This is a genomic window from Ureibacillus thermophilus, from assembly GCF_004331915.1.
Taxonomy (GTDB): Bacteria; Bacillota; Bacilli; order Bacillales_A; family Planococcaceae; genus Ureibacillus; species Ureibacillus thermophilus.
The window spans coordinates 289,006-404,348 of the sequence record NZ_CP036528.1; the positions used below are offsets into that span (position 1 = coordinate 289,006).

At 38.9% G+C, this 115,343-nt stretch carries 105 protein-coding genes, 13 tRNA genes, 2 rRNA genes, 1 other RNA gene, 3 pseudogenes, 3 riboswitches and 1 other annotated feature (1 of these 128 running past the window's edge); of the genes and pseudogenes, 36 read left to right on the forward strand and 88 right to left on the reverse strand.

Annotation, left to right across the window (positions count from 1 at the left end; genetic code table 11):
* Nucleotides 1-532: 532 nt before the first annotated feature.
* The 4 genes from DKZ56_RS01315 to DKZ56_RS01330 all read right to left on the reverse strand — a co-directional run bounded on the left by DKZ56_RS01315 (nt 533) and on the right by DKZ56_RS01330 (nt 4,588).
* Nucleotides 533-2,674 carry a HAMP domain-containing sensor histidine kinase gene (locus tag DKZ56_RS01315; protein WP_208650932.1) on the reverse strand — a complete coding sequence of 714 codons (2,142 nt, stop codon included), beginning with the start codon at nt 2,672-2,674 and terminating at the stop codon, nt 533-535.
* A gap of 78 nt (nt 2,675-2,752) precedes the next feature.
* Entirely contained in the window at nt 2,753-2,908 is a 156-nt protein-coding gene (locus DKZ56_RS01320; RefSeq protein ID WP_208650933.1) for a hypothetical protein, read from the reverse strand.
* A complete protein-coding gene (locus DKZ56_RS01325) occupies nt 2,886-3,578 on the reverse strand; it encodes a response regulator transcription factor (RefSeq protein WP_208650934.1) in 693 nt (230 codons plus the stop codon). The genes DKZ56_RS01320 and DKZ56_RS01325 overlap by 23 nt, the downstream gene beginning before the upstream one ends.
* 119 nt (nt 3,579-3,697) lie before the next feature.
* Nucleotides 3,698-4,588, reverse strand: a complete 891-nt coding sequence (locus DKZ56_RS01330) for a DMT family transporter (protein WP_208650935.1) — start codon at nt 4,586-4,588, stop codon at nt 3,698-3,700.
* 178 nt (nt 4,589-4,766) lie between these two features.
* Here DKZ56_RS01330 and DKZ56_RS01335 point away from each other — a divergent pair, with 178 nt between their 5' ends.
* Nucleotides 4,767-4,997, forward strand: a complete 231-nt coding sequence (locus tag DKZ56_RS01335; protein WP_208650936.1) for a MerR family transcriptional regulator — start codon at nt 4,767-4,769, stop codon at nt 4,995-4,997.
* Nucleotides 4,998-5,117: 120 nt separating this feature from the next.
* On the opposite strand, the gene DKZ56_RS01340 is transcribed toward DKZ56_RS01335, so the two are convergent.
* From DKZ56_RS01340 to DKZ56_RS01350, 3 genes are all read right to left on the reverse strand, one after another.
* Nucleotides 5,118-6,104 (reverse strand): homoserine dehydrogenase, encoded by a 987-nt coding sequence (locus tag DKZ56_RS01340; RefSeq protein WP_208650937.1) that lies wholly within the window; start codon nt 6,102-6,104, stop codon nt 5,118-5,120.
* Nucleotides 6,105-6,397: 293 nt separating this feature from the next.
* The gene (locus DKZ56_RS01345; protein ID WP_208650938.1) at nt 6,398-6,787 is read right to left on the reverse strand and encodes a hypothetical protein; all 390 of its coding nucleotides are present in this window, start codon (nt 6,785-6,787) and stop codon (nt 6,398-6,400) included.
* 558 nt (nt 6,788-7,345) lie between these two features.
* Nucleotides 7,346-8,647, reverse strand: a complete 1,302-nt coding sequence (locus DKZ56_RS01350; RefSeq protein WP_208650939.1) for an O-acetylhomoserine aminocarboxypropyltransferase/cysteine synthase family protein — start codon at nt 8,645-8,647, stop codon at nt 7,346-7,348.
* Nucleotides 8,648-8,756: 109 nt separating this feature from the next.
* Nucleotides 8,757-8,860, reverse strand: a riboswitch (SAM riboswitch).
* 420 nt (nt 8,861-9,280) lie between these two features.
* Here DKZ56_RS01350 and nfsA point away from each other — a divergent pair.
* Together nfsA and DKZ56_RS01360 are read left to right on the forward strand one after the other, a co-directional pair.
* The gene (nfsA, locus tag DKZ56_RS01355) at nt 9,281-10,018 is read left to right on the forward strand and encodes an oxygen-insensitive NADPH nitroreductase (RefSeq protein ID WP_208650940.1); all 738 of its coding nucleotides are present in this window, start codon (nt 9,281-9,283) and stop codon (nt 10,016-10,018) included.
* Nucleotides 10,019-10,561: 543 nt separating this feature from the next.
* Nucleotides 10,562-10,984: a hypothetical protein gene (locus DKZ56_RS01360; protein WP_208650941.1), complete on the forward strand. Its 423-nt coding sequence runs from the start codon at nt 10,562-10,564 to the stop codon at nt 10,982-10,984.
* Between the two features lie 202 nt (nt 10,985-11,186).
* Here DKZ56_RS01360 and DKZ56_RS01365 read toward each other — a convergent pair whose 3' ends face one another.
* Nucleotides 11,187-12,881, reverse strand: a complete 1,695-nt coding sequence (locus DKZ56_RS01365; protein WP_208650942.1) for a hypothetical protein — start codon at nt 12,879-12,881, stop codon at nt 11,187-11,189.
* Between the two features lie 121 nt (nt 12,882-13,002).
* Here DKZ56_RS01365 and pepT point away from each other — a divergent pair, with 121 nt between their 5' ends.
* The 3 genes from pepT to DKZ56_RS01380 all read left to right on the forward strand — a co-directional run bounded on the left by pepT (nt 13,003) and on the right by DKZ56_RS01380 (nt 16,162).
* A complete protein-coding gene (pepT, locus tag DKZ56_RS01370) occupies nt 13,003-14,232 on the forward strand; it encodes a peptidase T (RefSeq protein WP_208650943.1) in 1,230 nt (409 codons plus the stop codon).
* A gap of 175 nt (nt 14,233-14,407) precedes the next feature.
* Nucleotides 14,408-15,115, forward strand: coding sequence for a Fe-S oxidoreductase (locus tag DKZ56_RS01375; RefSeq protein WP_208650944.1), 708 nt, complete (start codon nt 14,408-14,410; stop codon nt 15,113-15,115).
* Nucleotides 15,116-15,277: 162 nt separating this feature from the next.
* Nucleotides 15,278-16,162 (forward strand): YitT family protein, encoded by an 885-nt coding sequence (locus DKZ56_RS01380; protein ID WP_425471033.1) that lies wholly within the window; start codon nt 15,278-15,280, stop codon nt 16,160-16,162.
* Between the two features lie 81 nt (nt 16,163-16,243).
* On the opposite strand, the gene DKZ56_RS01385 is transcribed toward DKZ56_RS01380, so the two are convergent.
* The 7 genes from DKZ56_RS01385 to DKZ56_RS01415 all read right to left on the reverse strand — a co-directional run bounded on the left by DKZ56_RS01385 (nt 16,244) and on the right by DKZ56_RS01415 (nt 23,837).
* Nucleotides 16,244-16,951 (reverse strand): N-acetyltransferase, encoded by a 708-nt coding sequence (locus DKZ56_RS01385; protein WP_208650945.1) that lies wholly within the window; start codon nt 16,949-16,951, stop codon nt 16,244-16,246.
* A gap of 10 nt (nt 16,952-16,961) precedes the next feature.
* Nucleotides 16,962-18,086 (reverse strand): mandelate racemase/muconate lactonizing enzyme family protein, encoded by a 1,125-nt coding sequence (locus tag DKZ56_RS01390; protein WP_208650946.1) that lies wholly within the window; start codon nt 18,084-18,086, stop codon nt 16,962-16,964.
* Nucleotides 18,083-19,219, reverse strand: a complete 1,137-nt coding sequence (locus DKZ56_RS01395) for an amidohydrolase (protein WP_208650947.1) — start codon at nt 19,217-19,219, stop codon at nt 18,083-18,085. The genes DKZ56_RS01390 and DKZ56_RS01395 overlap by 4 nt, the downstream gene beginning before the upstream one ends.
* Before the next feature lie 201 nt (nt 19,220-19,420).
* On the reverse strand, nt 19,421-21,424 hold the full coding sequence (locus tag DKZ56_RS01400) for a TRAP transporter permease (protein ID WP_208650948.1): 2,004 nt from the start codon (nt 21,422-21,424) through the stop codon (nt 19,421-19,423).
* Nucleotides 21,408-21,920: a DUF1850 domain-containing protein gene (locus DKZ56_RS01405; RefSeq protein WP_208650949.1), complete on the reverse strand. Its 513-nt coding sequence runs from the start codon at nt 21,918-21,920 to the stop codon at nt 21,408-21,410. The genes DKZ56_RS01400 and DKZ56_RS01405 overlap by 17 nt, the downstream gene beginning before the upstream one ends.
* Before the next feature lie 72 nt (nt 21,921-21,992).
* Nucleotides 21,993-22,988, reverse strand: coding sequence for a TAXI family TRAP transporter solute-binding subunit (locus DKZ56_RS01410; protein ID WP_208650950.1), 996 nt, complete (start codon nt 22,986-22,988; stop codon nt 21,993-21,995).
* 288 nt (nt 22,989-23,276) lie between these two features.
* Nucleotides 23,277-23,837: a superoxide dismutase family protein gene (locus tag DKZ56_RS01415; RefSeq protein ID WP_245989615.1), complete on the reverse strand. Its 561-nt coding sequence runs from the start codon at nt 23,835-23,837 to the stop codon at nt 23,277-23,279.
* A 119-nt stretch (nt 23,838-23,956) separates the two neighbouring features.
* Between DKZ56_RS01415 and DKZ56_RS01420 the strand changes: the two genes are divergently transcribed.
* The gene (locus DKZ56_RS01420) at nt 23,957-24,133 is read left to right on the forward strand and encodes a putative motility protein (RefSeq protein WP_208650952.1); all 177 of its coding nucleotides are present in this window, start codon (nt 23,957-23,959) and stop codon (nt 24,131-24,133) included.
* A 150-nt stretch (nt 24,134-24,283) separates the two neighbouring features.
* Here DKZ56_RS01420 and DKZ56_RS01425 read toward each other — a convergent pair whose 3' ends face one another.
* Nucleotides 24,284-24,724 (reverse strand): DUF2269 family protein, encoded by a 441-nt coding sequence (locus DKZ56_RS01425; RefSeq protein WP_208650953.1) that lies wholly within the window; start codon nt 24,722-24,724, stop codon nt 24,284-24,286.
* Between the two features lie 139 nt (nt 24,725-24,863).
* Here DKZ56_RS01425 and DKZ56_RS01430 point away from each other — a divergent pair, with 139 nt between their 5' ends.
* Nucleotides 24,864-25,517: a YfbR-like 5'-deoxynucleotidase gene (locus DKZ56_RS01430; RefSeq protein ID WP_208652125.1), complete on the forward strand. Its 654-nt coding sequence runs from the start codon at nt 24,864-24,866 to the stop codon at nt 25,515-25,517.
* A 131-nt stretch (nt 25,518-25,648) separates the two neighbouring features.
* Nucleotides 25,649-25,839: non-coding RNA, 6S RNA (ssrS, locus tag DKZ56_RS01435), on the forward strand.
* 107 nt (nt 25,840-25,946) lie between these two features.
* Here the strand turns inward: ssrS and DKZ56_RS01440 are convergent.
* The 6 genes from DKZ56_RS01440 to DKZ56_RS01465 all read right to left on the reverse strand — a co-directional run bounded on the left by DKZ56_RS01440 (nt 25,947) and on the right by DKZ56_RS01465 (nt 30,647).
* Nucleotides 25,947-26,957 (reverse strand): ThiF family adenylyltransferase, encoded by a 1,011-nt coding sequence (locus tag DKZ56_RS01440; protein WP_390263451.1) that lies wholly within the window; start codon nt 26,955-26,957, stop codon nt 25,947-25,949.
* Nucleotides 26,957-27,724: a thiazole synthase gene (locus DKZ56_RS01445; protein ID WP_281275675.1), complete on the reverse strand. Its 768-nt coding sequence runs from the start codon at nt 27,722-27,724 to the stop codon at nt 26,957-26,959. The genes DKZ56_RS01440 and DKZ56_RS01445 overlap by 1 nt, the downstream gene beginning before the upstream one ends.
* 2 nt (nt 27,725-27,726) lie before the next feature.
* The gene (gene thiS / locus DKZ56_RS01450) at nt 27,727-27,930 is read right to left on the reverse strand and encodes a sulfur carrier protein ThiS (protein ID WP_208650954.1); all 204 of its coding nucleotides are present in this window, start codon (nt 27,928-27,930) and stop codon (nt 27,727-27,729) included.
* A 2-nt stretch (nt 27,931-27,932) separates the two neighbouring features.
* Nucleotides 27,933-28,535: a thiazole tautomerase TenI gene (gene tenI, locus DKZ56_RS01455; RefSeq protein WP_208650955.1), complete on the reverse strand. Its 603-nt coding sequence runs from the start codon at nt 28,533-28,535 to the stop codon at nt 27,933-27,935.
* A 30-nt stretch (nt 28,536-28,565) separates the two neighbouring features.
* Nucleotides 28,566-29,252 (reverse strand): thiaminase II, encoded by a 687-nt coding sequence (gene tenA / locus DKZ56_RS01460; protein WP_208650956.1) that lies wholly within the window; start codon nt 29,250-29,252, stop codon nt 28,566-28,568.
* Between the two features lie 96 nt (nt 29,253-29,348).
* Nucleotides 29,349-29,452: riboswitch (TPP riboswitch) on the reverse strand.
* A 235-nt stretch (nt 29,453-29,687) separates the two neighbouring features.
* A complete protein-coding gene (locus DKZ56_RS01465; RefSeq protein WP_208652128.1) occupies nt 29,688-30,647 on the reverse strand; it encodes a M23 family metallopeptidase in 960 nt (319 codons plus the stop codon).
* A 239-nt stretch (nt 30,648-30,886) separates the two neighbouring features.
* On the opposite strand from DKZ56_RS01465, the gene DKZ56_RS01470 reads away from it, so the two are divergent.
* From DKZ56_RS01470 to DKZ56_RS01480, 3 genes are all read left to right on the forward strand, one after another.
* Nucleotides 30,887-31,201: a thioredoxin family protein gene (locus DKZ56_RS01470; RefSeq protein WP_208650957.1), complete on the forward strand. Its 315-nt coding sequence runs from the start codon at nt 30,887-30,889 to the stop codon at nt 31,199-31,201.
* A gap of 171 nt (nt 31,202-31,372) precedes the next feature.
* On the forward strand, nt 31,373-32,989 hold the full coding sequence (locus DKZ56_RS01475; protein WP_208650958.1) for a multicopper oxidase family protein: 1,617 nt from the start codon (nt 31,373-31,375) through the stop codon (nt 32,987-32,989).
* Between the two features lie 194 nt (nt 32,990-33,183).
* Nucleotides 33,184-33,972: a DUF4097 family beta strand repeat-containing protein gene (locus DKZ56_RS01480; RefSeq protein WP_208650959.1), complete on the forward strand. Its 789-nt coding sequence runs from the start codon at nt 33,184-33,186 to the stop codon at nt 33,970-33,972.
* Between the two features lie 745 nt (nt 33,973-34,717).
* On the opposite strand, the gene DKZ56_RS01490 is transcribed toward DKZ56_RS01480, so the two are convergent.
* From DKZ56_RS01490 to DKZ56_RS01515, 6 genes are all read right to left on the reverse strand, one after another.
* Nucleotides 34,718-36,073 carry an IS1096 element passenger TnpR family protein gene (locus DKZ56_RS01490; RefSeq protein WP_208650960.1) on the reverse strand — a complete coding sequence of 452 codons (1,356 nt, stop codon included), beginning with the start codon at nt 36,071-36,073 and terminating at the stop codon, nt 34,718-34,720.
* Between the two features lie 171 nt (nt 36,074-36,244).
* The gene (locus tag DKZ56_RS01495) at nt 36,245-36,475 is read right to left on the reverse strand and encodes a hypothetical protein (RefSeq protein WP_208650961.1); all 231 of its coding nucleotides are present in this window, start codon (nt 36,473-36,475) and stop codon (nt 36,245-36,247) included.
* Between the two features lie 86 nt (nt 36,476-36,561).
* Complete coding sequence (locus DKZ56_RS01500) at nt 36,562-36,930, reverse strand: hypothetical protein (protein WP_208650962.1); 369 nt, start codon at nt 36,928-36,930, stop codon at nt 36,562-36,564.
* A gap of 265 nt (nt 36,931-37,195) precedes the next feature.
* Nucleotides 37,196-37,696 (reverse strand): DinB family protein, encoded by a 501-nt coding sequence (locus DKZ56_RS01505; protein ID WP_208650963.1) that lies wholly within the window; start codon nt 37,694-37,696, stop codon nt 37,196-37,198.
* A gap of 146 nt (nt 37,697-37,842) precedes the next feature.
* Nucleotides 37,843-38,415, reverse strand: coding sequence for a hypothetical protein (locus tag DKZ56_RS01510; protein WP_245989575.1), 573 nt, complete (start codon nt 38,413-38,415; stop codon nt 37,843-37,845).
* A gap of 302 nt (nt 38,416-38,717) precedes the next feature.
* Nucleotides 38,718-40,325, reverse strand: coding sequence for an S-layer homology domain-containing protein (locus DKZ56_RS01515; RefSeq protein ID WP_208650964.1), 1,608 nt, complete (start codon nt 40,323-40,325; stop codon nt 38,718-38,720).
* Between the two features lie 276 nt (nt 40,326-40,601).
* Here DKZ56_RS01515 and DKZ56_RS01520 point away from each other — a divergent pair, with 276 nt between their 5' ends.
* Together DKZ56_RS01520 and DKZ56_RS01525 are read left to right on the forward strand one after the other, a co-directional pair.
* The gene (locus DKZ56_RS01520; RefSeq protein WP_208650965.1) at nt 40,602-40,781 is read left to right on the forward strand and encodes a hypothetical protein; all 180 of its coding nucleotides are present in this window, start codon (nt 40,602-40,604) and stop codon (nt 40,779-40,781) included.
* A gap of 3 nt (nt 40,782-40,784) precedes the next feature.
* Nucleotides 40,785-41,555, forward strand: coding sequence for a serine/threonine protein kinase (locus tag DKZ56_RS01525; protein WP_208650966.1), 771 nt, complete (start codon nt 40,785-40,787; stop codon nt 41,553-41,555).
* Nucleotides 41,556-41,586: 31 nt separating this feature from the next.
* Here DKZ56_RS01525 and DKZ56_RS01530 read toward each other — a convergent pair whose 3' ends face one another.
* The 5 genes from DKZ56_RS01530 to menC all read right to left on the reverse strand — a co-directional run bounded on the left by DKZ56_RS01530 (nt 41,587) and on the right by menC (nt 45,897).
* Nucleotides 41,587-41,781: a YgaP family membrane protein gene (locus tag DKZ56_RS01530; protein WP_208650967.1), complete on the reverse strand. Its 195-nt coding sequence runs from the start codon at nt 41,779-41,781 to the stop codon at nt 41,587-41,589.
* A gap of 88 nt (nt 41,782-41,869) precedes the next feature.
* Nucleotides 41,870-42,529 (reverse strand): Crp/Fnr family transcriptional regulator, encoded by a 660-nt coding sequence (locus DKZ56_RS01535; protein WP_208650968.1) that lies wholly within the window; start codon nt 42,527-42,529, stop codon nt 41,870-41,872.
* 329 nt (nt 42,530-42,858) lie between these two features.
* A complete protein-coding gene (locus DKZ56_RS01540) occupies nt 42,859-43,614 on the reverse strand; it encodes a YybI family spore inner coat protein (RefSeq protein WP_208650969.1) in 756 nt (251 codons plus the stop codon).
* Nucleotides 43,615-43,703: 89 nt separating this feature from the next.
* Nucleotides 43,704-44,750 (reverse strand): YkvI family membrane protein, encoded by a 1,047-nt coding sequence (locus DKZ56_RS01545; protein WP_208650970.1) that lies wholly within the window; start codon nt 44,748-44,750, stop codon nt 43,704-43,706.
* Between the two features lie 37 nt (nt 44,751-44,787).
* Nucleotides 44,788-45,897 carry an o-succinylbenzoate synthase gene (gene menC / locus DKZ56_RS01550; protein WP_208650971.1) on the reverse strand — a complete coding sequence of 370 codons (1,110 nt, stop codon included), beginning with the start codon at nt 45,895-45,897 and terminating at the stop codon, nt 44,788-44,790.
* 792 nt (nt 45,898-46,689) lie between these two features.
* Here menC and DKZ56_RS01555 point away from each other — a divergent pair.
* On the forward strand, nt 46,690-47,859 hold the full coding sequence (locus tag DKZ56_RS01555; protein WP_208650972.1) for an MFS transporter: 1,170 nt from the start codon (nt 46,690-46,692) through the stop codon (nt 47,857-47,859).
* 48 nt (nt 47,860-47,907) lie between these two features.
* Here DKZ56_RS01555 and DKZ56_RS01560 read toward each other — a convergent pair whose 3' ends face one another.
* Nucleotides 47,908-51,012 (reverse strand): MMPL family transporter, encoded by a 3,105-nt coding sequence (locus DKZ56_RS01560; RefSeq protein ID WP_245989576.1) that lies wholly within the window; start codon nt 51,010-51,012, stop codon nt 47,908-47,910.
* 131 nt (nt 51,013-51,143) lie between these two features.
* On the opposite strand from DKZ56_RS01560, the gene DKZ56_RS01565 reads away from it, so the two are divergent.
* From DKZ56_RS01565 to fumC, 4 genes are all read left to right on the forward strand, one after another.
* Complete coding sequence (locus tag DKZ56_RS01565; protein WP_208650973.1) at nt 51,144-51,710, forward strand: TetR/AcrR family transcriptional regulator; 567 nt, start codon at nt 51,144-51,146, stop codon at nt 51,708-51,710.
* 101 nt (nt 51,711-51,811) lie between these two features.
* Nucleotides 51,812-53,005: an ornithine--oxo-acid transaminase gene (locus DKZ56_RS01570; RefSeq protein WP_208650974.1), complete on the forward strand. Its 1,194-nt coding sequence runs from the start codon at nt 51,812-51,814 to the stop codon at nt 53,003-53,005.
* A 566-nt stretch (nt 53,006-53,571) separates the two neighbouring features.
* A complete protein-coding gene (locus DKZ56_RS01575; protein WP_208650975.1) occupies nt 53,572-54,126 on the forward strand; it encodes an SLOG family protein in 555 nt (184 codons plus the stop codon).
* Between the two features lie 270 nt (nt 54,127-54,396).
* The gene (fumC, locus tag DKZ56_RS01580; protein ID WP_208650976.1) at nt 54,397-55,785 is read left to right on the forward strand and encodes a class II fumarate hydratase; all 1,389 of its coding nucleotides are present in this window, start codon (nt 54,397-54,399) and stop codon (nt 55,783-55,785) included.
* 274 nt (nt 55,786-56,059) lie between these two features.
* Here fumC and DKZ56_RS01585 read toward each other — a convergent pair.
* The 5 genes and pseudogenes from DKZ56_RS01585 to DKZ56_RS01605 all read right to left on the reverse strand — a co-directional run.
* Nucleotides 56,060-56,485: pseudogene (locus DKZ56_RS01585) on the reverse strand (reverse transcriptase domain-containing protein); the annotation flags it as partial.
* A gap of 742 nt (nt 56,486-57,227) precedes the next feature.
* Nucleotides 57,228-58,526: a nucleobase:cation symporter-2 family protein gene (locus tag DKZ56_RS01590; protein ID WP_208650977.1), complete on the reverse strand. Its 1,299-nt coding sequence runs from the start codon at nt 58,524-58,526 to the stop codon at nt 57,228-57,230.
* Nucleotides 58,527-58,563: 37 nt separating this feature from the next.
* Complete coding sequence (locus DKZ56_RS01595; protein ID WP_208650978.1) at nt 58,564-59,136, reverse strand: xanthine phosphoribosyltransferase; 573 nt, start codon at nt 59,134-59,136, stop codon at nt 58,564-58,566.
* Between the two features lie 119 nt (nt 59,137-59,255).
* Nucleotides 59,256-59,357: riboswitch (purine riboswitch) on the reverse strand.
* A 138-nt stretch (nt 59,358-59,495) separates the two neighbouring features.
* Nucleotides 59,496-60,185, reverse strand: coding sequence for a hypothetical protein (locus DKZ56_RS01600; RefSeq protein WP_208650979.1), 690 nt, complete (start codon nt 60,183-60,185; stop codon nt 59,496-59,498).
* Nucleotides 60,186-60,273: 88 nt separating this feature from the next.
* On the reverse strand, nt 60,274-61,713 hold the full coding sequence (locus DKZ56_RS01605; protein WP_208650980.1) for an amino acid permease: 1,440 nt from the start codon (nt 61,711-61,713) through the stop codon (nt 60,274-60,276).
* 175 nt (nt 61,714-61,888) lie between these two features.
* Between DKZ56_RS01605 and DKZ56_RS01610 the strand changes: the two genes are divergently transcribed.
* From DKZ56_RS01610 to DKZ56_RS01620, 3 genes are all read left to right on the forward strand, one after another.
* Complete coding sequence (locus DKZ56_RS01610; protein ID WP_208650981.1) at nt 61,889-63,088, forward strand: CynX/NimT family MFS transporter; 1,200 nt, start codon at nt 61,889-61,891, stop codon at nt 63,086-63,088.
* A 71-nt stretch (nt 63,089-63,159) separates the two neighbouring features.
* Nucleotides 63,160-63,714: a restriction endonuclease gene (locus tag DKZ56_RS01615; protein WP_208650982.1), complete on the forward strand. Its 555-nt coding sequence runs from the start codon at nt 63,160-63,162 to the stop codon at nt 63,712-63,714.
* Between the two features lie 279 nt (nt 63,715-63,993).
* Entirely contained in the window at nt 63,994-65,484 is a 1,491-nt protein-coding gene (locus DKZ56_RS01620; RefSeq protein ID WP_208650983.1) for a catalase, read from the forward strand.
* 470 nt (nt 65,485-65,954) lie between these two features.
* Here DKZ56_RS01620 and ftsH (DKZ56_RS01625) read toward each other — a convergent pair whose 3' ends face one another.
* Both ftsH (DKZ56_RS01625) and DKZ56_RS01630 read right to left on the reverse strand, forming a co-directional pair.
* Nucleotides 65,955-67,775, reverse strand: a complete 1,821-nt coding sequence (gene ftsH / locus DKZ56_RS01625) for an ATP-dependent zinc metalloprotease FtsH (protein ID WP_208650984.1) — start codon at nt 67,773-67,775, stop codon at nt 65,955-65,957.
* A 94-nt stretch (nt 67,776-67,869) separates the two neighbouring features.
* Entirely contained in the window at nt 67,870-68,799 is a 930-nt protein-coding gene (locus DKZ56_RS01630; RefSeq protein WP_208650985.1) for an AEC family transporter, read from the reverse strand.
* 192 nt (nt 68,800-68,991) lie between these two features.
* Here DKZ56_RS01630 and DKZ56_RS01635 point away from each other — a divergent pair, with 192 nt between their 5' ends.
* Complete coding sequence (locus DKZ56_RS01635; RefSeq protein ID WP_208650986.1) at nt 68,992-70,458, forward strand: hypothetical protein; 1,467 nt, start codon at nt 68,992-68,994, stop codon at nt 70,456-70,458.
* A gap of 25 nt (nt 70,459-70,483) precedes the next feature.
* Here the strand turns inward: DKZ56_RS01635 and DKZ56_RS01640 are convergent, their stop codons facing one another.
* The 10 genes from DKZ56_RS01640 to DKZ56_RS01685 all read right to left on the reverse strand — a co-directional run bounded on the left by DKZ56_RS01640 (nt 70,484) and on the right by DKZ56_RS01685 (nt 79,035).
* Nucleotides 70,484-71,668 carry a CaiB/BaiF CoA transferase family protein gene (locus DKZ56_RS01640; protein ID WP_208650987.1) on the reverse strand — a complete coding sequence of 395 codons (1,185 nt, stop codon included), beginning with the start codon at nt 71,666-71,668 and terminating at the stop codon, nt 70,484-70,486.
* A gap of 280 nt (nt 71,669-71,948) precedes the next feature.
* The gene (locus DKZ56_RS01645) at nt 71,949-72,239 is read right to left on the reverse strand and encodes a DUF6509 family protein (protein WP_208650988.1); all 291 of its coding nucleotides are present in this window, start codon (nt 72,237-72,239) and stop codon (nt 71,949-71,951) included.
* A 137-nt stretch (nt 72,240-72,376) separates the two neighbouring features.
* Nucleotides 72,377-73,192 carry a metallophosphoesterase gene (locus DKZ56_RS01650; RefSeq protein ID WP_208650989.1) on the reverse strand — a complete coding sequence of 272 codons (816 nt, stop codon included), beginning with the start codon at nt 73,190-73,192 and terminating at the stop codon, nt 72,377-72,379.
* A gap of 64 nt (nt 73,193-73,256) precedes the next feature.
* Nucleotides 73,257-73,646 (reverse strand): Na+/H+ antiporter subunit G, encoded by a 390-nt coding sequence (locus tag DKZ56_RS01655; protein WP_208650990.1) that lies wholly within the window; start codon nt 73,644-73,646, stop codon nt 73,257-73,259.
* Nucleotides 73,624-73,908, reverse strand: a complete 285-nt coding sequence (locus DKZ56_RS01660) for a Na(+)/H(+) antiporter subunit F1 (protein ID WP_208650991.1) — start codon at nt 73,906-73,908, stop codon at nt 73,624-73,626. Before DKZ56_RS01660 ends, DKZ56_RS01655 begins: the two co-directional genes overlap by 23 nt.
* The gene (locus DKZ56_RS01665; RefSeq protein WP_208650992.1) at nt 73,905-74,390 is read right to left on the reverse strand and encodes a Na+/H+ antiporter subunit E; all 486 of its coding nucleotides are present in this window, start codon (nt 74,388-74,390) and stop codon (nt 73,905-73,907) included. The genes DKZ56_RS01660 and DKZ56_RS01665 overlap by 4 nt, the downstream gene beginning before the upstream one ends.
* A gap of 11 nt (nt 74,391-74,401) precedes the next feature.
* Nucleotides 74,402-75,883 (reverse strand): Na+/H+ antiporter subunit D, encoded by a 1,482-nt coding sequence (locus tag DKZ56_RS01670; RefSeq protein WP_208650993.1) that lies wholly within the window; start codon nt 75,881-75,883, stop codon nt 74,402-74,404.
* Nucleotides 75,876-76,214 carry a Na(+)/H(+) antiporter subunit C gene (locus DKZ56_RS01675; protein WP_208650994.1) on the reverse strand — a complete coding sequence of 113 codons (339 nt, stop codon included), beginning with the start codon at nt 76,212-76,214 and terminating at the stop codon, nt 75,876-75,878. Before DKZ56_RS01675 ends, DKZ56_RS01670 begins: the two co-directional genes overlap by 8 nt.
* Nucleotides 76,215-76,217: 3 nt before the next feature.
* Entirely contained in the window at nt 76,218-76,640 is a 423-nt protein-coding gene (locus DKZ56_RS01680) for a Na(+)/H(+) antiporter subunit B (protein WP_208650995.1), read from the reverse strand.
* Nucleotides 76,630-79,035: a Na+/H+ antiporter subunit A gene (locus tag DKZ56_RS01685; protein ID WP_208650996.1), complete on the reverse strand. Its 2,406-nt coding sequence runs from the start codon at nt 79,033-79,035 to the stop codon at nt 76,630-76,632. Before DKZ56_RS01685 ends, DKZ56_RS01680 begins: the two co-directional genes overlap by 11 nt.
* A gap of 213 nt (nt 79,036-79,248) precedes the next feature.
* Between DKZ56_RS01685 and DKZ56_RS01690 the strand changes: the two genes are divergently transcribed.
* Nucleotides 79,249-79,932, forward strand: a complete 684-nt coding sequence (locus DKZ56_RS01690) for a universal stress protein (RefSeq protein ID WP_208652131.1) — start codon at nt 79,249-79,251, stop codon at nt 79,930-79,932.
* Between the two features lie 108 nt (nt 79,933-80,040).
* Entirely contained in the window at nt 80,041-80,763 is a 723-nt protein-coding gene (locus tag DKZ56_RS01695) for a YetF domain-containing protein (RefSeq protein WP_208650997.1), read from the forward strand.
* Nucleotides 80,764-80,795: 32 nt separating this feature from the next.
* Here the strand turns inward: DKZ56_RS01695 and DKZ56_RS01700 are convergent, their stop codons facing one another.
* The gene (locus DKZ56_RS01700; RefSeq protein ID WP_208650998.1) at nt 80,796-81,494 is read right to left on the reverse strand and encodes a CBS domain-containing protein; all 699 of its coding nucleotides are present in this window, start codon (nt 81,492-81,494) and stop codon (nt 80,796-80,798) included.
* 180 nt (nt 81,495-81,674) lie between these two features.
* Here DKZ56_RS01700 and DKZ56_RS01705 point away from each other — a divergent pair, with 180 nt between their 5' ends.
* The 3 genes from DKZ56_RS01705 to DKZ56_RS01715 are packed head-to-tail and all read left to right on the forward strand — an operon-like array spanning nt 81,675 to nt 85,082.
* Nucleotides 81,675-82,583 carry an EamA family transporter gene (locus tag DKZ56_RS01705; protein WP_208650999.1) on the forward strand — a complete coding sequence of 303 codons (909 nt, stop codon included), beginning with the start codon at nt 81,675-81,677 and terminating at the stop codon, nt 82,581-82,583.
* A 34-nt stretch (nt 82,584-82,617) separates the two neighbouring features.
* The gene (gene argH / locus DKZ56_RS01710; protein WP_208651000.1) at nt 82,618-84,150 is read left to right on the forward strand and encodes an argininosuccinate lyase; all 1,533 of its coding nucleotides are present in this window, start codon (nt 82,618-82,620) and stop codon (nt 84,148-84,150) included.
* A complete protein-coding gene (locus tag DKZ56_RS01715) occupies nt 84,147-85,082 on the forward strand; it encodes an N-acetylglucosamine kinase (protein WP_208651001.1) in 936 nt (311 codons plus the stop codon). Before argH ends, DKZ56_RS01715 begins: the two co-directional genes overlap by 4 nt.
* Nucleotides 85,083-85,159: 77 nt before the next feature.
* Here the strand turns inward: DKZ56_RS01715 and DKZ56_RS01720 are convergent, their stop codons facing one another.
* The 4 genes from DKZ56_RS01720 to aceA form a co-directional block, all read right to left on the reverse strand.
* A complete protein-coding gene (locus tag DKZ56_RS01720) occupies nt 85,160-86,425 on the reverse strand; it encodes a transglutaminase domain-containing protein (protein WP_208651002.1) in 1,266 nt (421 codons plus the stop codon).
* Between the two features lie 142 nt (nt 86,426-86,567).
* Nucleotides 86,568-87,284, reverse strand: coding sequence for a glycosyltransferase family 2 protein (locus DKZ56_RS01725; protein WP_208651003.1), 717 nt, complete (start codon nt 87,282-87,284; stop codon nt 86,568-86,570).
* Nucleotides 87,285-87,727: 443 nt separating this feature from the next.
* Nucleotides 87,728-88,900, reverse strand: coding sequence for a pyridoxal-phosphate-dependent aminotransferase family protein (locus DKZ56_RS01730; protein ID WP_208651004.1), 1,173 nt, complete (start codon nt 88,898-88,900; stop codon nt 87,728-87,730).
* A gap of 615 nt (nt 88,901-89,515) precedes the next feature.
* Nucleotides 89,516-90,808: an isocitrate lyase gene (gene aceA, locus DKZ56_RS01735; RefSeq protein WP_208651005.1), complete on the reverse strand. Its 1,293-nt coding sequence runs from the start codon at nt 90,806-90,808 to the stop codon at nt 89,516-89,518.
* Between the two features lie 214 nt (nt 90,809-91,022).
* On the opposite strand from aceA, the gene DKZ56_RS01740 reads away from it, so the two are divergent.
* Nucleotides 91,023-91,694: a LytR/AlgR family response regulator transcription factor gene (locus DKZ56_RS01740; protein ID WP_245989578.1), complete on the forward strand. Its 672-nt coding sequence runs from the start codon at nt 91,023-91,025 to the stop codon at nt 91,692-91,694.
* A gap of 278 nt (nt 91,695-91,972) precedes the next feature.
* Here the strand turns inward: DKZ56_RS01740 and DKZ56_RS01745 are convergent, their stop codons facing one another.
* Complete coding sequence (locus DKZ56_RS01745; RefSeq protein WP_245989579.1) at nt 91,973-92,245, reverse strand: IS66 family transposase; 273 nt, start codon at nt 92,243-92,245, stop codon at nt 91,973-91,975.
* A 335-nt stretch (nt 92,246-92,580) separates the two neighbouring features.
* Between DKZ56_RS01745 and DKZ56_RS15680 the strand changes: the two are divergent.
* Both DKZ56_RS15680 and DKZ56_RS15685 read left to right on the forward strand, forming a co-directional pair.
* A pseudogene (locus tag DKZ56_RS15680) lies at nt 92,581-92,891 on the forward strand (transposase).
* Nucleotides 92,861-93,313 carry a transposase gene (locus DKZ56_RS15685; protein WP_222837148.1) on the forward strand — a complete coding sequence of 151 codons (453 nt, stop codon included), beginning with the start codon at nt 92,861-92,863 and terminating at the stop codon, nt 93,311-93,313. The pseudogene DKZ56_RS15680 and the gene DKZ56_RS15685 overlap by 31 nt, the downstream one beginning before the upstream one ends.
* A gap of 126 nt (nt 93,314-93,439) precedes the next feature.
* On the opposite strand, the gene rrf (DKZ56_RS15875) is transcribed toward DKZ56_RS15685, so the two are convergent.
* Nucleotides 93,440-93,549, reverse strand: a 5S ribosomal RNA gene (gene rrf / locus DKZ56_RS15875).
* 6 nt (nt 93,550-93,555) lie between these two features.
* On the opposite strand from rrf (DKZ56_RS15875), the gene DKZ56_RS01755 reads away from it, so the two are divergent.
* The 4 genes and pseudogenes from DKZ56_RS01755 to DKZ56_RS15880 all read left to right on the forward strand — a co-directional run.
* The gene (locus tag DKZ56_RS01755; RefSeq protein WP_425471034.1) at nt 93,556-93,717 is read left to right on the forward strand and encodes a transposase domain-containing protein; all 162 of its coding nucleotides are present in this window, start codon (nt 93,556-93,558) and stop codon (nt 93,715-93,717) included.
* Between the two features lie 194 nt (nt 93,718-93,911).
* Complete coding sequence (locus DKZ56_RS01760; protein ID WP_208651006.1) at nt 93,912-94,109, forward strand: hypothetical protein; 198 nt, start codon at nt 93,912-93,914, stop codon at nt 94,107-94,109.
* Complete coding sequence (gene tnpB, locus DKZ56_RS01765; protein ID WP_208651007.1) at nt 94,099-94,452, forward strand: IS66 family insertion sequence element accessory protein TnpB; 354 nt, start codon at nt 94,099-94,101, stop codon at nt 94,450-94,452. Before DKZ56_RS01760 ends, tnpB begins: the two co-directional genes overlap by 11 nt.
* A 47-nt stretch (nt 94,453-94,499) precedes the next feature.
* Nucleotides 94,500-94,904: pseudogene (locus DKZ56_RS15880) on the forward strand (IS66 family transposase); the annotation flags it as partial.
* 20 nt (nt 94,905-94,924) lie between these two features.
* Here DKZ56_RS15880 and DKZ56_RS01775 read toward each other — a convergent pair.
* From DKZ56_RS01775 to lysS, 15 genes are all read right to left on the reverse strand, one after another.
* Nucleotides 94,925-94,999, reverse strand: a tRNA-Gly gene (locus tag DKZ56_RS01775).
* A 33-nt stretch (nt 95,000-95,032) separates the two neighbouring features.
* Nucleotides 95,033-95,107: transfer RNA gene (locus tag DKZ56_RS01780), tRNA-Lys, on the reverse strand.
* Between the two features lie 4 nt (nt 95,108-95,111).
* Nucleotides 95,112-95,187 (reverse strand) — tRNA-Thr (locus tag DKZ56_RS01785).
* A 5-nt stretch (nt 95,188-95,192) separates the two neighbouring features.
* Nucleotides 95,193-95,268, reverse strand: a tRNA-Val gene (locus DKZ56_RS01790).
* A gap of 275 nt (nt 95,269-95,543) precedes the next feature.
* Nucleotides 95,544-95,619 (reverse strand) — tRNA-Ala (locus tag DKZ56_RS01795).
* An 11-nt stretch (nt 95,620-95,630) separates the two neighbouring features.
* Nucleotides 95,631-95,707 (reverse strand) — tRNA-Pro (locus DKZ56_RS01800).
* Nucleotides 95,708-95,726: 19 nt separating this feature from the next.
* A tRNA-Arg gene (locus tag DKZ56_RS01805) sits at nt 95,727-95,803 on the reverse strand.
* Nucleotides 95,804-95,823: 20 nt separating this feature from the next.
* Nucleotides 95,824-95,912 (reverse strand) — tRNA-Leu (locus DKZ56_RS01810).
* A 3-nt stretch (nt 95,913-95,915) separates the two neighbouring features.
* A tRNA-Gly gene (locus DKZ56_RS01815) sits at nt 95,916-95,990 on the reverse strand.
* Between the two features lie 14 nt (nt 95,991-96,004).
* Nucleotides 96,005-96,089 (reverse strand) — tRNA-Leu (locus tag DKZ56_RS01820).
* Between the two features lie 8 nt (nt 96,090-96,097).
* Nucleotides 96,098-96,172: transfer RNA gene (locus DKZ56_RS01825), tRNA-Lys, on the reverse strand.
* Between the two features lie 4 nt (nt 96,173-96,176).
* A tRNA-Thr gene (locus tag DKZ56_RS01830) sits at nt 96,177-96,252 on the reverse strand.
* 5 nt (nt 96,253-96,257) lie between these two features.
* Nucleotides 96,258-96,333: transfer RNA gene (locus DKZ56_RS01835), tRNA-Val, on the reverse strand.
* A gap of 10 nt (nt 96,334-96,343) precedes the next feature.
* Nucleotides 96,344-96,459 (reverse strand): 5S ribosomal RNA (gene rrf, locus DKZ56_RS01840).
* Between the two features lie 135 nt (nt 96,460-96,594).
* Nucleotides 96,595-96,896 (reverse strand) — a sequence feature (16S ribosomal RNA rRNA prediction is too short).
* Nucleotides 96,897-97,618: 722 nt separating this feature from the next.
* A complete protein-coding gene (gene lysS / locus DKZ56_RS01845) occupies nt 97,619-99,118 on the reverse strand; it encodes a lysine--tRNA ligase (RefSeq protein ID WP_208651008.1) in 1,500 nt (499 codons plus the stop codon).
* A 178-nt stretch (nt 99,119-99,296) separates the two neighbouring features.
* Between lysS and DKZ56_RS01850 the strand changes: the two genes are divergently transcribed.
* The gene (locus DKZ56_RS01850; protein ID WP_208651009.1) at nt 99,297-99,773 is read left to right on the forward strand and encodes a DinB family protein; all 477 of its coding nucleotides are present in this window, start codon (nt 99,297-99,299) and stop codon (nt 99,771-99,773) included.
* Between the two features lie 51 nt (nt 99,774-99,824).
* Here DKZ56_RS01850 and dusB read toward each other — a convergent pair whose 3' ends face one another.
* The 15 genes from dusB to yabQ all read right to left on the reverse strand — a co-directional run.
* On the reverse strand, nt 99,825-100,844 hold the full coding sequence (gene dusB / locus DKZ56_RS01855; protein WP_208651010.1) for a tRNA dihydrouridine synthase DusB: 1,020 nt from the start codon (nt 100,842-100,844) through the stop codon (nt 99,825-99,827).
* A gap of 61 nt (nt 100,845-100,905) precedes the next feature.
* Nucleotides 100,906-101,409 carry a 2-amino-4-hydroxy-6-hydroxymethyldihydropteridine diphosphokinase gene (gene folK / locus DKZ56_RS01860; RefSeq protein ID WP_208651011.1) on the reverse strand — a complete coding sequence of 168 codons (504 nt, stop codon included), beginning with the start codon at nt 101,407-101,409 and terminating at the stop codon, nt 100,906-100,908.
* Nucleotides 101,402-101,773, reverse strand: coding sequence for a dihydroneopterin aldolase (folB, locus tag DKZ56_RS01865; RefSeq protein ID WP_208651012.1), 372 nt, complete (start codon nt 101,771-101,773; stop codon nt 101,402-101,404). The genes folK and folB overlap by 8 nt, the downstream gene beginning before the upstream one ends.
* An 18-nt stretch (nt 101,774-101,791) precedes the next feature.
* The gene (gene folP / locus DKZ56_RS01870; RefSeq protein WP_208651013.1) at nt 101,792-102,655 is read right to left on the reverse strand and encodes a dihydropteroate synthase; all 864 of its coding nucleotides are present in this window, start codon (nt 102,653-102,655) and stop codon (nt 101,792-101,794) included.
* Between the two features lie 187 nt (nt 102,656-102,842).
* Nucleotides 102,843-103,778 (reverse strand): cysteine synthase A, encoded by a 936-nt coding sequence (cysK, locus tag DKZ56_RS01875; protein ID WP_208651014.1) that lies wholly within the window; start codon nt 103,776-103,778, stop codon nt 102,843-102,845.
* Nucleotides 103,779-103,897: 119 nt separating this feature from the next.
* Complete coding sequence (locus DKZ56_RS01880; RefSeq protein WP_245989580.1) at nt 103,898-104,845, reverse strand: peptidyl-prolyl cis-trans isomerase; 948 nt, start codon at nt 104,843-104,845, stop codon at nt 103,898-103,900.
* Entirely contained in the window at nt 104,814-105,710 is an 897-nt protein-coding gene (gene hslO, locus DKZ56_RS01885; RefSeq protein WP_208651015.1) for an Hsp33 family molecular chaperone HslO, read from the reverse strand. The genes DKZ56_RS01880 and hslO overlap by 32 nt, the downstream gene beginning before the upstream one ends.
* 21 nt (nt 105,711-105,731) lie before the next feature.
* Nucleotides 105,732-106,499, reverse strand: a complete 768-nt coding sequence (locus tag DKZ56_RS01890; protein WP_208651016.1) for a type III pantothenate kinase — start codon at nt 106,497-106,499, stop codon at nt 105,732-105,734.
* A gap of 504 nt (nt 106,500-107,003) precedes the next feature.
* Nucleotides 107,004-109,055: an ATP-dependent zinc metalloprotease FtsH gene (ftsH, locus tag DKZ56_RS01895; RefSeq protein ID WP_208651017.1), complete on the reverse strand. Its 2,052-nt coding sequence runs from the start codon at nt 109,053-109,055 to the stop codon at nt 107,004-107,006.
* 125 nt (nt 109,056-109,180) lie between these two features.
* Entirely contained in the window at nt 109,181-109,723 is a 543-nt protein-coding gene (gene hpt, locus DKZ56_RS01900) for a hypoxanthine phosphoribosyltransferase (RefSeq protein WP_208651018.1), read from the reverse strand.
* 117 nt (nt 109,724-109,840) lie between these two features.
* Nucleotides 109,841-111,241 carry a tRNA lysidine(34) synthetase TilS gene (gene tilS / locus DKZ56_RS01905; RefSeq protein WP_208651019.1) on the reverse strand — a complete coding sequence of 467 codons (1,401 nt, stop codon included), beginning with the start codon at nt 111,239-111,241 and terminating at the stop codon, nt 109,841-109,843.
* A gap of 21 nt (nt 111,242-111,262) precedes the next feature.
* Nucleotides 111,263-113,644, reverse strand: a complete 2,382-nt coding sequence (locus DKZ56_RS01910) for a SpoIIE family protein phosphatase (protein ID WP_208651020.1) — start codon at nt 113,642-113,644, stop codon at nt 111,263-111,265.
* Between the two features lie 462 nt (nt 113,645-114,106).
* On the reverse strand, nt 114,107-114,532 hold the full coding sequence (locus DKZ56_RS01915; protein ID WP_208651021.1) for a S1 domain-containing RNA-binding protein: 426 nt from the start codon (nt 114,530-114,532) through the stop codon (nt 114,107-114,109).
* Nucleotides 114,533-114,749: 217 nt separating this feature from the next.
* Nucleotides 114,750-115,163, reverse strand: coding sequence for an FtsB family cell division protein (locus DKZ56_RS01920; RefSeq protein ID WP_208651022.1), 414 nt, complete (start codon nt 115,161-115,163; stop codon nt 114,750-114,752).
* Between the two features lie 47 nt (nt 115,164-115,210).
* On the reverse strand, nt 115,211-115,343 hold the 3' end of the coding sequence (gene yabQ, locus DKZ56_RS01925) for a spore cortex biosynthesis protein YabQ (protein WP_425471035.1). Its footprint extends 362 nt past the window's final position; only the last 133 of its 495 coding nucleotides appear in the window; its start codon lies off the right edge, out of view; its stop codon occupies nt 115,211-115,213.

Genomic DNA, 115,343 nt, shown 5'->3' on the forward strand with positions numbered 1-115,343 from the left:
GAAAGTGGAAAATGAAATGGGCATTGCCTTAATGGCCGTGAATTTACGAAAATACACGGCCAACAAAGATCAACTAACCAAAAACAATGGGGATAAATGATCGAGTAGGAGGGAGCGATTAACTCCCGTCCTCTCACACCACCGTACGTACGGTTCCGTATACGGCGGTTCAATTAAGATCATTGACGCAAGTTTTCATGTCACCACGGACACCCTTGCTCTTGGCTAACCTCTACTTCTGTCTTCGGGGTTCGGGACTTACACCCTATAGTTCATGTACATGCCGGGCGCACGAAAAAAGGAGAATTTGAGTTGGCTCAAATTCTCCTTTTTCCTATCTAGAAGCTAGTTTTGTCCCAGCCTCTTTTTTGATATGCTATTAAAAATTGATTTCCGTTCCAGCACAGTAGAAAGCGTCCCCTTCACTCCAATCAATTTTTAGTTATATCAATTTTTTATCAACACTCTTTCAGCTACCCCTATAATTTTTGGTTTATGTCCCAGCCTCTCTATCATTCCCGCAAAACTTGCATTACTCGGCTGACACTGTCACTACCACTTTAAATAAATCGCCATCCACACTAACTTCTAACTTCCCTTGATGCAGCTCTGCAATGGATTGGGCGATGGCTAGGCCTAAACCAGAACCTTCCGTATGTCTCGACTCATCTGCCCGCTTAAATCGTTCTGTTAATTCCTCAACATTATCGCCTAATTCATAATTCGCTATATTTTTTACTGAAAATTCAGCAGTAGGACCCACCTTTTTCAACGTCACATAAACTCTAGTGCCGCTCAGCGAATATTTCAAAGCATTGATAAGTAAATTATCAATCACCCGCCACCATTTTTGCCCGTCTACATAAGCGTAAATCGGATGATTAGGCAGGGCCACACGCAACTCTAAATTCGCTTTTTCAAAATCTTCTTTATGTTCGCCGATCGCCTGTTGCAACAATTGCGTTAAATTGATTCGCTCTTTTTTCAACTCCACATTTCCGCTCGACATTTTCGATACTTCAAACAAATCTTCAATCAGCGTTTTCAATCGTTGAGATTTATTTTCTAAAATCTCAATATACCGTTTCCGCTCTTCTTCGGTGATTTCCGGATTTTTCAATAAATCCGTGTAAGTAATAATGGAAGTTAGCGGCGTCCGCAAATCATGGCTCACATTTGTAATTAATTCCGTTTTCAAACGCTCGCTTTTTGCTTGTTCTGTTAAAGATTTCCGGATTCCTTCCTGCAATTCATTTAAGTTTTGAGCGTGTTTGGCTAGCGGCGATTTCCCTTTCACCTTTACCTCCGTCGTCAAACGTCCTTCAGCCATCTCTTTCGTTTGCTTCAAAATACGATTTAAATACCCTGCATTACTTAAAAAGATTATTATGGCTGGTAACGCAATAAAGATAAATAAAGGAGCATAGACGCTTACTGCTAAAGAAGGATATACGAAAATGACCGCTAAACCGAAACCAGCACAAAAAACGACAGTTAAAATAAATAAAGCTTGAAATCCAATCGAACGGTTTAAAAACAAATCTCGCAGCCCATCCGATAACCGATACAGAAAAGCATTTTTCCATTCTTCTTTCAATGTTTCGGTATGCTTCAATAATTCCCATAACCATATTGCCCCTAAAATGCTAATGGAGGCAAAAATGAAAAAGAATGCAAAATGATAAGCTAAATCAAAGATATACCGAATCCAATACTCATTTTGGGAGTAATAGGTGTTATAAACAATTAAATATCCTATATCCAAAATGAATTTATAAGCTATTAAAGCGGAAAACAGAGTAACTGCAAATCGCACATCCACTGGCAGTTTTAAAAAAGTTTCCTTTAGTCTGCTATTACTTAAAAAATGATTCAAAGAAGGCTTTGCAAAAGTCAACAACGCCACAATGGCCAACAAGGCTGTAGCCCAAATGCTATAAAGGCTTATTTTAGACAGCATGAATGCTCGATAATCCTTTTTAAAATAAGCCTTGTTCATCATCGATTTCGGAATGGTAATCTTTCCTTCAAAGCGGGACAATTTACCAGTTACTGGGATTTCGTGGCTCATTAATGTATCATTGTAATAATCCAGATGAATGGTTCTGGAACTATTTACAACTAAATAGCCATCCTTGCTTCCAAAATTTTCTGTAAACACCGCTTCGGCATCCACATCGCCCGACCGGAAAATTTCCCCCGTTTCCACATTTCGCAACTCATACGCAAAATATTTAAATTCATCGAAAAATATTTTTTCTTCTTCTTTTTTCGATGCTGCGTACTTATCGACCAGTTCCTCTTTTTGCTTGCGGACTTTTTTCGCTACATGCTCATTATCGCTAAAGTTTTTCTTAATATCCTCAATTTTTTGATCCCGTTCGGCAATCAACATCTTTTGCAATTCCGGATCATTGGCGGCCTGTTCAATTCGATCTTGATATTGATACTTAATGTTTTCCACCTGCTCCGTCAGGGACCCATAATAATTTCGATGGAATTCAATTTCCTCTTGCGACACTGTAATTTGCTTTTTTGCCTCTTCCGCATCAAATGGTTCCAAGACAAAAAAACCAATATCCTCTTTAAACCGCTCCAAATTTCCCTTAAACCCATCCGAATCGAAGTAAGATTTCCCGATAAATTGCGCTCCAAAATGGAATAATAAAAACATTGAAAATATAACCCATGTTATAAGAAAAAGAGAGAGGAGGGTTTTTAATTTATGGTTCATCAACATGTTCTCTCCTTCTCAAAACACATTTGTAAAAAAGGTCATGATGGTAGCCCATTCCCTTGCTAAAAAGAGCATCGTAAAACGAATAATTAAAATCATTCCTATAATTGAAGCAATCAAACTAATCCCCATCAAACTGTTTTCCAGCTTATTTCTCAATTTTGTATCCAATTCCCCACACAACCTTTAAATATCTTGGATTTTTCGGGTCTGCTTCAATTTTTTCGCGGATTTTCCGGATGTGTACCGGGACAATGTTTTCTGCGTTATAAGCCTCTTCATTCCAGACCCGTTCATAAATTTCCTGAATGGAAAAGACGCGTCCGGCATTCGTGAGCAAGAGTTCTATAATTTTATATTCAATCGGCGTCAACTTCACAATTTCTCCGTTGAGGCGCACTTCTTTTGCTTCCCGGTCAATGGATAAGCCGTCCACTTCAATTTTCGTATTCGTCATCCCATTGTATGTACCAAGCTGCGTATATCTTCTAAGTTGAGATTTCACTCGGGCCATCAGTTCCAATGGATGAAAAGGTTTTGTAATATAATCGTCCGCCCCGATGGATAGTCCGTGAATTTTATCTGTTTCTTCCGCTTTTGCACTGAGCATAATAATCGGAATATTGCGCTCCTCGCGAATTTTAAAGGTCGCTTGAATGCCGTCCAAATTCGGCATCATAATGTCCAGAATAATAAGATGCACTTCATGCTTGGAAAGAATTTCGAGCGCTTCTTTTCCATCTTTCGCCTTCAACACTTTATATCCTTCATTTTTTAAATAGATTTCGATGCCGTCACGAATGTCCTGATCATCGTCTGTGACTAGTACAGTTAAATCCACCCGTACCACCTCATCTCTTTTTCTTACAGTATTATCATAAAAGATGAATCTTAGAAAATGGTGAGGGAAAATCTTAAGAATTCCTTAAGAGAATGAAAAAACTACTTAAGGCAAACTCCTCAAGTAGTTTCCTCAGAAACCTCATTCTCCCTTGAAGCTTTTCTGCCTCCAATAGTTAGTACGATTATGCCTCCAAGTAGCAGCAACACGCCAACCCAACTCATCGGGCTTAAATATTCCCCTACAAAAAATACGCCAAGCATTGCGGCTGTTAAAGGCTCCGCTAAAGACAACGTCACCGCCGAAGAAGAGCTGATTTTTTCAAGGCCTGATAAATAAAATATATACGCTAAGCTCGTAGCAAAGAGCCCCATAAAAAGCATAGGCAAAAAATTTTGCCCTTCAAACACCCAAGTAACGCCATCTTGCGAAAAAGGCAATAAAAATAGGGCACATAAAATAAAAGTCATCGCCACACTCGGCAACGTCTCTTCCCTTTCTGTCAACTGTTTGCTGCAATTTGTATAAATGGCAAACATCATTCCGGCACATAGAGCAAGTAATATCCCTAGAGGATGGATTGTCGTTTCGCCTCGGCTAGCAAACAACAAAATACAACCTATAATGGCAAGAATCGTGGCAATTCCCCATACTCTCGTTGGACGACGCTTAAAAAACAGCCATTCAATACATCCTGAAAAGACGGGAGAACTGCCAATAGTCACGACTGTGCCTACTGCAACACCCGTAAAGCGAATGGACGTAAAAAATAAACATTGGAACAACGCGATGGCAAGTGCAGCCATAACTGTCCATTTCCACGACCATGTTTTCAAATGAATTTTCCGCATAAAGAGGACAGCAATGAGTAAAACTCCACCCCCAATCGCTGAACGCACACAGGCAACAGCGATGGGTGAAATCCCTTCCTGCAAAAAGGTTTGAGTTGTTCCTGTGGTGCCCCACAACACAGCTGCAAACAGCACAAAGATGTATGGCAGTATATTCATTGCACATCCTCCTGTTATATACATTTTACTGTAATGCTACCATATTTTTTCAAAAGGTGACATCGTTTTGAAAAACGATTTAAATTCTCGCCGCTTCCTATAATAATAATGTAAAATAAAAGTAAGAAATGACGGGTCGTTTATGCAGTAAAATCATAAATGAAAGGGCGGGTCAAAAATGTATAAAACTGTAAGCGAGACGGCAAAAGATATTTCCATGCCGGAAGAAATGGTCCTACGCTACATTTATGAAGGCCGCATTAAAGCAGTCCACGACGGCGAGCAGTTTCTCATCAACAGCGACCAATTTGAAACTTACCGTGAACAGCTAAAACTGTTAAAAGAAGAAATGGACCTTTGGCAAAATACCCCTATTCCTGAAGACATGGACGTAAAAGACGAAGATTAATAGACGAATCAATAAAAAGATCATCCACCCCAGATGGGAGATGGATGATCTTTTTTTGCCCACCAAAATTAAAATGCTTCTTGAAAGAAGCGGCGAGAAGCATTTCAAGAAGCATCTTTTTTATATGGTTACAACAAAACCTGCACGTTTGCCAATAATTTCAGCATAATCTTCCACCATCACGCTGGCCGTTGGATACATTCCTGCCCCTGGGCCGATTAACGTTAAAGTGCCAATATAGTTTGTTTCCATTGTAACAGCATTAAATACATCGTCAATTGGATATAGAGGATGTTCTTTGCTGACAAGCATTGGCCCCACTTGGGCAAAAATTGTACCATCCGGCAATTTTTCCACCTCAGCCACGTGACGATACCTGAGCCCTTTTTCTTTTGCTTCTTTTACTTGTTCTGGAGTAATGCCGTCGATACCAACAACTTTTACATCCGCCCAGTTTGGCTGCTCGCCAAAAGCTAAAGCTGATAAAACCATGAGCTTTTTAAATGCATCTTGGCCAGAAATATCCATATACGGATCCGCTTCTGCATATCCTAGGGCTTGCGCTTCTTTTAACGCCTCATCAAAAGACCAGCCTTCCGCACGCATCTTTGTCAAAATGTAGTTGGATGTGCCGTTTAAAATTCCTTGAATTCTTGTGACATCATTAACTAACAAAATATTTTTCATAGTCTTAATGACAGGCACTCCACCTGCTACAGTCGCTTCATAACCGACAAAGACGCCGTTTTGTTTGGCAAGTTCTTGCAGCTCAAGCCCGTATTTTGCAAACATCACTTTATTTGCTGTAATAACATGGCATTTATTCATAACCGCTTTTTTCAAATATGTGTATGCAGGCTCTTCACCTACAATGGCTTCAAAAACTACTTGCAATCCCTTAACAGATAAGCAATCATCAATGCTATCAGTCAACAGATGACGCGTTCCTGGAACTCGCTCTTTTGATGTATCACGAACTAATATTTTTGCAACTTCTAATTCTACCCCTAATTTTTTCCGTAAATCTTCCCTTTTTTCGTTCAATATATGGTAAATGCCTTGACCGACTGTGCCAAATCCTAAAATGGCCGCCTTGATTGTTGCCATTTTCTTTCGCCTCCATCTTTCTTTCAATTGAAATTTTTGTTAATAAGCAAGCGAGTGCAAAATCTTTATATTACACAAACACTCAATTTGTAGTGTTTAAAAAATAATAAAATTCTATATTTTTTGAAACATACAGAAATTTTAACGTATATACAAAAGAAACTCAAGGGGATTCTACCCAAGATGGACAATTGTTTTCTGTGGAAAGGCATACAACTATTATAATATAGCAAATGAATTCAATTTTGAAATAAAAATAGCCAGTACGAACATTGTACTGACCAGTCATTTCTTTATGATGCCTGTTTGAATAATACATGCCGATATTGATTTAAAATTTTTCTCATTAATTTCTCCTCTTCTTTAGAAAAGGCAGGCACTGCATAAGGTCTAAGGATTAATTGGAACTCTCCATATTTTAAATACCACTCATTTGCCGGCTTTGAAATATGCTGTTCTCCAAATTCTTTATAAGCTTCATAAACTTCTTTTACAACATAATCATGAGTTAACATGGAATACGATTCTTCTCTATAAGGATTCGATCCAAAAACATTTTCCCAGCATCTTTTAACAACTTCAAGCAAATGCTGCAATGCCTTTGCGTTCACAAAAGTGTTTGTTTCATTTAATTCATATATAATATAAGCCGCAAAATTTTGAGCGCTATAGACCTTGCTCATTGAACCAGCTCCTTTATTAATTAAAGAGGGAAAGCCTTTCATCAGGCTTTCCATTTATTTTAGGGGGGATCTCAATACGATGGAATCTAATCATCCTCTTATTATTAATATATATCATTTAATCACTAATTTCAAGTATCCTAATTAATTTACTTGGTTTTATTTTAAAAAGGGGATGGGTTATAAAAAAACAATCATTACTGCTAAATGACGGGTCAGCAATTAGAATAAGAAAGCATGTGAATTGTACTCGAATGGGAATACAATTCACACATTATAAATGTTTTGTGAACAACCAAATAAATCCGTGAAGAGGCGTCTCCATGCTGCGAATGGGCAGCTTGTATTTACTTTATTCATCCATTGCGAATGGGCAATGGTTGCGGCAAACCGTTTTCTTTTAAATCTGCTGCAAATGAGCAGCTATTTCATAACTAAATTTTACTTGCTGCAAATGGGCAGCCGGGAATATTATATCCGCTCAAATGAGAACGGGAAGCACTTGAAAAAACTCCGATTCTATATATTTAACAAAGAGAGGGGCTTTGTAATCCACTTTTACGCGTTTTTCACGCCGAATTCAGCTGCTGCTTTGGCTAAAGCTTGATCTAAATCTGCAATGATATCGTCCACATTTTCTAAACCGATGGATAAGCGGATAAGCTCTTCTCCTACACCGGCAATTTTCAATTCTTCAGCAGTTAATTGTTGGTGAGTAGTGGAAGCTGGATGAATAATCAAGGATCTTGCATCTCCAACGTTTGCAACGTGAGAGAACAATTTTACATTGTCAATAACAACGCTTCCTGCTTCACGGCCACCTTTAATACCGAATGTCACCATAGAACCATAACCGTTTTTCAAATATTTTTTCGCTAAATGGTGAGATTCGAATGATTCATCTCCTGGATAATTCACGTATTCCACATATGGGTGGTTTTTCAAAAATGCCACTACTTTTTCTGCATTTTCACTGTGTCTTGGATAGCGGAGGTGAAGAGTTTCCAATCCTTGAAGGAAACTGAATGCCGCATCCGGTCCTAAAGTTGGGCCAAGATCGCGCAATAATTGGACGCGCATTTTTGTTGCAAAAGCTGCACCGGCTGTATCGATGCCGTAACGAATGCCATGATATGTGTGGTCAGGCTCTGTGAAACCAGGGAATCGACCTTGTGTCCAGTCGAATTTTCCTGCATCTACCACAACGCCACCGATTGTTGTACCGTGGCCGCCAATCCATTTTGTTGCTGAATGGATAACAACATCTGCTCCAAAATCAATTGGATTGCATCCATATGGAGATGGGAACGTATTGTCGATGATTAATGGAATGCCATGTTCATGGGCAATTGCTGCTACTGCTTCAATATCTAAAATATTTAAGCTAGGATTTCCTACTACTTCTGCATAGATTGCTTTTGTTTTGTCCGTAATTGCTTTGCGGAAGTTTTCCGGATCTCTTTCATCTACAAATGTTGTTGTAATGCCCCAACGAGGTAATGTGTTAGCAAATAAGTTATATGTTCCGCCATACAATGATCCAGCAGAGACAATTTCATCTCCCGCATTGGCGATATTTAAAATGGAGAAGGCAACTGCCGCCTGACCGGAAGATAGAGCAACAGCTGCAGAGCCCCCTTCTAGCAAGGCAACACGCTTTTCAAACACATCGACTGTCGGGTTCATGATGCGGGAATAAATGTTTCCGGCTTCTTCAAGGGCAAATAATTTTCGTGCATGTTCTGTGTTTTTGAAGGCATAAGCCGTCGTGCGATAAATCGGAACGGCAATTGCACCTGTTACTGGATCAGGTTGTTGACCACCGTGAAGTAATAGCGTTTCTGGTTTGAATTCGGACATGATATTTCCTCCTAAACATAAATTTGATGGAAGGTTTCGAGAAGGCATGGAAGATAAAACAAAAACCCTCTTCATATAAGAAGAGGGCTTTGTACACGTACATTTCCTCCTCTTATCTTTCAGACAAACGTCTGTAGGATTTAGCACCTTTGCAATTTCTTGCAGGTTGCCGGGCATCTTTGGGCCTAGTCCCTCCGCCTCTCTTGATAAGAGTATGATTGATTTTCCATCGTTGGATTAACTATAAAACATAGTATCCCACTCTGTCAACCACTTTTTGAAAATTTTAAAACTTCTTTATTTTTTTGAGTATAATAGAACAAAATTGATTTTTCCATAAATGAAGAGAAAAAAATGTTCATTCCCCCCCAAAATATCTTCTTGTAAAGACTGTGCCGAAAAAGCGATTCTCTTCATTTTCCTCTGTAATATGCCTTCACAACAAAAGATTTCATCCAATTCGGAATGCCGATGATAAACCGAGCCTACCTTCTTGTCCTATTATGAATGGATAGGCGTTCTTTAATTCAAATTTTTGTCATTGGCTAAAAAGTATAATATGATACCTTTAGGAAGAGAAACATCGCTTTAAAGAGCGATCTTCAACTTAACCAGTACATAAAAGGGGTGTAAATGTTGAACGTAAAAGAATTATTGCGTAGTCATACATCTGTACGCAAATATACAGGAGAAGAAATACCAAAAGAAAAAATTATTGATCTAATTCAAACGGCACAAATGGCTGCTTCTTCCCATTTTGTACAAGCCTATAGTGTAATTTTGGTGACAGATGAAGAAAAGAAACAAAAACTCGGAGAACTTTCCAAAAATGAATTTCAATTTCAAACAGCCGGGGCTGCTTTGTTATTCTGTGTCGACTTTAAACGATTAGAAGTAGCTGGGAAAAAACACGGTGTCGATATTACAGTGGATACGGCGGAAAATGTCTTAGTGGGTGTTGCGGATGTGGCGATTTTTGCGCAAAACTTTGTCGTTGCGGCAGAATCTGAAGGCTACGGCATTTGTTATATCGGCGGCGCAAGAAACAATCCAAAAGAAATCAGCGAATTATTTAACCTTCCAGAACACGTCTTCCCGCTCTTTGCAATGACAATCGGGAAACCAACAAAACGAAATGAAACAAAACCAAGACTCCCAGTGGAAGCCGTATTGCATGAAAATGAATATGATGCTGAAAAATATGATGAGCTTTTAGATAAATACGATGCGATTATGGAAAACTATTATGCATCCAGAAGCTCCAATCAAAAAGTATCCAATTGGACGAAGCAAATGGCGGATTTCCTCAGTGAACAACGCCGTCCATTCATCAAAGAATTTTTAGCGTCCAAAGGATTCACTTGGAAATAATCATAAAGAGGCTGGGACATAAACCAAAAATTATAGGGGTAGCTGAAAGAGTTTTGATAAAAAATTGAACTAACGAAAAATTGATTGGAGTGACGGGGCGAGCTCCTGTCGCGCACGCTTAGTCGCAAAGCAAAGCTTTCCTGCGACGAGCCCTCTCGAGACCACGAGGAGCGAAGGAATGACTCAGAGGAGGCTAGCCGGGCCCCGCGGAAAGCGTTCCCGGAACGGAAATCAATTTTTAATAACATATCAAAAAAACATCATTTTCTCTTTGGAGAAAGTGATGTTTTTTTAGATTTGTCAAAACTCTTTATTTTTTCTCTTAAACTTCTATAATGCCCAATCCAATAAAACTAAAAATGTATAAAGATAAATAATAAGGTCTACAGCTATCTCCATTATAGAACTATTTTCACATTTAAACTGATTAAATATTCCTATTTCGCTCCTTAATCCTTTTTTTCAAACATCTGGCATATTAAAATAAAATAAATTGGTCAGTTTTTCCAAATTAATCATGATGCCGCGAAGGGAAGAGAAATGATGAGACAACATAAACAAGTCGCTTTATCCCTCGAACGCCAACATCTTAAACATATAAGAAGTTATTACCGGACAATTGCTGAAATTAACCTATGCTTAGGAAATATCCATCGAAGCATTGAACATAAAATTGATAAGCAAAAATACCAGTATGCTACAGAATATGTGAATCAATATATTTCCTACACAACCGTTTGGAATATCAAATTTGTATATAATCTGGAGAATCCTGAAGTAGCACTCCTTCAACTGTTCCATTTAGAATATATATTCGAACATGAACCAAAAAATCGTTTTACCATGGAACGCAAGCAATTACAAGAACAAAAGAAGCAATTCTCAAAAGTCAATCCCTACAAAGAAGAACAAATGCAGTCAAGAAAACAAGAAATGCTCAATTATATTAAGCAGCGTTCAGAGTAATCTTCCAAAATGATCAACAATTAAAGGGGCGTCTGAAAAGTTGAGACGTCCCCTTTGCGGCTTTAGCTAGAGTTTTTGCCGCAGATAAATTGCGACGAGGAGGCGCGTTTTGTAACCACCGCAGGGAAAGTTTTTAAGAGAATATTACTATAAGAAGTAAGGCTGTTTCCGAAAGTGTTCGACTTTCTGGACAGCCCTTTCTTTATAAACCGATATTGACGACTCCTTCAATTTTCAACGCCTTTACCGGCAAGAAGATTTCACCCGTTTCTAAATAACGGATCACTACTTGATCCCCTTCTTGCAGGTAGATGGAGAGCGGCTCATTTTGTGAACTTACCACAAAGTTTTGTCCGTTATTGAGCAAGAAGGAAACAAGAGTATAATCACCAACCCGTTCTTTATATACGCGGAGAACCACTCCAGCAACAGTTTTCTCCTCGGCGTTGCTTGAACCTTCCACCGAACTTGCTCCTCGGGATAAAGCCGTTTTATATTGCCTTAACGCCTCATTTGGAGTTGAACCATAAACGGAAATTTCCGGATTGGCTGCAGAGACGATAAAGTAATTTTGCAGAAAGCCGTTGGAATCAAGAACCGGTGCAAGCCAGCTCGCTTCTCCATAGAAATTGTAAAGGATTGGCATAGCTCCATGCCATTGTTTTTCAATAAACTTCTTCTCAATAATATCTAAAGCCCCTTGGGAATCCATATACGATTCTTCTAAATTTCCTGTGTAATACACCGCTTTTCCTGTCCGCGCATGAGTTAATGAATAGCCAAGCATGGAATCTACGCCTTCTTTCGGGCTTGTGAAATCCGTAAAGTAATACATTTCCCCATCTTGGTTAAAGACCGGGCTCACATTGGCCTCCGTTCCTTCATCGGAAGGCAGCTTCACATCTTTTTTACCAAAGACGCTATTCCAGAAGCCATGGACATATTTACCGAAATAGCTGTTTTGCAGGCTCACTGCTTCAGGTGAAACAGCCCCGTCAATAAATTCAGGCACTTCCTCTAAAGGAATTTTCTCCATCGCCCCTGAATAAGCATCCACCATCACAATTCCTTTCACATCAAACCCATTCCGTGCTGAAATAAATTCACCGTAAGAACGGATATAATAAGGCGTCCCATCATCATCCACCTCCATCTGAGGCTCACCGTAGAAAATGAGCGTCGGATATTCGAGACGAATATGCCGTTCTAAATTTTTATTAAAAAATGCTGAAGGCACGTAAACCATTTCCTTTGCAACAAAGACCGGATTATCATTGGCATCCGTTGCGCTCATCTTAAAATAGCCAGGCGTTGTTTTACCATTCAACCATTTAAAAAATCCAGCAAACTCAACGGGAGCGATATAAACATACTTCCCGTTCACCTTTTGTATTTGCAAATTGCCAAGTTCATAAAAACTCGTATTTGGCACTTGGCCAAAAGCTTTTTTCATTTTATTTTCGGCAAATTGCGGGGGAACGCTGGCAGGAGTTTTCGTTTCATCAAACGGTTCAATTTCCACTTTTTCTTCCATTTTTGCAGATTCGTACTTTTCCTCAGCGTTAAAAATTGGTGCAATCAACAAATAAAAAAGTCCAATGAAACTAGCAATGAACAATAACCCTTTTACTTTTTGTTCCGCTCCCCTTGAAGCAAGAACACCCAATAGCAAAATCACCGGCCATGCATAGAGGGCGATTGTCCACTGCACATCGATTTTTGTAAAGTAGACCATTAAAAAATAAAGCAGCCAGCTGGCGATGAATACCAATATGAAAGCCTGCAAAATTTGTTTAAAGGTCAATACATTATCTTTCGGCAATCTTCTCGTCAACGGCACAATAAGAACCGCAGTGATAAGGGAAAAAATAAGCGTCGATAGAATGAGTTGGGACATCACTTTCACCTTCCTTTCTCTATTCTACGAAAGAAGATTGAAAATAGTTTCAATCTTTTTTCTCATCAAAAAATAGGAAAAATGATACAATGAGGACAATAAGGTTGAAGGAGGCAACATCATGAAAGAAAAAGTGATTGAACGATTGGTCCGCTATGCAAAAATTGATACCCAGTCTAATCCGGAAAGCTCTACAACCCCTTCTACGGAAAAACAATGGGATTTATTGAATGTATTAAAAGAGGAACTTGCAGAAATCGGATTGACAGAAATTACGTTAGATGAAAACGGATATTTATTTGCTACATTGCCAGCCAATACAGAAAAGGAAGTGCCAACTATTGGCTTTTTGGCCCATGTCGATACTTCCCCTGATTTTTCCGGTGCAAATGTACAACCGAAGCGAATTGACAATTATGATGGTGGAGATATTCAACTGAATGATGGCATCGTCTTATCTCCTAGCCAATTCCCTAATTTAAAAAATTACGTGGGACAAACATTGATTACAACAGACGGCACGACTTTGCTTGGGGCGGATGATAAAGCAGGAATTGCGGAAATTATGACTGCCATGGAATATTTAGTCGAGCACCCTGAAATTAAGCATGGAAAAATTCGTGTCGCCTTTACCCCTGACGAAGAAATCGGTCGCGGACCACATAAGTTTGATGTACAAGCCTTTGGTGCAGATTTTGCCTACACAATGGATGGAGGCCCTCTTGGTGAATTGCAATACGAAAGTTTCAATGCGGCTTATGCAAAAGTAACGACTCGCGGCATCAGCGTTCATCCTGGCTCGGCCAAAGGAAAAATGGTCAATGCCATCACGATGGCCATTAAATTCCATAACTTTATGCCGCAAAATGCCGTTCCTGAAAAAACGGAAGGGTATGAAGGATTTATCCATTTAATGAACTTTAATGGAACTATCGAGGAAGCAACTCTATCTTACATTATCCGAGACCATGACCGTGAAAAATTCGAAGCGAAAAAAGACTATTTCCGCCTAGTGGAACAACGGATTAAGGAAGAGTACGGCGAAGATGCCATTACCGTTGAATTGGAAGACCAATATTACAATATGCGTGAAAAAATTGAGCCGGTGAAAGAAATTGTCGATATCGCGAAACAAGCCATGGAAAATTTAAATATCAAGCCGATCATTGAACCGGTTCGGGGAGGAACAGACGGCTCCCAACTCTCCTATATGGGGCTGCCGACGCCGAACATTTTTGCTGGAGGCGAAAATATGCACGGCAAATTTGAATTCGTATCCGCCGAAACGATGGAGCTCGCTGCAAAAGTCATTATTGAAATCGTCCAACTCTTTGAAGCCAAAGGAAAATAGTCAAAGTAAAAAGATTCTCATTTTCCCTTTTACGAAAATGAGGATCTTTTTTATAAACCATACAGACCATTCTTTAAAATTCTCACATATAAGCCCAAGCGTTTTGTCTTTTCCTTTAAACAGAAAAAATATGTTATATTAAAATGCAGAGCTTATAGAACTTAGAGGTGATACAATGCCAGCCTTGACTTATGAACAGCTTGTCTTTTTAAATTCCTACAGCATCTTTACAGAAGAACCAAGAACGCCTTTATTCACATTGGAAAATATACATAAAGAATTTTTTCTGCCAGATTTTTTAAAGCTCATGATGGAAATTACTCAAGCTGGAACAGAGGCGGCAGCCATTTCCCACTTTTGTCGCCGCTACGGAATGTTTGTGGCTAGTCAATTTTATTTTCTCGCGGCTTACAATATCATGTGGGACGGAAAATTAGAAGACGTACGCTACTTTCATGTGCATGAATATGGCATGGATACCCTTGGCACTTACATTACGCCAACAGACTTTCGCTATGTAGAAGATAAAGAACGGGAATATGTCATTTCTAAAATTCTTTATCAAGCCCATCAAATTATTATGCAACTCAGGGAAACGACAACCATTTCCCCATTGACGCTTTGGGAAAACATTTTCGGCTATATGTTGTGGAATTATTATGAATTACTGCAAAATCCTTTGCTTGCTGATCGGGCCTTTGAAGATATTGAAATTCTGGAAGACACAAAAGTATGGCAGCGTTTCTCCAATAAGTCATGGTTTTATCAATATACAAACGGAAAAAGCCCTATGGACCTTATCAATAAACCTGTCAGAAAAAGCTGCTGCTTCTCAAAAGACATCCCAGGTCTTGAAGCCTGCACTTTTTGTCCAATGAAATAGCCATAGAAAGATTTCCAAACTGATAAGACCGGTTTGGAAATTTTTTTCTTATAATTTTTTCTAAATTTATTAAAAATTTATTAACGTTCTAAAGTGCAAGAGCTTTTAATTTTTGGTAAAATAAAAAAGCATTCTGTGGGGAAAGGATTGGAGCCAATACATATGAGTGAAATGAACGGAGTATATGAAAACCATGAACCAATGTTTTTAAGCAGAATCTCAAGTATTATATTTATTATAATCGGCGCATTTATTGCTGCTTACGGACTAGAAGCAGTATTAATTCCTAACAGCGTCTCGGACGGTGGTATAACCGGTATTTCCATTATGTTGTCCACACTTACTCCTCTTCCATTAGGTCTTTTCTTAGCAATTTTAAACATCCCATTTATTTTTTTAGGCTACAAATTAGTCGGAAAAACCTTTGCAATTAACTCCATTATAGGAATCGCTACTTTATCAATTGCTACATCTTTAATGCATCATATACCAACGATTATCAATGGCGATTCTTTATTAGTCACAATTTCAGGCGGTATCCTGCTTGGTATTGGCATGGGTTTAGCTTTGCGCAATGGCGGCGCGTTAGACGGCACAGATATGTTAGCGGTATTAATCAGCAGAAAAGTCCCTTTTTCAACCGGTGAAATCATCTTAGTCATCAATGTATTTATCTTTATTTTTGTCGGTTTTGTATTTGGTATTGAAGGGGCCCTTTCTTCAGCAATCGCTTACTACATTGCTTCAAAAGTCATCAGCATCATTGAAACAGGTCTTGAAGATGCAAAATCTGTTACGATCATTAGCAAAAATTCAAGAGAAATCGGCCAAGCCATTATCAATCGTCTTGGACGAAGCGTCACTTATATTGAAGGAGTCGGCGGATATACGAATGAGCCTGTAGAAATGATTTACTGCGTCATCAACCGCATGGAAGAAAGTAAATTAAGAACGATTGTCCGTCAAAAAGATCCAAATGCATTCGTTACCATTAGCGATATTGCAGAAGTTCGCGGCGGCAGTTTCAAGAAAAGAAATATCCACTAATTTCATAGAAAAACAACAAGTCTTTTGCGGCTTGGTGTTTTTTCTTTTTGGCACATTCATTCCCACTGAAAAAGACTTGGATTACTCCAAGCCTTTCTCCAATGCTTTCTTAAATTCAACAAACCACTTATTGCCTTGCTCTTTGATTGCAATGCCCACATATCCATTATGTAGCAGATTTTTTTGCCCTTCGATATCTCCCATGGAAATCCATACAGACTCTTTCTCAAGCTGCAATTCTTTATGCAAAGGTTTGGCGAAAATATAGCGCAACTTCCCGCCATATTTTTCTTTCAAAGCAGCAATATACATACCTTGATAAAACTTATCCTTCATGCTCGGTATATTATAAGGCATCACGGTTGCCAGCACATAGTCAAATCGGGATGTATCAATTTTCTTCATAATAATTTGGGCCATTTTTTTCTGAAGCCCATATCCTCGAAAATCCGGATGGACATTTGAAATTTCCTGGTACAGAACCCGCTTCAAATCCGCCTCGTCCACAAGCCCAATATCTTTCCCGAGACCTTGGTCATCCAATTCAGGGATTAAAAGCGCCCGAAAAGCGATTAGCTGCTCGTCAACAAAAACTCCTATCATCAACCCATTGCCCTGTAAAATATACTGAAATTCCTCAATCGTAAGAGGTTGCAGCGTTTCTTGATTGGGGAGCGAATTAACGACAGCTTGCTGGAGAGCCAAAATTTGAGGCAAATCACTCATTTTCAATTTTTTTACATAATAAACAATATCCTTTAAAACGCCTTTTTCAATTATTTCGCACATGATAGCCACCTTATAGTTTTGATTCAACGATGCAAGAAGCAATTGTTAATGAAGATAAAACATCTTCATCAACTTGCACGCCTAAACCTGGCTTGTCAGAAAGTTCAATATAAGGGATTTTATATGATTCCTTTAAATCGCCAATATCCGTTTTAAATTTAAGAGGACCCGTCAATTCGACACTTTTAATGATTTTTTTCGAAAAAGCTACATGAAAACCGGCTGCTGATGCAATGGAGGATTCAACCATGGAACCGATTTGGCACTCAATGCCGGCCATTTCCGCCATTGTCGCCAGTTTCGCCGCTGGATAAATGCCCCCGCATTTCATCAACTTAATGTTGACTTTATCTGCCGCCTTTTTCGCTATAATTTCCCTCATATCACGGAAGCTGCAAAGTCCTTCATCTATCATAAGCGGAATTCTGGATTTTGATTTCACTTCCATCATTCCATCAATATCATCTGCAAGGACTGGCTGTTCAACCCAATCAATACCAAGGGATTCTAAATACCGCAATGCTTTTAACGTATTAGAGCTATTGACCCATCCTTGGTTGACATCCACACGAATGGCAATATGCTCTCCAACGCGCTGTCTGACGGCTTTTATTCTTTCGACATCTCTTTCTACTTCCGTACCGACTTTCATCTTAAAGGAACGATATCCTTCTTGTACTTTTTCTTGTGCTTCATCTGCCATTTTATCAGGTTCATCGATGCTTAAAACGTGAGTGATTGGGAACTTTTTGTGAAATCTTCCGCCAATCAATTGATAAACAGGAACTCCCAGCTTTTTTCCGACCAAGTCGAAACATGCGATATCGATCGCTGCTTTCGCACTTGGGGAGCCTTTCACGATTCGATCCATTTTTTCATGAATCGCTTCAAAATGACACGGATTTTCATTCAACATAGCAGGTGCAAGGGAATGTTTGAGTACATGAAAAGTGGATTCAAATGTTTCCCCTGTTACGTGTTCATCCGGTACGCTTTCCCCCCATCCAACCAAACCATCATCCGTTGTCAGCTTCACAATAATGGAAGGCATTTTCGGATAAGTACCGTAACTAACAATAAATGGTTTTACTAATGGGAAATGTACAGCTAAAATTTCAATTCTCTTGATGTTCATTGAATACTACTTCCTTCTATATTATACTCTGTTGCATTAAGTAATGTTTTCGCTAATACTTTGGCGCCGATAATCAGCGCATCTTTATTGAACGTCATATAAGGGTGATGAAGGCCCGGCTTCAAATCTGCACCGATGCCAATCATCGTTGCTTTCAATTCCGGTTTGGATACGGTATAAAAATGAAAATCATCGCTTCCTGGCGTTTGCACCGGAGCGGCTAGAAAACCTTCGCCCACTGTTTCTTTAATGGCTTTTGCGGCGATTTCCATTGCTTCTTTGGACACTTCTGCGCCCGGCGTTTTATCGTACCAATCCCAAACAATTTCCGTTTCGAACATTTTGCTGATATGACGAAGACCGTGTTCTACATGAAGTTGAATGGCGTCAATCACCCGATTTTTTTGCGCCCGAATGTCGATTGAAAAGGTCGCATTACCCGGAATGATGTTGACACTGCCGCCGTCTGCCACGACTTTTGTCAATTTCGCACTATGAGGTTCAAAAGGACTGATATAAATATTTTTCAACATTTGCTGAATGGCAAAGATAACGTCAATGGCATTTTTCCCTTGATGCGGCCTTGCTCCGTGGGCATCAACACCGCGCACTTCCCCTTGCAAAAACAAGGCTGCACCATGATGCACAGCTGGCGACACTTTGCCAAAAGGCAGTTCTTCAATCGGTCTTAAATGAATGCCAAAGAGATAGGACACATCATCAACGATTCCGCGCTTCACCATTTCAATGGCCCCTCCCCCAACTTCTTCAGCTGGTTGGAAGATGAAACGAATCCGTTTCTTTAAAGGGTAATCTTTAATTCTTAGTAAAGCACCTAACACCATGGATATATTGGCATCGTGGCCACAGGAATGATTCGCTCTCATCTCTCCGTCCACTTCTTGCCAAAGGGCATCGATATCTGCCCTTACCGCAATCACTTCATCCCCTTTGCCAATTTCCGCCACAAGCCCTGTCATATCCGTAAAACGCTTGTACGGAACTTTTAACTCATCTAGTATAGCGGCAATTTTATTTGTCGTTTGATACTCTTTCCAACTTACTTCTGGACAACTATGAAAAAGATCAAACCAACTAAAGATGACCTCTTCATAGGTTTTAACATGACCCATTTTTTCGCACCTCGATACTTTTGCTTACTCTATTATACATAAAGTCACCATATTTATTAATTGCTTTTGCCCACACCTTAACAAATACTCCACACATGCAATAATCATTCAAAGGTTTTCACATTTCTTTACCTATATCATCGTCTCTTCCTTTTTTGATTTTAAAAAAAATCCGCCTCCCATAGAGACGGATATAAACCATTAACCCAAAGTTGTTTTTATTTTATTGTTCCCTTTACTTTTTGTAAACATTTGAATGGCAAACATGATGCCAAAGATGATTAATCCTGCAATATCTGAGAAGGATTCTGGATATATCATTAAAAGCCCAGCGATAATCAAAATAATTCTTTCAAGCCAATTGATTTTTCTGTACCAATATCCAATAACTCCTGCACCAATTGCAATCATGCCCATGAATGCAGTAAATACTACCCAAATAACTTCTAACAATGCTACATCAATCATTAACAATGCTGGGGAGAACACAATCATATATGGAATAATAAATGCAGCAATAGCTAATTTTGCGGAGTTTACCCCTGTTCTTATTGGATCTCCGCCAGAAATTCCGGATGCTGCAAAGGCTGCCAACGCAACTGGCGGTGTAATATCCGCGATGATACCGAAGTAGAATACAAAGAAATGGGCGGATAATAACACAACTACTGGAATCGCTGCTTGAGGAACATCTGGTGCAAGCAATGTAACAATCGCAGGTGCTGCAATTGTGGAAGTAATTACGTAGTTAGCTGTTGTTGGAGACCCCATCCCTAAAATAAGGGAAGCAATCATTACAAAGAATAACGTTAATAAGATATTTCCTCCAGCTAATTCTACTAAACTGTTGGCCAAGCTTAAACCAAGTCCCGTTTTTACAACAACCCCTACAATAATTCCTGCACATGCAGTAGCTGCCACTACAGCCAATGCCGTTCTTGCTCCATCCACAAGTGCTTCAATAATGTCTTTTACTCCAAATTTCACATCTTTGTTGATAAAACCAATGATGATGCAAGATAAAATGCCATATAATGCTGCATGAATAACCGGAACTCCTATCATCATGAGCACAATAATTAATAGAATTGGAATAAGCAAATATAATTTTTTGAAAACCTCTTTCAGATTTGGCAGCTCATCTTCAGATAAACCGCGAAGCCCTAATTTTTTGGCTTCAAAGTGTGTCATAATCCAAATTCCAGAGAAATATAAAAGGGCTGGTATAATGGCTGCCTTTGCAATATCCCAATATGTGATGCCTCGACCGATAAATTCAACCATCAAGAATGCGGCTGCTCCCATAATAGGAGGCATTATCTGACCACCTGTTGAAGCGGCTGCTTCTACGGCACCAGCAAATTCCTTTTTATATCCCAATTTCTTCATCATTGGAATAGTATAAGAGCCGGAAGTTACTACATTGGCAACAGAACTACCTGAAATAGTACCTTGCAAGGCGGATGAGAAAATGGCTACTTTTGCCGGTCCGCCAACTAATTTCCCCGCAATGGCAACGGCCAAATCGTTAAAATAGGAACCTACCCCTGTTTTTACTAGAAACGCTCCAAATAACAGGAAAGCAAAAATATAAGTAGCTGATACACTAATTGGCGTACCCAAAATACCATCTGTTGAGAAATACATTAGGTTGACAATTTGTTCAAGAGATTGCCCCCGGTGAGCCAAAAAGTCCGGCATATAAGGGCCAAAAAATGCATATACTAGGAATAGTGCTGCAATGATGGTAATTGGAAGGCCAACTGCTCTTCTTGCAGCCTCTAATACAAGTAAAATCACAATTGCCCCAACGATAAAATCTGTTTGATTAATTTGACCTAAACTCGTTACAAGCCTTTCATAATTGAGTGTCCAATATATTCCTGTAATCGCGGCAATAATCGCTAATAGATAGTCATAAAAAGGAACTTTTGTTTTCGGTCCTTTCTTGCGTATAGGATATAAAAGAAATATAATGGTTAAACCAAATCCTAAATGGATACTGCGTTGCAAGTAGGCTGTAAATTGGCCAAAAATCGCTGTATATAGTTGAAATAGAGAAAAAGCTAGCAGCAGACCAAAAACAATCCATTTTACTACTCCACTGACTTTTCTTACATTGGATTCGGTGTCATACTTTTCTAACAATTCTTGCTTCTGTTCTTCCGTCAGCATTTCTAGTTGGTTATCAGTAGTCGTATTCATATGCAAGTCGCACTCCTTTCAATTTTTCATAAAAGGAAACTTTTTTGACTTCAATTACATAAGAACTTCCACGTTGAAGCGTTTTTTTCAAATTATATTCCTTACCCCCATAATTTAAATACAAATCCATATTGATATCTCCAACGTAGAGGACAAAGTTTTCCACTATTTTATTTGTATAAAGCTTATATTTTCCATCCTCATACGTTAATTTTTCCCCTTCTTCTGCATGAGCTGGCATGCCAATTGCCACATCTTCATATTCCATCGAAATCATTTTTATCTTCCCATCCGTTGCTTCATAGGTTTCTAAAACGTCTGTTCGGTGAATGGAATGAGTAAAACGAATTTGAAAGGTTTGATCTTTTCCCATATTTACGTAATACATATGCGGATCATTTGTTCTTGTTTCAGTGAAGGAAATAACAGGAAAAAGAGGAGGGAAGAAGAAAAAGATCAATACCGCTATCACTAGAACAACTACATTTTTTTTCATGTTACCGCTCCATGCATAAAGGGCCTGAAGAAGCATTAGCCTTCAAGCCCTTCACTTTGCTAAAATCCATCATTATTCTTCAAAATATTTTTTCGCACCAGGATGCACATCAATACCGATGCCGTCTAAAGCAGTTTCTTTCTTAATGTATTCCGCTTTAGCATGTCCAATTTTGTCTGTATTTTCGTAGATTGCTTTTGCAATACCGTATGCAACATCTTCAGGCAAATCTTTTTTCACTGCAAGCATTGCAAGTACGGAAACAGTTGGCACATCTTCCGCTAAGCCATATGTACCAGCTGGAATCACATCTTCTTTGTAATATGGATATTTTTCAATTAATGCTTTTGCTTTTTCAGGATCTACAGGAACAATCACTACATCTGCTTGTGCGCTTAATGCTTCTACAGCAGCAGTTGGATATCCTGCAGTAATGAAGGCTGCATCAATTTGTCCAGCTTGTAAACCGTCTACAGATTCACCGAAGTCTAAGTTTTGTGGTTGGATGTCATTCATTGTTAAACCATGTACTTCTAACAATTGTTCAGCGTTTGCATAAGTACCTGAACCTGGAGCACCAACAGAAACTTTTTTACCTTTTAAATCATCAAAAGATTTAATACCTGATTTTGATGTTGTTACAAGTTGAACTGTTTCTGGATAAAGGGCGCCAATTGCCACTAAATCATCCATTGGTTCACCGTCAAACATTAAAAGACCGTTTTTCGCATAATATGCAATATCTGTTTGCACGAAAGCGATTTCAGCGTCTCCTGCTTTTAAAGCATTAACGTTTGCAGCAGATGCTTGTGAAACTTCCGCAGTTGTTTTAATGCCAGTTTCATTTGAAATTAAATCCGCAAATGTACCACCTAGTGCATAGTAAGTACCTTGTGTACCACCAGTTACCAAACTTAAGAATTTGATGTCTGATGATGATGTATTTTTATCCCCTTCTGTTGAACTTTCGCTTGTGCTGGAATCTTCATCTTTTCCCCCACATGCTGCTAAAAGCATCACCATCATAATGCTAAGCACTGTCAGAAACAGAAACTTTTTGCTTTTCATATAAAATCCCCTCCTCTTTGTTTACAACACTCAATTGTGTATTAATACAGTTCAATTGTAACTATTATTATTTGCTCATGTCAAATCTTTTTTATAGAATAATAGAGTTTTAGTAAGTATATATTATTATCTAAACAGAATTTTTGTTGTAACACCAATGATTCTAGCGATTGCATCATTGTTATAGTACATTTGAAGTTTTAATTTTCTAAATACTATTACTATTTAAAATTATATTCAAAAAATAAAAATAGGTTGTCACTCTCTTAGAGCAACAACCTAGAAATTTTATTTGGACTCTATTACACCGCAAGCAATACGCACGCCGGAATTGCCAGATGGATCGGTTTTGTAATCATCCGAAACTTCATGCAAAATGACAGCACTGCCATCTTCATCAAACAATGAATGTTCTTTTCCTTTTTCTAAAGTAATATGCTTGGCTATAAATTCCACATCGACAACGCCGCTTTCGTCCGCCTTCACATTAGGCAAATCTCCTGCATGGAAGCCCTTTGGATTTTCAAAACCATGCTCTTTTCCTCCAGGATTAAAATGGGCTCCAGCAGATTCAAACGTCGGCTTTTCACACTTTCCGACTTCATGAATGTGAAAACCATGCTCCCCTTCCGGCACATTTTCCAATTTCACATGGATTCGAACACCTTCTTTTGATTCGGTAAATTTCACAATCCCCAATTCCTTACCTTCTGTATCAATCATTGTTGCTTGTGCAGTTAAAGCGGCTTGTGCTTTTGTTGATATTTGTTCAGAATTGTCATTTGTTGCTCCCAAAAAACCGCAGCCCCCTAAAAGAAGCAGGTTGAATGGTAAACTATAACAAATCATTTTTTTCACATAGCTTCCCTCCTTCGAAAAAAGTTTCGACAAGGGATTGGATAAATATTCAAAAACCGGTGGGAAACTTGAAAAACTTTCCGATATTATTCGAAAGGAGGGATTTTTTTATGGATATCAATTCAATCATGTCAAGCCAACTTGCCTCATTACAACAAACAGTCCAATTGAGCATTTTAGACAGAGCGCTCAATTTAGGAGCCGCGGGTGTAGTAGAGATGTTGGAACAACCTCAGCCTGAAGCAAATCATCCATATAAAGGAAATATTATTGATGTTTCGGTATAAACAATAAAAAAGCGAACGGGAAAACAGTGCGTTTTCTCCATTCGCTTTTTTCATATATTGCCCTTCGTCAGTACACACCTTTATCATACTATAAATAGTACCGTTTTTTGTAGTTTATCATATGTATAATATTACAATCTTTTGATTCGCCTACCAGAACATCGGCTTTGAAACCATTAACCATAGCATAATGAGCAATAGAAAAATATATTTCCATGTAGCTTTCCGCAATTTTGAAATAAATTCTTCTTTTTTAAACGCATTTGTTCCAAAAGTATTTAAAGTCGGTTTAAAAGCTCTCGCCAAAAACACAATCGATAAAAACATAATAGCCAAAGTAAGCACAATCCACGAATCCTTCCATGTCCATCCGGAAATCATGACAAGAATCGCTCCGGAGACTACAAGAATGTGGCCAGCATGTTTTACCACCGTAATCGCAAGTTGAAACGACTTCACAAATCCGACCATCTCTTTTTCATCAGCTGTTTCCATTTTCTTTGTGATGGGAATTAAAGTTACTAAAGGTCCTATCGAAATCACTGCGCTTAAAATATGGATATATAAAAAAACGGTATGCAACAAGTTCATCACTTCCATTCCTTTATGCTACTCTTAGTATAACATGTATTTAAAATACTTTTTATTTGAGATTTCGTGACAATTCATTTGTTTAAAAGAAAACTCTTTGGATAAAATAGTGTGTATATTTCATCAATACATGATAGGAGTGTTGACAATCGGAATTCATAGATTTTTTACAAGTTTAAATGATTTGGAACGAATTTTTCGAGCGCCTGGACGTTTTAAATTTGAAGAACATAATGTGGCCGCCCATTCATGGAAAGTTGCCCAATACGCATTGTTTTTCGGAACTTTGGAAGAACTGCACGGGGCTAAAGTAAATTGGAAATCACTTTATGAAAAAACCATCAACCATGACTTTGCCGAAGTGTTTATCGGCGATATTAAAACACCGGTAAAACATGCCAGCGAAGAGTTGAAACAAATGCTTGCCCATGTGGAAGAAAAAATGATGGAAAAATTTATAAAAGAAGAGATTCCACCAGAATTCCAGGAAATCTTCTTTCAGCGAATGAAGGAAGGAAAAGATGGAACATTGGAAGGAAGGCTCCTTGAGTTTGCCGATAAGCTTGACCAATTTTATGAGTCCTTCGCTGAATTAAAGCGAGGCAATAAGGATAAAGAATTTATCATCATGTATCAGCAAGCATTATCCAAACTTCTTCAAATGCCTTTAAAGGTGAGCGTCAATTATTTCCGAAATGAAATTTTAAAAGACGTCATGAAAGAAGACACTCAAATTGACGTCGCAAAATTGACTAATGAAATATTGGACAAAATAAAGCCTCAAAATGAATAAACCGTTCTATCGAAATTGAGGCTTTATTTTTGTTTACAAAAAAATCCTTTAGCTGTTTTCACCTTAAATAATTGACTTTTTCTTGAGAAGATACTTACTTGCGTGAAATTACATATTCCATTACTATTACAATAAAGCTGCGTTGTACGTAGAATATTAAGTTTTAACCTTTGAACTGTAAAAGGGAGTTTTAGATCGAAGGTGGAATGGCGGGCGTCACACTGCGGTGAATGACGATAGACAGGAAACCTTCTGCGAACACCCACCTGGTGGAGTCGTGGTTTTAAAACTTTCTATAATATTACGGCAAGGCGGCTTATTTATCACAAACATGATGTTTGTAAAATGGCTCTCCGTTCAGGAGGGCTTTTTATTTTGAAGAAGCGGAGTGTCTGTTCCCCGCTTCCTTTTAAATTTTCGTTCTCTGATTTACGCTCCTATAAAACGCTGATAAATCCTTTTTGCCTTTTCTTTTTCCTTCGTCCCATGCACCAATGCCCTGCCATCTTGAAAAAGCACAATTTGAACATTTTCTGCTTGGAAGGAAATCAAGTAAGGATTGACTTTCAAGTTTTGAACGATTGGTTGAAGCCTTTTTGATATTTGCGCCAATGAAATTTGTTGTTTTTGTTGCGGCCGGATTTGCACAGTATTTCTGCCGCATAATACCGCTGTTTTCAATCCCGTTTCCATTGTCAAATAAGGATATGCAGGGTTATTTCCGCATGAAGGGCAATCGCTCTTTTTTAACTTTGAAATGTCGATAATTGAATGCTCCCTTCGCCATACATCAAAAGAAACCAATTGTTTGGACACTTCCCCGCTTACAAAGTATTTCAAAGCTTCAGCCGTTTGATAGGATGCAACCATTTGCACCGCAGGACTGATTACCCCAACGGTATCACAAGTCAAGCCCTCGGAGGGAATCGCTTGGAGCAAACAATGATAGCAAGGGGTTTTTTTCGGCAAGATGGAAACGCTCATTCCATAACTTCTTACAACCGCTCCATGAATCCAAGGAATGACGTATTTCATCGACACATCATTGATAAAAAACCTCGTTTCAAAATTATCCGTTCCATCTATGATGAGATTGACACCCTTCACAATCTCTTCCGCTCCAACAGAAAAGTCTCCAACAAGCCCTTCTATTTGAATAGTTGAATTGATCCTTTGTAAATGCTTCTGTGCAGCAACCGCTTTAGGCAGTTTACATTCCGCATCCTCTTCCGTATAAAGTTGCTGGCGGCCAAGATTCGTCCAATCGACGTAATCCCGGTCAATGATAGTGATTTTCCCGATGCCCGCCCGAGCCAGCATCTCAGCATTCGCACAACCTAACGCTCCCGCTCCAACAATAAGCACATGGCTTTTCAGCAACTTTTTCTGTCCTTCTTCACCGATTGGAGAAAATAAAAGTTGACGAGAATAGCGTTCCATTATGAATAGAGCATCCCTTCAAACGGACTAGAGGCAACTGCATAACGTTTTTTCGGAATTCTGCCAGCTTCGTATCCAAGTCTTCCTGCTTCGATGGCCAACTTCATAGCTTTTGCCATTTTCACCGGATCTTTTGCTCCAGACACGGCTGAATTTAACAAGATGCCATCTGCTCCCAACTCCATGGCCATCGCACAATCCGCTGGAGATCCGATTCCCGCATCGACAATGACAGGAATATTGGCATTCTCAATGATGAGAGAAAGATTCAACGGATTGATAATGCCTTGTCCGGAACCGATTGGAGATGCACCTGGCATGATGGCATGTACCCCCAATTCCTCCAGTTTTTTCGCCAAAACTACATCATCAGAAGTATAAGGAAGGACAATGAATCCTTCTTCCAATAACATTTCTGATGCTTTTAAAGTTTCAATCGGATCCGGAAGAAGGGTTTTATCATCCCCAATAACTTCCACTTTCACCATGTCACATAGTCCAGAAGCTTTGGCGAGCTTCGCAATCCTCACCGCTTCCTCCGCCGTTTTTGCCCCTGCAGTATTCGGCAGGAGGGTGTACTTTGAAAGATCAAGCATTTCCAAAAAATTTGGCAGAGATGGTTCATAAATATTCATTCTTCTTACGGCAAAAGTTAAAATCTCCGCTCCGGATGCTTCCACCGCTTCCCTTTGGATTTCAAAATTTGGAAATTTCCCTGTACCTAACAACAGTCTTGATTGAAAGATTTTATCTGCAATTTTTAACACGTTTATCCCCCTCCAACAAAATGCACGATTTCAATTTTGTCGCCGTCATTTACCGGTTGTTTGCTGTACTCTTCTTTCAAAATAATTTCACCGTTATGTTCAACAACGACAATGCGATTTAGCAATTGAAAAAACTTCAGCAAGTCTTCAATGCTTTTAACATTGCTCCCCACTTCCGTCTTCTGACCATTAATATAAAGCTGCAACTTCATCCCCCTTTGCAATCTATGTTTTTTAAAAAGGTTGCCGCTTCTTTCGGTTGATTCGCAGAAAAAATGTAAGACATTACTGCAATGCCCTGCACTTTTTTCTCCAGTACTTTTACCGCATTGTCCGGCGTAATTCCACCGATGGCAATCACAGGAATCTTCACTTGTTCAACGATTTCACCAAGCGCATCCGTTCCCCTTCCTGCCATCCCCTTTTTGCTGTCCGTTTCAAATATATGGCCAAAGAAACAGTAATCCGCTCCCGATTTTTCGGCATTTTTTGCTTTTTCAATGGAATGGATGCTAACCCCTACTTTCATATGGGGATAAGCCGTTTTTACCTTCTCTGCCGGAAGTCCATTTCCCGGAAGATGGACATTCGGAATTCCGGTAAGCAGAGCAATATCAAGCCTGTCATTAATGACAAGTTTTTCTTTCGGCACCCCTGCATTTAACAACTCCTCTATTAAAGCGACAATCTCACCGGGTGGTTTATTTTTTTCACGGATATGAATGTAATCTACAACCGGGGAAATGGATATAATAATTTCCTTCAGCTCTCGGCTTTCCTTCTTTCCATCCGTAATTGCGTGCAGTTCCACTCAAACTACTTCCCTTCTCCTTCGCAGAAGTTATAGTTGCACTTTTTCATCCGTCGGCCACATTTGTTGGTGGTAAGCCATATCCCAAAACATATACTCAAATCGAGTTGTATTTAAAAAGATTTCTTCCAGCCGCAGAAGTTCAGATTCCTGCTTTCCTTCCGCCAATTGATTGAGCAAATCAAGGTTCCATTGTGCGGACTGGCCAAATTCTTCTGAACTGTACATTTTTACCCAATCCCCATATAATTCGTGTTCTTTTGCCCCCGGAATTTTCGCCAGTTCACATCCAATTTCCCAATAACTCCAAGCACAAGCAAAGTGCGCAGCTGCCAGTTCTGCGATGGAACCGTTTTGGGCAACTGCCAGCATGTAGTGGGTGTAAGCAAGACTTACCGGAGACGGTTTTGCCTCTTCCAGCTCTTTTTCCGTTATGCCAAATCGGCTGGCATATTTCCTATGCAATGCCATTTCATGATTCATCGTGTAATAAAGCAGGTTGGCAAATACCGTCATCACTTCTAGATTTGGTGCCTTCACTGCACCTAACGCAAACAATTTAGAATAATCAATCAAGTACAGATAATCTTGTATCATGTAAAAACGGAACTTGTTAGAATCCAGTGTTCCTGCTCCCAACTCTTTCACAAATGGATGTTCATGGTTTTTTCTCCAAGTGGATTGGTATTTTTCAAAAATTCGATCTGTAAATTTCATCGTTTTCCCCCATCCTTTAGGTTCATAAAAAAAACCGCTTCATTAAAGAAGCGGCTCTAAAACTCGAAACACAATCAATACAAAAATAGACAAAACGAGTCCCAGCAACCACTTCCCTTCGCTAGCATTACCTAGTGCAGGTTCAAAGGGTTGAGGCAATGCCTCTCTCAGCTAATGAATTAGCACCCCTAGTGATTAGTTTAATGCTATATGTAATTACAATCATTGTTACATGAATACAGAAAATTTTCAATAGTATAAAATTATTAATGGGATAAGAGATTTATTCAAACACTTGCAACTTTTGTGTTAACCCTTGCTGCCTCAGCTATCATCGAAAAGTTTTTGCTCCCATTCGGCAAATTCTTTCAGGTTTTACAAGAATACTTGCAATAACAAAAAAGTTGCCCTAGCGAATTGCACGCTAAAGCAACTTTATTTTTTCTCCTGCTTCGTTTGTTTTTCCCATTGCACAAGATACGGATATGGGTCAAAAGCCCATTCGGTCCTTCCATTAAATTTATACATGCCGTAATGCAAATGAGGAGGAAATTTGCCGCTTGTCCCTTCTTTGCCATAACCGGAGCTTCCGACGCCGCCAAGAATTGTTCCTGGTTCTACAATATCGCCCACTTTTAAATCTTTATTGTAATAGGCTAAATGGGCATAGTAGTGATACGTGTTATGATGATCCCGAATACCTACTCGCCAACCGCCAAATTGATTCCAACCCATTACTTCTACAACACCATAGGAAGTAGATAATACAGGTGTTCCATACCCTGCAAAAATATCTGTTCCTTCATGGATTCGTCTTCCTCCCCATCCCCTGCTGGCACCCCAAGTCCCCTTATAGCTGTAGTTATAGCCGCGGACTGGGAGGGGAAAAATATGCTTATCCAGCTGAATCGTATTGAAATGTTTATAAAGTTCATTTATGGTCATGATTTGATTAATGATTTTTTCATTTTTGTAATATTCCCATAAAGCATTCTTAAAATCTTCTTCCGATGGACCAAATTTTTCTAAATAGGATACCATTGTGAATAGTACGTCTTGATCGTCGTTTCGATCTGCTTTTCCATCGCCATTGCCATCATGACCATTTCCCCCAAAATATTGAATGGTAAATGGGGAAGTATCTTCTACATTCGGGTTGAATTCGCCAACCCAAAATTCATGGGAAAATTGGATGGCAATGGCACTGTCCCTCTTCGGAATATCTTTTCGCACCTCTTGAATATTTCGCTCATATTGGTCCACTGCCGCCAATCGATGCCATGGAACAAAGGGCGTTTCATAGGTTTTGTATAAGTGCATTCGTTCCTGATATATATTTTCTTTATTTTCGCTTGCATTTACATAAACCGGGAAAATATATAGACATACAAACATCAAAGTTAAAGAAAAAATGATTTTTCGGATGAATACCAAACCCCCTTTCCTCCTTAGAATATCCCGTTTTTTTGAAACCATGAGTTTTTTATAAACGAAAAATGAAAGCTTACTTCTGATACTAAGTCCGGGTAAACTCCTTCGAAATCCTCTCAAAAACCAGAGTAATTCCGTTTGTTTTGTAGCAAATAGTATGTTATGATACCTTTTAATAGAAATTTTATTTGGGGGAATACTAGATGCAATCACTACAATCCGTAGAACAATTTCATGAACTCAAAAACAAAGAACGGGTGATCTTTGTCTTTTCAGCAGATTGGTGCAAAGACTGCGTTTTCATTAAACCTTTTCTTCCTGCTATCGAAGAAAAATACGCCCAATATACCTTTGTACAAGTAGACCGGGATGAATATATCGATTTATGTGGCGAACTGGATGTGTTCGGCATCCCAAGTTTTATTGCCTACAATAAAGGCGAAGAAATCGGCCGTTTTGTAAGCCGCGATCGTAAAACGCAAGAAGAAATCGAAAACTTTATTGAAGGACTAAAATAAACTGACATCTTTTGATAAACTTCGAATATTTTCGTTCATGTCGAATTCACGTTTTTTCAAGACCCTATCTCTTATCAAAGAGATTCGGGTCTCTTTTTCTTTACAAATGCAAACATTCGATCAACCTACTGAATAGGATAGTTAATAAGCATTATTAAAGGGAGTGGAACATTGTCAAAAAGGAAAGTAAATCCAAAAGATCCAAAGACAGTGCCAAAGTTTGTAACACCACTGTCAAAGCCTCCAGTTGTTACCCCAACACCTCACCCTGATTATCCGGCCAATTCCTATTTAGAAATTACTATGAAAGAAACGAAGCATCGATTTCACAGGGATTTTCCACTAACAACCGTATGGGGCTATAACGGTCTCTACCCTGGCCCAACTATTGAAGCGAGGAAAGATAAAAAAATTTATGTGAAATATGTAAATCGACTGCCAAAAAAACATTTTTTGCCCATTGATCGCTCTCTCCATGGTGTAGGAGATTCACCAGAAGTCCGTTCCGTTGTACATTTACATGGAGCCAATGTATTTTGGGAAAGCGATGGGCATCCGGAAGCCTGGTATACACAAAATTACGAATACACCGGCCCCAAATTCAGGAGAAAAGTCCATGAGTATACAAATCACCAGCCAGCTGCAACCCTTTGGTACCACGACCACACCATGGCCATGACAAGACTAAACGTATATGCAGGTTTAGCAGGTTTTTACATTATTCGCGATGCCTTGGAAGAACAATTAAATTTACCAAAAGGAGGTTATGAATATCCGCTTCTCCTTCAAGACAAATCTTTCAATGAAGATGGTTCACTTTTTTATCCAGACAAACCTCCGGAAGATTCGCCTTTCCCAACACCATTCATTCCTACCATTGTTCCGTTTTTCAATGGAGATTTAATGGTGGTAAACGGCAAAGTTTGGCCTTATTTAAATGTGGAGCCTAGAAAATATCGATTCCGCATTTTAAACGGCTCCAACAGCTCCACATACAACATCCAGTTAGAAAACAACGCGCCTTTTTATCTAATCGGTACGGATGGGGGATTTTTAGAAGCTCCTGTTGAGGTCACTTCCATTGAGTTAATGCCGGCAGAACGGGTGGATGTAATTGTCGATTTCGCCCCATTTAAAGGGCAAAAAATTAAATTATTGAACACATTGTTTAGTGAAGAAGAACCGAAAAGAGAGATTATGGAATTTCGTGTAACAAAGCCGCTCAAAGGAAAAGACACAAGCGAGATTCCAACAAGACTTGCAGAAGATATGGAACTGCATGAACATCTTGCCTCAACGACCCGAAAATTGCCTTTATCCACAGGCACTGACAAATACGGTCGAATTATGATGATGCTGGATGGCCGAATGTACCATGATCCATGTACAGAAAGCCCTTCATTAGACAGTATTGAGATTTGGGAGTTTATTAACACCACACCTATTTCCCACCCTATGCATATTCATTTAGTTCAATTCAAAATTCTAAATCGCCAGCCTTTTAATGTAGAAATGTACCAAGAAAGCGGCGGAAAAATTCTTGAATTCACCGGAAATCCAGAACCTCCCCGCGATTTCGAAAAAGGCTGGAAAGATACAGTGAAAGCTCCTAGCGGCATGGTTACAAGAGTCATAATGCACTGGAAAGAACATACGGGGAACTATATTTGGCACTGCCACTTGCTTGAACATGAAGACCACGATATGATGCGGCCAATTCGCATTACAGAAAACGCTTCTTCCGTTCATCATCAAGAAGAACATCACAACAATCATGAAATGAGATAATCCCATTTATTGCGGGCGGATGCATCATAAAATTCGAGATGCTCCGCCCTGTTTACTTTGTTCTTCGACAATGCTTCAACTTCAAAATCATCTACTGTTCAAGACCTAGAACGAAATAAAGCTGCAGGTTGTTGTTGCCCCTCTTCTTTTTGATTAAGATAAACATAAATCCATTATGCGGAGGGGGAACTCCTGTGAAAAAACTCATTTTAGTTGGCGTTCTTATTTTGCTAATGATTAGTTTAGTTTTTAATGTTCCCAATGGGTTTTTGTCCCAAGAACACCAAGTAAAAGTCACAGACAAAATCAAGACGATTGATTTAGATATTAAAGGTGTCGATTCAACCATCATTTCTAAAGATCAAGACTATGTAAAAGCGGAATTAAAAGGAAAAGGAAATGTAAATCTTTCAAAAAAAGGAGATACAATTGAAATCGAATATCATCGCCCATTGTTTTCCTTCTTCCATTTCGGCAGCCGCACACAGTTAGTCGTGACAATTCCTAAAGACTTTGACCGAGAATTAAAAGTAGATGTTGGTTCGGGAGACATTGATTTTCAACTATCCAAAGACACTGTTTTAACTTCACTGGAACTGGATGTCCATTCAGGAGACATTGATATCAATTCACTCAATACAAAAATCGCTAGTTTAGACGTCTCTTCAGGTGATATTGATCTAAAGCATTTTACGGGAGAATTGGCAATAGATGTTTCATCTGGAGACGTATATGTGCAAATAGATGAATTGGTTGGAGATATAGAGGCAGAAGTAAATTCAGGGCAAATTGTGCTTGATTTGCCTGATGACAGCGACTTTACGTTAAATGGGGAAATATCCAGCGGCGCGATTCATAATCACTTTCCTCTTAAAAATGAAAAAAATGAAAAAAATGAAAAAAATCGTCTGCGTGGAACACATGGTTCTGGCAAATACAGCATTGATTTAGAGATATCCAGCGGAACAATCGAAATTAAATAATCGAGTAGGAGGGAGCGATTAACTCCCGTCCTCTCACACCATCGTACGTACGGTTCCGTATACGGCGGTTCAAATAAGATCATTGACGCAAGTTTTTATAACTTCCGTGAATAGCTGTTCTCTTTATGCCAGTGGTCACTCCACCCCCCAAGAGGTCTCCCACGGGATTCACCGCTTCCTTCCTCAAGTGAGGTACTACGTTTTCTGTGTTCATCATGACCCACTGAATGCCAAGGGCTATTCTCTCTTAATTGTTCGGTCCTTCTTAGTAGTTCTAAACCAACTAATACGATGACCTCTGCTGACTTCTGTCTTCGGGGTTAGGGACTTACACCCTATCGTTCATGTATATGCCGGGCGCACACTAAAGGGGCGTCTGAAAAGTCATTTCAAGACGCCCCCTTTGCGGCTTTTGCTAGAGTTTTTGCCGCAGATAAATTGCGACGAGGAGGCGCGTTTTGTAACCACCGCAGGGAAAGTTTTTAAGAGAATATTCCTATTAAGAAGTAAGGCTGTTTCCGAAAGTGTTCGACTTTCTGGACACCCCCTTCTTACCTCTAGTCAAGTGTTTTTTATTAAATAATTTGGTTCACATAGATTTTATTTTGGAAGGAAGGGGTACCCCTTCCTTCCAAAATAATTTGGTCCCAGGAGCTGTTCGACCTTCCTTCACTTCTACTATAAAAAAATAGTAGCACAAACCTTGGCCTAGGTCTGTACTACTAATGTTAGTATGTTTTCTTTATTATCGTCCACAGCACTTTTTATATTTTTTTCCGCTTCCGCATAGGCATGGATCATTGCGGCCAATTTTTACACCTGCTGCTACTTTTGTTTGTTTCGGTTTCGTTAGATTGGACAATTCTTCCGGCGTATATCCACGATTATTCCATGTCCTTGTCGCATTTGCAGCTAATACCAACACTTTTGTGATTTCATTTACTTGCTTCACATCTTTGAACACAAACTGACTCATAAACTCTTTCATTGTGCTGTTAAATTTATAATTCATCGCCTTGGTTTTCCATACAAAATCCTTCATGATCTCCTGAATGGATTTGTTTTCAGTGATTTCCACTTTTTCAAGCAATTTCGCCAGTTCTCGGTGATATTTTGTTTTCTCATAATAAAAAGCATCTTTATATCGAAGCAGCTCTTCTTTCTCCGGAATATAAAAAGGCTTTCCAACTACTACTTGTTCCAGCTGTTGCGTTAAGTTATTTTCATCTAGGCTTTGATGAATAAATCGATCCATTACTACAACGACATTTGATTTTTCCAGCATCTTTTTATAATGTGAATCAGTTGTGATGGCTTGCAAATCTTTATTCGTAATTTTTTGCTTATTTTGCAAATTATAAATCTGAATCACTTTATAGTTTGGAACAATTCCGTATAAATTCGTGCAGCTGACAATATAATCAAAAATTAACTCTTTGTTCGCTACTTTTTCCGTATCAATCAAATCAGAACCGCGATATTTATCGGAAATGATTACATAGTTTTCGTGGTGAATATGTTCCCATTCCGTCTTTTTAAATTTTACATGCTTCAGCGAATGATTAATATTTTCTATATTAAACGGTTTATATCCAACCCTTTCCGCCCATTCTCGATAAATCGTATATTGTGGATGAACTGGATTATGGATGATTTTCAAAAATTCCATATAACCTGCTGGTCCCCCAACATCTTCCGGCGGAGCCATACCTCCCCCATCCAATAAAGTAGGAAAACCGAAATAATAATCATCCACAGTATTCTCTAAAGCAACAGTAATTTCCCATTGGACTCCAAAATCATATTGATAAAGGATTTTTCCGTATTTTTCTAAATATGCATCAATTTTAATGCGCGTAGGCTGCTTGACCTTTTTACCCCCAATTTCTTTCTGTGCAATCAATTCTTCATTATTGGTAATGATGACATCTTCCAATGGAAAACAAAAATCATGATAAGGTTCCATATAGCTTTTAAAATTTGTGACATATTGTATGGTTTCATGCAATCGATTAAACGTTGCTCCGGCTGGTATAATTACTCGTCGCCAAACTTCTGGTTCAATTCCTTCAAAGGATAGTTTTAAAATATAAGCTTTCATTGTTTCACCTTACTTTCTACTTTAATGAATACGAATTCACTGCAATTTTTCCTTTTAATAATATATATATAGTTGCTCTATAAAATAGAATCTTTCATCTATAAAAAGTTAGCTTCTGTAATTCAACCATCTTTTTTTTAACAATTGCAAATGCTTCGTCCAAAGAATTTTTTAATCTCGGAATCGCTCGTTTTCAGAAGACTTTTGAAAATCTTTCTTTATAATAGCTAAAATCTCAAGCAGTTTATGTTCTTCCATCGTTGAACGATTATAATGTCGGAGTAAATCATCTAGTAAATATAATGGAATTTTATTTAAAAATTCTTCACTCCATATCCATTTATAAGAGAGAATTTTTATAGCTTCGTCATTACCTAATATGGAAGTCAATACAAATGCCATTCCATACATCTTTTGGCTTTTTAAGATATGACTGAGTAATTCCTCATCATTAAATTCGCTTTTCGCAAGGATTTCATAAGCATGTCCTAAAAATGATAAAACACATCATAAGTTGCTAAATTTTTAGCCTCTCCTCTACCGTCATAGAACGCTGCGGCGTTGAAGTAGCGATAAAGAGCTTTCACCAATCCCGCATTGCCGTAGCGGACTTGATCCTGCATTTTTGTAATCAGCTCTTCCGATTGGATCTCGATAAAAGGCAGACTCGTTTCTTTTCGAACATCCGTTTTCAAATCGATAAATAGCCATACTTCGTTTAAATAGGGCAAAATAAAATTTTGCGTAATGGCTTTATATTCTTTTATTTTTTCTCTTCTATTATTTTGGATAGATAAAACCGTTTGTGATAAAACGAACAATATACGAATCGTCAATCCAACGGCTACAATGGTCAACTTGAGCCCTCCCCGTCTATATTTTTCCTTATGTTGTAATAAAAATAGATAAAACTTTATAGTATATATATTTTTCTTTAAGTAAAAATATTCGAGGGATGCTCCGTTTAAGAGATTTAAAGCAGCATATCCTTCATGCACTGAATTAATTTCAATATATTTGGATTGCCTTCATTGAAGTCATTCTACTAATTCATTTTTCCGGCATGTGAACGGTCAATGAAAACACCTTCGATTATTCTCCACAATAATCGAAGGTGTTGTTTTAATTAACCTTATTTGAAATCGCTTCTTTAATTTCTCCGATTTGCTTCAAGTGGCGTTCTTCATGATAGCCAACTAATAATACCCATTGGCGTATGGACAACAGCCCATATCGTCGATGGATAAATGACTTATTCTCCAAATCTTCCTCGCTAACTCCTTCTATGCTTTGAAGCAATGCTTCTCTTGATCTGTTTAATTTACGCTCTAATTCTTCCAGTGTTTGAAATTTTCCAGAAGGTGTTAAGTCGTCTGGAGCCACCCTTTTCACTGTACGGTCCAACATTTGATGAATCGGTTTTTCCTCGGTCGGGTTGTATCCATCTTTTGAGAGCGTTTCCAAAATTCCATCCACCGTATTCATTTCCATTAAATAAAGATGTTCCAACACTTGAGCAACGGACCATTTTCCTTCCTCTGGAATTTCATTTAATTGTTCATCTGATAAGGAACGAACACTCTTTAACACCTTTTCACGAACCTTTTGTATTTTTTCAAACATACCTTCCCTCCTTCATCCTTTCCTAATGTTTATTCGTTATTAATTAAAAAAGAACTAAGTTTTTTAAAATATTATGTAAAAACTTTTAAAGGGACGCTATGTTTAAAGTGATGCTATTCTTCAAACATAGCCCCCTTTTTATGAAATTAATAGCATTGGAAAAATGCAATGCGATTGCGATTTAAAACATCATATACCCAGCCTCGATTTCCTCTCCAACGGTAACCGATAATAGAATTTCCTAAAGCAAACATTGGATAGAACCAGAAACTATTTCCGTTTGTCAGCCAAACAAAGGTATTGCGGAATAAGCATCTTCCAATTCCTCTTCCACCACTGCGGCGGCTAAATTCTTGAGTTCCTTGAAAAGAGCTTAATTGTGGTGTGAAACTTGGCGGTGGAGTTGTTGGTGGGGTCATTTGTCCTCCGGATGGCGGCATACCTGGTGAGCCTGGAAATCCGCCCGGCATCCCTGGAAAACCCCCTGGCGCTCCCGGGCCTCCTCCTGGTGTTCCTGGGAATCCCCCTGGTGCTCCTGGGAATCCTCCTGGTGTTCCTGGGAATCCCCCTGGCGTTCCTGGGAATCCCCCTGGTGCTCCTGGGAACACCCCTGGCGCTCCCGGACCTCCTCCTGGTGTTCCTGGGAAACCTGGTGGTCGTCCTCCTTGAAAACCTCTTCGGCTTACATCACTACTGTCATCGTTGTAGTATGGATACATTGTTTTCCCCCTTCTTCATGGCGTTCATTTCAATGTATGCAGCAACGATTTCACCCAATAGGCATCTATATAGCTCGGGGAAAATTTCATGTATCCTTTCCTAATAGCGATTTTAGCGTTTTTTCACTAACTATGAATACGCTTTCAATCATCCGGTTTCATTTAAATATTATTTCACCAAGTTAATAGATTTGTTTAATTTGTATTATATCAAAAAAATAGTTTATTACCAAATACATTCTGATAAAAATTCATCAAAAAAAATTGCACAGAGCTACTTAACGCCCTGTGCAACCATTGAATTATTTTGAAGCCTCTTCTTCAACAATATCTCCTTCGATATCAAAATCTTCTAGATTATACAATTCTTCAAATTTAATAATATTTTCTTCACTAGGGATGCCAATTGTGAAGTTTGGAGTTTCATTCACATTGGATTTACCCATTTTATAATTCATTTTGAAGCCGAAAGTTTGGCCTTCCATCGCTACTTTTGCATTGAAGTCAAATACATCGTAGCTAATATATTTGTCTGGATGTACAGCAATGTATTCTTTGAAGTTATTTAATGTCACAAAGTTGCCGATATTTTCGATAAATGCTTTTAATTGTGGATCATTTAATAATTCTTTTACTGCTTTTACATCATCAGCAGTAATGCCAAGAGCTTTTGCATATTCGGGATTTTCCAATAATGCAAAGAATTCTGGCAAGAAATTATACACTAATTTTTGAATGAATGGTGTTAATTCAGCATTTGTTACTTCAAATTTATAAACTTTTGCTACTTCATAATTGCTTGGCACTGAAACGGAATTTTTAGGTACTTGTTTATAGTAGTCTGAACCAAAATGTTTGAAGTAGATATCATACAATGCCGCATTTAATTTTTGATTTAGTTCAAGATCAAAATCTGGTACAGGTTGTCCAGATAATCCTGCCAATTCATTGAAATCCATTTCCAAAAATTTGCCTTTCAATTCGTCTGGAGTTTCTTCTCCTGGAACTTCAGGCAATTGGATATACATTTTATCAGCAGTCATAATTGCTGGCATTTCCATTGTCATGCCATTTATTTTCATTGTCATAACCATTTCAAGCATTAATGGATCTTTTTGATAAACACCTTTAAAATCAGCGCTGATATCTTTGAACATATCAAAGATTGCAGCATCTTCTTCTGTCATTCCTTCAAAAACAGGGAATTCAATGCCAAAATTCATTGTTCCTTCAAAATCATAAGAATCTAAATTCGATTCATTGTTATAAATTTGTTTTAATTCTTCTACAAGTGGATCAACTTCATTTTTAGATTGGTTGTCCAAAATTCTTGATAAAAATACTGCAAATTGAGCACGCGTAATAGAATCGTCTGGATTGAATGCATTATTGCTTCCTGTTGTAATGCCATTTGTACGTAGAGCATCAATTGCTTCATAAGCATAGAAATCTTTTGGAACATCAGTAAAGGATGTTGTGCCATCCCCTTTTAAATTGAAAGCATTAGCTATAACAATAGCCATTTGAGCGCGAGTAAGATTAGCATCTGGTCTAAATTCTCTGTTTGACCCTTTCATAATGCCTGCATTTGTTACAGCAGCAATTGCGCCATATGCATAGAAATCTTTTGAAACATCTTTATATTCGATGCTTGATTCCTTGCTTGTATCAAGATTTAATAATCTTGATAAAATAATGGCCGTTTGTGCACGTGTAACATGATTTTCCGGTTTGAATGTATTGTCTTCATAACCAGCAAGAATACCTTTTTCTGCTAAGCGATTAATTTCATTAGCTGCCCAATAGTTGCTGTCTACATCTTTAAAACCTGCTGCGCCAGCACTTCCAAATGGTAGCACTAACAATAAAACTAGCGCTAACAAAATAGGGAAAAGTCTAGATTTCTTCATCTTTTTTCCTCCTTCTAAAATTAAATAAGGGCCAACGAAAGATTAATAGAATAGATGCTCTACTAAATTTATGCAGCCCCTATTTCTTTACGAATGTCTTTAGAAATAGTTTCAAAATTTTTTATGCTTTTTCATTTTTGACTAAATTTAGATATTTTGGATTATTTTAATCCTAACATGAATCTTCTAATAAATAAATAACTTTTCTTCTTTTGAAACTTATTTGTAAATTATTCGTACATATTTATAAAGGTTATCGAAAAGGAGGAAGTTTGATTGATCGACAAAATTATTAAATCCTTCCTTGGTGGAAGCCGCCATTCCTCTTCCGGCTATAGAAAATACACAAATAAACATAATTATTACGGCCACCATTATTACAAACGGGGACATAAAAGCAGTGTTTTTTTCCGCTCCGGCAGCTTCTTCAGTTCAAAAAGTTTCTTCAGTAGTTAAACGATGATACGGGATTACCTCGAAAACAAGTACCATCAATTATTCAAACAGTATATTGATGAACAGACAAATTTTACGTTCTTAAAGGTACTTGGTTTTGGCGCTTATGGCATCGTCTATTTATTAAAAGAAGAGCAAACCGGAAAAAAATATGTCCTCAAACGGCTGAAATCCAAGCATCACAATTCTAAAAAGGTGCGTCAGCGATTTGAAAAGGAGATTCAAATCCTGAAAGAAATCCGTTTATCCTTTGTTCCTTCCGTCATAGCATCGGGTGAAATTGAAAATATCCCCTATTTTGTGATGGATTATATGGAAGGGCGCACTTTTGAACAAAGCATTTTTGAAGAAGGCAATGTTTATTCCCTGCCTGAATCCATCCATATTTTTAAAATGCTTCTAAAGATGGTCATCCAAATTCATCAAAAGGGCATCGTACATCGTGATTTAAGAATTCCAAACGTCCTAATTCATCAAGGCAAACTTTCCATCATTGATTTTGGGTTAGCTACATATATAAATCCACAAGAAAATATTGAAAAAGTCAAAAATCCAAAGAAGGCAGAAAACCACTGCAGCGACCTTTATTTTCTTGGCCATTTCCTGCTCTTTTTGCTCTATTCCTCCTATACGCCAAACGAAAGAAAAGAAAAATGCTGGCAGGAAGAATTGCAATTGCCTTCAGAAGTAAAAAACTATATTGAACGTTTACTTTTAATTCAAGCCCCCTTCTCTAGTGCAGAAGAGGCTCTATTCTCGATCCCAAATGTATAAAATAAAAAAGTGGCCCAAAAAGCCACTTTTTTCATTTCCTTTGACAAGTATTAATTTTAAATAGAGAATACAGTGGACAAAACTTCACAAGACCAGTAATGAATGGAATCAACCCGATGAGCCCAAGATATTTAAGATTTCCTTCCAATATAAAAAGCAGCGATAGGATAGCAAGACCTAGAACGATACGGATAACCCGATCAACCGTACCAACATTGGCACTCATAAGATAACCCCCTTATTCCCTTTTTATTGATTGTAAATAAGGTAGGGAAATGAATCTGTGATAAAATCACCGTTTCACAAAATTTCTACTATTCTTTTATAAACTGTTCCAACTCATCTCTTTTGATAACAAATATTTTTCCCCTTGCCAATCGAATCCAGCCTTTTTTCTCCATGTCTTTTAATAAGCGGCTGACTACTTCTCTGGCTGTACCAATTTCCACAGCAATTTTGTTATGGGTCATTTCAATCCGATTCCCGTCATTTTTTGTATATTTTAAAAGTAACTTTATCAATCTTTCATCAATGCTTTGAAAAATTACTTCATCTATTACTTGAATTACTTCTAAAAAACGATGGCTAATTATTTTATAAATATATTCTTGAAAATTCCGGCTCGTATCCATAAATAATTTAAAATCTTCATTGGGAATGATAATGGCTTCAGCATCTTCTTCAACAATAGCTGTTAATGGATAAGGTTCATTGGAAAAAATACTTGTTATTGTTAAGATACACGTTTCTCCCGCATGTATCCGATAAACGCTCATTTCCTTCCCGTTTTTCCCTATTTTTGAAACCCGTATGCATCCCTTTGCTACAAAAGGAACTCCTGCACAACTGTCTCCCTCATTGAAAATCGTTTCACCCTTGCGAAACTTCTTCTTCACATAATGGATGTTTAATTCATTTACGGATATCTCCTCAAAAAACGGGAATAGTTCCTTATAACTTTTTAATTGTTCCATCTCGCCACTTCCTGTTTGATTATTTTCAAGAAATCCCTATGCTAAAACTATTGTAAAATATACTATACTTCCAGACCGCATCGTTTATCAAAAAAGAGGTGTCTCAAATTGTCTTTAGACGCCCCCTTTGCGGCTTTAGCTAGAGTTTTTCCGCAGATAAATTGCGACGAGGAGGCGCGTTGAATGCGACCACCGCAGGAGCAAAGATTTTTAAAAGAATTTTACCATTAGAAATTGGGCTGTCCTGAAAGCTTAAGACTTTCTGGACAGCCCATATTGACAGTTGACTATATTCTAAAACTATATTAACTCATTTATTGAAAAAAGATTTAAAAACTTGCTCCATCAATGGCAACATTTTGTCTAACTGATTCAAACTGACGTCCATTCCAACTTAAAACATTCTCCACATATCCTAAACTATCTGCATGATATCTGCCGGCAATCTGCTCCATCGTCAATAGCGAATATGTTCCATTGCCTGTTAAACCAATTGGATAAATGCCGCTAATCGGATCTACCCAGCCTTCAATTGGTTCTTTTAATTTACCCATTGGATCATAGATTTCATCCAAATACTCTTTTCCTTTATAACGAATATTCAACAAATAGCGTACATTTGGATTTCTACTTGTCACCGCTACTTCCGCGTGGTCTTCGTATTTCACCTTATATTGCCGTTCTTCATGAAACTTTATTCCATCAAAAATTTTCCCTAACTTGCCGCTTATAAAAGAAAAAACATAAGCATATACAATTGCACCGCTTCCTCCCGATTGAACAGTCACAAGAATATCATCCACCCGATCACCTGTTAAATCCCCCGTCCAAATGGTTGGATTGTATCCTGCTGCATCCTTTAAATGATAGACGGATATTTCATGGGTGAGTCCGTTTTGCACAACAAGGCTCATATTGGTTAAATAAGGGCTATCATCCAGTTTTGTTGCAATGAGGAAAATCCCATCCACTACTCCATCACCTGTAACATCGCTCAATTGATAAGCTGCAATAAAGGGACCATTTGACTGGGAGGCAGGATACGCCATGCCGTTTGCCCATTGATGTTGCCAATATGGAAACATTATGCTCCTCCTATAAAAAGTACTATTACTTATGTTATGTAAAAAGCTACGAATTGGTTCTTTGGAGCATACCAAAAATGGCAGACTTATCAGGCAACATCCCGTTTTCTTTTCAACCATGTCCATAAAATAACCGTCATGATAACAATTCCTAAATAACCCATTATGGCATATACCGTCCCTACAATTGTCGTAAACCCGATGAAACTTGCAAAAAAGGCAGTGAGGGCAGATAATATGGCAAAGGGTTTATAGATTTTAGACTTTGGTGAAACAAAACGAACTACAAAAGAATAGAGCACTCCCACCGATGTGCTATAAATCATCGCAATTAAAGCAACCGCCATCACCATCCCCGCAATAGGATGGATATTCATGGCAATGATTAATGTAGGCATCGGTTTTCCTAGAATGACATTTAAATTTAAAAACAAACTGATATAAACTAAAAAGATTAGTCCGCCAAGAAGCAGTCCTCCAATAACACCGCCCAATCCGGCTTCTTGTTTGCTTTTTGCCGTGCTGCCCATGACCGCTAGCATCGGTAGACCGACCCCCAAATTATAAGAAACATATAAAATAGCCCCCATCCACCAATGTCCATTGGCTGATAGTTCTGCCGCTTTTGCATATTCTGTGATATTTCCATCCATTGCCGAAACTGAGAACATGGCAATGCCAACAATAATGAGGATTAAAAAAGGCACGGCGAAAGCAAGTACAGCCATAATTTTTTCCACGTTGAGCATCAAAGTTACAATGGTCAGACCCATCATCAAAAGCCTACCAATAATGCCGTTTATACCAAAAAACACTTCCAATGCACTGGCGGCCCCTGCAAACATCGCAACAGTAATGCAAAAAGCAAACACTGTAATGAGGCAATCGATGACAGCGCCAATGGTTGGCCCTGCAATAAAAAGCACCACTTCTTTATGAGAAGTTGTTTTTAAAGAATAACCTAAAGTCGCAATATTAGTTCCTAAAAAGGCAAAAAGGATGCTTGCAACGACGACCCCGAAAAGTCCATGCCAACCATAGGAGAGGAAAAAGTGCATAATCTCTTGTCCAGATGCAAAACCTCCTCCAACGGTTAATCCGACAAAGGCTCCCCCTATTTTTAAACTATTCCTCACCATTTCCCCCATTTCTCAAATCAAAACATCAAGATACTCATATAAGATAGGTTTTTGAGGAGACTGTGTATTTTTCAATCGCTTTTCGATTTGGTTCATATCCTATGCCAGCAGTTTGCGGCACTTGAATTGTTCCATTTGTAACAACGACTTCCGGATGAATAATATCTTCTTCAAAATAATGGTTCGACCCTGCCGTATCTCCAGGCATCTCAAAATTGGATAGCGCGGTCAAAGCAATATTGTGGGCACGTCCTATGCCAGCTTCAAGCATTCCGCCGCACCAAACGGGTATGCCTTTTGATTCACAATAGTCATGAATTTTGATTGCTTCTGAAATCCCCCCCACTCGTCCAATTTTGATATTGATGACGCCGCAGCTTTCCAGTTCAATTGCTTTCCGCGCATCTTCCAACGATAGAATGCTTTCATCTAAACAGATTGGCGTTTTCAATTGTTTTTGCAGGATGGAATGGTCAACAATATCATCGTAGGCTAATGGTTGTTCAATCATCATTAAGTCAAACTCGTCTAACTGTTTTAATATATTTAAATCCTTTAACGTATATGCAGAATTAGCATCGGCCATCATTGGCACCTTGGGGAAGGCCTCCCGCAGTTTACGGATGACTTCCACATCCCAGTCTGGTTTAATTTTTACTTTGATTCGTTTATATCCTTCTTCAATATATTTCCCTACTACTTCAATTTGTTTTTCAATCGTGGGTTGAATGCCAAGGCTAATGCCCACATCAATTTCTTCTTTATTTCCTCCAAGAACTTTGGCCAGTGGTTGATTCATTTTTTGTGCATAAATGTCCCAAAGGGCTCCTTCAATTGCTGCTTTGGCCATATTGTTTCGGCGGATGCCTGAAAACCATTTGCTCGCATCATTGGGATGATGGATTTCCTTTTGCGAAAGAATCGGAATCAGGAAATCTTCTAACATATGCCAACAAGTTTTAACCGTTTCTTCTGTATACCATGGCGCCTCAAAAGCAACACATTCCCCAAATCCAACGATGCCTTCTTCTGTCAAAATTTCTAATAATAAAAACGATTTATCTTGAATGGTGCCGAAACTTGTCGTGAAGGAATGTTTCATAGGCATTTTTAAATATCGAACAATCACTTGATTAATTTTCATTGGTGAAGTACCCCTTTTTTATAAGAAAAATAAATCCATTGTTGGTCCAGAATCATAAAAGTATATTTTCCTTTTATATTATAATTATTTATATCCTTCCCCTGAAGATGGTGGTTCTTATATAGTTTTAGCCCTTCTTCATCTTCATGCGGTTTATCATTATAGACTTTTATCTCATAAAAATCTATCAACTTTTTTTTAAATTATAAAAAAATTCAGCTAACTGTCCAATGTTTAAAACTATTAAATGAATAGGATATAAACAAAAGGAGGTGATGGATTTTAATATAAATTGATGAGATGGTTTCACGGGTGTAAACATTGAATAAATCTATAGTCAAGGATACCCATTTCTTACATTGTGAATATGCGCAAATACAGCCTTCTAATCCTCTCCAGAAAAGAACCTGTATTGGCTTCATAGAAACGGAATCTAGATTCCTTCACAATGGAAATGGTTTGGACGGCAAGTGTATCCTTGATTGGAATGCTTTTTTAGGTTGGCTTGATGGTAGATATCATTCAACGTTGTTCCTCCATTGCGCGTTGTAGGTCTCTCCGAAATCGCACTCCCATTAAGTATGCATCCTTTGGACGACGAGTGGTCCGTATGAAATTTTCTTCCGCATATTCCATTATCTCTTGAGGATGGTTTATCACCATCCTTTTTTTATTAGATTTCTATTTCTTGACGGACTCCCTGCCTTAGGGGTTAAATAGGAATAGACCTTTTCGACATACCGTCTTTTTTATTCTACAAAAATTAAACAATTTCTCTTAAAGGAGATTTTTATGAAATCTAAATCACAAAAACTCTCTTTGGCATTACTCCTCAGCAATATATTCATCATTTTTGTAGGCATTAGTTTAGTCCTTCCTGTCTTGCCTTCATTGATGAATGAATTATCTATAAGCGGGACAATCGCAGGGAACATGGTTGCCACCTTTGCTTTGGCGCAGCTGATTGCTTCCCCTTTCACAGGAAAATGGACCGATAAGTATGGACGGAAAATCATGATTATTATCGGTCTTTTTTTATTTAGTTTTTCAGAGCTTTTATTCGGGATTGGGAAAAGCCTTGAAATGCTTTTTCTTTCAAGAATTTTAGGGGGAGTTAGCGGCGCTTGCATCATGCCTGCCATTACGGCATTCATTGCCGACATTACATCAGAAAACGAGCGTCCAAAAGCCCTTGGATATATGTCCGCAGCAATTAACACCGGATTTATTGTAGGACCGGGGATTGGCGGATTTTTAGCGGAATTTGGAATTCGTGTGCCCTTTTTTGCGGCAAGCATTTTAGGCGCAATCGTAGCCATTGCCTCCATCTTCCTATTGAAAGAACCGGAACGCATGGAACAACCGGATAGCAAGAAAGGACAAAAAATCGGCTGGAAACGAATTTTCATGCCGATGTATTTCATTTCTTTCGTTATTATTTTTCTTTCGACTTTTAGTTTGACTTCTTTTGAATCGTTGTTCAGCTTATTTATCGATCATAAATTCGGATTTACACCGCGGGATATTGCCATTATCATTACAGGCAGCGGAACGGTTGGAGCAATAGCACAAATCTTGTTGTTTGATCGGCTTACGAAACGATTGGGCGAAATTATGGTTGTCCGTTTAAGCTTAATCTTTTCTGCTCTATTAGTTTTCGTGATGACCATTGTAAGTTCTTATTGGTCCATTTTGTTGATATGCTGCATCGTATTCGTTGGATTTGATTTAGTTCGCCCCGGGATTACATCTTACCTTTCAAAAATTGCTGGAAATGAACAAGGATTCGTCGGCGGCATGAACTCCATGTTTACAAGCATCGGAAATATTTTTGGACCTATTATCGGAGGCATTTTGTTTGATATCAATCTAAATTTCCCTTTCTATTTCGCAACGATTATGTTAATTTTCTGCATTGCCATTGCAATGTTTTGGAAAGAACCTAACCCATCAACCCTATAAAAAAGGTGATTCAGATTCAAAGGCTGAACTGAATCACCTTTTATTTTATTATTCTTTTTTCCTTGTAGCGATTGTCTTCGCTTTATGGGTTAACCCCATTACAGCCGGCATAAATGATGGAAGCATCACTAAACTTAACATGACTAAACCAACTACTACAATTACCGCTATTTGAATTAATGAAACAATTCCTGATGGCAACAGCGCCGCAAATGTGCCGCCTAAAATTAAGGCAGCAGATATGACAACTCCTCCAATTTGCTTTTCCGCATCAATGATGGCTTCATACCCTTGATCTATATTTTCTAAGTATCGCATCATGAGGAAAATGCTATAGTCTACACCAAGAGTGATGATCATAATGAAGCTGAAGAATGGCACATTCCAACCGAACATACTTTGATTAATTGTATATTCACTGATGATTTCGGATGCTCCTAAAGCTGTGAAATAAGCAATAATAAGGGATGCCATGATTAACAATGTTTGCCAGAAAGATTTTGTAATGATTAATAGAACTATGGCAATACCAGCCAGCATAATAGAAATGGTTCTTGCAAAGTCACCGGATGATACATTTCGCAAATCCACGTTTTGCGCAGATTTTCCTCCCAATGCTACTTGTGCATCACTAAAGCTTAAACCTTTTACCGTTCCTTTTACTTGTTCATCGATTTTTTCAATGATGGACATCGCTTCTTGTGAGTACGGATTAACATCTAAAATAATATTGATTTTCGCTATTTTGCGATCTTCTGACATATACATATCTAAACTTTCTTTAAATTCTTCCCCATCCAGCACTTCTTGAGGAATATAAAAGACTTCATCGGATGTAGATGTCAATTCTGTTAAATAATCTTGCGCTTCTACAAGTCCCTCTTTAATTTGCGATAAGCCTTCTGTACTTTGTGATAAGCCAGATTGCAGTTCGCCCATTTTATCCTGCAATGTTGCCAATCCTTGCTGCAATTGCAGCTGCCCTTCATTTACCGCCTTCAATCCGGACTGCAATCGGTTGGTATTATCAAGAATTGTAGCAGTCCCTTCTGCCCCACTCTGCAATCCATTAGCAAGAGTTGAAGCCCCAGATTGAAGCTGCGCTACCCCCTGTTCCATTTTCTCTAAACCGCCAGTAATTTGCGCCATGGAAGCATTGGCAGCTTGGAAGGATTTCAATACCTCATTATATTTTGGCGTGATGGACTTTAGCTGTCCTAATAAAACTTCTGTCTGCGCTTTTCCTTGTTCCGCTATATGAAGAGCTTGCGTTAATTCCTCTCCATTCAATTCAGGATTTTTTGCCATCGCCGCTTTCAACGATTGTTCAATGGCCGAATAACTGTTATACATTTGTTCAACGGCGCTTGAAATGGTTGCAAAGAAATCACTAAAGGAGCTGAATCCATTCTCCAACTCTCCATAACTATTTTGGAGAATCGTTGCCCCTTGACGCAGTGTTTGAATATTTTCCTTTAAAGCGGATAAACCGTTGCTGATTTCTTCCGCCCCTTCTGCCCCATTTTTAAATCCTTGAGACAACTGGCTTAAGGCATTATTTAATTGGCCGACGCCCTGTTCCATTTCTTTTGTGCCGTCAATCAGCTGTTGTATACTGTCAAATTTGCTGCCATCCACTTTTCCTACTTCTTTGTCTGCTTCAGATAATCCTTCGTGTATTTGAGTTACTCCTTCTTCAGCACTTCCAAGCCCTTCTGTTAATGTATTCACTTGGTCTTGCACGTATAATTCCTTAATTTTTTCGCCTGCAGGACGAGTAACAGAATAAACTTCCGATACGCCCTTCACTTTTGAGATAGCCTCCGTCAACTTATCCAAATCTTGCAAAGCTTTTTGGGTTGCTAAGGATTCCTCCGATTGAATCATTAAGTATGTCGGTGCTGAAAAACCTGCTGGGAAATGCTCTTCAATCACATTAATCGCTTGTTTTGATTCATATTTATCATTAATTTCCACTAAATCGTTATAGTTTAACTCGCCGGAATTGGAAATAATAAAAGGTATGCAAATAACCGCAATAATCGCAAGGGCGGAAAGCGGTCGATACAAGGAAAATTTCGATAGAACCTTCCATAATTTATTCTCTTGATGACCTTTTACCTGTTGAGCAGGCCAAAACATTTTATAACCAAGAACTGCCATGAAGAAAGGATTTAACGTAATCAGTACTAATAGCAGCACTGCAACCCCAATGGCCACTGCAGACGTGGCTTGGTATAATTTAAAGTCAGCTAAATACAACGCCATAAACCCGATAAACACTGCCATGCCGCTGTAGATGACCGTTTTCCCAGCAGTGTGGTACGTTTCCGTAATCGCTTTTAAAATATGGCCGCCTTTGCTGACTTCTTCTTTGAACCGATTGTAAAGAAGAATATTATAATCTGTACCAATACCAAATAAAACTACCACAATAAACACTTGCGTAAAGTTTGAAAATGGATAATCCAAGTGTTCTACCAACTGAGCGACGATGCCAAGGGAAACGATATAGGAAACCCCAACAGTAATAAGCGAAATTAAAGGAACAATCGGCGAACGGAACACAAGAACTAATACAATTAAAATAAAGACAACCGCAATGATTTCCGTCTTTTTAATCCCCTCTTGAGAGGACTTTGCAAAATCATCCAGTACAATATCCGTACCTGTAAAATAAGTATCCACCGTTTTCGTGTCAGCCAGTTTTCGCAATTGCTGCGCGACTTCTTCAACGGTTCTCATATCCTTTTCTACTGCTATTTGCATTAAAATCGTCGTGCCATCTTTTGAAACTAATTGTTTTTCCGTTTCTTCGCTTTCGTTATAGGCTAAAATATTAGTAATACCAAGTTCATCCTGCTTTTCCCGATAAACCTGAATCAATTCATCAATTTCATTTTTCTGCTCATCTGTCATTTTTTCTTTACTATGAAAAACGGCTATAAATTGATAGTTTTCCTTGCCGTCTGCCTGCATCTCTGTCTGCAGCCGCTCAGCGATGGCGCTTTGAACATAGCTGGGCATTTGGATTTGCCCTTTTTCCCGAACCAATATATCTAAATTTGGCATCGTTATAATCATGATGATGGAAAGAACGAGCCAAAAAATAAAAGATGCGGTGCGAACATTGAGCCAATCTCTTCCTCTCAAATTATCAAACTCCTTTCTTAAAAGAATTTTTTTAAAAATCTAATAATAAACTAGCATGAAATAGCAAAATCGAACATAGACAAAACATCGCTATTTGTTTAAATACTCATTTGCGGAGGATGGACACTTCCATGAAAAATAACCATGAAACGAAAAAACTTCTTTCCAGCTCATTAAAAGAATTGATGAAGAAAAAGCCTGTTGAACAAATTTCCATTCGAGAAATTACAGAATTAGCAGGTCTCAATAGACAAACCTTTTATTACCACTTTGAAGATATTTATGATTTATTGAAATGGACTTTCCAACAAGAAGCTCTTGTCCTGATTGATGTTCATGAGAGTGCAAAGGTTTGGCAGGAAGGGTTGCTGCAGCTTTTCCATTACTTAGATGAAAACCGCGACATTTGTTTATGCGCCCTTCAATCATTGGGAAGAGAACATATTAAACGATTTTTCTATTCAGATATTCATGATATTATTTATCGTGTAGTTTATGAATTTGGTATAAAACTTCAAGCGCAAAAAGAATATGTATCCTTTTTATCCCATTTTTTTACTTTATCCCTCGGAGCCATTGTGGAAAGCTGGCTGAATGGAGAATTAGAACAATCACCTGAAGAATTAGTTAATATGATCGATTTGTTTGTTCAAGACCAGCTGCGGGGTGCAGAACAGCGCATCTTCAATCATAAATAATATTTTTAAATATCATCCATCATATATAATGAATTTAGAAGCTAATAAAACAAAAGAATTTACATTCTCGCGCTTCAGTACACTCATAAAGGGGGATTTATATGGGAAAAACATCAAAAGAAATCATTGAAATGACTGATAAGTATGGTGCCAACAATTATAAGCCGCTGCCGGTTGTCATTAGTGAAGCGGAAGGCGTATGGGTGAAGGATCCTGAAGGAAATCAATATATGGATATGCTTTCTGCTTACTCTGCTCTCAATCAAGGGCACCGTCATCCAAAAATTATTCAAGCTTTAAAAGAGCAAGCAGATCGGGTGACTTTAACTTCCCGGGCCTTTCACAACGACCAGCTGGGTCCATGGTACGAAAAACTCTGCAAAATTACAGGGAAAAATATGGTGTTACCGATGAATACCGGTGCTGAAGCTGTGGAATCAGCCATTAAAGTTGCTCGTCGATGGGCTTATGATGTAAAAGGGGTAGAAGAAGATAAAGCTGAAATTATCGGCTGCATTGGTAATTTCCACGGACGTACATTGCTTCCGGTTTCGCTTTCATCAGAGAAGGAATATCAGCGCGGTTTCGGACCATTAATTCCAGGCATCAAACTAATTCCATACGGCGATATTGAAGCCCTTAAACAAGCTATTACGCCAAACACGGCAGCTTTTATTGTTGAACCGATTCAAGGAGAAGCTGGGATTATCGTGCCGCCTGAAGGTTTTTTAAAAGCGGCTCAGCAAGTTTGCAAAGAGCAAAATGTATTGTTGATTGCGGATGAAATTCAAACAGGCCTCGGCCGCACTGGAAAAATGTTTGCCTGTGAATGGGAAGATGTTGTGCCGGATGTTTACATTCTCGGAAAAGCGCTTGGCGGAGGTGTCATCCCTATTTCAGCTGTTGTGGCTAACAGCGATATTTTAGGGGTTTTAAATCCAGGTTCCCATGGTTCTACCTTTGGAGGCAACCCTCTCGCATGCGCCGTGTCCATCGCTAGCCTCGATGTCATTGAAGAGGAAAAATTAGCAGAACGTTCACTGGAACTAGGCGAATACTTCAAAGGGGAACTGCAAAAAATCAATTCCCCTGTCATTAAAGAAGTGCGAGGAAAAGGATTGTTTATCGGTGTGGAACTGAAAGAAGCAGCCCGGAAATATTGTGAACAATTAATGGAAAAAGGACTGTTATGTAAAGAAACTCATGAATATGTAATTCGCTTTGCTCCCCCATTAATCATTACAAAAGAACAGATTGATTGGGCACTGGAACGGATTAAAGAAGTCCTAGAGTAAACCGGGAAGGCATTAGGAAAATATTCTAATAGTCCTCTACAATAGAGGCTGGGACATAAACAAAAAATGAAAGGGGCAATTGAAAGAGTTTTGATAAAAAATTGATATAACGAAAAATTGATTGGAGTGACGGGGCGAGTTCCTGTCGCGCACGCTTAGTCGCAAAGCGGAGCAAGCTCAAGGAAGTAAATTCAAAGCTTTCCTGCGACGAGCCCTCTCGAGACCACGAGGAGCGAAGGAATGAATCAGAGGAGGCTCGAGCCGGGCCCGCGGAAAGCGTCCCCGGAACGGAAATCAATTTTAATAACATATCAAAAAAACATCATTTTCTCCAAGGAGAAAATGATGTTTTTTTAGATTTGTCCAACCTCTTTTTGTTTTTAAAGTGGGGAAATGCCTCAAATCGGCTAATTGTAATCTATTGGAAAATACAGCAAAAGGTGGGGATACATCCGCAAATCCCCAGTCACTGACAAACGTTCATGCCCTTCCTCATCTATATGAGCTGTTCTTTGAAGAGCAAACAATATTTAGCTATAGTATAAATACATAAGTGAGGGATGAAGATGATTCAATCGCTATACGTATCAGGTTACAAATCCCATGAGCTGGGGATATTTCATGCAAAACATCCGGGTATCCAAATCATTAAAAAAGCTTTAGAAAATGAATTAAGAAGATTAATCCATGAAGGATTGGAATGGGTCATTATCAGCGGACAACCCGGAGTTGAAACATGGACTGCCGAAGTTGTGATTGGGCTAAAAGAAGAATTTCCACAATTCAAATACTCCGTTATTACTCCATTTTTGGATATGGAAAAAAACTGGAATGAAGAAAAGCAGGAAAAATATGCCTATATTCTGAGTAAAGCCGATTTCGTGACAAGCGTAACAAAAAGACCTTATGAAGCTCCTTGGCAATTTGTTGAAAAGGACAAATTCATTATCCAAAATACCGATGCCCTCCTCCTTGTCTATGATGAGGAACATGAAGGATCTCCAAAATATTTAAAGCGGCTTGTGGAGAAATATATGGAACGAAACGAATATGAACTTTTTACAATCACTTCTTACGATTTACAAACCATTGCGGAAGAAATCATGAGGTCTGAATGGTAATGTTTATAAAATTATTGAAATTTTCTTGTTGACATTTTAATTGATAATGATTATCATTATCGTAAAGAGATAATTCCGAGCTGAACCCCCCAAAAAATAATCTCGGATAAATATTTTCCTAATTATTTTCTCCAATTATGTCTATATCCCCCTATATATAGACATTAACTAGGCTGCAACTGGCGTGTTGCAGCCAAATTTCTATTATCAATCCATCTTTTAGGTTAAAATACATTTATCAATACTTCATCATAAAGGAGTTGTATCAAAATGGAATACCGTATTGAAAGAGATACGCTAGGTGAAGTGCGTGTTCCAGCAGATAAAATTTGGGGGGCACAAACACAACGCAGCAAAGAAAACTTCCAAATCGGCACAGAGAAAATGCCAAAAGAAGTTATTCGCGCTTTCGCTATTTTAAAAAAATCCGCAGCAATTGCCAATAAAAAATTAAATAAATTATCAGAAGCAAAAGCGAATGCCATTATTACTGCTGCAGATGAAATTCTTGAAGGCAAATGGGATGACCAATTCCCGCTTGTTGTTTGGCAAACAGGCAGCGGCACCCAATCCAATATGAATGTGAATGAAGTAATCGCCCACCGCGCAAACCAACTATTAGCAGAACAAGATTCATCTGAAAAAGTTCATCCAAACGATGATGTCAACATGAGCCAAAGCTCCAACGACACATTCCCAACAGCATTGCACATCGCCGCTGTTGAAATGGTGGAAGATTATTTACTTCCTCGATTAGAACTATTGAAAAATACATTAAAAGAAAAGTCCGAAGCCTTCAAAGATATTATCAAAATCGGCCGCACGCACTTGCAAGATGCAACGCCTTTAACACTTGGACAAGAAATCAGCGGCTGGCACTATATGCTTGAGCGCTCTGAAGCAATGATTAAACAAAATACAGAGTACTTAAAAAGCTTAGCAATCGGTGGTACAGCCGTTGGTACAGGCATCAACGCCCACCCAAAATTCGGCGACATGGTGGCAGAAGAAATCAGCAACCTTACCGGCAAAAAATTCGTTTCTTCCCCAAATAAATTCCATGCCTTAACAAGCCATGATGAAATTGTTGCGGCTCACGGTGCCTTAAAAGCATTAGCAGTGGATTTAATGAAAATTGCCAACGATGTAAGATGGCTTGCTAGCGGCCCTCGCAGCGGTATTGGGGAAATTACGATCCCTGCCAATGAACCTGGAAGTTCTATTATGCCTGGCAAAGTAAACCCTACACAATCTGAAGCCATGACAATGGTGGTAACACAAGTAGTAGGAAATGATGCAACAATCGCCTTTGCAGCCAGCCAAGGTAACTTTGAACTAAACGTATTTAAACCAGTCATTATTTATAACTTCTTGCAATCAGCACGTCTCCTTGCAGATGCAATGAAATCCTTTAATGACAAATGTGCAGTGGGCATTGAACCAAATCATGAGGTGTTAAAACGCAACTTAGAAAATTCTTTAATGCTTGTGACTGCATTAAACCCTTACATCGGCTACGAAAACGCAGCAAAAATTGCGAAAAAAGCCCATGCAGAAGGAACAACATTAAAAGAAGCAGCTCTTGCCCTTGGCTTATTAACAGAAGAACAATTCGACCAATATGTAGACCCGAAAAAAATGATTTATCCAAATGCTTAAATCCCGGGCATAACCCCAATCGAGTAGGAGGGAGCGATTAACTCCCGTCCTCTCACACCACCGTACGTACGGTTCCGTATACGGCGGTTCAATTAAGATCATTGACGCAAGTTTTCATAACGAGCTTCAAGACTTTTCAGCCCTTGGTTTCTCCAATAGGAGTTACCAAGGGGTCTGTGTAATATTGGACTATTTGAAATACGCCAATAACTCTTCCGAGTATTTCCCCATTCATACGCTTGCCATTGTGGTACGCCAAGTTGAATAAGGTTGCAAAGAATTTCTCCAAGTCCATATCTACAACCCATCGATGTCCATCTCTTATATATTCTTTCGCTTTCCTCACCGCATCATGGGCACTTCGGTTTGGTCGAAATCCGTAGCTGTTTTCAGAGAATGTAGGGTCATACACTTTTGAAAGTACTTGGGCGATTGCTTGTTGAATCAAACGGTCTGTTACGGTAGGGATTCCTAGTAAACGAACACCGCCGTCAGGTTTCGGGATTTCGACTCTGCGGACTGGCATTGGTTCATAAGTTCCCTTGAGAATTGCCTCCTTAATAGATAGCCAGTTTTCGACTATGTGCTGTCGTAGGTTTTGTACGGGCATCATATCTACTCCGTGGCTTCCTTTATTCTGTTCTACACGTTTTAGTGCTTGAAGCATGTTCTCCCGTGACAGGATTTGATTCAAAAGCATCGTTATTCTCCTTCCGTGAATAGCTGTTCTCTTTATTCCAGTGGTCACTCCACCCTCCAAGAGGTCTCCCACGGGATTCACCGCTTCCTTCCTCAAGTGAGGTACTACGTTTTCTGTGTTCATCATGACTCACTGAATGCCAAGGGCTATTCTCTCTTAATTGTTCGGTCCTTCTTAGTTGTTCTAGACCAACTAATACTATGACCTCTGCTGACTTCTGACGGTTCAGCTACTTATCACTAAGTAGGTTATGAAGCGTATTTCACCTATCCGCCAGACCTCCCCGGGTAAGTACATGCACTTTCACACCATCTATCCGCCTCATTTACTCGATATGACCTTCGACAGAAAGAGCTTTGTTTTGTTTGGCAAACTCACTCAATCATACCTAGCCTTATATGAGGTTCGTGTTCCTCGGACCGGTGTTTTGCCTCCAGCTTCCTTCAGATTCCGCGTCACCACGGACACCCTTGCGTTGAGCTAACCTCTACTTCTGTCTTCGGGGTTCGGGACTTACACCCTATCGTTCATGTACATGCCGGGCGCACTAAAAAAGGGGAGGCGTCTGAAAAGTCATTTCAAGACGCCCCCTTTGCGGCTGTCGCTAGAGTTTTGCCGCAGATAAATTGCGACGAGGAGGCGCGTTTGTGTGACCACCGCAGGGAAAGTTTTTAAAAGAATATTACTATAAGAAGTAAGGTTGTTCAGAAAGTGTTCGACTTTCTGGATAGCCCCTTTTTCTTTATTTTTCTACCGTTGCTGCGGCCACTGCCTTCACTTTTTTCGGACCAACCATATTAAATAAAATGTTTAACACGATGGCAGATAAAGAACCGCACACAATTCCATTGGATGTTAAAATGGATAGGCTCTCTGGCAATACTTCGAAAATATTAGGAACAAAAGCGACCCCCGCTCCAAGAGCAACTGAAATTGCAACAATCATTGTATTTTCCGGCGATTTTAAAATTTCAGGAGCCAGCATCGTAATTCCTTGCGTCAATACCATTCCAAACATGGCAAGCATGGCGCCGCCTAAAACTGATGTTGGAATAATGGTTGTGAGCGCTGCAATTTTTGGTAAAAAGCCTAATGCAACTAACATAACGCCCGTAATAACGATGATTTTTCTTTCCTTAACCCCTGTCATTTTGATAAGTCCCACATTTTGGGAGAAGGTTGTATATGGAAAGGCGTTAAAAATTCCTCCGATAATGGATGCCAATCCTTCTGAACGATAACCGCGGGCTAAATCTTCTGCCGAAATCTGCTTTTTCTCAATATCCCCTAATGCAAAATATACGCCACTAGATTCCACCAATGACACCATCGCAACAAGGGTCATCGTAATGATGGAAGCTAAATCAAAGGTTGGTGTGCCAAAATAAAATGGCTGAACCATATGAAACCATCCTGCTTCTTTGACAGGTGAAAAATCCACTTTCCCCATAAACATACCTACAATTGTTCCAAATACTAATCCTAATAATATGGAGATAGAACGGATAAAACCTGTGGCAAAACGATAAATCAATAAAATGATGAATAGTGTTATCATCGCTAAAGCAATGTTGGACGCTGAGGCAAAATCTTCAGCCCCTTGTCCGCCGCCCATATTATTCATTGCCACTGGAACTAGGGAAATCGCAATAATGGTTACAACAGAACCTGTTACGACAGGAGGGAAAAATTTTACTAACTTTCCGAATACTCTTGATATAAAGATAACAATCAGCCCTGAAGCAATGATGGAGCCGTAAATGGCGCCGATTCCTTTGCTTTGGCCAATTGATATAATCGGGAATACGGCTGTAAAAGTACATCCTAATACAACAGGCAATCCAATTCCAAAAACTTTCCCTCTCATCACTTGCAGCAATGTAGCAATCCCGCACATCATAATGTCAATTGCTACTAAGTATGTCATTTGCTGCTCATCAAAACCTAATGACCCCCCAATAATCAATGGCACCAAAATCGCACCTGCATACATAGCAAGTAAATGCTGTATTCCTAGAGTTATAGCTTTTCCATTTGTCATGAAATGATGTTCCTCCTCAAAGTCATTCAACAATTGATTATTCAGCAAATTCAATCGTGTTGTTTTTTAAAGACTTGATAATGGCTAAAGATTCCACCCGGACGCCTTGTTCTCTCAGCATTTTTCCGCCATTTTGGAATCCTTTTTCAATCACGATGCCAACGCCGACTACTTTACATCCGGCTTGTTTTGCAATATCCAATAATCCTTTTACCGCTTCGCCATTTGCTAAAAAATCATCAATAATAACGACATTGTCATCTGGAGATAAAAAGTCTTTCGAAACGGATATTTCATTCGTTTCTCTTTTTGTAAAGGAATACACTTGCGAAGTATATAAATCACCGGATAGAGTCAAAGATTTCTTTTTGCGTGCAAAAACGACTTGCGCCCCAATTGCTAACCCTAACATCGTTGCAGGTGCAATACCAGAGGATTCAATGGTTAAGACCTTTGTAATCACTTCATCATTAAAGCGTTTCGCAAATTCTTCTCCAATTTCTTTCATTAACAGCGAATCAATTTGATGGTTCAAAAAAGAATCTACTTTCAGCACAGTATCTGAAAGCACTTTGCCTTCTTTCGCAATTTTTTCTTTTAACAGATCCATTAAAGAATCTCCCTTTCATCATTCCTTAATAATAAAAAAATCGAAAGACTTTCCCTATGAGGAATAAGCCTTTCGATGGATCGAAAGTACATAGACTTGTACATATATACAACATTCGACAAATCTATTTATCCCCTCATAGTCGACTTATTTACGGTAAGTCGGTAGAAACTTGCGAGCCATATTCCCGCGATTATATGAGTGCGATAATATTTCATTATGAATGTTTATTATTATAAACACGTCATTTGTCGAATGCAAGGTTTTTATATGAAAAAAGTCGTTATTATTCGGAAATTACAGCAAATTCGACCAAATCGGCCATCTAATTGTTCGTATTTTCAGTCTTTTTAAACAGTTTACAACAAACGGCCAATCGTTTCTTTTAATGCTTCAAAGGCTGTCCCTTCTTTTCCAAAATAGGACATATTTCGACATACAACTATTTTGCATGTTTCGCCATTTGGAAGAGGAAATTCTCCAATTGCCCCTAATTTCTCCAACTCCTGCACTGTGCCGGTTTCAAAAGCATTTGCCTTATGAATCAACCGGTCTTGATAAATTTCACGAAACTCCTCGAAAGCTTTTGAACCTTGAATGATGAGAACTTCCGGCATGAATTCATAAAGCACTTGTTCAAACAATTTCTTTCCAGAAAGATAGCAAAAATGGTTTTCCTTTTTCATTTGTTTAAATTGTTTATAATCTTTTGCTATAAAGCCATTTACATTTGTTAATACAACGTTTTCGTTGAATGTTTTTTTCATCCATTGAGCAAAATTTAGACTTCCTTTATATTCCCTTGAAGCCGTGATCATTTCAAGGCCATTTAGTTGTTCGAACAATTCCCCGTCCACTAAAGAATCAGCGAATATTTTCGCCTCATCTACATCAAAATAAGCAAGGGTTTCTGGATATAAACCAACTAAAAACACTTTTGACTTGTACGGGTTGCCATCTACTTGAAACGGCCGATACTTGATTTCTTGGGATTGTCCGTCAATTACCCACTCATGTATTTTTTTAAAAAAGCCCACTGAAACTGTCATTTTTTCCATCCTTTGCGATTTCGTCCTATAAAACATTTCTTTCCCCATTATAACAACAGAATCTTTAAGTTTATATGATGAAGAACACTTACTTATGTTTTTCTACATCTAAATTGCATTCTTCAAGTGGGATGATTTTTGTTTTATGTTTTATTTTATACCCTAGCCACAACATGATAAACAAAGGAAGCCCAATATAGGAAACTGCGATGCCATGCCAATCAATTGTGCCGATAAAGGCTTGATAATTTTGTCCAATGATGACGATTAAACATAAAATCAATGCAAACAAGGAGCCAAAAGGATATATCGGCGCTTTATAAGGCAAATCTTTTAAGTCTCTTCCCTGCTTAATGTAAGCTTTTCGGAAGCGGTAATGGCTGATGGCAATCCCTACCCATGCAATAAAGCCGGATAATCCGGAAGCATTCAATAGCCAAATATATACAATACCATCACCAAAAAAGGATGATAAAAATGCTAAACATCCAATAGCAAGAGTTGCAAGCAGAGCATAAATCGGCACCCCGCGGCGATTTAATTTTGTAAACATTTTCGGTGCTTTTCCATCCACCGCAAGCTGCCATAACATGCGGGATGAAGCATATAAACCTGAATTCCCGGCAGAAAGCATCGCTGTTAGAATAATGGCATTCATAATGGATGCAGCAAAAGCGATTCCCAATTTATCAAATACTAAAGTAAATGGGGATACAGCAACATCTTCAGATAACAGCCGCGAATCTGTATATGGAACTAAAAGACCGATGGCAAGAATTGCTAAAATATAGAACAGCAAGATGCGCCAGAAAACAGAACGTACAGCTTTTGGAATATTTTTTCCAGGATCTTCCGTTTCCCCTGCAGTAATTCCTAACAATTCCGTTCCTTGAAAGGAAAATCCTGCGGCTAAAAATATCCCAAAGATGGCGAGAAATCCACCGTTAAACGGTGCATCGCCAATAAAGAAGTTAGTAAAACCGATTTGTTCCCCCCCAATAATTCCGAATACCATTAAATAGGACACGATAATAAAGATGATAACCGTTGCAACTTTAATCATGGCAAACCAATATTCACTTTCGCCATACGCATTTACAGATAAAAGATTGAAGGTCAAAACGACAGCAATAAAAAGGATTGTCCAAAGAGCGGACGGACTATCAGGGAACCAATATTTCATAATTAAATTAACCGCTGAAATTTCGGCTGCAATAGTAATTGCCCAGTTATACCAATAATTCCATCCCATCGCAAATCCAAAGGCAGGATCCACAAAGTTCGTCGCATATGTACTAAAGGAACCGGATGAAGGCATATAGGCAGCCATCTCCCCTAAACTTGTCATGAGGAAATAAACCATCATGCCAATAAGCGCATACGCTAGCAGCGCCCCACCCGGCCCCGCTTGAGCGACGGAAGCTCCGCTGGCAAGAAATAATCCTGTGCCAATCGTACCTCCTAAACTAATCATGGTGATATGTCGGCTTTTTAAGCTACGTCTCAGTTGTTTTTCATTTTCTTTCATAAAAAAATCTCCTTTAAATCCATTACTCCATCTACACATTTTTCGCCTATATTTAACAAGCATTCATCTATAAAATTTTAAAATTCGAATGTATTATTATTTTTGAACCTTCTTTAAAAAGGTACTTTATAAATATAACATTATTTTCGCCAATTTGAATTGTTGGGGGTCTATTATGAAAACTGAACGGAAATACCCTGCAAAAAAACTTCAATTTACTTTTGGAACTTTTCTTTTTTTCGTAGCGATTATTTTTTTTGCAACAACCGTAAGAACGCCCCTCACAGGTGTAGGAACGATTATTTCGTATATCCGTGAAGATTTAGGTATTTCAAATACAACAGCAGGTTTTTTAACAACCATTCCCCTTCTTGCCTTTGCTATTGTTTCTCCCATTGCACCAAAGATTTCACGCAAATTCGGTATGGAATTTACGCTTTTTTATTCACTTATTCTTTTATCTGTCGGGATTCTTATAAGATCAGCCGGCAACATTACTTTATTAATTTTCGGCACGGTGTTGATCGGTGTCGCGATTTCGTTTGGAAACGTATTGTTCCCTAGCTTTTTTAAAGCAAAATATCCATATCAGGTAGGCCTATTGACAGGCATCTATACGGTGGCGATGAATATTTCAGCAGCAGCATCCCTTGCCTTTAGCCAACCCATTGCAGAGCGTACCGGATGGCAAGGCGCCCTCGGATGCACCGTAATTTTCGGTTTGCTTACGATGATTGCATGGATTCCTATACTTCGCGGTGAACGAGTAGAACAATTCCATTCCGCTCATGAACAAACAGGCGGGAAGAAAATTTGGCAGTCTTCTCTCGCATGGGCAATTGCCATTGTTATGGGGATGCAGTCTTTATTATTTTACTGCTCCACTGCTTGGATTCCAGAAATCTTAGTGTCGCAAGGATTCAGTTTAGAAAAAGCCGGTTTCATGACATCTATTTTTCAACTATCCCAAATGCCAATGACGTTTTTCATTCCAATAGTAGCCGAAAAATTGTCATCTCAAAGACCCATTGTCTATTTCTTTACTTTTTGTTACCTCATCGGCTTCGGTGGACTGTTCTTTGAATGGACCAGCGGCGCAGTGCTTTGGATGATTTTATTAGGATTTGCATCAGGTTCTTCCTTTGGACTGGTATTAATGCTCTTTACATTGCGTACAAGAAATGCTTATGAAGCTTCTGAAATTTCCGGATTCGCTCAATCTTTCGGCTATTTAATTTCCGCAGTCGGCCCTGTACTTTTTGGTTTCATTCAAGAATTAACAGGCAGCTGGGCGGTGCCAAACATGATTTTTATCGCAACTTCTCTTATTTTATTTGTTTTTTCTTTCATCAGTGCAAAAGAACGCTATATCTAACTAAAACAAACATACGTACCCTTTTTATGATACTATAAGTGTTGAACTAGTATAGTAAGGGGTTAAAGGAATTGGCAAAAAAAACGAAAAAGAAAAAGAAATTCAGCCGTAATTTATTCCGGCTTCTTCTTATCATTGTCGCTTATTTTGGCTGGTACTATACGAGAACTTTGGAAGGTATGTTGATCACTTTAGGGGTTTTTATACTTTCTTTCCTTATGATTAAAATATGGTGGAAAATGAGACGGGTTTTACAGTTGAGAAAAGCGGGTATAAAACAAATAGATGAAATGACAGGAGAAGAATTTGAAGAATACTTAGGCATGCTTTTTAAAAAACGAGGCTTTAAAGTACGTTATACAAAAACTTCCGGCGATTATGGAGCCGACCTGATTTTAGAAGATCGGGAAAATACGATTGCCGTACAGGCGAAAAGGTATTCCGGTACAGTAGGCGTCAAAGCCGTTCAAGAAGTAATAGGAGCTTTAAAAATGTATGATGCGACAGAAGCATGGGTTGTGACAAACAGCTACTTTACAAAACAAGCACAAAAACTTGCGGAATCCAACGATGTATACTTAATCGACCGGGATGAATTAATTGAAATTATTTTAGATTCCAAATAATGGGTGTTCATCTTATTGATGACACCCTATTTTATTATCATTTATATTACTAAATTTTCAATTATCTTCTTCTAAAAAAGATTAGCACTATGGAAATATTCGTAATGGACGATTGATTTCACACACTTTCAAAGAAAATTTCAAGAATTCTTCAATCTAAAAAAGATATTAATATTTTTGTAAAAAATTCTTAAAAATAATAATTCTAATTTAGTAGACATTTTAATTTATACATGTTATATTATGAATCAAGCAAGAACAAATGAGGAGGGTTAAAAGATGACAAACAATCTTAATAAACGCCAACAATTTACAAAAGCAAACGGTGCTCCAGTAATCAGCAATCACGATTCCATGACAGCTGGCAAAAGAGGTCCGGTTTTATTACAAGACGTATGGTTAATAGAAAAACTTGCAAACTTCAACCGCGAAGTGATTCCAGAACGACGCATGCACGCTAAAGGTTCCGGAGCACACGGTGTATTTACAGTGACGAATGACATTACAAAATATACGAAAGCCAAAATGTTCTCACAAGTTGGGAAAAAGACTCCGCTATTCATCCGTTTCTCAACAGTAGCTGGTGAACGAGGCTATGCGGATGCAGTTCGCGATATTCGCGGATTTGCCATTAAATTCTATACAGAAGAAGGAAACTGGGACTTAGTCGGCAACAACACACCTGTATTCTTCTTCCGTGATCCATTGCACTTCACAGACTTGAACCACGTGGTAAAACGCGATCCACGTACAAATATGCACAATCCAAATAGCAACTGGGATTTCTGGACATTGCTTCCTGAAGCATTGCACCAAATTACCATTACAATGTCTGACCGAGGCATTCCAGCAAGCTACCGTCATATGCACGGTTTCGGTTCACATACGTACAGCTTTATTAACGAAGATAACGAACGTGTGTGGGTGAAATTCCACTTCATTACACAACAAGGCATTAAAAACTTAACAGACCAAGAAGCAGCTGAAGTAAGAGGTAAAGACCCAGATTCACACCAACGCGATCTTTATAACGCCATTGAAAACGGCGACTATCCAAAATGGAAAATGTACATCCAAGTGATGACAGAAGAACAAGCAAAAGAAATGCCATATAACCCATTTGACTTAACAAAAGTATGGTATAAAAAAGACTTCCCACTTATTGAAGTTGGTGAAATCGAACTTAATAAAAACCCTGATAACTACTTTGCAGAAGTAGAACAAGCTGCATTCTCGCCATCCAACATCGTGCCTGGCATCGGCTATTCGCCAGACCGCATGCTTCAAGCCCGTATTTTCGCATATGCGGACGCGCAACGTTACCGCTTAGGTGTAAACCATTATTTGCTACCAATTAATGCACCTAAATGTCCATTCCGCTCATTCCACCGCGATGGAGCAATGCGTTTCGATGGCAACTTAGGAAGTACATTAAGCTATGAACCAAATAGCTACGGCGAATGGCAGCATAACCTAGATTTAAAAGAGCCGCCATTAGCGCTTGAAGGCGATGCAGATATTTATGACTTCCGAGAAGACGACAACAACTACTTTGAACAACCTGGTAAACTGTTCCGTTTAATGACGGCTGAAGAACAACAACGCCTATTCGAAAACACTGCCCGCAATATGGAAGGGGTTGAAGAATTTATTAAACGCCGCCACATCTTGCACTGCTACTTAGCAGATCCTGCTTATGGTGAAGGTGTTGCCAAAGCTTTAGGTTTATCATTAGACGGTATGGATTTATCAAACCCATATGTTAAATAAAATTGACTTGGCTGTTCCAAGAACCTATTCTTAATCGCTTACACATCTACTATTTATTGATACTCAAAACCTGCTTTGCCTTTCATATGGTAAAGCAGGTTTTTTCTTTTCACTATTTCTGCTATCTTTAAATTAAATATAAAGAAAAAGAGGTTTGGACAATCTAAAAAATCATCATTTTCTCCAAAGAGAAAATGATGATTTTTTGATATGTTATTAAAAATTGATTTCCGTTCTGGGGACGCTTTCCGCGGGCCCGGCTAGACTCTCCTCTGAGTCATCCCTTCGCTCCTCGTGGTCTCGAGAGGGCTCGTCGCAGGAAAGCTTTGAATTTACTTCTTTGAACTTGCTCCGCTTTGCGACTAAGCGTGCGCGACAGGAACTCGCCCCGTCACTCCAATCAATTTTTTATCAAAACTCTTTCAGCTACCGCTATAATTTTTGGTTTATGTCCCAGCCTTTTTATATATTTATTGGCTAACCACGGATTCATTTTCTAAAATGCTCATGAATTCTTCGCCGCTGATTGTTTCTTTTTCTAGCAAATACGCAGCTAATTCGTGAAGCTTGTCGATGTTTTCTGTAAGAATTTGGCGCGCTTTTTCATGGGCACTTTCTATAATGTTTTGCACTTCTTCATCGATTTTGGCTGCCGTTTCATCGGAACAGATGAGGGAACTATCCCCGCCTAAATATACATTGGACACTGTTTCAAGTCCCATCATGCCAAAATGCTCGCTCATGCCATAGCGGGTCACCATCGCCCTCGCCAATTTTGTCGCTTGTTCAATATCGTTGGCAGCACCTGAAGTAACAGATTGGAAAACAATTTCTTCCGCCGTTCTTCCGCCAGTCAATGTCACAATTTTGTTAAAAAGCTCTTCTTTTGAAAGCAAATAACGTTCTTCTTCTTCCACTTGCATTGTATAGCCTAAAGCTCCAGAAGTGCGCGGAATAATGGTGATTTTTTGCACCGGAGCAGAATGTGACTGTTTCGCTGCAACAATGGCATGTCCAATTTCGTGGTAAGCCACAATTTTCTTCTCTTGCGGAGACAGAATTTTACTTTTTCGTCTATATCCTGCAATGGTGATTTCCACTGCTTCTTCAAGGTCTTCTTGAATGACTTTCGTACGTCCCATTCTCACTGCTCTTAAAGCGGCTTCGTTGACGATATTTGCAAGATCAGCTCCTGATGCCCCCGGTGTTGCTTTGGCAATAGCCGCAACATCAATATTGTCGTCTTTGGCCACCTTTTTCAAATGAACATTTAAGATGGCTTCCCTTCCATTTAAATCAGGCAGTTCAAGGGGAATGCGCCGGTCGAATCTTCCAGGACGCAAAAGGGCTTGGTCCAACACTTCAGGACGGTTCGTTGCTGCTAAAATCACCACGCCTTTGCTCGAATCAAAACCATCCATTTCATATAACAATTGATTTAAAGTTTGTTCCCGTTCATCATTTCCTTGGGTTAAATTAACGCCCCGTTTTTTCCCGATAGCATCAATTTCATCAATAAACACAATGCATGGCGCTTTTTCTTGGGCTTGCTTAAACAAATCACGGACGCGAGCAGCCCCCATTCCCACAAACATTTCAACAAACTCGGAACCGGAAATGGTAAAGAACGGCACTTTCGCTTCCCCAGCAACCGCTTTGGCAATCAATGTTTTCCCCGTTCCTGGAGGTCCAACCAACAAAACCCCTTTTGGAAGTTTTGCTCCCACTTGCCGGTATTTTTCAGGATTATGCAAAAAGTCTACAATTTCTTTTAAGGCTTCTTTTGCCTCATCTTGCCCTGCTACATCATTAAAACTTTTTCCTGTTTCAGATTCCACATAGATTTTTGCATTGGATTTACCAAAGGTTAATACATCCGCCCTCGATTGGCGAAGTCCCCGTGTTAAGAAACTTCCAAGGAGCAAAATAATCAAAAATGGAACAATCCATAATAAAATGAATCGAATTAAAGGCGAAAATTCATTTGGAATGGTTTTTGTAAACGGTACATTGGCTTCATATAGCCGGTCCACTAATTTTGCATCTTCAACCACACCTGTTTTATAAATGACATCTTTATTGTCTTTTTCCGTGAATGTAATGGCATCATCTTGAATCGTTACGTTTTTCACTTTCCCGTCTTCAACCATTTGAAGGAAAGAGCCATAGTCCACTTCTTCTACTTTTTGCTTCTGAATGCCCGGAAAAATGAGGGCATTTAATAACACAATCGCCATTAAGATAAAAAAATAGTATGTTAGAGAACGATTTTGAGGTTGCTTTTCTTTCATAGCAGCTCACATCCTTTTTTTTTTCTATACTATTAGTTTACAAATGTTTACACTTAATAGCGAAACAGTTTTTGAACTTTTATTTAACCTTCACTTACCCAAAAAGTAGATTCGATAAATAAATTACAATGGTCACAGTAATGCAGCTGACAATGGTTGAGAATAATACGGTTTGAGCTGCTGTGTTAGACTCCACATCATATTCCAAAGCAAGGCTGGAACTGTTGCGGGAAGTTGGAAAGGAGCTTGCAATTAATAAAGATTTGGCCACAACGCCATCGATGCCAAGAAGATAAATAACTAGAAGCGCAATGGCTGGCCCTACCACGAGGCGCATAAAACAGCTTGTAATAATGGTTTTATTGAGCATTGTGCGCATTTCAAGCTGAGACAACTGCGCTCCGAGAGTAATTAACGCAACGGCAACAAACCCATCCGCCACATGGTCTAATGGAATTCGGAAGGTTTGCGGAATTTCAAAGTCTGCTACATTTAAAATGATGCCAAGCGTCAATGCATGGACAATCGGCATCTTTAAAAAGTCTTTTACAATTTCTAATCCCGATTTGGTTGCAGAGATTAAATTGTACAACCCGTAAGTATAAGTCGTCATATTTTGAAAGATTACGAGAATCACTTGAATGGCAACGCCAATGGGCTGCTGGGCAAACACCATTTGCGCCACCGGAATGCCATAGTTCCCGGAGTTAATGAGCACGATACTATTTTTAAACACTGCAGATTCAGAACGATTAAGCCCAAGCAGTTTCGCCACATAATGACTCATCATCATTTGACTGCCAATAAATAAAACAATAAAACCTGCCACTTGGGCAAGTACTGACATGCTGATAGACGTTTCATATATATTGACAAACACCGCTGCTGGCATGAAACAGTATGTAACAAGCTGAGACAACGCTTTTAAGTTAAAATGAAATTTCTTTTGTAAGATAGCTCCTACTACAAGAAGAACAAGAATCGGCGCTACGATTTGGAAAAATATCATCGATAGGTATTGCATATTTGCGACCTCTCTTAAAATAATGAATGCTCTATTAGATTGATAAAGGATAATATTACATTATACTAAAGAATCCATCAAAAAGGAAAAATCCAATTAAAGTCTTTACATTTCTTCCTTGAACAGTTTAATTTAGAAATAGTACCTCATTTTGGAATTATCTAATGAAGTGACTTTAGGGGGAAGCGAAGAATGATCAAATTCGATGAACAACTCTTTCTGCAAACGAAAGGACAAATAGGAGATTCTTTTGAAAAAGCTCTTCAACAATTCGGCGGTTATGATGAAGATGAAGAGATTTTTGGCAGCATCCTTCCCCTTGACCAAATTATTCTCAAAAAATCAGAAGCAGCTAATGTCCTTTTTCAATCCATTAAACAGCACTGGGGAAAACTCGATTTATTTACCCTGGAAATGTTTCGTTCATCGAACATTGATCTAAACAATGTGCAAAGTAAACTGGATGCCTTCTTCTCTTCCGCAACGAGCAAAAACATTATTTTTGAACATGCTTTAATGAAAAATGTATTCAACTTTTCCCATTTTATCGAACTGGTTTTTGGAAAAAAAACCGAATACTCTAAATCCATTTCAAAATTAAACGAAATCTATTTCTATAAAATCGGAAAAAAATATCTTATACATATTCTGTATAATCATAAAATTGATTTTTGGCGTTATTTGTATGCTAAAAAAATTTACTCTGTTTTTTTGCAGGCGCCATTACATACAATTCAAAATCCTCTTGATTTAATCAACCAATTTAAACAATACATACAATCATTTATGACCCAAAGCCAAGTCATTTCAACGATGAATCACTTCATTCAAAAAATTGATTATAAAAACCCACGTTCTTATGTGCTTAAAGAATTTCATTTATTAAATATCTCCCTTCATTTCATAGGGGGAAAACGCCATTATAAAAAAATCCACAAACTGATTGCAGAAGTGGTCAAAACATGGGAAGCCGGAGAGTGGGCGTTGACAGAGAAAGAAGAAACGCTATTATCTTATATTTTGGCGGTGGATGGTGCAAAACATGGAGATACGGAAAAAACGATTGCATATGGCAAGTATTTAATTACGAATGACCGTTTAATTAATCATTCCATTGAATTATTGATTGATTATGGAAAAGTGCTGCCGAATTTAAAACCGGAACCGGAATCTTTAGTCAAACGGTATGACCAGAACTATCTGGAACAAATCTTCTTTATTGTGATTGATGCCCTTGTCAAGAAAGGTCAATATGGAGATGTGCTGCAATTATTGAAGGAATACGAAATCGCTTCCTGTACAAGCATTTATGAATGTTTAAATACAGAGGCATTCAATAAAGATTTGCTTTTGAAAATTGAAGCAGCCGTGCAGCGAAATATTGCCTACATCGTCGATCAATCCCATCAACACGTTATGCAATCCATTGAAAAATGGCTGGAGCAATATAAAGAAGCAGAAAGTCCCCTCTATCCAATTGCCCGTATGACTTCCACCCATGTATGCAACCTGTTGAAAACTTTTTTTGCTACAGAACAATTTGAACTTTTTGAGCAGTTGATGAGCATTTATAAAAAATATTTAATGCTTCAAGAGGACTTTGAAGACTTGCGGGATTTTGTCGTAAGCTTTATGGAAAAGAAAACGTCCCAAAAGTAATTAGTCATTACCTTTGGGACATTTTTTATTCAAGCACACCATTTTCATGGAAAGATTTAATTTCGTCATCGGAATAGCCAAGAGATTTCAAAATGTCATCTGTATGTTCTCCCACTTTGGCGCCGACAAATTTATAAGTTGGTTCCACCCCTTCAAATTTAATGGCTGTGCCGATTTGTTTTTGGGTTGTGCCGTCTTCTTTAGGCACATCTACAATCATCTGGCGTGCGCGAATTTGAGGATGATTGCAAGCTTCTTCAAAGTTAAGAACCGGCTCCACACAGCCTTCAAAATCTTCATTAAACACTTCCAGCCATTCATCAAACGTTTTTGTCAAGAATGCGTCTTTTACCGCTTCTTTAAACCGTTTTTGCGTATACGTAGAATCATTAAAAGTGCTTTGAATTAATTCAGGAATATCCAACGCCTCACATAATAGTTTGCGGAAATGGGGCTCTAAACTGCCGACGGAGAAATATCGGCCATCCTTCGTTTCGTAGTAATCATAAAACGTGCCGCCATTTAAAATTTCTTCTTCCGGCTTTGGCAATTCCCCTGTACCTAAATAAGCGGTTCCATACAACGCATTCATCGTAAATACCGCATCGGTCATGGAAATATCAATATATTTTCCTTCCCCGGTTTTTTCCCGATGCAGTGCAGATGCAAGAATACCAATTGCTGCATGCAATGTGCCCCCAGCTATATCTGCAATTTGCACCCCCATGGAAACCGGTTTTTTGCCTTTGTGGCGGGAATAGTCAAGAATGCCTGAAATGGATAAATAGTTATTATCATGCCCTGGACGGTTGCGGTACGGTCCTGTTTGTCCATATCCTGTAATGGAACAATAAATAATTTTTGGATTAACCTTTTTCAGCGACTCATAATCGAGACCTAGGCGTTCCATCACTCCCGGGCGAAATCCTTCAACAACAATGTCATATTCCTGAATTAATTTTTTTACAATCTCCACCGCTTCTTTTGTCTTTAAGTTCAATTTAATTGATTTTTTGGAACGATTTAAATGTTGATGCACATAGGATTCTTTATTTTCATCATACGGAGGCATAATGCGCATCAAATCCACTCTTCTTGTGGATTCCACATGAATGACATCCGCGCCGAAATCAGCAAACATCATTGTTGCAAAAACCCCTGGAAGCATTGATGAGAAATCTAAAATTTTTAAATCTTTCAGTATCGTCACTCTCTCCATCCCCTTTACGAACAAACATTTTCGCAGCAAAATCCTTCTTTATAATAGTTATAACTCAATTTATTATACTAATATTTTAAAATAATCTGAATATTTTGTGAACCTATTATACTATATATGTCTCAAGAACGTAAGAAATTATTAGATTAAAGATTTTGGAAGAAAAGTTCAATCATAATCATACAATTTCTTTAATTTATTAAAAAAATATCACCCAAAATCCTTTTGGATGATATTTCATAACTTATCAGCTATAGGAAATACTACTTCGCTACTCTTCACTTTCTAATTGTTCCTTACAGAAAGCTAAAAGATATTGTTCCTCTTCTTCCTCTAGCGCCAGTTCAATATAATGTTCATCTTTTTTATCCATAATGAAATAGTTGATAATAAACGGACCTTCCCCTTCATCTCCTATAAGCAGCCGGATTTGCGTACCTGCTTCTGAATAAAGTTCATCCTCTTCATCCACTTCTACATCCACCAAAAATTCATACCGTTTCCCTTGAATAATCCCTGTCGGATCCACCAATTCTTCCATCTTAAAATTGATAATATTCATCCGTATAATCTCCTTTGCTAAATTCCATGGGAAAATCTAATTACAATCTTAATAAAAAAACTGGCTTGGGCAAATAAAAAATATAAAGGAGGCGTCTCAAAATGTCTTTTCAGACGCCCCCTTTTCACCCATTATCGTTATTTCGTCTTCAACTCCACCACTACAATTTCAGGGAAGTTAAAAATTCGGAAAGGGGCCATGCTATTGCCCAAACCTCTGCTGACATTCATCGTCGTGTGATTCTCTTCGTAAAACCCTGCTGTATATTTAGGGAAAAATCCTTGTCCCGGTGCAATGATTCCCCCTACAAAAGGAATCCGAACCTGTCCACCATGGGCATGACCGGTAAAGACGAAATCAATTTCATTTTTCACGTATATATCAAACTTTTCTGGGCGATGGGCAAGCAGTACGGTAAATGCATCTTTCGGAACATTGGCTAAAGCCATGTCCAGCATTCTTTCTGTATCAACGCCATTTAATGGATCTTCGATACCGGCAACGGCTATTCTTTCCCCATTCCGTTCAATCCATACAGCTGCGTTCGGCAAAATATACACGCCCAGTTTTTCAAGAGCCTCATAAATTTTCGAAACTTGATTGATGGCGACTTCATGGTTGCCCAAAACGTAATAGACATCCGCAATTTTTACAAATTCACGAACCGCCATTAAACTTTGGTCCAAATGATAACGATTGCTGTCAATTAAATCACCTGTAATAAAAATCGCATCAGGATTTGTCTTTTTCACTTTTTTAATCAGTTTGTCCTGATTTTCGCCAAACAAAGCATCATGCAAGTCAGACACTTGGGTGATTCGAAAGCCATCAAAGGATTCCGGTATTTTTTCAGATTCATAAATTCTTTCTGTCATCACGATCCAATGATTATTGGCGTATAAAAATACATAGAGAGCAATCATCAACAATAGTAGTTTCAGTAACTTTTTCAATATCGTCCGCTCAATTCTATTCTGTATTCACGAAATGTTCATTCAATATATTATTGATTTCCCATTAGACATTCAAGTTATTATTTGCTCGCTCTGCATCTTTATCGCCAAACAATATCGGCTTTAATTCATCTTCGCCGGAGCCTTCCGCTAATGGTACGCCTGAGCGATAGGCAGCTCGGATGATGAGATGGGTAGCTACAGGAGAAGTGATAAATACAAATAGAATCCCTAAGATTAATCGAACGCTAAAATATCCATCTTGCACCCATATATAAAAGAATGAAGCGATAAGACAAAATAGAACCCCTAACGTTGCGCTTTTTGCAATCGCATGAGCCCTGGTATATACATCAGGCAAACGCAGCATTCCAAAGGCGCTAATGACGCTAATAATGGACCCCATCAGAATAATAAGGGCGCAAATCCACTCAATAATCTGACTTGCGTTCAATAATAACTCCCCTTTCGATATATTTGGAAAAGGCAATGGTTCCAATAAAGGATAAAATCCCGATGATTAAGATCGCTTCTAAAAAAGCTGTCGTTTTTAATAAAATGGAGATGATCGCCATCGAAGAAATTAAATTGATGCCAATTATATCAAATGCTATAGCTCTGTCTGGCATTGAAGGGCCTTTAATCACCCGGACTAAATGCATTGCATTGGCAACCATAAACAACGTTAAAGAAATGAGCAATATAATATCAATCAATCACGGGACACCTCCAATATCAACGTTTCAAATCGTCCCAACGAACGAATTAAATCTTCCTTCTGTCCAATATCCATTGCATGAATATATAACTCATTTCCCGATTCCGATACTTCCATCACGACGGAACCGGGCGTCAATGTTAATAACAGCGAAAGAGCTGTTACCTCCCAATCTTTCTTTAAAATCGTTTCATACTTAAAAATTCCTGGTGTAATCTTCAAATTTGGCGTCAACACTTGTTTCATGACAACAAAACCGGAAACAATCAACTCTCGGAAGAAGACAATGATAAGTTTAAAAATTTTCATTGCTCGAATTAGATAAAACTGGGTGCCAAAATATCGATGCATCACATAAAGGATGAAAGTACCTACGATAAATCCAGTGTTAAAAGTGGCAAGGGTAGGTGTAGGCTCATCTTTTAAAAGCAGCCAAAGCAGGGCAATCAATAAATTTAATATAAATTGAGCAAAAAACACCACTACACCCCCTAACTTTCCCTTAAAACAGCATTAATATAGACTGATGGATCAACAAGCGTATTGGCCGCATCTAGTACATACACTAATAACTTTTCAGCTCCAATACCAATTCCAGCAATGCAAAAGGAAAAGGCAACAAGCGATGCCATCGAAGCAGCTGGAAACGGCTTCTTGTCTTCATTGGTAATAATCGTTTCCCCAAAGAAGGAGCTTAGGAAAATTTTTAATAAAGAAAAGAGTACTACTAAACTAGAAGCAAATCCAAGGAATAATAATATGTAAGAACCTGCCTCAATAGCCCCTTTGCCAATCAGCACTTTCCCTACAAAACCGCTTAGTGGAGGAATGCCGACCAATGCCAGCATCGCCAAGAAATAAATCCATCCAAACAAAGGATAATTTCGGATAAGCCCACTCATATAGTCAATCAATTTCTCTCCGGTTAAATAGAGCATCATCCCAACTAACAGGAACAACAACGCTTTCGCCACCATGTCATGGACTAAGTAAAATACAGCCCCTGCCAACGCAATCTCCGTACCAACGGCTAGCCCAATTAAAATGAAACCCACAGCAATCACAATGTTATATGCTGCAATTCGTAATACATTTCGGGATGATAATGCCCCTAAACATCCTAAAATGATCGTTAAACCGGCAAAAACGCCGATAATTGTATGGGTTACTTCTGGACGATGTGGGAACATCAATGTGAACGTGCGAATCAATGCATAAACCCCAACTTTTGTAAGAAGGGCTGCAAACAACGCTTGTACTGCCGCAGGAGGAACCACATAAGAACCGGGCAGCCAGAAGAAGAGTACTAAACCCGCCTTCAAACTGAAAACAAGCAATAAAACGAGGGAAACCGTCGTTAACATGGGATCTTGCCCAACTTCAGCAACCCTCTCTGCAATGTGGGCCATGTTCAATGTTTTTACCGTTCCATATAAATAGGCTAGAGCAATCAAAAAAATAGACGAACCTACTACATTAATTAGCACATATTTGATAGATTCCCGCAGTTGAACCTTTTCTCCGCCCAATGCCACCAACACATAAGAAGACATTAACATTACTTCAAAACAAACGAATAAGTTAAAAATATCTCCTGTTAAGAAGGCGCCATTGACACCGGCTACTAAGAGTAAAACAAATGAATAAAAGTACATATTTTCATGCCGTTTCTCAATTGTAGAAAAGGCGTAAAACAAACATAACATGGTTACAATGCTTGCTGTGAGCACCATTAACACAGAGAAAGTATCAGCAACAAACAAAATGCCAAAAGGAACTTCCCAATCTCCAAAGGCTATTTTTAAAATTCCTTCCCTTTGTACAAGTTCCAACAATACAAAGGAAATGATGCTAACTGCAAGCATTGTGATAATGGAGATAATCCTTTGCACAACAATATGATTACCCAAAAACACCAAGACAACTGCTGTAAAAATTGGAATAACCAGTGGCAATACAATAATGTTATTCATCTGTCATTCCTCTCAATTCTTTAAAATCATCAGAACCATTCGTTTTATAAGTGTAGTATGCTAACACAAGCAAAAAAGCAGTCGTTGCAAAGCTGATGACAATCGCCGTTAAAACTAAGGCTTGAGGCAACGCATCGGTAAAAGGCTCTACCCCATGTCCAAGTAAAGGCACATTCCCTGTTTTTAATCCCCCTACCGTTATAATCAATAAATTCACCGCATGGGATAATACAGCCGTGCCAATAATGACGCGTATCATGTTTCTTGAAAGAATCAAATAGGTTGCCACTGAAACGAGTATTCCAATGAGAATCATCATCACTTGCTCCATAAACTACTCATCCTCACTTATACTTAAAATCATAGTGACAATTGTGCCAATGACCGTTAACGCAACTCCCGCTTCAAACAAGGTAACCGTCGTTAAATGTTTTTCCCCTATAAACGGAAACTGGTAATAGCCATCCGTATGGGACAAAAACGGGAAATTGAAATAGATGGATAGAAGCCCTGTTCCTACTGCAATAAGCACCCCAAGGGCAGCCACTTTCTTAAAATCAACAGGCATTTTTCTCTGAACGGTTTCAATATCGTATGTGATATAAAGAAGAATAATCCCGGAAGCGAGAACAAGCCCTCCAATAAATCCGCCCCCTGGCGCATGGTGTCCTGAGAAAAACAGCGATACACCAAGAGTGAGGATAATGAAAACAACTACTTTGACAACCGTCCGCAAAATCACATCATTAATTCGCATCCGTTCCCCCTCCTTTTGCTTTCAGCTTAATGAGGGTATAAACACCTAAACCTGCAATAAACAATACAACTACTTCAAGCATTGTATCGAAAGCGCGGAAATCTCCTAAAATGGTATTCACGATGTTTTTCCCGCCAGCCAACTCATAGGAATCATTAAAGTAATTAGAAATCGTCATAAACTTCTCGTAATATAGAACGGCAAAACCTACAAAGGTTACCGTTGCCCCCATGGTTAAAGAGATAAATAGATTTCGGATCTTCTTGGATTTCGGTTCCAGCTCTTTCTTTATTTCAGGCAAATGTCTAAAACAAATCAGAAATAGTACCGTTGAAACAGATTCCACAACAAGCTGCGTTAATGCCAAATCCGGAGCTCGAAAAACGATGAAGAAAAAGGCAACCGAATAGCCTAGAACGCTGCTGAGAAATACAATTGTAATGCGGGATTTAGCAAACAAAATTCCAACGGCAGAAACGATGGCAATCAAAATTAATACAATTTCAAATACCTCCAACATTTCATGCTGGATAGGGCTCCACGAAAATACATCTGCATATAGAAAATACCCGCCGACAATGATTAAAAATACTAGAAAAATATAGACGAAATAATCTGTTAAATTTCCAGTCATATATCGGATTGTAAAGCGATGCGACAGCGACTCGCTTAACGTAATTCCATTATTAAAAAGTGTGTTCAATGAGAATTTTTGGGGAAACACACGATAAATCTGCTTCCAATATTTCAACAAACGGTATAGCAAAATCCCCGCAATGATGACAAAAATCGTCATCCATAATTCAGGGCTAAACCCATGCCAAGCATGAATGGTTGGCGTTAATTCCTCTATTGAGGAGAATGATGGATAGATGCTTGCCATGGCCGGTCTTAAAATATATTGGCCTAGCAAATTAGGGAAAAAGAAAATTCCAACAACTAAAACAATGAGAATATAAGGGGAAATCAGCATTCCAATCGGCGCTTCATGAGGATGTTTGTCTAATAAATGGGATTTCACATCCCCAAAGAACGTTTTTCCAACAATGATTAAGCAGTAGATAAAAGTAAAAACACTTGCCACCCATGCGATAATTGGAATTAAAATGCCGATATAGTCAAGAGAAAAAACGCTTGCATCATGAATATGAAGGGTTGCAGCAAAGAACATTTCTTTGCTTAAAAAGCCATTGAACGGCGGAAGACCTGCCATCGACAAACTGCCGATTAAGGCAATCGTAAAGGTTAATGGCATAAACGACATCAGTCCGCCAAGTCTGCGAATATCCCGCGTCCCCAATTCATGGTCAATGATTCCGACCATCATAAATAGGGCACCTTTAAAGGTAGAGTGGTTAATTAAATGGAAGATGGCGGCAAAGGCTGCTTGTGTATAAATCATCGTTTCAGCAGAATAACCTAAATAGATGGCTACAGAACCCATTCCCAATAAACTCATAATGAGGCCTAATTGGCTGACTGTAGAAAAGGCAAGCAATGCTTTTAAGTCCACTTGCTTCACAGCATTAAAGGAACCCCAAAACAATGTAAATAAACCAACTCCTGTCACTAACCAGAACCATATTGCCTCGCTGCCAAAAATCGGTGTAAACCTTGCGACCAAATAGATTCCTGCTTTAACCATCGTAGCGGAATGCAAATAGGCACTGACAGGCGTGGGAGCTTCCATCGCATCAGGCAGCCAAATATAAAACGGAAATTGGGCAGACTTTGTAAAAGCCCCTAATAAAATCAATACAAGGGTAGGCACAAATAAAGCGCTGTCCTGAATCAAATCCACCTTTTCAATAATCTCTCGAATGCTCAACGTACCCGCCATCTCATACAGCATTAAAAACCCAGCAAGCATGGAGATTCCGCCGGCGACCGTAATGAGCATCGATTTCCTTGCCCCTGCCCGGGAAGCTTTCCGATGATGCCAAAAGGCGATTAACAAAAATGAAGAAACACTTGTTAATTCCCAAAATCCATATAATACTAATAAGTTATCTGACAGTACGACTCCCAACATTGCTCCCATAAACAATAGCAGGTAGCAATAAAAGTGGTATAGCTGCTCGCTTTTCGATAAATAAAAAATTGAATATAAACCAACTAAGCTTCCAATCCCAGTAATAAGTAAACTAAAAACTAAACTGAGACCGTCTAAATAAGTAGTGAAATTAATGCCTAACGAGGGGATCCATTCATGGGTGAAAGTAATCACTTCACCATTGGAAATGCGAGGGATATATGTAGTTAATAAAATAAATAATACGAGAGAAACAGCTGTTACAAACCAACCGATATGCCTCTTCTGAATGTACCTATGAAATATAGGTATTAGCATAGCAAAAATAAATGGGATAAGGACAATAAAAACGTCAACCGTCACAACCCCTCTCCTCCTTTCACCTATTTCATATACTTGACGAACGGAAAACTACATTGCATAATAATTTGTCAATAACATACTTTTTATTAAATATGTATAAAACAGAAAAATTAAAACTTTACCTACCATTTTAAGTATATAATAAAGTAACATGAATTTCATGAATTTTGACTGAAAATTCGGGAGGATAACAATTTAAGAGGTGCAAATATGGTGAATGATATTAAAAAGCGTTCGGATGAAAGCATTTTAGTTTGCGTTTACTATGGGTTAAACGGTGAAAGGCTAATTCGAAGAGGATATAAGCTTGCCACTTTGCTCAATTGTCCATTATATATATTAACCGTTGATTCAAAACCTGTAGACAAATTTGATGCTGAAAAGTCAGGTTATATTGAACGATGGACAGAATTGTCTAAAGAACTTGGAGTGGAAAAATTCATTATAAAAGATAATGAAAAACGTCCAATCCAAAAAGTTATTGCAGAGGTAGCAAAAGAATTGAACGTTTCCCAAATAATCGTCGGCCAAAGCGCCCAGAGCAGATGGGAAGAAATTACAAAAGGTTCTTTTTTGAATGTTTTATTAAAAGAAATTCCTTTCGTCGATTTTCATATTGTCGCAGTGAACCCTCCAACGGAAGAGGAAGAAATCGATATGTACGAAAAAGGTGTTCGGGCTTATATCGTTCCAGCAGGCGAACAATATAAAATCGTATTTACTTGCCCAAAAGGCCGCTATATAGAAGGGATTTTTTTTAAAGAAATCGGCACGGACTTTGATAACGGCATTTTCCGCTTTTCACACAACAACAAAATGATTGAATTGAAGGTAGAAGAAGATTTCGTATCAACACCTGAAAAAATTCCTGAAGAATATAAACATTATTTAGTGTAATCTTTTTCTTTTAAGCAGAAGCCAATGAGTGCTTCTGTTTTTTTATGCATAGCTCCTTCATCATTTGTTCATGCTAAAAGGAGAGATGAAAGGAGTGGCTTCTAAATTATGGAAAACTTCTGGGAAGCAAATTTTTTGGACATCCTGATTCGAAGCATCCTGACTTTCGTTATTATTTTAATATTGGCAAGAATCATCGGAAAAAAGCAATTAAGCCAATTAACCTTCTTCCATTACATTACAGGAATCACCATTGGTTCCGTTGCCGGCGAAATTACCACTCAAATAAATACCCCATTTTTTGACGGCATCATTGCGTTAGCCTGTTGGACGATTCTAACCATTGCCATGAGTTTTATTTCGATCAAATCAACAAAATTTCGCGTCATTGTCGACGATCGCCCGACGATTTTAATGCAGAATGGCGTTATTAATCAACATGGATTAAAAAAAGCGAGGCTCCACGTGGATGAATTGGCCATGCTTTTGCGTGAACAAGGCATCTTTTCCTTTGAGGAAGTCCATTACGCTGTGTTTGAAACAAATGGTGAGCTCAGTGTTATGAAAAAACCTGAATATGATCCTGCTACAAAGAAAGACGTTAAGGCGAATTATCCAAAATCACCTTACTTTCCAACCGAAGTGATTTCTGATGGGAAAATTGTGAAGAAAAACCTTTCCGAATTGAACTTAACGGAAGATTGGCTTATGAATAAACTGAAAAAGAAAAATATCCAAAATATCGAAGACGTTTTTTTCGCCCAAGTGCTTGAAGATGGCTCCCTCTATGTTTCTCTTTTTATAGATAAACAAGGTTTGTCCAAAAAATGAAGGTCAGGACAAACCTTTTCCATTATGTATAATTAATGCACTTTCATTAAATCGAGCGGAGTAATAATGCCGATTAGCTTTTGATGGGGCTTGCCATGTTCAGTTATGAGCAAGGCATCATACCGCTTCCCTCTTTCGACGCTTTCTTTGTATATCTCCTTTGCATGATAAACCGTCAAGTAGCGGCTGATAAACCTGTAGTTAACCCGCTTTTTTTCGTAGTTTAAAATATCCCGGAGCGTTGGCATTTCGTAAACTAAAATTTTATGATTTGCAATATCTGCAAGCCAATTCGTTATGCCCACTGTTGTAATTAAACCTTGGAAATCCCTTCCTTCATAAACAGGAAATTGAGTATATTTCCGCTCCTGAATAATGTCCAGTACCTCTTTTAATGAATCGTTTGTTTGAAAAGTCACCACATTTTTTCGAAACACTTGCCCTACTAAACTGGGGCGCGCCAACAGCTGGTCTATGTATTCAATCCGCTCCACCACTTGTATATGAGGCTCAGCAATAATAAAATTTTCAGATACCCGATAATGCACGATGGCATTCCGCAAATCGGCAAAGGAACGTAAATCATCCTCGTATTTCTTAACTAAAGGGCTTTTCTTTTTTGCCAAATCCACTAAACGATAAAAGGGCATGTGTTCTTTCACCTTGATGATTTTTCGCAATGTAAATGTAATCCGATTGAAAGCAGACAAAAACCGTTCAGAATTTTTCATTTTTGATTCCACCCCTTTCCTTATATTTTATTAACTTCTATTATATTCCATATTTCAGGTTGTATAGAAAATTCTTTTCTTTATATTTAATTTTCAAACTAAAGTCTATGTTTTTTTCCGGTTTTATCAAAATTTGCTATACTTTATGTTAAATCATTCATAAAAAGTAGGTTAAACAACATGAAAATCAACTTTCTTTTCCCATTGCTTATTATCATTGCTGCCAGCAGCTACGGCATTCTTTCAACCATTATTAAAGTGGCAATGACCTATGGATTTACACCTGACGAAGCGGTTACAAGCCAGTATTCAATCGGATTTGTTCTTGCTTTATTGCTTTTTATTTTTGGAAGAAGAAAACTGCCAACAATCACAAAGAAACATTTCATTATCCTTTTATTTGCCGGAATCTTTACTAGTACAACAGGAATCGTCTACGGGAAGTCTTTAAATTATTTGCCTGCTTCCCTTGCCGTTGTCCTGTTGTTTCAATTTACATGGATCGGCATGTTCATTGACTGCATCTTGCGAAAAAGATGGCCAAGCCGTCCTGAATGGTTTTCACTTGTTATTCTTTTTGTTGGAACACTCCTTGCTGCTGGAGTGTTGAATGCGGATTTATCAACCATTCAATGGCAAGGCTGGGTTTACGGTTTTGCTTCCGCTGTCAGCTTTGCCATCTTCCTGCAAATTAATTCAAGAACCATCGAAGGCATTACAACCATTGAAAGAACATTGTATACATCTTTTTTTGCTCTTATTTTCATCAGCATCTTCTTGTCACCAGAAATACTATGGAACGGTATATTAATAAGAGAAGGACTTTGGAAGTTTGGTTTAGCACTCGGTTTCTTTGGAACGATATTGCCGATTTTTCTCCTTGCCATTGCAGTGCCAAAAGTTGGCGGCGGTCTCGCTTCCATTTTAAGCGCGATGGAGTTGCCTGTAGCTGTTTCCGCATCTGTTTTGGTGCTCAATGAACCATTTTCTTGGCTGCAAGTTGCCGGCATCGTTCTCATCTTAATAGGAATAGCGCTGCCAACAGTTCTTTCTGAAAGGGAAATTAAGAACTTGAAAAAAATTTCATAACTGAGAAGTTTATTTTTTAAGCTTACTGGGGGCGATGAATGTGACGTTCCAGGAATATAAAAGCCGCATCCATGAATCTGAAGGTACTCAATTTCCTTCCAATAGCTACCGGGAAATCGTGCTGCAGCCTGCCTATGAAGAAGCAAAGAAACATTTCTTGAAAGCAATGGTGCAACTACATATTGCCCATTTAAAAATGCTGGAAGAACAACAACTCATCTCAAAAGAAGATGCGAAGAAAATCGGCACTGCAATTAGCCAACTTGACTTAGATTATTTTTCAAAGCAGGATTATCAGCCGCAATTTGAGGATTTATTTTTCCGCATCGAATACAAATTAATGGAAATCGCAGGGGATATTGCGGGAAATTTGCATATTGGAAGAAGCCGCAACGATATGGGAATTGCCATTTACCGAATGACGATCCGCGAAAAATTGCTTGCGCTGATGGAAGAATTAGTCACTTTAAGAACTTCCCTGATTACCTTTGCATTAGAGCATGTAAATACCATTATGATTGGCTATACCCATACACAACAAGCCCAGCCAACTACTTTTGCCCACTATTTAAAAGCCGTCATTGACCAGCTGACAAGGGACTTTCAGCGCATGCAGCAGGCTTATAAAACAGTAAATCGAAGCAGCATGGGTGCGGCTGCACTAACGACGACAGGTTTTAACATTAATCGGGAGCGAATGCAGGAATTGCTTGCATTTGATGATATCGTGGAAAACGCTTGGGATGCAGTGGCAGGAGCTGACTACATCGCAGAAGCGGCAAGTGTCGTGCAGCTTGCCGCATTAAACCTTGGCCGCACCGCGCAAGACTTCTTGCTGTGGGCGACGCAAGAATTTAATGCCATTAGCCTCGCCAGTCCATATGTTCAAATTAGCTCTATTATGCCGCAAAAACGGAATCCCGTTTCCATCGAGCATACTCGTTCTCTGCTATCATCCGTTGTAGGAGATGCTTCGACCGTGCTGCAAATGATTCATAATACGCCGTTTGGGGATATTGTAGATACGGAAGATGATATGCAGCCATATATTTGGCGCGCTATGGAGAAATTGCGGGGAATCTATAAACTATTTGGCAGTTTGGTAGTAACAATGGATGTGAATAAAGAGAAGCTTTTGGAGCGGGCTGAAAAAAGTTTGGCCAATGTCACGCAATTAGCGGATACGCTTGTCATAACTGAAAAAATTTCTTTCCGCCAGTCTCATAAAATTATTTCCGAGTCCATTCGTACTTTACTTAAACACCAACAGGATTCCATTGAAAATTTAACTTGGGAACTCGCCAATGAAAAATGCAAAGAACTCACAGGGAAACCATTAAACATTTCAAAAGAGTTATTCTATCAATCTTTAAAACCAACCCATTTCGTTCATGTCCGCAAGTTGCCTGGTGGCCCTGCACCCGCTACAATGACAGAATCATTATTAAAAGCCAAAGAAGAAACATCCATCCTCAGCCAATGGATTGAAGATAAAAAGAATGCTATTTTACAAAGCGAAAAACGTCTACAACAATATTTGGATGAATGGAGCCAAAGAAAAAAATGAATTCCTATATTTTAGCCGTTGATGGTGGAGCAACAAAAACGACTTTATCATTGCGCGATGCTAGCGGAAAAATCTATTTTGAAAAAACTTCAACAAGCACCAACTACCAAGCGATTGGTATAGAAAAGGCGGAGAAAGCATTTAGCCAATTGCTTCATGAGGCATATGAAGCAACAGGCATTCAAGACATTGCCGTTGCTGCCTTTGCCGTTGCTGGTATCGACACAAAAAAAGGGCAGACAATCGTTCAACAAATCGTTGAGCAAAGTTGCCGAAAATCCCTCTTTCGCATTCAACACATCATTGTGGAAAATGATGTACAGTCTACATTAATTGGATTAACGGGAAACGACGCTGGCGCCCTCGTCATCTCTGGTACAGGTTCTACAGCTTATGCTACAGACGGCAAGGGCCGAATTGAACGTACCGGCGGCTGGGGGCATCGTGTCGGAGATGAAGGCAGTGGTTACTGGATAGGTAGGGAAATATTAAATACGGTTTTTCGATATGAAGACGGCCGTCTCCAAAAACCGACCGTCCTCAAAGATTTAGTGTATGAGATGCTGCAAATCGACCATATAGAACAGCTGAACGATTGGATATATCAAACAAACTATACCAACGCACAAATCGCCAAAATTTCTACTGTTCTTTCCAAAGCAATTTCCCTAGGAGACGAGCGCGCCATTGACATTGCCTGCAATGCAGCAAAAGAATTAGTCATAATGACCGATGCAGTGCTTCGCAAAATCGAACCTATTCACGAAGGTTTTATCGTTTACTTAAACGGTGGGGTTTTAAAAAACAATCCGGTTATATTAAAACTATATAAAGAATATATGATGGAACAATATCCTCACATTTCTTTTGATTTATGCAATCAAAATCCAATAGACTATATTGCCAACAGGGCACTCCGTTCATTAAAATAGTAATGGTTTTTCAATTTCGATCAAGTCGGTCGGTACGTTAGTGACTGGGGCTAATTAAGAAGCCCCTTTTTCTTTTCTTAAAAAGTTCCAAGATCTAACTTCTTCAAACCGTCGTCTGTTGCAAAAATTAAATATCCGTCTTGCACCAATAAATTGCTTACTTTTTCCCGATAGATGATGGATTCTTCCGAGCCATCTGTCCGGATTCTCGCAAGATAGGCGCCATTCGAATAATTGCTGAAGTAAATCCATTCACCATCCCCTACAATATATTGGGCTCTGCTTTTTGTTAGTCGCTGATCTTCGCCAGTGGATAAATTTAACCGATATAATCGATGGTTATCTTGCACATTGCTGTAATACATATAACCGTCCTGTTCATAAGCGTGGTCCATTTTCGCCATAAACGCATATGTTTTGCTAGTTGCCTTTGGATAGTTTCCTTCTTTCCATTGGTGGTCCTTTTTCATCGTCGCATCATCAACAAGGAAATATTGATATCTTACTGCATTCCCACGGTCTGGTACTGGGTCATTCCAAGTTACATCAAGATGGTACCATTCCCCGTTCACTTTTACTAAATTCCAAGCATGGGGGCCCGTATGCACCTCACCGACTACATATAATGTTTCAACTCCAAGTTCCCTTAGCATTTTTAAAGCTAGGAGCGCATAGCCCTGGCAAACGCCTTTATGTTCTCTTAATACTGCAGCGGCGCTATGAGGGCTTAACACTGTATTAGTGCTATACACTGTATTTTTCACGATGTAATCATTTACAAACTTTACCTTTTCAAAATCCGACATCGTATTGGCATTCACCTGAGACAAAATGCTTGCCACTTGTTCATCTACATACTGTTCATAGGCGGCATTGGTTAAATATTGTTGATGCACTTTGATGGAGGCTTTCGATTTTCCATAGGACAACGCCACTTTCCGATCCCCTAAATGCCCTAAAATATAGTGGTCGCGTTGAGAAGCCTCTTCCACTGCCTGCTGTATAAGTTCTTCAATATTGCTTGTATCGCCAGCATACTGTATTTCAAAATCTGTCTCCCACTGGCTGAAGTGATAAAAAAATGCATCGGCTAACTCCTCGACCGACTGCACTTTTCCTGGTAGATGAATGGTATTTTGTAAAGCGGAAATGGTGGAGCTTGTTCCTTGAATCGCTTCTTTTGTTGATTCTTTTATATCGGAAATGCTAATATTTTCGATGTTTTGGGCAATCTCATTCTCATTGATCCATTGTACCGCTTTATCCCAAATTTCTTTAGAAAAATCATAAGCCGGTTTAATCATAATCAGAAGAATAATGAAAATAGTCAAACGCTTTAACAATCCCTTTCACCACCTATTCCACCGAAGAAGTTTCCCTGTTACAAGTATTGCCAAAAATATAAAAAGAAGTACTACCAAAATTAAAAGTTGGCAGCCCTTTTGGCAGTACTATAAAAATGTACGATTTTATGTTGTAAAAGTTTCATTCATGATTTTTTTTATGATGCCTTGTAAAGTTTGTAAAGATTTGCTGAATCACTTTTTGAGTGCTTACAATTTCATCGTATTGAATAATGGAATTCTTTTTTATTCTGACTTGACCAATTGGGATTTCATAAATGGGGATTTTTCGTTTAATTGCTTCCACCAGCATATTCAAATCATAATCAAAGGATTCACCGGGCACTTTCATGAGCCATGGCAATTCTTTTGTTGGAATGGAGCGCAAACCCGTTTGAGTATCCAAAATCCGCCGATGAAATAATAATTTGAACAGCAAAGAAGCTGCCTGTTGTCCCATTGTATTGATGAAGGATAAATCTTTAGAGCGGAAGTTGCGAACCCCTAATATAATCCCATTGGAAAATATTTTTAAGTTTTGCAAAATCAGACGGACATCGTCAATGGTATGCTGTCCATGAGCCCCTACTGTTAATACTGAATGGGTTTTTGGAAAATGTTTTAATACATATTCAAATCCTGTCTTTAACGCTCGGCCCTTTCCTTTATTTTCTTCATGGCTGATGACAATGCACTGATTGACCGATGAGAGTTCTTGAAAAATCGGTTGATATTTCAAGTCACTGCCGTCATTGACGATAATAATTTGCTGAATCTCTAACTCTTGTAAAGCGTTTATATACTGAACAAAAGTTGGCAAGGGGTTTAGCGTCGGAATAATCACAATCGGCCGTTCCACTGCAAGCTCTCCTTATTGAAAACATATTATTCTATAATACTAGTATACTCTTTTCATAAATTCATTTACATTTTCCGTCCCGATAAAATTCATAAAAGAGGCTGGGGCAAATCTAAAAAACATCACTTTCTCCAAAGAGAAAATGATGTTTTTTTGATATGTTATTAAAAATTGATTTCCGTTCCGAGGACCCTTTCTGCGGGCCCTCCTCTGAGTCATTCCTTCGCTCCTCGTGGTCTCGAGAGGGCTCGTCGCAGGAAAGCTTTGAATTTACTTCCTTGAACTTGCTCCGCTTTGCGACTAAGCGTGCGCGACAGGAACTTGCCCCGTCACTCCAATCAATTTTTCGTTATATCAATTTTTTATCAAAACTCTTTCAGCTACCCCTATAATTTTTTGTTTATGTCCCAGCCTCAGTTTTTTATTTTATTTATATTAAATTACTAATTCATCACTGCTTGATTCATTTCTTTCCGAAAAACTTCCATTGCTTGTTCAATTTCCGCTTCATGCCCTAACTCTTGAAGCACTTCTCCGATAGACTGAATAGCCTTTTCCAGCATTTCCGGCGTTGTATTGCCCATATGGCCCATGCGGAATGCTTTCCCTGCTAGATGGGCAAGTGAACCTGCAACGATGATTCCGCGGGATGCGAGTTTATTCCGAAAAGCAGCATCCTCCACGCCTTCCGGATAAATAAAACAACTTAATGTAGGGGCTGCCACTTCTTCATCTGCTAACGGCCGCATGCCATAGGTGCGCATGGCTGCCCGAATGCCCCGACCGTAAGCAATATGCCGTTTTTCTCGTTGTTCCATTCCTTCTTTTAAAACAATTTTTAACGCCTCATTGTATGCATAAATCAAGTTCACCGGCGGAGTAGCAAAATATTTTGACGGGTCTTGCATAATAGGCTTCCAATTTTCAATATCACAGTAGTATGCAGGAATGCGCTCCAATTGTTCCCTCGCTTTTAAGGCCGTTTGATTAAAGGCTACAATAGCAAGTCCCGGCGGTATTCCAATTGCCTTTTGGGAACCAGTCAGCACGACATCCAATTTATAATCAGGATGTCCATAAGTTTTGCTCATATCTTCTTGAATCGCTGCAGTTGCTACAACGCCATCCAAAATGACGAGAGCTCCTGCCCGTTTAATGATGGGAACTAGAGCATCCAAATTTGAAACTACCCCTGTAGATGTATCTGCATGGGTGATGGTTACAGCTTTATAGGAATTGTTCTTTAATGTTTCCTCCACTAATGCAGGATCTACTTGTTTCCCCCATTCGGATTGCAATACATCTACTTGAATATCATAAGCTTTTGCTAAATGTGTGAAACGGTCTCCAAAATAACCATGGCTGATAACGAGTAAACGTTCCCCTTTTCCAACTGTGTTGACAATCGCCATTTCCATCGCCAATGTACCTGAACCTGCAATAACAAACACTTCTCCATCCGTTTGGAATAATTGTTTTGTTTGTTGCAATGCATGTTTATAAACTTCAACAAAGCGCGGATCCGTATGCCCCCTTGTTTCGAACGCCAGCGCATCGTAAATTTCATCGACTACCGGAGTTGGACCAGGAACTAATAGTATGTCTTGATTTCGCATATACTCTTTCTCCTTTTTACTTAATTTTAAAAAATAGATTCTCGTTTAAATGATTTTTTCCTTCTTATATGACATAAAAAAAGACCTTACTTGCCAATTCTCCGAGCAAAGTAAGGTGAACATCCCCTTCTATATATATTCCTTAACATAACCCCTTTAGCAATTAAACTATCAATATAGGAGGCAACCTATAGATAGATATAAAACGATCCCCTTTGTGTAAAATGTAAGCGATTTGTTGAATTCGTTCTAAGTTAAAATTTTACTTATGTTATTACTTCGAAACGACCGTGAATTTAATCCCCATTCATCATCACTTTTCTAGAATACCCTTATATGGCGAATACATTGGATTGGTTGCTGCAATGCATAAATTGATGCAGCCCTTATTTGATTTCATATAATCCCGACGCTAAAATGCAATCCGAAACATAGGACTTCGAAAAAATTTAGTTATACGTTATTTTGTCTTGGCGTTTTCGACATACTATAAATGATTTTACAACTGAATAAATTACCATTTTCTGGTCTCATCTGGTATAAATATATTTTAAGGAGAAGGGATTAGGAATTCCCTTATTCCCTTCTCTATAAACCTATTTATGAATTATAAGATTATACGAATTGTTCAGCTTCTGTTGAACCTGCCATCGCAGTTGTTGAAGAAGTACCACCAGAGATAACCATTGATACTTCGTCAAAGTAACCTGTACCAACTTCACGTTGGTGTCTTGTAGCAGTATAACCTTTCTTCTCTAAATCAAATTCAGCTTGTTGTAGTTTAGAATAAGCTGCCATACCATGATCTTTATATTCAACAGCCAATTCAAACATAGATTTATTAAGTGTATGGAATCCTGCTAATGTTACGAATTGGAATTTGTAACCCATCTTCGCAATTTCACGCTGGAATTCTGCAATCTCTTTGTCTGAAAGATTAGCTTTCCAGTTGAAAGATGGTGAGCAGTTGTAAGCTAACATTTTGCCAGGGAATTTAGAGTGGATTCCTTCAGCAAACATGCGAGCTTCTTCTAATGATGGTTTAGATGTTTCGCACCAAATCAAGTCAGCGTATGGCGCATAAGCTAAACCGCGAGCAATCGCTTGTTCAATACCTGCTCTTGTTTTAAAGAATCCTTCAGGAGTACGTTCACCTGTAATAAATTTATGATCGCGTGGGTCAATATCGCTAGTTACCATATCCGCAGCATCAGCGTCAGTTCTAGCAATTAAGATTGTATCTACACCCATTACGTCTGCAGCTAAGCGTGCAGCAATAAGGTTGCGAACAGCATTTTGTGTTGGAAGTAATACTTTACCGCCTAAGTGACCACATTTTTTCTCAGAAGCTAATTGGTCTTCTAAGTGTACTCCAGCAGCACCCGCTTCAATCATTGCTTTTACTAATTCAAACACGTTAAGCGGACCGCCGAATCCTGCTTCTGCATCGGCAACGATTGGTGCAAACCAATCAAAATCATCGTCGCGGCCTTCTGCATGTTCTATTTGATCAGCACGTTGTAATGCTTGGTTGATTCGTTTTACTACAGCAGGAACTGAGTTTGCAGGGTATAATGATTGGTCTGGATACATATGACCTGCCAAGTTAGCATCAGCAGCTACTTGCCAACCTGATAGATAAATAGCTTTTAAACCAGCTTTAACTTGTTGTACCGCTTGGTTACCAGTCAATGCCCCTAATGCATTAATGAATTCTTCTTCATGTAGAAGTTTCCAAAGTTTAGCTGCACCACGTTTTGCCAACGTATGCTCAACCACTACAGACCCCTGTAATTTTACTACTTCTTCAGCAGTATATGGGCGTTCGATTCCTTTCCAACGTGGATTTTCAGCCCAATCTTTTTTTAGTGCTTCTACTCTTTCTTTTCTTTCTTGCTGTGTTAACATTTCCTTCACACCTTCCCCTTTAATTCAATACACTCTGTTAGAAAAGTAATTTACATTCTGTTTCATAACAGGTATATTTATTATAAACCTAATATATAACAGACCAGATAAAAATGCATAAATTTGCGACGAAATACCAAATTTTCAAGATAAAAAGTTTATTTTAGGGGATGAATACTAAAGATTCTGAATTTTACAAAAGGGGGAAGTTCATGTGGAGATCAATTCTGTTGTTATTTCAAATAAGGGGTTGGAGCAATTTAATACTATATTAAAAGATTGGATTCCGAAAAATGCATCCATTGCATTAGCTTGCGAAGATTCTTATATTCATTACTCACCAAGTATTGAACATATGCATTTAACACTAAATGAAAAAATTCATCCTGAAAGTGTTGCTGCTCGCGTTATACAAACACGAATGAAAAGCGATATCGTCGTTGATTCATCTATATTAGGTTATCCATATTTCGTTATAGGCTATCCTATTTATTTGGATCAAAAAATAGCGGCACTTATCATTATTTTCCCTTCTACCTACACTCCAGAAAAGAAAGAACCTTATAGATTTTTAACCGGAAAACAGGAAGATACATGGGTACCTGTGCCTGTAGAAGAAATTACGTATATTGAAAGTTTGCAAAAACGGACTTGGTTTTATGCTAATAATGAACTATTTAAAACTAACTTTACACTCAAAGAGCTGGAATCAAGATTGCCAGAATTTTTCATTCGAATTCATCGTTCCTATATTTTAAATATTTACTTTATCAAAAATATTACAAAAGACATCACAACCAATTTTATCATTCAACTAAAAAGTGGAATTGAATTACCTGTCAGCCAATCTTATATCAATGATTTGCGAAAAGTGCTGGAGTTTTAACTAACCTATCAGTAACAGCAATAGAATTTTGTTTTGATATATTCAAAATTGGAAATTCACATCCATGTCTCTCTACAATCCTCTCAGACAACCAGGATTAGTATGAGAGTTTTGGATGTGAATGTGAAGGTTTTTTTTTACAAAATAAAAAAGGGCTCTATAATATTTGGTGCTGGTTGTATCGTAAGCCCGAAATATGTGAGATAAATAAAAAAATGCGCACCCTTCTGGTACACATGACGAATAGCCCGTCAATCCCAAGTTTTTCGGATTGAGGGCTATTTTTCCATTGAGCATGATTCACGAATCGTTTTCGACCATGGCAAATAGCGATTTAATATCTCTGGCTGTTGATGGATTGGTAAACTTGGAAGTTCCGACAACAATTTCACTAAGTATTGATAAAAATCAATTCCATTCGCTTTTACCGTTTCAGCCAAGCTTAAACAGATGGCATTTGCATCGGCTCCCGATTCACTCACGGAAAACAGCCAGTTTTTTCGTCCAATGACATTCGGCCGAATCGCATTTTCAGCTGAGTTGATGTCCATTTCAATGCGCCATCATACAGAAAAGCTTTTGGCTCTATAATATTTGGTGTTGGTGGATACAACCAGCACCAATTTTTTTGAACAAAAAAATGAGACAGTGACAAAACTCTGGTAAAATGTAATCGACCAAAACCACATTTACAAGGAGTGATGTCACAGTCTTACCATCATTCTATACGAAACCTACTCAATATAAAAGACAAAAATATCACATTTGATGAAAATTTTTGTTCTACCGAAACGATTAAAAAAGCTATTATCAACCAAATGTTCACTACCTTCCAAAGCATTTGTGTTTTGATGAGCTTAAATCAGTGAAATCCGCAGCTGGAGCGATGTCCTTTATTTTCTGCGACTCTGAAACGGGGGAGATTGTGGATATCGTGGAGGACCGGAGATTACCTGTCCTCAAAGAGTATTTCTTACGGTATTCCAAGAAGGCGAGAGATGCGGTAAAAACGATTGTCATCGATATGTACAGCCCTTATATTTCCAAGAAGTTTTTCCTAAAGCGGAAATCATACTCGACAAATTCCATATCCTCCAACTATTTAGCAGAGCTTTAAACAAAACGCGCATCAACGTCATGAATCGGGATAAAAAGAATTACAATAAATTGAAAAAAAATACTGGAAGCTCCTTCTGAAAGATCAAACAAAACTTGATTATAAGATCTATACATATCATCGTTGCTTTAAAAAGCATATGTGTGAGGTGGAGATTCTCCACTATCTCATTGATTTAGATTCTGAATTAAAGGCGTCCTATGAGTTATATCAATACGTGCAACATTGCATCAAAATCAAAGACTTTGAGCTCCTAAAGAAAACATTAGAGAATAAACAAAATATCTTTTCCAGCTATATGAAAATCGCCATCAAGACAATCAACAAATACATCAATTACGTGGAGAATACGTTGAAATACGATTATAACAACGGCATTTTAGAGGGGATTAATAACAAAATCAAGGTGATTAAACGCATTTCTTTCGGTTATCGATCCTTCTATCACTTTAGAAACCGAATATTCATTACCCAAAACTTAGCGAAAATAAAAACAGCTTAGGGGAACCTCGAATTTCCCCTAAGCCATCCGATTACATATTACCAAATAATGTCACTAAAATTTATTCACCAACACCATTTGACAAAGAACCTAAAAAAGCACCACGGTTTTAGTGGTGCCATCCTTGCGAAGCGACGTCCTACTCTCGCAGGGGGAAGCCCCCAACTACCATCGGCGCTGAAGAGCTTAACTTCCGTGTTCGGTATGGGACGGGAGCCGATGCAAATGCCATCTGTTTAAGCTTGGCTGAAACGGCAAAAGCTAATGGAATTGATTTTTATCAATACTTAGTGAAAGTATTGTCGGAACTCCCAAGTTTACCAATCCATCAACAGCCAGAAATATTAGATCGCTATTTGCCATGGTCGAAAACAATTCGTGAATCATGTGCAATGGCAAAATAGCCCTCAATCCGAAAAAACTTGGGATTGAAGGGCTATTCATCGTGCGTACCAGAGGGTGCGCATTTTTTTATTTATCTCACATATTTCGGGCTTACCCTTCATACAAAAGTAAGCCCGAAATCAAACAACGCCTACAAATCAATGACACCTTCCTGTAAGATGAAAGTAACAATTACAGAGGAGGTGTTCTTTTTTTGGCAACGGAAAAACTCAATATCGTGCCTGTAAAATTAGAGTCCAAATCTGATCCAACTCCATCCCCAGCAAGTCGTGGTGCACTCAGACCAATATGCGTCATTCAATCCAATCAATGTAAAATCTCCTTCTACCCCGGTGTCAAACCTCAATTACTTCAAGCGGTTATCAGGGAGTTGAATCGAAATGATTCATGATTTTACAAAATGCAAAAATATCTATATCATTTGCGGTCATACAGATATGCGAAAAGGAATCGACGGTCTAGCAACGCTAATTCAGGATTCATTCGAACTCGATCCATACAGCGAGGCAATCTTCTTGTTTTGCGGTCGAAGGAAAGATCGTTATAAATGTTTATACTTTGATGGAGATGGCTTCGCTATGCTTTATAAACGATTGGATAATGGCAAACTCCAGTGGCCACGAAATGAAAATGAAGTTCGTCGGCTCACACAACAACAACTTCGTTGGTTACTTGAAGGACTCACAATTCATCAACCGAAAGCCATACAAAAATCTAAAAAAGGTGTCTTTTAACCAATGATTACTAGTGATATAATCAAGACATTATTGAATTTGTACGGAAAGCACCACAACCAGCGATTCAACGAAGTATTGCTGGACCAACGGTCTTGGCAAAAATCATCTACGATAAGTTTGTTCAATATTTACCTTTATATCGCCAGGTAAAGGAATGGAACCGTTATGGTCTCCTTACAAACGATAAAAATTTATCGAACTGGGTGATTCGAATCGCGGAGGATTGGCTTCATCCAATCTACCATCGAGCACCACAACCAGCGATTCAACGAAGTATTGCTGGACCAACGGTCTTGGCAAAAATCATCTACGATAAGTTTGTTCAATATTTACCTTTATATCGCCAGATAAAGGAATGGAACCGTTATGGTCTCCTTACAAACGATAAAAATTTATCGAACTGGGTGATTCGAATCGCGGAGGATTGGCTTCATCCAATCTACCATCGCAATTCCGCCACCCCGGCAGTTGGAGCGGAAGACGGGGTTCGAACCCGCGACCCCCACCTTGGCAAGGTGGTGTTCTACCACTGAACTACTTCCGCAAAACGAAAAGATTCATAAATTTTTAAAAATAATGGTGAGCCATGAAGGACTCGAACCTTCGACCCTCTGATTAAAAGTCAGATGCTCTACCACTGAGCTAATGGCTCATAATGGTGCCGGCGAAAGGAATCGAACCCTCAACCTACTGATTACAAGTCAGTTGCTCTACCAATTGAGCTACGCCGGCAAATATGGTGGAGGATGACGGGATCGAACCGCCGACCCCCTGCTTGTAAGGCAGGTGCTCTCCCAGCTGAGCTAATCCTCCATGAGTTGTTCTCTCAAAACTGGATAACGACATTGAAAGGATATTGGTTAAGTCCTCGATCGATTAGTATCCGTCAGCTCCACACGTCACCGTGCTTCCCGCTCGACTTGCATGTATTAGGCACGCCGCCAGCGTTCGTCCTGAGCCAGGATCAAACTCTCCATAAAAGAAAATTTGATTAAGCTCAAAATTTGTCCATTTCTAATCCGTCAACGAGGGTTAACGAATTAGATCATTTAAACATTAACGTTTTGGTGTTCAGTTTTCAAGGTTCATGGTGGAGCATAGCGGGATCGAACCGCTGACCTCCTGCGTGCAAAGCAGGCGCTCTCCCAGCTGAGCTAATGCCCCTATATAACGCATGGTCGGGAAGACAGGATTCGAACCTGCGACCCCTTGGTCCCAAACCAAGTGCTCTACCAAGCTGAGCTACTTCCCGGTTCTTTTATTTTTTATTATGGCGCGCCAGGCAGGAGTCGAACCCACAACCTTCTGATCCGTAGTCAGACGCTCTATCCAATTGAGCTACTGGCGCTTTATGTTGTTTATATTGATTGGTGCCGAGGACCGGAGTCGAACCGGTACGGTAGTCACCTACCGCAGGATTTTAAGTCCTGTGCGTCTGCCAATTCCGCCACCCCGGCAGTTGGAGCGGAAGACGGGGTTCGAACCCGCGACCCCCACCTTGGCAAGGTGGTGTTCTACCACTGAACTACTTCCGCAAAATTTGAAACTATGGTGCGGGTGAAGGGAGTCGAACCCCCACGCCGTAAGGCGCTAGATCCTAAGTCTAGTGCGTCTGCCAATTCCGCCACACCCGCGAAATAAATGGTGAGCCATGAAGGACTCGAACCTTCGACCCTCTGATTAAAAGTCAGATGCTCTACCACTGAGCTAATGGCTCGTAATGGTGCCGGCGAAAGGAATCGAACCCTCAACCTACTGATTACAAGTCAGTTGCTCTACCAGTTGAGCTACGCCGGCAAATATGGTGGAGGATGACGGGATCGAACCGCCGACCCCCTGCTTGTAAGGCAGGTGCTCTCCCAGCTGAGCTAATCCTCCGTTTTTTTTAGCCTAGCGACGTCCTACTCTCGCAGGGGGAAGCCCCCAACTACCATCGGCGCTGAAGAGCTTAACTTCCGTGTTCGGTATGGGAACGGGTGTGACCTCTTCGCCATCGTCACTAGACTATTTATTTGGAACATGAATTATTATATCACTTTGTTCAGAAATTGCAAGTGTTTTTTTAAAATAATTTTTGTTCCTTCAAAACTGGATAACGACATTGAAAGGATATTGGTTAAGTCCTCGATCGATTAGTATCCGTCAGCTCCACACGTCACCGTGCTTCCACCTCGGACCTATCAGGTCGGCTACGCATCGTCGCCTTGGTAGGCCGTTACCCCACCAACTAGCTAATGCGCCGCGGGCCCATCCTATAGTGATAGCAGAACCATCTTTCAACACCGAAGCATGCGCTTCGATGTGTTATCCGGTATTAGCTCGCGTTTCCGCGAGTTATCCCGGTCTATAGGGCAGGTTACCCACGTGTTACTCACCCGTCCGCCGCTAACCAATCAAAAAGCAAGCTTCTTAATTGGTCCGCTCGACTTGCATGTATTAGGCACGCCGCCAGCGTTCGTCCTGAGCCAGGATCAAACTCTCCATAAAAGAAAATTTGATTAAGCTCAAAATTTGTCCGTCTCTAATTCGCCAACGAGGGTTAACGAATTAGAATTTTAAACATTAACGTTTTGGTGTTCAGTTTTCAAGGTTCATCAAACGACAACTCTTATATTATATCATTCAAAGAATTGAGTGTCAATACTTTTTTAGCAATCGCTTCATCGAAGGTTTTTATTGTAATAACTTATTTCTTAGCGACAGCTTTTATATAATAACATCACTAACTTTATTCGTCAACACATTTTATTATATTTTTTTAATTCCTTGTTCTCAAATCTCGGATTAATAAATCAACTATATCTATGAAAGGTTTTTATTATAAAAGAATAGAAGAAGAGGCTGGGACAAATCTAAAAAACATCACTTTCTCTTTAGAGAAAACGATGTTTTTTTGATATGTTATTAAAAATTGATTTCCGTTCCGGGGACGCTTTCCGCGGGCCCAGCTCGAGCCTCCTCTGAGTCATTCCTTCGCTCCTCGTGGTCTCGAGAGTGCTCGTCGCAGGAAAGCTTTGAATTTATTTCCTTGAACTTGCTCCGCTTTGCGACTAAGCGTGCGCGACAGGAACTCGCCCCGTCACTTCAATCAATTTTTTATCGAAACTCTTTCAGCTACCCCTATAATTTTTTGTTTATGTCCCAGCCTCAGTAATTAATTATATTAATCTCTTGGACGCATTGTTGGGAATAGTAATACGTCACGGATGGATTGAGAGTTTGTCAATAGCATCACTAAACGGTCGATACCGATTCCTAAACCGCCTGTTGGAGGCATACCATATTCCAGAGCCTCAATGAAGTCTTCGTCCATTTCATGCGCTTCGTCATTACCTGCTGCTTTTTCAGCTAATTGCGCTTCAAAACGTTCTCTTTGGTCGATTGGATCGTTTAATTCAGTAAAAGCATTCGCATGTTCACGGCGAACAATAAACAATTCAAATCGATCTGTGAAGCGTTCATCTTCTGGATTTTTCTTAGCAAGCGGTGAAATTTCAACCGGATGACCATATACAAAGGTTGGTTGAATTAATGTTTCTTCTACTTTTTGTTCAAAAAACTCATTGATAATGTGCCCTACTTCATGCATTTCCTGAATTTCAACACCATGTTCTTTCGCCAAATTTCTTGCTTCTTCAAGCGACATTGGCTGCCAGAAGTCAACACCAGTCACTTCTTTAATAGCATCTACCATATGCACGCGTTTCCAACCTGGAGAAAGATCGATTTCATATTCACCGTATTGGATTTTCGTTGTGCCAAGTACTTCTTGAGCTACATGGGAAATTAAGTTTTCCGTAAGCTCCATAATATCTCGGTAATCTAAATAAGCACCGTATAGTTCCAATAAAGTGAATTCCGGATTATGACGCGTAGAAATACCTTCATTGCGGAATACCCGTCCAATTTCATAAACTTTTTCAAGTCCGCCCACAATTAAACGCTTTAGATGCAATTCCAACGCAATGCGTAAATATAAATCCATATCCAATGCATTATGATGGGTAATGAAAGGACGAGCTGCTGCACCACCAGCCACTGTATGCAAAATTGGTGTTTCAACTTCTAAATAACCTTGTCCATCTAAGAAATTGCGAATAGAACGAATAATTTTTGAACGCGTAATAAATGTCTCTTTGCTTTGAGCATTTGTCATTAAGTCCAGATAACGTTGGCGATAGCGCTGTTCAACATCTTGCAAGCCGTGGAATTTTTCCGGCATCGGACGCAAAGATTTCGTTAAGTGAATGAACTCGTTTGCTTTTACGGAAAGTTCTCCCGTGTTTGTTTTGAAAACGACTCCACGCACTCCCACGATATCTCCTAAATCCGCATGTTTAAATAAATCGTAGGCTACTTCTCCTACGCGGTCTTGGCGTACATAAATTTGGATTTGACCTGCTACATCTTGAATGTGGGCAAATCCAGCTTTTCCTTTTCCGCGCTTTGTCATAATGCGGCCAGCAATAATCACTTCATGCTCTTTTTCTTCTAGTTCTTCTTTTGTAAATGCATCAAATTGTTCATGAACATCTGAAGACAAGTGTGTACGTTCGAAACGTTTGCCAAATGGATCGAAACCTTTTGCACGAATATCATTTAACTTTTGGCGTCTCACCAAAAGTTGGTCATTTAATTCTTCAATATTTGACACGTCTTTCACTCCTCGTAAAATTTAAAACGTTCTGTTCATAGTCCATAATGTTACTATTGTACACAATTTCAATCATCTCTTCATCTATTTTGAAAGATTTTGCTTATAATTTTAAGATAATGGAGGCTTTTGTATATAATGTTCTTGCATCCAGTTGTAATAATAAACTTTTCAAGAGGTGTTTTCAATGTATCGAAAAATAGATGACTTCATAAAAGAATGGAAACAAAATTGTGCTGGTACAATCGCTATTATGGAATCAATTACAGAAGAAAAAAAACATTTTTCTATCGTTGAAGGCCACAATTCCCTAGAATCCCTTAGTTGGCACTTAACAACTGCTCCTTCATATTTTTTCGGACTTATGGGGCAGCAGCTAAATGTAAAGTTGAATCCATCTGTACCTCCGAAAACAATGAAGGAAATCATCGACGAGTATAAAAAAGTAAGTGAAGAAGTCGTAAACGCTGCAAAAAATTTAAATGATGAATCGTTGGAAAATGAAGTGGATATGCTCGGAAATCCAACTCCAATCGGCGCATTACTTCGCACCCTTGTTGATCATCAAACCCATCACCGTGCACAAATGCAAGTGCTGTTAAGACAAGCTGGTTTGCCTGTTCCAGGTGTAATGGGCCCAACAAAGGAACAATCCAACGCCTAATCCAGGACAAGCCGTCTCAACATCTGAGACGGCTTTTATCTTTACGCAATTTTATACCAATTGAATCTCCGGTTCCGGCTGTTCTTCCTTTTGTTCTACAACGCCAAGTAAAATGGTGCGCAATTCTTCTGCTGTTTCCACTTGATTAATCGCATTGCGAATATTGCCATTGCCTCGAATCCCTTTTAAATACCATGCTGCATGTTTACGCATTTCACGTACAGCCACATATTCTCCTTTTAATTGGATGAGACGTTCAAAGTGCAATAAACAAACATCGATCTTTTCTTGAACGGACGGCTCCGGCTTCAATTCGCCGGTTTCAAGATATTGGACTGTCCGATAAATCATCCATGGATTTCCTAATGCAGCACGGCCAATCATCACGGCATCGACACCTGTTTCATCCAACATCCGTTTTGCATCTTGCGGCGTTTCCACATCACCGTTTCCAATCACCGAAATGTTTACATTTTCCTTCACTTGGCGAATAACATCCCAATTGGCTTTTCCTTCATACATTTGAACTCTTGTACGACCGTGTACAGCGACAGCGCTGCCGCCCGCTCTTTCAATGGCTTGCGCATTTTCAACCGCAAGAATGTGCTCATCATCCCAGCCAATGCGCATTTTTACGGTAACCGGTTTTTTCACGGCATCGACAACGGCTGCCACCATTTCATAGACTTTATTTGGGTCAAGTAGCCACTTTGCTCCCGCTTCACATTTAATGACCTTATTGACAGGGCAGCCCATATTGATATCAATTATATCCGCATTAGTATATTGGTCTACAAATTTTGCCGCTTCCACAAGGGTTTCCTTTTCACCACCGAAAATTTGCAATGCAATCGGCTTTTCTCTTTCGTCGATATAAAGCATCTCCAGCGTTTTCTTATTTCGGGTGATTAATCCTTTATCGCTGATCATTTCAGCATACACAAGCCCCGCTCCGAATTCTTTTACCGTTAAGCGGAACGCTACGTTGCTTATCCCCGCCATAGGAGCCAGCACTACACGATTTGCCATCGCGATATTCCCAATTTGAAACGGCTTTTTTTCATTCGACATGCCGCTCCTCCTTTCCCCTCAATTGGTTATATATAAACGCTTCTTTTATGCCGCGTCGTCATCATGACAAAAAAATAGAATTCTTCCACTTCCGGATGCCTTCTTGTTCAAGATTCATATTCTTCAACGCTGATTCCGCCTGCATCAATTTTTCGGTGAATGGCTTCTTGGCCACATCCATCAGCGGAACTAGCACAAAGGCTCTCTCAAACATCCGGGGATGTGGAATGATTAAATTCTCCGACTCAATATTGTCGTTATTATACAATAAAATGTCAAGGTCGATAGTTCTTGGCCCCCAACGAATCGTCCTCACACGACCAAGCTCATTTTCAACAGATTGACAAGCCTTTAACAATTCAAAAGGTGTCATTGTTGTTTGGGCATATACGACGATATTTAAAAAGGAGGGTTGATCCACATATCCTACTGGAGCCGTTTCATAAATCGGCGATATCGTTTTGATGAAAATCCCTTCTTTTTGCTTCAGCAAATCAATGGCTGCTTTTAAATGTTGTTCTCGATCGCCCAAATTTGTTCCTAAAGATAAATAAACATCATTCACTGTAATGACCCCTTACAATCTCCACTGCTACTTCTTTATAATGTCCAGGGATTGGCGGATCTGGTTTTACCAATTCCACTTTGCATCCAAACACTTGTCCTTCATACTTTTCCAAAATTGCTGAAGCAATGGCTTCTGCTAGTGCTTCAATCAACTGGAAAGGTTCCCCTTCCATAATAGATTTGCATAATTCATATACTTCCACATAGTTGACTGTATATTGCAAATCATCCGTTTCTCCCGCTTTTCTTGTATTCAATGCAAGCGATATCGTTACTCGAAAGCGCTGCCCCAGTACTGTCTCTTCGGGCAATACCCCATGATATCCATAAAACTGCATATCCCGCAAATGAATATAATCCATACGATCCCTCCTAAAAAATTAATGTCTTTCAGGCAGTTCACCTTCTACTTCAAATTTGCCCATTAATGCATCTATCATTTTCACCGTTCTTGCTACTTCTTTTACATCATGCACCCGAACAATATGGCAGCCTTTCATGACTCCATACGCACAAGTGGCAGCCGTTCCTTCCACCCGCTCATGCAATGGCAAGCCAAGAATAGTACCAATCATACGTTTTCTAGATGTCGCTAACAAAACGGGATAACCTAATGCTGCAAGCTCGTCCAAACGCTGCATCGTTTCAATGCTTTGCTGCAAGTTTTTCGCAAACCCGATACCCGGGTCTAGAATGATATGCTCATCCGGCACTCCAGCAGCTTTGACGATCTCAATACTTTCTTTCAAGTCATTTAATAAATCTTCAAAGAAATTAGTGTAATTTGCGTCTTTTCGATTGTGCATCAAAATAATGGGAACGTTATATTGCGAAGCAACTTTAGCCATTTCCGGATCGGCCTTTGCTCCCCATATATCGTTGATGATATGGGCTCCAGCTTCAATGGCAGCGAGGGCAACAGCCGATTTATAAGTATCGATTGAAATAATAGCTGGCACTTCTTTCCTCAATGCTTTAATCACCGGAACAACACGGGCAATTTCTTCTTCATCGGAAATGCGCGTATAGCCAGGCCGAGTCGATTCTCCCCCTACATCAATGATTTTTGCACCATCTTGAACCATTTGTTTAGCATGCTCTATAGCTGCTTCAACGGAATTGTATTTCCCTCCGTCAGAAAATGAATCCGGCGTCACATTCAATATCCCCATTACAAAGGTCTCTTTCGTATAATCAAGCTTTATATGATTAATGATTAACGGTTTAAGATATTTAGATAACATCAAATGTACACCCCAAATCTGTTCGTCCTAAATATTCATTCTCAATAAGTATAACATTTTCCAAGCTGAGGCACTTCAATCTTTATCCCCTTGCTATACTTCTCATGTTCCTAGTATTTCCTGTGCAATATTTCCCCCCCAAAAAAAATCGACATTATCCAAAAGGACAATGCCGATTTTTGTGCGATTAGTCTTCGAAGTTGTATAAAGCTGTTGATAGGTAGCGTTCACCGTTGGATGGAACAATTGCTAATACGTTAGAACCTTTGCCTAAACGTTTTGCTGTTTGAATTGCAGCGTAGATTGCAGCGCCAGATGAAATACCGCATAAAATACCTTCTTCACGGCCTACTTTACGAGCTGTTTCAAAAGCAGTTTCATTATCAACTGGGAATACAGAGTTGTAAATTTCTGTATTCAAAACTTTTGGTACAAATCCTGCTCCGATACCTTGGATTTTGTGGGAACCAGGTTTACCGCCAGATAATACTGGAGAATCTTTAGGTTCAACCGCAATAATCTCGATATTAGGGAATTTTTCTTTTAATACTTCTCCGGCACCTGTGATTGTACCGCCAGTTCCAACACCAGCAACAAAGGCATCTAATTGTAAACCGGAATTTTCAAAAGCTTCCACGATTTCAGGACCTGTTGTTAAACGGTGGATTTCTGCGTTTGCAGGGTTTTCGAATTGTTGCGGCATGAAGTAGCCATTCTCTTCAGCAAGGGCTGTTGCTTTTGCAATGGCGCCTTTCATTCCTTCTGGTCCAGGTGTTAATACTAATTCGGCACCATAAGCACGAAGCAATTTGCGGCGTTCAATACTCATTGTTTCTGGCATTACTAAAATAGCACGATAACCTTTTGCAGCAGCGATCATCGCAAGTCCGATACCAGTGTTTCCGGAAGTTGGCTCAATAATTGTGCCGCCTGGTTTTAATCGGCCATCTCTTTCAGCAGCTTCAATCATCGCTAAAGCAATACGGTCTTTAACAGAACTTCCTGGGTTGAAATATTCAAGTTTTACCCAAACAGTTCCTTCATCTTCAGTTGTAGCATGGTTTAGTTTTACGATTGGTGTGCGACCTACTAATTCAGTAACAGAATTATATAATTTGCTCATCACGGGTTCCCCTTTCTAATGCCGACTATTTTTATAGGTTTTCATGTTTTAATATTAACAACATTAATTGTTTCTTGTCAATGAAAATACAGTGAAATTATGTAAATTTTTTTACATTTTTATTCCCCATAAAACCAAGTTACATCAAACTCTTTCCAAAAGAGTTCAGGCGTAATAGAAGTGGGCAATTGTTCCATTGCTAAAACTCTTTTAATATGATTTTTTACCTCTTCATATTTGAAAGACTTTCCTTCTTTCTTTTCGTTTAGCTGAACAATACCGTAACGGCCATCTCTTAACAAAACAGGGCTGCTGATTTCATTTTCTTTAAGTTGCTGAAGCGCTTTCAGGATCGCTGGGTCTACATTGGATTGTTTTGAAATATAGCCGATATCGCCTCCTAGACTCGCCGACACTTGTTCAACAGAACGTTCCCTAGCTAAAACCGAAAAATCTGAGCCTTCATCAAGTTCTTTTAAAACTTTTTCTGCATCTTTCTTCGTATTAACTACAATCAATTTTGCACGATATGTAGTTGGAATATTATAGAACGATTCATTTTCTTTATAATATTTTTCCATGTCCTCTTCATTAATGATGACATCTTTTGTTAACACTTTTTCTAAAATCAGTTGGGATTGAATTTGTTTTTTCAATTCCTCTTCTCCCAGCTGTTGCAGTGATGAATCCATTTCGCTGGAGGCAATCATTAAAGATAGTTCCAAATCGATTTCCTCATCCGAAACGTCAATGCCGAATTCCTTTGCAGCTTTTTTCATCACTTTTTCATTAACCATGTGCTGCAAGGTTTCTTTTCCGTAATAACGTTCCATTTCAGCCATCCATTGCTGCCTTGTAATTTTCTCGCCACTTACGCTAGCGACAATGGTTTCGCTGTCGCCATTGTCGCCATCATTTCCAAGCGCAAATAACCAAAGGACAAACCAAAAGATATTTCCTGCAAACAAAATAGCAAGTAAAGTCAACACCGGTTTTGTTTTTAAGCGACGTTTTGATAGCGGCACATTTTGCATATTATTTTGATTCGTTCTTTGCCTGTATTTCACGGATAAAACCTTCTAATTCCTCTTGGCTATATTGATATTTTTCTAAACAGAATTGGCATTGCGCTTCTGCTCCGCCATCTTCATCAATCATTTCTTGTATCTCTTGCACACCTAATGACATAATGGCCGCTCCAAAACGCTCTTTTGAACACTGGCATTTAAAACTAATCGGCATCGTATCTAAAATTTTTACATTTCCTTCACCTAAAACAGCTTCTAATATTTGTTCCGGTGTATAGCCCTTCTCAATCATTTTGGAAATTGGTTCAACGGTTTTTAAGTGATTTTCAATCGTCTCAATCGTCTCTTCATCGCATCCCGGCAATACTTGAATAATGAATCCCCCTGAAGCCAGTACGGAATTGTCGGTATTAACCAATACACCTAACCCCACTGACGAAGGAACTTGCTCCGATGCTGCATAATAGTAAGTGAAGTCCTCCGCAATTTCCCCGGAAACAATCGGTGTTTGTCCTGAAAACATTTCTCTTAATCCTAAGTCTTTTACAATAGTGAGATTGCCTTGTGTTCCAACTGCACGGCGCACATCTAATTTGCCTGCTTCATTCAATGGGAAATGCACATGAGGATTCGTTACATATCCTCTTACTTCCCCTTTTCCATTGGCATCAATCAAAATAACCCCGATTGGTCCGCCGCCTTCAATTTTAATGGTAATTTTATCATCCTCATTCATCATGGATCCCATCATGGCGCCGGCTGTCAACGCCCGTCCTAAAGCCGCCGTTGCTGTTGGCCAAGTATCATGTCTTCTTTGTGCTTCTCCAACGGTATTAGTTGAAACAGCCGCATAGGCGCGAATCTTTCCATCAAATCCAAATGCTTTTACTAAATAATCTTTCATGTCTGCAATTCCTCTCTTCTGTTATTGATTTCTTTTGTAAATGATATATAAACCTTTTAATGTTAGAAATTTATCGACAACATCAATGGTTGTCGTTTCGTTTGAAAAAAATTCTGCTAATCCTCCTGTGGCAATGACTAAAGGATCATTATTACTTTGTTCTTTCATGCGATGAACGATTCCCTCTACAAGCCCCAGAAAACCATAAAAAATCCCCGATTGAATGGAGGCAACGGTATTTTTCGCGATGACATCCATGGGCTTGACAATTTCAACCCTCGGCAATTTCGATGCCTTTGTAAAGAGTGCATCCAAAGAAATTGTAACACCTGGTGCAATGGGTCCCCCCATATAATGCCCTTTTTCGTTGATGTAGCTAAAAGTAATGGCAGTGCCAAAATCCACCACGATAAGCGGCTTTGTCCCGTATTCATGAATAGCGGCTACCGCATTTACGATACGGTCTGTCCCTACTTCCCGCGGGTTATCGCATTTAATATTTAACCCTGTTTTCACCCCCGGACCAACAACAAGCGGTTTAATGTGAAAATATTTGCTGCACATTTCTTCTAGTTCGTGCATAATGGGCGGAACAACGGAGGAAATGATAATTCCATGAATATCCTTAAAGGTAATGCCTTCATAGTGGAAAAAGGCATATAAATGCATAGCATATTCATCGGCCGTTTTATTTTTCTCCGTTTCCATTTTCCAATGATGAACTAATCGTTCGTTATGGTAAACCCCTAATGAAATCTTTGAGTTCCCTACGTCTATTGCTAAAATCACTAAAACCACTTCCATTTTTCGTTTGATGAAATCATACCATAATGCAAGTTATTCCCTCAAAAGGATTAATCTTAAAAACAAAAAAGAGGGCGTCCTGAAAATCGATTTTGAGACGTCTCTTTGCGGCTGTCGCTAGTGCTTCGCCGCAGATAAATTGCGACGAGGAGGCGCGTTTTGTAACCACCGCAGGAGCAATGATTTTTAATAGAATTTTTCTATTAGAAATAGAGGTTGGGACAAATCTAAAAAAACATCATTTTCTCCTTGGAGAAAATGATGTTTTTTTGATATGTTATTAAAATTGATTTCCGTTCCGGGGACGCTTTCCGCGGGCCCGGATCGAGCCTCCTCTGAGTCATTAAGCTTGCTCCGCTTTGCGACTAAGCGTGCGCGACAGAAACTTGCCCCGTCACTTCAATCAATTTTTCGTTATATCAATTTTTTATCAAAACTCTTTCAACTGCCCTTTCATTTTTTGTTTATGTCCCTGCCCCCGCAAAATGCTTATTCCTTTTTCCCCTCATTAAATCCAAATCCACTGGAATCAGGAGAATTTTCTTTTGGCAAATCATCTGTTGTTGGCGCTTTTTCCTCGCCAGCAACCTCTTGATGTATTTGGGCAGAGCCGGATTTTTCTATACTTACTTGAGTAGACTCTGAAGAAGCAGGTTCGTTCTTCGGCTCTACTGTTGTAATTTTAATTGTTTCTTCTTCATCAGAATTTTTTTCTGGTAAAGTGCCATGATCTCTCAAATACTCAATTTGTTCTGCATTCAATGTTTCGTGTTCCATAAGGGCTTGAGCAATTTTGTCTAATAAATCGCGTTTTTCCGTTAAAATGCGCTTTGCCCGTTCATATTGCTCAGTCACGATTTTTTGCATTTCTTTATCGATTTCATAAGCAATAGCATCAGAATAGTTTTGGTCTGTATTGAAATCGCGGCCTAAGAACACATTTCCTCCTTGAGAAGAGCCAAATTGCACTTGACCTAGTTTTTCGCTCATACCAAATTCTGTTACCATTCGGCGAGCAATATCTGTAACCTTTTGGAAGTCGTTATGGGCACCAGTAGATACTTCTCCTAAGACGATATCTTCAGATGCACGGCCTCCTAAAAGTCCGCAAATGCGGTCCAATAGCTCTTCTTTTGTTTGGAAGAAACGCTCTTCTTTCGGAAGCATAATTGCATAACCGCCCGCTTGACCTCGAGGAACGATTGTTACTTTATGAACTTTTTCCGCAGAATCAAGCGTTAAACCAATCACCACGTGCCCAGCTTCGTGATAAGCAACAAGTTTTTTCTCTTTTGGCGTATAGGCGCGGCTTGTTTTAGCCGGACCAGCTATCACTCGGTCACTGGCTTCATCGATATCGTCCATATTAATTTTACGTTTTCCTTTGCGTGTTGCGACTAAGGCTGCTTCGTTCAATAAGTTTTCTAAATCCGCTCCGGAAAATCCTGGCGTTCTTTGGGCAACCGCTTTTAAATCCACTTCATCAGCTAGTGGTTTATTGCGTGCATGGACTCTTAAAATCGCTTCTCGGCCTTTTACATCCGGGTATCCTACGGTAATTTGACGGTCAAATCGTCCAGGACGCAATAATGCTTTATCTAAAATATCTGGCCGGTTTGTAGCGGCAATAATGATAATTCCTTCATTGGCACTGAAACCGTCCATCTCAACAAGCAATTGGTTCAATGTTTGCTCACGTTCGTCGTGACCTCCTCCAAGGCCCGCACCACGTTGGCGTCCTACCGCATCAATCTCGTCAATGAAGATAATACATGGCGCATTTTTCTTTGCTGTTTCAAACAAATCACGAACGCGGGATGCACCGACACCAACAAACATTTCAACGAAGTCGGAACCGGAGATCGAGAAGAACGGAACTCCAGCTTCGCCAGCTACAGCTCGTGCAAGCAAAGTTTTACCTGTACCTGGAGGCCCCACTAGCAAAATTCCTTTTGGAATGCGTGCCCCCATTTCTGTAAATTTGCGATGGTCTTTCAAGAATTCTACTACTTCGACTAATTCGGCTTTCTCTTCATCTGCCCCTGCTACATCATCAAAGCGAACTTTTTTCTTATCAGAATCATACAATTTCGCTTTGCTTTTGCCGAAATTCATTACTTTATTTCCTCCACCTTGAGTTTGGCTCAAGAGGAAGAAGAATAGAATGATAATAATGATGAACGGGATAATTCCTGTGAAAAATTGCACCCATCCACTTGTTCCAGGAGCTGGTAAAAAAACAATATCCGGATTATTTTCAATGGCTTTGTCTATTTTTTCCATCAACGCTGGGTTATTTTGAGGAAGGTTTACCGTAAAGGTTTGGTCATCATCACCTTTGAACTTACCTTCTACAACAAAAACACCCGAATCCGGCTGAATGTTTAAAGATTCTATTTTCCCTGATTCTAAAGCTTTAATAAACTCGTTATAAGTCAATTCTTTTGAAGAATGAACTCCTCCATTGAAGGTACCAAAAATACCTATAATCACAAGAAAGATTAATAAATAAAGTATGGTGTATCGAAATATTCGATTCATCCCCAGCCTCCTCACAACTTGACACAAAAACTATAAGTAAAATCTTAACATACCGTTATTTCATCATACAATGAAAAGCACTATGAATGTAGCATTTTCAATTTTTTGTCGATTTTTTCACAAAATTAAAAAGAATATACGTCACTTTTTAATATACCAATGTAAGGCAAATTTCGGTACTTTTCTGCATAATCCAAACCATAACCAACCACAAATCCATCTGGCACTTCAAATCCAACAATATCCGCTTTTAAATCCACTTTTCGACCAGATGGCTTATCTAATAATGTCACAATTTTAATGGAATTTGCTTTGCGATATTTAAATAAGTCCACCAAGTAACTTAATGTCAACCCGCTGTCGATGATATCCTCGATGATGATTACGTCACGTCCTTCTACACTTGTATTTAAATCTTTTAAAATTTTTACTTCCCCTGAAGAAACTGTTGCATTGCCGTAGCTTGAAACATCCATAAAATCTATTTCAATGTATGAATCGTACCGTTTCATTAAGTCTGTCATAAACGGCATGGCGCCTTTTAATACACCAACCGCTAATGGAAACTTATCTTTATATTCTTCCGTTAACTGTGCGCCGATTTCTTTAATCCGTTCTTGAATTTGTTCCTCTGTAATTAATATTTTTTCGATATCATTCTGAATCATAGTGTTCCTCCTAGCATCAATAACTATTTCGAAACGAACTAACACTGATGGCAAATTTCGTGTTAATTGCTCTTAAGAGAAATTATAGCCATTTTTGAATCATATTTAAAATAGAGCTTATTTATTGTCAGAAATTTTTTCAATGAACATGACCATATCATCATCCATTCTTCTCGTTTTTGAAAATCGATGGTTTACACGAACACCCAGAACGGCTAAAATTTCATCATTAGAATCAACAAGGATTGGCCAACCGTCTCTTTCAATCAACGGGATTTTTTCATCTATGAAAAGGCGGGATAATCGTTTTGGATCTTGCATTCCCTTTAACTGAATTCGATCCCTTTCTTTCCGAGTCCGCACTCTAAGAGGAAAAGCAATCGTGCTGGCATTGAAAAAATAAGCAATAGCTTCATTTTGAACGCTTACATCATGAGGAAGTTTCTCTATGTATAAACGAAAACCATTGAAATCATGCCATTTCCCGATTTCAATCGTTTGAGGCTCCTCTTTTTTGGATGTTCGAAGTTTAAAGAAAGAAATGATGTCGTAGCTTCTCGCCGCAATATATTGTTCCGGCAAATAAATCATTGCATTTCCTTCTTGCGACTTACATAAATCCATAATCTTGCTGGAAATCGCAAAGTTTTTGCCGTCTAAATGATGATAAAGATAGTTTAATAGTATTAAAATGATTCTTCTTTGTAAAGCAAGTGGCTCTTTTAGAAATTGACGAATATGTAACACAAAACGGTCCCCTGCTTTTTCAACGACAGAAGAAAAGCGGCTTTCAGCAAGCTCATTTAAGCACTCATCATCTTGCTGCAAGTTTTGAGCGAGTTCAGCCGCATGGATGGCAACTTGAGAATTTTCTTTTTTCAATAATGGAATAATATGATGACGGAATCGATTGCGGGTATAATCATCCTTTAAATTGCTGGCATCTTCCCGGAAAGTTCCTCCTTTTTCTTCTAAATACTCTTTAATTTCCTCTTTTGTCACCGCCAAAAATGGGCGGATTACCATACCAACCGAAAATGGACGCTTTGCAGCGATGCCTTTAAACCCATTAACGCTTCCTGCTCTTGCAAGGGACATCAGCATCGTTTCCAGCTGATCATCTGCATGATGGGCAGTCACCAGTTTATTGATATTATGTTGTTTCATAATTTCATCAAAATAGGCATATCGCTCTCTGCGGCAAATGGCTTGAGAATTTCCTCCCTCTTTTTCTAAAATGGCAGGAATAGGGATGCTTGTGCTGAAAACAGGGAGATTATTTTCTTTGCAAAAGCGTTCCACAAATAGCCGATCTTCGTATGAAACTTCTTCTCTTAACATATGGTCCACATGGGCTACGTACAAATCCACTTTCCAATGTTTTCGGAAATGAATGAAAAAATGCACTAGCCCCATGGAATCTACGCCTCCGGAACAGGCGATGAGAAGACGGTCCCCCTCTTCAATTAGCTGCTGTTCCTCGATAAAATTCTTCACTTTCTTTTCAAACGCCACCATCTTCTCACCTCATTTCTTTCATTAACTCACCGTTTTAAATACAGCCCACTTTGGCACTACGTGAGAAACATTAAATAGTATTACTGTACAATCGTCCTCTACTTCATATTCGCTCTGATAATGGTCCATCACATCATAAAGGAGCGCTTCAATTGGCATCCCTAAGCGGATTTTGGATTTTAATAATTTGACAAAATACTGTTCTTGTTCATCCCAATCATATTTGCTGGAGAATAGACCATCAGAAACCATCACCACATAATCATCCGCCAGCAAATTCACCTTTTCTGTCTCGATGGAAAATACAGGCATAAATCCTACAGGCGCCGATGAACCTTCCACTTTGATTAGCCGCTCCCCGCGCAAAATGTAAGTAGACATGCTGCCTGCTTTCCAAGACCATAATTCTCCTTTTTGCAAATCCACTAACGCAAAATCAATGGTTGCATACATATCCATTTCACGATTTAGGCTCAATACATAATGTAAAGTATGCATGGCCGTTTCTGGATTCATATTATAACTCAAACATTCCCTCATTAAGTGCACAAGGCGTCTGCTTTCCCGTTTTGCTTCCCGACTATGCCCCATGCCATCCGACAACATAATCGCCACCAACCCCGGATGGATGTGGAAAACGGCATGGGAATCTCCGGAAACAACATTCGGATTTTTCGCTTTACTATATACATCATACTGGATTTGATAGCGGACGGCCGAGCGAAATCTTACTTGGAAATGTTTAAAAGGTTTTTGGTGATTGGAAATCCGCTCCACTTGAAACGGTTCAGAAAATACTTCGTAAAGCACCGGCAATATCATTCGTTCACATAATAAATATAAATCATCTTTATTTTGAGTATTCACAAAGGAGCAGACGATAAGCCGCTCGCCCACCGTATTATTTAACACATCAATTTGGAAACAATCGATATTGACCCTTTTAAAATGCTGGCTTAATTCTTCTTCAACCGTTTTAAAGGATAGCGTCTCATTTTTCATATCTTCCATCAGTTTATTTAAATGATTGCTCAAATCCCTTAGCTGCAGGGCAATCATTTTTTTTCCATGATAGAATTGCCCGTTCATCTTATCGTTATACAACTGATAATCAAGTTCTTCCAGCAATTTGGATGATTTGACACATCTTATTCGAATTTGCTCTTCTGCACGCAATTGATCCTCTTCATTTAACCCTGATTGAGCAAGGAACCATCTTCGAATATTTTCCTCCATTCCAATATGATTTTTTCCCCAGCATCGTTCGTAGCGAAAACAGTTCATGCAAGTGGCGCCAGGTTCAATTTTTCGATATTCGCTCACATTCTCTGACGAGGTAAAATGGTCAAAAACTAATTCTTTCATAAATAAAACAAAACGTTGGAACATTTCTAATTTTTCAGATGCATGTTCCGTCAACCATTCTTGCCGTTTCAACAGCACTTCATCCCGTTTCGGATGAATCAAGTTTTCTAAAAAGTCCAACATTTTTTGGGGCAATAATAAAAAGACAACGCACGAAGTTAACACCGAAACAAAATATACACTATCGAGAGGCAAAGTAGCATCGTAAAAAAAGAAAAAAATGCTTGGTATGAAACTTCCTAATACAACAGCTGTTCTTCCAATTCTTTTAAACAAACCGCTCGCAACGCCCGTTAATGCATAAACTGCAATCATTCCTGTAAACGAAAGCTCCGAAATGCCCACCAATGCGCCAATGATGGTGGATACACTTGCGGCAACCGTTACCCCCCCAGTAATGGCAGCAACGCAAATGGCCAAATGCAGTACAAAAGTAAATAGCGAAAAATAGGAAATCGTCAAGGCATGCATGCCCGTTAAAACAACCGCTAAAATCACCAAGCCTGCACCAACACGTTCATATCCCCATGAGCTGGACCAAAAACGGTAAGGCTCCACAAAGAACAACTTCACAAAGATCGTCATGAAGAAAGCGAAAATGACTTCATAATACACGTACAATTGAACCATGAAAGGAGGGATGCCCATATGTGCAATGCCTTGCCATATAAATTGTCCAAAAAAGATTGCAACTGCAACCGCAACGGCTGTTGGCGGCTTATAAAAGCGAAAACGAATCAACAATTCATAAATCACTAATTGAAGAAGCAATATAAAACTTTGTCCTATACTTAAACTAAGCGCCCCTAAAACCCCCCCAACAAACATCGCCCACTTCTCATTTTCATATCGTTGTCTCACTATCGCCCATAGCGGCAGAAAAAAAGGAACAACCGCTTCAAACATAACCGCTCTTGATAGAAAAAATGCTAAAAACAAGAAAAATAAATGAAGAAGGAGGCTCACCTTTTTGATAGAATACTGGCCGAACCGCTCCTGCCACGTTGACTTTTGATTAAGCATTTGGATATTAGACATCTTCCATCCCCCTCAATGATATTGTTGCGGTCTATTATAAAAAATGAGGGATGTAAAATTTGTCTAGTACTGTTCTAGTTTTAAAAAAATTGTTCGACGAATTGCCTGATAACTTAACAAACTTGATGTTTTTTGCAAGTTGTGTCGTTTTTTTGATTATGATAGTTTTTGGATAAAAAAGGAAAACAGAAAACATTAATAATTTGGGGAATTACAAGTGGAAGTTTGAGAGGTTAATCGTTTTCAAATACCTTTATTTTCTGCACTCATATTTGCATTATGACTGGCCGATCTTTGAATAAAACACCTGCTCGGTAAAAAAGAAATACAAAAAGTCGACTATTGACGGAAAATAGTCGACTTTTTTTCGATTCACGGATTGTGTTATCTGCATTTTGACAAATTTATCGTTGAAATACGCAAAAACTTATAAACCCTTATAACTTATAAATAGACAGCAAACTACCCTCTTCTTGCGCCACGTCCACCCCGTTTTGACTCAGTTGCACGTCTTAATGAAGCTAGACGTTCATCACTATCTTTTAAAAATTTTGCGATTTTCTGTTCAAAACTTTCTTTTGATTGACGCTCATTTCGTTCATTTGAACGGTTGTCACGACGTGGTCTTTGAGGACGTTCAGGTCTTTCAGATTGAGGTTTAGCCTTTCTAATGGATAGACCAATTTTTCCATCCTCTTCAACATTTAACACTTTCACTTCAACGATATCTCCAACTTTTAGATGATCGTTAATGTCTTTCACGTAGTTATCAGCTACTTCACTAATGTGGACAAGGCCCGTTTTACCATCTGGCAGCTCAACAAAAGCTCCAAAATTAGTAATTCCTGTGACCTTCCCTTGTAATTTGCTGCCTACTTCAATTGACATAAAAAAAATGCTCCTCCTTAAAAATTTAACGGCTAAAACAATGCCTGTAATATAATTATTATATAAAATGAGCCAAAAAAATGTAAATGCTCTCTTTTATTATAATCCACAAAAAAAGAGTGTCAACACGACAACTCTTTTTCGGCAGCAAATTTTTTCTTTGGTAATTTACAAAAATTTCTTTTTCTCAAGAAAGTAATTGAAGCCTTGGGAACAATCAATCGTTATTCTTTTCCTCTTTCTCTTTTTTCTCATCAGGGATGGTAAAAATAATTTCCCCCTCGTCTGATAAGAAATATTCCTTCCTCGCTAATTTTGCTATATACTCATCATCTTCCAATTTTTTTATTTGAAGTTTTAATATCTCTTGTTCTTTTTTTACTTCTTCTAACTCTGCCAGCACCTTTTCTTTTTCCGCTTCCTTATGTGCCAGCCTTTCATTTTGATTCAAAAGCGCACTAACTAAAGCAATGATGACGACGGATGCGATTAGGAAGAATACCGCTAATCTTCTTCGTAAGCCAATTTTTTTCTTCGCTACCTTTTGCTTTTGACGATTTGCTTGCCGAACATAGTCATTTTCGATTTTATGAATATTCGTTTCTCTATGTCTATGGTATCCATTAGCCACATCCGTCACCTCCAAAAAAACATTGTATTGTCATTATACCGAAACTATTAATACTTTTTAAAGATTGTCCGTTTAATGTTTACAAAATGTCTATAAAATGGATTTTTGAACTTGATAAAAAGTTTATAGAAAGGACGAAATAATACATAAAAAATACCAATCAATAACCCAATAGTCCCT

Coding starts and splice junctions, on each gene's coding strand:
- DKZ56_RS01495 (WP_208650961.1), bottom strand. CDS start 36,475: ATGGCATTTGTATTGACTTCCATATTAGGTAATGACGAAGCTATAAAA.
- DKZ56_RS01600 (WP_208650979.1), bottom strand. CDS start 60,185: ATGACAGTTTCAGTGGGCTTTTTTAAAAAAATACATGAGTGGGTAATT.
- fumC (WP_208650976.1), top strand. CDS start 54,397: ATGGAATACCGTATTGAAAGAGATACGCTAGGTGAAGTGCGTGTTCCA.
- DKZ56_RS01340 (WP_208650937.1), bottom strand. CDS start 6,104: ATGGCAACAATCAAGGCGGCCATTTTAGGATTTGGCACAGTCGGTCAA.
- DKZ56_RS01510 (WP_245989575.1), bottom strand. CDS start 38,415: ATGTATCCATACTACAACGATGACAGTAGTGATGTAAGCCGAAGAGGT.
- DKZ56_RS01415 (WP_245989615.1), bottom strand. CDS start 23,837: ATGATTTGTTATAGTTTACCATTCAACCTGCTTCTTTTAGGGGGCTGC.
- DKZ56_RS01620 (WP_208650983.1), top strand. CDS start 63,994: ATGACAAACAATCTTAATAAACGCCAACAATTTACAAAAGCAAACGGT.
- DKZ56_RS01695 (WP_208650997.1), top strand. CDS start 80,041: ATGGAAAACTTCTGGGAAGCAAATTTTTTGGACATCCTGATTCGAAGC.
- DKZ56_RS01525 (WP_208650966.1), top strand. CDS start 40,785: ATGATACGGGATTACCTCGAAAACAAGTACCATCAATTATTCAAACAG.
- DKZ56_RS01405 (WP_208650949.1), bottom strand. CDS start 21,920: ATGAAAAAAAATGTAGTTGTTCTAGTGATAGCGGTATTGATCTTTTTC.
- DKZ56_RS01705 (WP_208650999.1), top strand. CDS start 81,675: ATGAAAATCAACTTTCTTTTCCCATTGCTTATTATCATTGCTGCCAGC.
- hslO (WP_208651015.1), bottom strand. CDS start 105,710: ATGAAAGATTATTTAGTAAAAGCATTTGGATTTGATGGAAAGATTCGC.
- tenA (WP_208650956.1), bottom strand. CDS start 29,252: ATGAAATTTACAGATCGAATTTTTGAAAAATACCAATCCACTTGGAGA.
- DKZ56_RS01375 (WP_208650944.1), top strand. CDS start 14,408: ATGCCAGCCTTGACTTATGAACAGCTTGTCTTTTTAAATTCCTACAGC.
- DKZ56_RS01345 (WP_208650938.1), bottom strand. CDS start 6,787: ATGAGCAAGGTCTATAGCGCTCAAAATTTTGCGGCTTATATTATATAT.
- DKZ56_RS01465 (WP_208652128.1), bottom strand. CDS start 30,647: ATGTTTGTATGTCTATATATTTTCCCGGTTTATGTAAATGCAAGCGAA.
- DKZ56_RS01570 (WP_208650974.1), top strand. CDS start 51,812: ATGGGAAAAACATCAAAAGAAATCATTGAAATGACTGATAAGTATGGT.
- DKZ56_RS01490 (WP_208650960.1), bottom strand. CDS start 36,073: ATGAAAGCTTATATTTTAAAACTATCCTTTGAAGGAATTGAACCAGAA.
- DKZ56_RS01505 (WP_208650963.1), bottom strand. CDS start 37,696: ATGTTTGAAAAAATACAAAAGGTTCGTGAAAAGGTGTTAAAGAGTGTT.
- DKZ56_RS01335 (WP_208650936.1), top strand. CDS start 4,767: ATGTATAAAACTGTAAGCGAGACGGCAAAAGATATTTCCATGCCGGAA.
- DKZ56_RS01595 (WP_208650978.1), bottom strand. CDS start 59,136: ATGGATCTGTTAAAAGAAAAAATTGCGAAAGAAGGCAAAGTGCTTTCA.
- menC (WP_208650971.1), bottom strand. CDS start 45,897: ATGAAAATTAATCAAGTGATTGTTCGATATTTAAAAATGCCTATGAAA.
- nfsA (WP_208650940.1), top strand. CDS start 9,281: ATGTTGAACGTAAAAGAATTATTGCGTAGTCATACATCTGTACGCAAA.
- ftsH (WP_208651017.1), bottom strand. CDS start 109,055: ATGAATCGAATATTTCGATACACCATACTTTATTTATTAATCTTTCTT.
- ftsH (WP_208650984.1), bottom strand. CDS start 67,775: ATGAAAGAAAAGCAACCTCAAAATCGTTCTCTAACATACTATTTTTTT.
- DKZ56_RS01540 (WP_208650969.1), bottom strand. CDS start 43,614: ATGTTTCCATATTGGCAACATCAATGGGCAAACGGCATGGCGTATCCT.
- folP (WP_208651013.1), bottom strand. CDS start 102,655: ATGTTATCTAAATATCTTAAACCGTTAATCATTAATCATATAAAGCTT.
- DKZ56_RS01385 (WP_208650945.1), bottom strand. CDS start 16,951: ATGTGCGAAATAATTGAAAAAGGCGTTTTAAAGGATATTGTTTATTAT.
- DKZ56_RS01425 (WP_208650953.1), bottom strand. CDS start 24,724: ATGAACTTGTTGCATACCGTTTTTTTATATATCCATATTTTAAGCGCA.
- tilS (WP_208651019.1), bottom strand. CDS start 111,241: ATGGTGGCGTTTGAAAAGAAAGTGAAGAATTTTATCGAGGAACAGCAG.
- aceA (WP_208651005.1), bottom strand. CDS start 90,808: ATGTTAACACAGCAAGAAAGAAAAGAAAGAGTAGAAGCACTAAAAAAA.
- cysK (WP_208651014.1), bottom strand. CDS start 103,778: ATGAGCAAATTATATAATTCTGTTACTGAATTAGTAGGTCGCACACCA.
- DKZ56_RS01850 (WP_208651009.1), top strand. CDS start 99,297: ATGTATCGAAAAATAGATGACTTCATAAAAGAATGGAAACAAAATTGT.
- DKZ56_RS01670 (WP_208650993.1), bottom strand. CDS start 75,883: ATGAATAACATTATTGTATTGCCACTGGTTATTCCAATTTTTACAGCA.
- DKZ56_RS01565 (WP_208650973.1), top strand. CDS start 51,144: ATGAAAAATAACCATGAAACGAAAAAACTTCTTTCCAGCTCATTAAAA.
- pepT (WP_208650943.1), top strand. CDS start 13,003: ATGAAAGAAAAAGTGATTGAACGATTGGTCCGCTATGCAAAAATTGAT.
- DKZ56_RS01915 (WP_208651021.1), bottom strand. CDS start 114,532: ATGTCAATTGAAGTAGGCAGCAAATTACAAGGGAAGGTCACAGGAATT.
- DKZ56_RS01675 (WP_208650994.1), bottom strand. CDS start 76,214: ATGGAGCAAGTGATGATGATTCTCATTGGAATACTCGTTTCAGTGGCA.
- DKZ56_RS01730 (WP_208651004.1), bottom strand. CDS start 88,900: ATGCGAAATCAAGACATACTATTAGTTCCTGGTCCAACTCCGGTAGTC.
- DKZ56_RS01745 (WP_245989579.1), bottom strand. CDS start 92,245: ATGGACATCAACTCAGCTGAAAATGCGATTCGGCCGAATGTCATTGGA.
- DKZ56_RS01630 (WP_208650985.1), bottom strand. CDS start 68,799: ATGCAATACCTATCGATGATATTTTTCCAAATCGTAGCGCCGATTCTT.
- DKZ56_RS01715 (WP_208651001.1), top strand. CDS start 84,147: ATGAATTCCTATATTTTAGCCGTTGATGGTGGAGCAACAAAAACGACT.
- DKZ56_RS01635 (WP_208650986.1), top strand. CDS start 68,992: ATGATCAAATTCGATGAACAACTCTTTCTGCAAACGAAAGGACAAATA.
- DKZ56_RS01420 (WP_208650952.1), top strand. CDS start 23,957: ATGGATATCAATTCAATCATGTCAAGCCAACTTGCCTCATTACAACAA.
- dusB (WP_208651010.1), bottom strand. CDS start 100,844: ATGTCGAATGAAAAAAAGCCGTTTCAAATTGGGAATATCGCGATGGCA.
- DKZ56_RS01575 (WP_208650975.1), top strand. CDS start 53,572: ATGATTCAATCGCTATACGTATCAGGTTACAAATCCCATGAGCTGGGG.
- DKZ56_RS01535 (WP_208650968.1), bottom strand. CDS start 42,529: ATGGAACAATTAAAAAGTTATAAGGAACTATTCCCGTTTTTTGAGGAG.
- DKZ56_RS01555 (WP_208650972.1), top strand. CDS start 46,690: ATGAAATCTAAATCACAAAAACTCTCTTTGGCATTACTCCTCAGCAAT.
- DKZ56_RS01315 (WP_208650932.1), bottom strand. CDS start 2,674: ATGTTTTTATTATTCCATTTTGGAGCGCAATTTATCGGGAAATCTTAC.
- DKZ56_RS01910 (WP_208651020.1), bottom strand. CDS start 113,644: ATGTCTAATATCCAAATGCTTAATCAAAAGTCAACGTGGCAGGAGCGG.
- DKZ56_RS01605 (WP_208650980.1), bottom strand. CDS start 61,713: ATGAAAGAAAATGAAAAACAACTGAGACGTAGCTTAAAAAGCCGACAT.
- DKZ56_RS01440 (WP_390263451.1), bottom strand. CDS start 26,957: ATGGAACGCTATTCTCGTCAACTTTTATTTTCTCCAATCGGTGAAGAA.
- DKZ56_RS01350 (WP_208650939.1), bottom strand. CDS start 8,647: ATGTCCGAATTCAAACCAGAAACGCTATTACTTCACGGTGGTCAACAA.
- DKZ56_RS01610 (WP_208650981.1), top strand. CDS start 61,889: ATGAAAACTGAACGGAAATACCCTGCAAAAAAACTTCAATTTACTTTT.
- DKZ56_RS01530 (WP_208650967.1), bottom strand. CDS start 41,781: ATGAGTGCCAATGTTGGTACGGTTGATCGGGTTATCCGTATCGTTCTA.
- DKZ56_RS01590 (WP_208650977.1), bottom strand. CDS start 58,526: ATGACAAATGGAAAAGCTATAACTCTAGGAATACAGCATTTACTTGCT.
- argH (WP_208651000.1), top strand. CDS start 82,618: ATGAATGTGACGTTCCAGGAATATAAAAGCCGCATCCATGAATCTGAA.
- DKZ56_RS01390 (WP_208650946.1), bottom strand. CDS start 18,086: ATGAACATCAAGAGAATTGAAATTTTAGCTGTACATTTCCCATTAGTA.
- DKZ56_RS01700 (WP_208650998.1), bottom strand. CDS start 81,494: ATGAAAAATTCTGAACGGTTTTTGTCTGCTTTCAATCGGATTACATTT.
- DKZ56_RS01410 (WP_208650950.1), bottom strand. CDS start 22,988: ATGAAAAGCAAAAAGTTTCTGTTTCTGACAGTGCTTAGCATTATGATG.
- DKZ56_RS01400 (WP_208650948.1), bottom strand. CDS start 21,424: ATGAATACGACTACTGATAACCAACTAGAAATGCTGACGGAAGAACAG.
- DKZ56_RS01380 (WP_425471033.1), top strand. CDS start 15,278: ATGAGTGAAATGAACGGAGTATATGAAAACCATGAACCAATGTTTTTA.
- DKZ56_RS01645 (WP_208650988.1), bottom strand. CDS start 72,239: ATGAATATTATCAATTTTAAGATGGAAGAATTGGTGGATCCGACAGGG.
- hpt (WP_208651018.1), bottom strand. CDS start 109,723: ATGATTCAGAATGATATCGAAAAAATATTAATTACAGAGGAACAAATT.
- DKZ56_RS01330 (WP_208650935.1), bottom strand. CDS start 4,588: ATGAATATACTGCCATACATCTTTGTGCTGTTTGCAGCTGTGTTGTGG.
- folB (WP_208651012.1), bottom strand. CDS start 101,773: ATGGATTATATTCATTTGCGGGATATGCAGTTTTATGGATATCATGGG.
- DKZ56_RS01365 (WP_208650942.1), bottom strand. CDS start 12,881: ATGTCCCAACTCATTCTATCGACGCTTATTTTTTCCCTTATCACTGCG.
- DKZ56_RS01680 (WP_208650995.1), bottom strand. CDS start 76,640: ATGCGAATTAATGATGTGATTTTGCGGACGGTTGTCAAAGTAGTTGTT.
- tnpB (WP_208651007.1), top strand. CDS start 94,099: ATGATTCATGATTTTACAAAATGCAAAAATATCTATATCATTTGCGGT.
- DKZ56_RS01515 (WP_208650964.1), bottom strand. CDS start 40,325: ATGAAGAAATCTAGACTTTTCCCTATTTTGTTAGCGCTAGTTTTATTG.
- DKZ56_RS01360 (WP_208650941.1), top strand. CDS start 10,562: ATGAGACAACATAAACAAGTCGCTTTATCCCTCGAACGCCAACATCTT.
- DKZ56_RS01395 (WP_208650947.1), bottom strand. CDS start 19,219: ATGGGTCATGTTAAAACCTATGAAGAGGTCATCTTTAGTTGGTTTGAT.
- DKZ56_RS01470 (WP_208650957.1), top strand. CDS start 30,887: ATGCAATCACTACAATCCGTAGAACAATTTCATGAACTCAAAAACAAA.